Below are 115,343 nucleotides of genomic sequence, written 5' to 3' on the forward strand. Positions count from 1 at the left end.
CCAATCATCATAAATCTCATCGATGAATTATTAGGAAAATAAAGTTCTTTAAGATCATAGCTCGTCCTTTTGTAACTCAATATCTATTTCAATCAGCTTCTTCAGATCATCCACCGTTTTGATTTCGATGCGACCGTCCTGAAAGTCCTTCACCCACCGAGCGATTCCTGCCTTTACGATCTTACGGTACTGCTCTTTGGATTCCATGATACCTTCCATTACCGCGAGCTCATGTTGAAGCAAGATGTCTTTTTCATGTTTTGTTCCCATTGTGTTCCCCTCGGCTTTCCGTTATGATGGAATGCGAGATAGCGGATGTCTGCAAAATGCCGCGCGCGGCGGGCCGCTATCTCAGCCGGGGGATACCCTGGTCCAAGGGGAGGACGTTCGCGCGTCCTCCTTTTTCTATGCAACAGGATCAGTTCGGAGAACAAGCACAGGTTCAATTCCAGTGGCCTCGTGATACCTCCGCTTAATAACATCACAAAACTTGGGATCAAGTTCCATTGTCCGACAAACACGGCTCATCTGGTCACACGTCATCAGCGTGCTGCCGGATCCACCAAAGAGATCGACAACCAGGTTTCCCTTTTGGCTGCTGTTCCCGATCGGAATGGCCAGCAATTCTAATGGCTTCTGGGTAGGATGAACATACTTACCTACGTCACCTCGTGAGACTTCCCATACCGTCGATGGTTCTGGTTCGTCTGCAGGTAGCCCTGCACGCCAGACGGTCGACTGCCGACGATCGCCATACCAAGAAGGCGCCTTGCTGCGTTTGTGGGCATAAAAGACAGGCTCGTGCTGCCAGCGATACTGTGACCATCCAAACGAAGCCGCATTCTTCACCCAAATGCATTGACTGCGGACAACAATTCCGGCTGCATTCATTGCATCCTCGAACTCGCGCTGATATGAGGAGGGATGAAATACGTAGATTGCTGCAGACGGATCCATTATGCTGCCGTAGCTTTGAAATACAGAATACAAAAAGCCCGCGAATTCCTCTGCGGGCATATCATCGTTCAATATTGAGCCCCGGCCATCTGCAGCTAGGCACTCCGAATCACTCTCAACAGCGACGTTATAAGGTGGGTCCGTGACAATCAGTGCAGCCTGGGAGTTTTCCATCAACAGGGCAATGTCCTCCGGATCCGTTGCATCCCCACAAACTAACCGATGGAGACCAAGTTGCCAAACATCACCTCGCCTGGTCTCAGGCTCATTGATGTCAGCCAAAGCCTTCCCAACATCGAAGTCGTCCTCAACAACCGGCTCCTCTATATCCGGAACGTTCGGCAGCGAGTTGATAAGGTCCGTAATCTCATCATGTTCGAATCCAGACAAAACAATATCAGCACCCGCCTCCTGAAGCTCGTCGAGCAGCGTGGCCAACGCTTCCTCATCCCAGCGGCCCGAAACCTTATTAAGCGCCAGATTAAGCAGGCGTTCCTGCTGATCGTCCAGGTCGACGACGCTTACGGCCAGCTCCGTGCAGCCCTGCTCGTGAACCATGATCTTATACCGCTGATGCCCACCGACCATGTTGCCTGTACGTTCATTCCATACAATAGGCTCGACATATCCGAAGGATTCAATACTCCGCCGCAGTTTCTCATACTCTGGATCGCCAGGCTGAAGGTCGAAGCGTGGGTTATATGCAGCTGCATTAATCTGATCGATTGGTATGACTCTGATGTTCATAATTTCACCTTCCTATTTGAGTTGGTTGCCTATATAGGTGCAACAAAAAAAGCCGCCCTTTTGGACGACTTAATTATCATAATGTATTGCCGCTTTTCTTAGGTAGCGGCAACCTCTGCGATCCACTCTTTAACCGCTGCAGTCACAGTAGAAGGAAGATGCTTAAAAAAGCCAAATCAAAAGTGGTGTAATTTATAATACGCAATTATGATGTTTTCGACAGTGACGCTTTAATCATAGTTAATGGCATAATTTGAGTTGAGTTGGTTTCGTGTATACGTGCATGCAAAATAGAGTCGCACGGTTATTCAGCGGCCCTCTCCTGCCTGTTTCTTTCTATCCACCTGCATTCGGACGTTAAAAAGTAGGGTCGCTGAAACGGGATTCTATTGCGTCTTATGAGCAAAAGAAAAAGCACCCCCCAAGGTGCTCAGCTTTTTGTTCTTTGTTCACAGTAGCCTTTCATAAATTCTGCTGCTCTTTCAAGATCCGATGTTTTTGTTTCTATCCAGGGATAAGAGTCGGCGTTAGCACCAAGCGCAGGACACTTGGCCTTTCCAAAATAAAGGCCATCAGAACCTTTAGCTATCATAACTTCCCAATCCCGTCTAATAGACAATTCTGGGCTTTTTTCTTCGAATATTTGAAGTAAATAAGTTTTAACTTCATTCATACACGGTCACCTCCCTATCATCACATAATTCGACATCAGGAGAGGTTTCCCTGCTTCACACAACGACGCTTACTGCAGAACTGCTTCGTCCCTGTCCATTCTCCCCAAAAACACCCTTTGCATTTCTTCGGCTGCTTCGGTTCAGAAGGAAGGGCCGTCCGTTTATGTTTTCCTGCCATGTCTGCGTTCACCTCGATTTCTTGGTGGCGCCGATCGGCCTGATGTTATCCTGATTAGCCATTTAACGAACTTCTTCATAACAATCACGCTCCTGAGAAAAATAAAAGCCGCCCCAGTGAAGGAACGGCTGCTGCTGTCTTATGTATGATCGTGCGTTTATGGCGTCCGTAACGGCCGCTGCAAAAACGCTGCGCTCTTTGCTTTAAAAGCATCTGTACTTAGTAACTTGAGAGGAATGACAAGACCATTTTACTGATTGGTCAGAAAATGAGTCAAAGTCGTAAAACGTGATAATTGACGGTTTTAACGATCAATTCCACTACATTCACGGATTCTCTCTGTTTTTTTACTTGCCCCAAGCGTCACATCTTTCTTTGATGTTGATTAGCTATTTCGAACATTCTTTCCAATCCTTTTTCTGGATAGGCAACACCCACACCGTGAAGCCTCTTTTCTTCAGAAGGATCAAAATTCATAAAATCCTCGAAATTCTCGCATTCATAGATAGAACTATTTATAACAAATTCTATCATATCTCTATATGGTCTTCCTAATAATTTATAGGCGTCTATATGCCCTTTCTTATCTTTTGCATGAACATGCTGAAGAAAAACCAGTAAATATGAATCAGTAAAACGGTACTCCATTTTTATGTCCATATAAATTTCTCCCCTTTCTTATCTTTATACACATATTTACCATAAATCAGGGAGTATTTTATATCAAGTTAAAAAGGCGAGAAGAGTTACGCCCCGGTCATACGCCGCATTCATGCAGCCGTGCGTGTCATTCTCGCCTTTTTCTATGCTTCCATAATATCATGGGAAATCTGTCATGTGATGTTCAATTTAGAGGCATTTTATGGTCATTATTAAACTTAACTAGAACAATTCAGTTATTTTCCAAATGAAGGATCCATATGCTTACCTTCGGGATTAGTGGTACCATTGAGTGTTATTTTGTTATCAAATTTCATGTAGGTATACCTTATATTTGGCTCGTCATTATATATTACATCCACATAGTAACCTTTCCCTTTTAAGGAATAACCACTCGAAATATTTTTAAGTGTTGTATCCGGATATTTAGCTTGGACATATAAAACTACTTCTTTTTCTAAATCAGTACTCTTATTTTTATAATCAATAATAAAATATCCAATTACTGCAGCTAAGCATATTACAAACATAGAAATAACTAGCAGTTTCCTTTTCACTGCTCCCACCTCCTTCCTAAAAACCAATTATATATATAAATGCTAAAATAAATAAACCCTGCTTAAGCAGGGTTTATTTATCAAAAAAAACAAATTAATTTCCTGATACGTAATCGTTAGGATTTTCTATGTTAGCATGAGGTACTTCCAACAGTTCATCCTGACTAAAATCAGTTTCATCGACACTTAGTGCTTTCAAACTAAGATTGGACCAGCTACCATAAACGACAGCGATACCCAAACCATACTTCCGGTCTTGAGCAGCATTTATGTAAGCATATGGTGGGATAACTCCTATATCGGATGGCCATAGATTTCCGATATTTACACCATATGAATAAAAAGAGAGCCATGGGATTTTTGAACAATATACCTCGTTCAAATCTTTATATTGATTAACCAGTCCGTAAGTTGCATTGGGATGTTGAGCTACATAATCAGCAGCCCATTTGCCAGCCTTAGGGTTTACAGTACTATAATCGGATCCGATGTACCTAACTACTACTGTGTTAGGATTAGAATTGAACCATGTAGTAAGAGATTTTGTGGTTGGATGTTGGCCATAACCATCGATAGTTGAAACAGATAGATTTGAATTCACAATACCTGCATGCCCAGTTAAGCCACTCGAGCTTGTATTATTTGTTATAAGGATATCCCCAGGCGAAGCTACAATGCCCCCAGGTGGATAATAAGTTGCAGCAAAGCTACTTACTGGGAAAACAGTTAATAGTAATACCATCGATAAAATAATTGATCCTAACTTAAATGATTTTTTCATTATTTCAGTTCCCCTCTGAATAAAATTAGAATAGCATCTACCTTAATTCCCCACCTCCTCCTAATAGATGCATTATTCATATATATAAAACACCTAAAATATGAAAATATTTGAATTTTAGGAATTTTTTTATAATTAAGAGTCTAAGAAAGAAACTTCTTTTAAGTTTAGTATCTAGAAAGGACTAAAAAGCAAAAAAATGCGATGCCCTAAGACCATGCTTCAAGATCTTAGTTCATCGCTATTTTTCTAAATCCTAAAACTCAGTAGTATCCTCATCAAAAAAACCAATCAATTTTAGAGTATTGGCCATACTCTCAGTTCCATCATTGATCTTCCGGCGAATTGTACTATCACTCAGGCTGCGTCGGAAGAACAGCAGTGTTTCTTTATACGAGTATCCCTGAATGTATCTGTAATCAATCGCCCTCTTCTCATCGTCATCCTGGATGAGCGCCCAAGCTCGCTTCAATTGATGAGTATAAAACCGGTACTGTTGATACACCCAGCGTTGTTTCTCTATCAAGATTGTCGCATTGGCGGTTTTATCCGCATGCAGGTCCTCCTGATCAATTCGGCGAGCTGCTTCTCCATCGATTGCGACTTGCTTTAAATCAGCTTCAAACTTTTCAAAATCCTGCATTAAAGCAATCATCTTTGTATATTTACCGAGCAGGAATTTTGTCCGCTGGATCTCCGTTTCATTAGCTGTTGGAAAGAGCTCCCCTTGTCCCCATGCCATCGCCATTCCCCTCATTCCCCTTTGTATGTTAATATTGGGTTGAAGGAAATGTTTACCACACTAGGACCCCCGCAGCCGGCCAAGGTATTGGGGGTCTTTGCTGTGTTCTTACCATTCACCACCGCGGTGGCTGTAATGATTGCTGCCTTGTGTTTGCTGCGGCGCTGTAATGCTGGTTACCTTTTTAGATTTAGCTGGTACTTTATCGGCTCCGATTGCTTTACAATGAGCCTCGATCTGTTCTGGCGTCCAATACGTCGTTTTAAGCCCCTTGTCCATTTCTTTGATCCACTCCCCATACATCGCTGTGACAATCCTGACAAATGAAAATTCTTTTGCCGCTCTTCGTGTTACGCATCCAAATTTCGCCTGGGTTTTCCTCGCAAAGTTTGCACACACATTCTTGTTTGATCACCTGCAGCATACGGGGACCAGCACCTTTGGAAATAAACCCCTTTTTGACCAACTGTTCCATGATATTAAAAGCAGTCGAGGAAGATTGATATTTCATGTGATCGGCAAGCTCCAGGATGGTCGGGTGATTAAATTGTAAGTTGATAATATTAAGTAAGTAACTTATACTGAAAATGAAAATTTATTGCGAAAGGTGATATTCATACATGAGCAACGTGCAAGCAATCGTCAATGTAATTGCAGCGGAGGTGCAGGACCAACGCGTTTCCGATTATCCGGTAAGTCCTCTTTTCCTGAACCGCTGGTCTACCCGCGCTTTTTCGAATCGCGAGGTGAACGATCAGGATCTATATACCGTACTGGATGCCGCACACTGGGCACCATCTGCTTTTAATGATCAGCCTTGGCGCTTTTTTGTCGCTAAAACCGAAGAACAGCGCAGCGTATTTCATCAATTCATTAACGAATTCAATTTATCCTGGGCGTCCAGCGCCCCAGTGCTGATTCTTGTCGCTTCCGACAAGCTTAGAGCTAACGGCGACCCGAATGGAGCGCATGCTTTCGACGCGGGTGCAGTTTGGGCCTCGATGGCTATCCAAGCGACCATGCTCGGTCTGTTCACGCATGCCATGGGCGGTTTTGACCGCGACAAAGCCCGTCAATTGCTGAACATCCCAGAGCAGTTTGATCTTCATGCCGTAATTGCGCTCGGGTATCACGGAGATAAATCCGCATTGCCGGAAGCATTCCAGCAGCGCGAGGTCCCGAATAACCGCCGCCCGCTAAATGAACTTGTTTTTGAAGGGAAATTCGAAGAGTAATTCTTAAATTCAAAAGCTGGCCATTTGGCCAGCTTTTGTTTTTCTTATTTGTTATTCAATATGCCCAAATATTCCGTCCAAGGGCCAACGTCCGCCCGATATCTCTCAGCCATGACCCGCACGATTTGCCTCATGTGTGTTAAATCATGAACAACCCACGTAGATATCAACTCTCTTAACTTCACGACGCCGAAAGCCGGATGCGAACCCGTCAGTTCCAATTGCGATTCAGAATCCATGATCTCCTTAAGCTTGGATATATTCTGGGTTCTAATCGTTTTAAATTCAAACAGCTTTTGTTCAAATGGTCTTTCCGGCTTGTCTTGGAGATGAGCGTAACGATCAAACGAAGGAAAAGGTTTTCCTTCACCTTCCTGAAGAATAAATTCCAATCGTGGTATCCAGTTATTTTTCTCCCCTTCGATGAGGTGTTCAATCACATCCGTAACGTTCCAGGTGCCTTCTCCCTCATTGCATTGCAACCATCCATCAGAGATACCGGATAAAAAACATGCCAGTGTTTGCGGTGTGCGTTCCAGAATCTCAATCGCTTCGCCCATCTTAAAATTCATATCCTGGCTCCTTTCTGTGATCAATATCCAATGGTTTTCCGTCAATATGAAAATAATTATATCAGAGATGCCAGCTTATTTCGTGACGAAGGATTGCATAAAAAGGCACTGATGAATTCGCTTCACCAGTGCCTTCCTTATTTTTTTTTCGAGTAGACGATTTTCTTTATCGTTTCAACGGAGAGATAGTATTCCTGAGACAGCTCCTCTATGCTTCGATGATTCATAAAAGCCTGTCGAATCGCGGCATTGCGGCGATCAAGCCACCGTCTTCCGCCGCTAACGCTTCCCCATGATTTGTATGCCTTTTCCGGCTTGGGAATGTAAATCGTCTCGCCTTGAACGTACTTTTGGATCTCCATGATCAGCTTTTCGGGTAATACGTTTGTCGCATTCGTATATTTCACTGTCGCCCGCTCCTTAATTTGATAATTCAAATAAGGCGCAGAGCCAACATATGAGAAAAGCGAATTTAGCGTTATAAAGGATTTGGCCCCATGCAAAGTAACGCTATCCCAATAATTGGCTCTGCATGAGTCGAAGAAGCGACAGACAATCCGAACAGATTCTCCATCCTTTGACGCACCCCCTTTTACATTGAAAGTATAGCATATTTTTGAAGCTGATGTCGCAAGGCCATTATGAACGAATGAAACCATTTATTCCTTATGTAAACCCTGGCCGGGCTATCCCCCACGTACGACGCGGAACCCCTGATCGGGTCCGAATCCGTTTGGATCGAATTTGCCGCGAAAAGAGATCTCGTTGTTGCTGACGTCGCCGATCCAGCCGCCGCCCTTCACGACCCGAAACGTACCGCTTGTAAAATTCGAATCTTCGAACCAGTCCCAGCACCATTCCCGCACATTACCGGACATATCATAAATGCCCAACTCATTGGGCTTTCGCGTGCCGATGTGTTTGGTTTGATTATGATTGCTCTCAATGACAGGCCAATTCCAGTTGCCGTTTAAGTATTTGTCTCCAGCGTTTCTCCAATACCATGCGACCTCGTCGGCTTGATTGCTGCCGCTATAGGTGTAACCCTTGCTCACCTGGCCTCCGCTGGCGGCGTATTCCCATTCGGCTTCGGTAGGCAAACGGTACCCGTCTGCTCCCTCATGGATCGTTACGGTCCATTTGATCGGATCATTCCCGTTCTTATTATTCGAATCCTGCTGTTCCTTGTCTATATTGTAATAGGGCACGAAGCCCTCTTGCATGCTTCTTCGATTGCAATACTCCACCGCATCGTACCAGCTGACCATTTCAACGGGGTAATTTTCCCCAATGAATTCCGATGGATTGCTTCCCATGACTTTCACCCATTCCGCTTGGGTTACCTCATATTTACCAATATAAAAATTCGGCAGCTTTACGCTTTTTACATTGTCACTGGATTTATCGCTTGTAAAACTCCCGCCTTTCACGAAAACCAAATCATCATTCTTCTTATCCATCTTCGGATGCGAACAAGCACTGATGATCACTGTCATGGAGGCGATCATTAGAAACAGGCATAGCTTTCTCATCGATATTTCTCCTTTAAGCTGAATAGGAAAAATGATAGTTCTTATGGCCTCACGGCATGTCTCCGGCAAGCGCTGAAGGCCGATCGTCCCCAAGAAACGAAACGGCCTGCAACGCATGACGGATAGTTATGGATTCAGGGGAACAGTCCGTTGTATATCCGTTATTTCGTAGAGATGCGGGTTACCATACTGTAACGTTAGAGCTGCCGCTGCTTTGATATCCTTCCGTCGCTAACACCTGATAAGCCCAACTGCTGCCGAGATTCATTCCCTTGCTTGCCCATGCGTTCACATGGTTGCTGAATGTAATCGCGGAGTTAACCCCTGTTGCTCTTTTGGATTGGCGAACGCTCCAATACTGCGTAAAGGTTTGCGTGCCGTCAATGGAAGGGGCATTCACACGCTGTGATGTATAGATGTCGTACGTGCCTCCATCGCTGGTTACGGTTCCTTTGAAGGTTCCCGTAGGCCGGTACGTTCCCCAGTTATCCACGACGTAATATTCGATGAGCGAGTTTCTTGTCCACCCGTACAGAGTCAGATACCCGTTTCCAGACGGAGACCAGACACCGGCATTATAGTTAATGGTCCGATTCGGCGATCCTGTATTCCAGCCCTTGCCGACAACGAAATTTCCGCTATTTTGCCATGTCACGCTGTAATTGCCGCCGGAGCCGTTCACGGCATTGACCGTCCCGCCGCCATCGGTCCAGTTTTGCCAATAGTCTGTCGTCGCTGCATTGGAGGTGGATGCTAACAGCCCGAAGCTCATGGAAGCTGCAAAAACGAACGCCAACATTTTCTTGCTCATCTTAAACATAAATTACCTCCTACGATTTGTTATGGATTTGGAATTACACCTCTACTTATGAAATGATCCTCTTGGCTGTGTTTCAGTCATCCCTTGCTGTCTCGTGAATCCCTTGTCCTCCTCTCGGATAGATTATAATTTGGAAGCGATTACATTTCTTATGCCAAATTAAAGATGAAGTATTGATAATTTTACATATTACTGGAAAAACAATTTTATATTGACCGTTTACTGTTTACGACATATACTGTTTATAAAAATAACTGTTTATTCAGTAAACAGCAAGGAGATGTTTTCATGACAACCCTTAACCCTCAATCGGCCAAACGTGCAGGCCGCAAAGAATGGATTGCGCTAAGCATTTTATGTCTGCCGTTAATGTTCGCATCCATGGACGTCGCTGTCCTGTTTTTTGCCCTTGCTCGATATCCGTGCGCTGATGGAACGGCGAATCGGCGGTTCGATTCTCGTGAATTTCATCGCTACGTTCGCGCTTATGGCAAGCTCGCTGGTCAATACCCAGTTTCTTCAATCGGTGCTTGGATATTCACCGTTCGTTGCGTCCTTGTGGAGCGTCCTGCCTTCGGTCGCCGTAGGAGCTGCTGCGCCGATCGCGGCTAAACTTTCACAAACATACGGAAGACCGCGCGTCATGATAGCAGGCTTCGGGATCGCTGCCTTGGGATTCGCCGTACTGACCCAGATCCGTCTGGAGAGCTTCTCACCGCTAGTCATCGTGCTTGTCGGAGCCGGATTGATCGCGGCAGGCATCGTTTCCGTGATGACGCTCGTTACGGATTACGTGGTGGGGGTCGCTCCCGTGGACCGAGCCGGAGCTGTCGGAGGCTTGATCGAAACTTCCAGCGAACTCGGCGGCGCGTTCGGGATTGCCCTTCTGGGCTGCGTGCTGGCAGCGGTATACCGGAACTCGGTCTCCCCTCTTCTGCCCAAGGGACTGACGCCGGAAGCAGCGCATGCCGCCGAGCAGACGATTGCAGGTGCTTCAAGCGCCGCAAGCCAATTGCCTGCGGAAACGGCATCACATGTGATGGATGCATCCCGCGAGGCTTTTGTGACCTCCATGCATACCACCTGCCTTGTTGCCGGAGTGATCCTGGTTCTGGCCGCGATCATCACGGCGGTGCTTCTTCGCGATAAGAAGACGGACGTCAATACTGCCGCATCGTCCCGAGCATAACACGAAAAAGGCTACTTCCTGGCATTTGCCTGGAAGTAGCCTTTTTATATTACACGTCAGCTTTATTCATGATGATGTAAAGCATCAGAGGTCCTCTTCTGATTCAAAAATTGCTCGATCCCATCCAGAATGCGCTCCAAACCGAAGTTCATATCATCACCGACCGTGTTCTCGTCTTCGTTCTCGCCGATATATGCGCCGGACATTACGATCGGATATAAATGCGGAAATTGGTCCGGCTTGATGAGATGACGAAGCGCCGCCGAGTAATTGAGCCCGCCGAACTCTTGTTCACTGGAACCTGCCTGAACGGCGCGATCGATGTCCCGCTGCAGCATCCCGTATGTTCGGGCATAGCTGCTTAAGAGCAGTACGATGGACATTTTCTCAAAATCGTTCAGCGGCATGTCGCGCAGCGGCTGCAGCGCCCATTCCACGATCAGCAGATTGTTGGGTGTGATCGGAATGCCGAAAATCGGGATGTCTCCATACCACGGATGCTTGCGGAAAATATCAATCGTGCCCAGGACATAATCACGCATGCTTTCCCGCCATTCCTGCGGAGGCTTTTCCGCGGGCAACGAGATGTCGCATACCGCCTCCTGCATCAAGATCAGCAGATCATCCTTGCTGGGAATGTAACGGTAGAGCGACATGGCCGTAAATCCAAGCGCCGAAGCGATTCGGTTCATGGAGACGGCGGCCAAGCCGTCTTTATCCGCGATTTCCACCGCTTTGTTCACGATTTGGTCGATGCTCATTTCGCGCTTGGGACCGCGCTGCGGCGGTTTCGCCAATCCCCAAGCAAGCGAAGCGCCGGCAGGAAAAATGTTCGTGATTTCTTCCGCCGTTATATCGTCATGGCTCATTCGTATTCCCCCCAGTCATTCAAACGCAGCCTGCACGAATAAAGTGTTTATATTATAAACAGTATAGCATAATGCCAAATCCTTTGCTCTCTATTCATGCATAAAAAGCCGCGGCTTACTCGCTCACACGTGATGCTTGATCCCCATCTGCTTTTCCGTCCGCAAATAACAACTTCAGCATCAGCGGCGTAACGAGGGTAGTGATAATGACAACAATGACGACAGAGGTAAAATATTTCTGAAGGAGCAGGCCGGACTCCAGTCCCGTTGCGGCAATAATGAGCGCGACCTCCCCGCGGGAAATCATTCCTGATCCGATGGCCAGTGAAGAGCGGGTATTAAAGCCGGTCATTCTCGCGCCGAGTCCGCCGCCGAGAAGCTTGGTGAGAATTGCTACAATAGAAATCACAATCATGAACACCAATTGGGAAGTTACCCCCTCAAACGTGATGTTCAGTCCGATACTGACGAAAAACACGGGTACGAAGATCGAATAAGCAATGGGCTCCAGACGATCCTCCACATCATGCTTAAATGGCGTCTGCGAAACGGCAATGCCTGCCGCGAATGCGCCGATAATGGCGGCCACGCCCATCAGATCGGCAAAATAAGATAAGGCGAAACAGACGATCAGCGCTCCGCTGATTACCGATTCGGTAACCCGAAGGGGTGCGAAAAACTTCAAAAACCAAGGAACAGCCAACCAGCCGACCACGATGGCCACAATGAAAAACAGCACCTTCTTGCCGATGAGTAAGCCAAGGGAGATATCATGGCCTGTTCCGAGCAAGCTCATCATGACCGCCAGCATGACCACGACGATGACGTCGTCCACGACGGCTGCACCGAGAATCGTCGTGCCTTCCCGCGTATTCAGCCGGTTCATCTCTTTCAAGGTCTGCACGGAAATGCTGACAGAAGTGGCGCAAAGAAGCAATCCAAGGAAGAGCGACTGGTTGTTGCTAAGGCCAAAGAGCACAGCCGCTCCATAACCACCGACAAACGGAAGGATAATCCCCCCGACAGCTACCGCGAACGCTGACTTCCAATTTTTCCGCAGTTGATCCAGATCGGTTTCGAGACCCGCCATAAACATAAGCAGCAGAACGCCGATTTCAGAAAAAATGGATATAAATTCATTCGGATGAATCCATCCAAGTACGGCGGGGCCGATGAGAATGCCAGCCAGCAGCTTTCCCAGAACCGAAGGCTGACCAAGCCGGACGAATAAGTCGCCGAGCAGCTTGGTGGCAAGCAAAATGATAGCAAGATACAACATGATTGTAAGCATTTAAGCGCCTCCTTCTGGTTTTGAATACATAAATCTTTTGCTGGAAAACCTTATTTCATTCGCCAGCTCTGGAACATGAGACATTCATACCCGGAAAAAAACGCAAAAAGAGCCCGGTCAACGACAGGGCTCTCCTTAAAAAACGGCAGAGAGGAGCCTGTCGTGACAGGCTCCTCCGGTGTTCCGATGTATGAATTTCTTCTATTATACATTATTTTATGCATTTATTCAATATTAATTGCGGGGAAACCATCATATACCGGGATTAGTCTTTAGAATATAAGCCCGTTTTGTACTTGGCTTCATCCGTTCCCAGGGTATAGCTCATGAATTTTGGATACCAGGTCTTCCGCATTGTTGTGGAAAACTTGATTCGAGTCTGTCCAGGCTGATCTTAAGAAATACGAAGCATGGAACCGCCAACCCCGATGAATGGGATTGAAATTCATTTGGATTTCCCTTCCTGGCTTTCCTTGGTACACCCGTGAACCCGGCACGTGCCAGCTGCCAATTCGGGTAATCCCGTCTGGTCTTTGACCGGTAATATAGGTGAATTGATCATTGTATGGAATGTCCTTCAACCGGAATTTTGGGCTGCCTACAGCAAATACCTGAACCTGCTGAAAGCCGAACTTCTCCTCCAAATGAAGCCCTGCCCGATAAGCAATCACGCCGCCGGCGCTGTGCCCGATCAGAAGCAGGTGATCCGCGGATGCCCCGTGCTCACGGATCACTTGTGCCGCGTTCAAGACCCGTCTGGATCGTTCATGGTTTAAATCGTAGCCGACTTGAGCAAGCTGGCGGCCCAGCAGGCTGACAAACGATGAACCCGTTGTTCCATTGGCCGTCCCGTAAGGGAATAGGATAACGATTTTGGCTCCCGGATATTTCCGGGCAACCTCGCTTGCAGCTTCCTCGAAGTTGTTCCGATACGTCATCAGGCCGGCCAAAAAGACAACCACCGTGCGGCAGTCAAGTGTACATGTGCTATTGGAGGATACGAATGTCTCCGTCATTTTTACCCGTCGCTCCCTATTTGGCTTCATGTTCAAGACAGAATATATGCCATATCGAATAAATTATTAATGCTTCTTCCTGAATCGATAATCTTGATGATCTTCCATGATCTGTTCCATATCTTCGAAACATTAACCTGCCTTGCACGGATATAAACGTATATTTTGAATCATTTCCTCATCACTAACGTCAGCGGAGTGCTTCAGGTTAATTTATTCTGTTCTGCAACCCTTATTTGACGTAATACGTAAAAGAAGACTATCGGCGCATGACACCGACAGTCCTTCTTTTTCTGCAGTATGCTTCTCAATCTACTCGCTCTCGCTTGATAACTCTTTAAGCGATTTGATTTTACCATGGGGATGCTGTTCCTGCTTACGCGACTTCCAGGCAGCTTCCTTTCTTCTCTTCTGGTGAGCCATAACAGATCGTCCTCCTCGGAAAAAGAGATGTATACCACTTCCTTATGTTGTCAATTCATCGCTCGAATCATTCATGAATATGGAATGCTAATATACCTCGTAATTTTGTCCGGTTTGCGCGCCTTCAACGCTTTTGATGAACGCAAGAGCTGCGCGTGCGGCCGGTATGGCTTCGAATCCAGGGAAAAAAGAAGCATACTGGTCCCATGATTCCTGCAAGACGGAAGGACTAACGCTATTAATGCGAATCCCTCTTGGCATTTCGATGGCCGCGGATTTGACGAACGCTTTGACGCCTCCATTCGCCATGGCTGCAGAAGCCCCTTTGCGCAATCGGGTCATCCATTAAAATACCGGTTGTCAGCGTGAAGCTCCCTCCATCATTCACGTAATCCAGTCCGAGCAGAACCAGATTGATCTGGCCTTTCAATTTACTTTCGATGGCCAGCTCATTCAATTCCGGCGTCAGGTCTGTAATTTTTAATATCATATTTTGCTTTCATGAAGCACTATACGGTAATGCATAGTGAAAGGGTATCCGTTGCATCCTATAAGAAAAACGGTCATACCGAGGAGGAAACCAAGAGAAATGTATGAAGAAAAGAATTTTGCGGAACATGACAATAAACAGGATCAGACTGCAGTAACCAGCCATCCAACAGCATCAAAAGAAAAAGATACCGAATTCGGCGAAGAGCTAGGCAGCAGCGAAGAATTTCGGTCCGCATTCAAAAATCCAATTACCGGCGAGGAACGCCTGTATTAATCGAAAGGTCCAAGATGAACACATTGGATCTAAAAGAAATTAAGTATCCGGATATAGGTACCGACGGGAAAGCTACATCCAAAGCTCTGCATGAAGATCCTGGCCCAATGGAAAGTGTATGTTTCCATTGGGCGTTCCTAATGTATATTTATATACTTTTTGTTATGTACCAAGCCGTAAATTCCGCATCGGAATCCAGCCCATCTCCTCTTCCTCGTTTCGCCGGCACCATCCCCAATCATTAAGTTCCCTAAACAGTTCAACGATATCGCCTTCATTGACATGGAGCTCATTGGCACAATAATCTTCCGTAATGATACCTTCCGCACCATTTTTTTGAATGATTTGCTCTGGCACCCAGCCCTCCATCGTTCGGTCAATGGTCCAGCAATACCTCCAGTTTTTCCAGCCTTCCGGATCATCATCCATTCTCCCCAATAGTACGGTTTGACCTTGGGTGAGCTGAATCGGCTTGGGATAATTTGTACGGTGTGGAGCAATAACTTGATAGATTTGAGACATGCGGTACCTCCTGATCAGTTCATCTTTGACGATATATTTCTCTTTTCACACAGAGAACATATGTTTGTTGGTGCTTTAATTATTTCATAACATCTAACCATATTCAAGCATCCACTCGGCCGGTGCCAAGTCAGGAATCACCAGGATACCAAGCTTGAGGCTATGGAGGTAGATGACAAAAAAAACCGGATTCCATCTTTAGACGGAAATCCGGTTACCAGTAGAATGAAGCAAATATTATTCCTCGGCCGGACCTTTAATTCGCTTGAAGAACAAAGCGAGAATCAGAGCCGCAATCGAGAAGAAGAATCCAATCATAAACGCATTGTGGACGCCGGCCACCATGGCCTGAGCCATCTGCCCCGGCGAATTCGGATCTGAGGAAGCTTTCAGAAAGCTGCTTTGACCCGATGACATCACACTGATAAAGAAAGCTACGCCGATTGCTCCGGCCACTTGCTGGAGCGTATTCAATATGGCCGTTCCATGCGGATAGTAGCGTGCCGGCAGCTGATTCATTCCGTTTGTTTGAGCCGGCATCATGATCATCGAAATGGCAATCATCATGCAAATATGCAGGATCAACAGCTCAACCTTGGTTGTTTCGACGGTAATCCGTGTAAAGAACCACATAATGATCACCAGGAAAGCAGTTCCCGGAATAATCAAGGCCCGGGGTCCAAACTTATCGAACAGCTTCCCTGTGATCGGGGAAATCAGACCGTTCAGCACACTCCCCGGCAGCATGAGCAGACCCGATGCAAATACAGTCATTCCAAGTGCGCCCTGGAACAAGAACGGCAGCAGCGACATGGTGGAGAATAGCGTCATCATCATAATGATCAGCATGAAGGCTGTCAATGTAAACATCGAAAACTTAAACGATCTCAGGTCCATCAATGGATCACGAAGTCTAAGCTGCCGGATTGCAAACAACAATAGCGCCAACGCCCCGACAAGAATGGTGCCGTATACTTCCGGATGAGACCAGCTTCCTTCACCCGAGCTGCTAAAGCCGTATACGATACCGCCGAAGCCGATCGTGGACAGGATAATCGAGACGACATCCACTTTAGGTTTGGTCGGCTGCGAAACATTTTTCAAATAAATAGAAGCCACAACGATGGAAATAATCGCGAATGGCAGTACCAGATAGAACAGCCATCTCCATTCAAAAGAATCCAGAATCAATCCGGATAGAGTTGGCCCGATCGCCGGAGCAAACATGATGACAAGACCAATCGTTCCCATGGCCGCTCCCCGTTTTTCCGGTGGATAGAGCACAAGGATCGTATTCATCATGACCGGCAGCATCAGTCCGCTACCTGCTGCCTGCAGCAAACGACCGACCAGCAGGATGGAGAATTGGGGCGCGAATGCGCACACGATCGTTCCAAGCGTAAAGATGATCATGGCACCCAGGAACATTTGCCTCGTCGTAAACCATTGCACAAGCAGTGCCGATGCCGGGACCAGTACGCCCACGACGAGCATGTAGCCCGTTGCCAGCCACTGCAGCGTTGAAGCAGACACCTTCAATTCAACCATAAACTCCGGAAAAGCGATGTTCAGCAGCGTCTCGTTTAATATGGAGAAGAATGCCCCCAATATTAAGGAGATCAAGATGGGCAGCTTCTTCACATTACTGATGTCCACAGGTGTGGAAGCCGCTGCGGCACCCGAAGTATTCATATGTATTTCTCCCTCCTAATTCCGTTATTTCTATAATTTATTTGGATTCAGCTTGTTAATTTTACCATAAGACAAGCTTGTTGACCTCTTTTAAACGACTACAATTTAAATTAAAAAATTTGTTATTTCGCACTACTCCGATTCACCTGGGTAAGACAAGCTCTCGGGATAGGATATCCCAAGAGCTTAGTTGTCATTAACTTTGCTCGGGAGTACAGGTAAAGTGATGGACTCTGTAACCCGGCTTCTATATTGACAACGAACGAGTGACATGGAAATCGACACCACACTCATTTTCCGATAAAAATTTTCAAATATAGAAATTATGCATATAAAAAAACAGAACTTCGCCTGGCCTCTCACCACGAAGATCTGTTCCTTTTACAATCGGAAGCGATACCCGGCACCCCATAAAGTCTCGATGTACTGGGCCTTTGACGCATCGGTTTCTATTTTCTCCCTCAGTTTCCGGATATGGACCGTGACCGTTTGTGCGTCACCCATGGCATCCATTCCCCCATACCCTTTCGAATAACTGGTCCTTACTGAACACGCGGTTGGGGTTAAGCGCCAGGAACTACAGCAGATCGAACTCCTTCGCGGTCAGAATGACCTCTTGCTCATGCACGAAGACTCTTCGTGCTCCATAGTCGATCAACAGGCCATGAATGCGAATTTCTTCTTTATTTTTCCAGGTGCCGACCAGCCGGTCATATCTGGCTAAATGGGCTTTTACCCGCGCGACCAGCTCGCCCGGCTTAAATGGCTTGGTAATGTAATCGTCGGCGCCAAGCCCCAAGCCACGAATCACGTCGATATCTTCTTTTTTCGCGGTTACCATCAGGATGGGGTGTTATGTTCCTCGCGGATTTGCCTGCAGACATCAAACCCGTTCATGCCCGGAAGCATCAAATCCAAGATGATCAAATCATGCTCCCCGCGGATCGCGAGCCTCAAACCCGAATCGCCGTCCATGGCGAAATCCGCCTTGTAGCCATGAGCCTCCAAGTAATCCCTTTCCAGCTCAGCGATGACTTTTTCGTCTTCAATAATCAGTATCCGTTTCATTGCGCTTCACCAACTTTATCTTTTCTTCGCGGAAGTGTGATCGTGATGCTGGTCCCTTCGCCCAAGATGCTGTCCGCTCGAATCGTGCCTCCGTGGCCGTCCAGGATTTGCCTGGCAATCGCGAGCCCGAGACCGCTCCCGCCCGTACGGCTGTTCCGCGATAAGTCCGCGCGATAAAAACGTTCGAAGATATGCGGCAGCGCGCCGGCTTCGATCCCCCGTCCGGTATCCGAAATCTGAATCACCACGTCATGGTTCGTCATGAAGGCTCGCAGCTCCATTTTCTTCTCCGCTTTATCCATATACTTCAAGCCGTTATCGATAATGTTCGCGAATACCCGCTTCATCTTGTCTTGATCGATGAGCACATCGGTTTCCGGTTCTACGGCGATGCTCGATGCATACTGAACACCTTGTTTACCCAAGTCGAATTCAAGCTCCCCGGATAAATCCATGAGAAACGCATGCACATCAACGATTTCAAACTGAAAGGGCAGCCGGTTCAAATCCAGCTTGGAGTATAAGAACAGTTCATCGATCAAATGGTCCATCTCTTCCGCCTTGGAGGAAATGATATGGATGTACTTCTGCTGTTTCTCCGGCGTGTCCGCAATGCCGTCACCCAAACCGTCCACGTACCCCCGGATGGCCGTCAGCGGCGTGCGAAGATCGTGGGAGATATTCGAAATGAGCTCCTTGCGGTTTTCTTCGTATTGGATTTGGGTGCGGATCGAATGCTGGAGCTTATGCCGCATCTGTTCAAAGGCGATGCTAAGCTCCCCGATTTCGTCCTTGCTCGTCGGCTTCACCTGAAAATCCAGGTCGCCTGCTTCCATCCGGTTCATGGCTGCTTTGAGCTTCTGAAGGGGCTTGATAATGCTCCTGGACACAAAATACGTTAACAGCGTGTTCGTCAGGATCAGCACCAGCATGCCGATAAGAAACAGGATAGGAAAAAATTTCTGCGTGAAATTCACCAATGGATTCACAGTCGTAACCACGATGACGGTACCCGGCGTCTGGTCGGGAAAACGAAAGTCGAAATGCGCGAAAGTCACAAGCTGCTTACCGATCCGTTCCGGTGCATTTCGTTCCACTTGATGCAATCCTTCGAACGCCGGTAAATGCTTCAGGATGTCCGAGCTCCCCCAGGAAGGCGACGTATAGATTAAGCTTTGGCCTTTACGGACGATCAAACCGGATTTATTGGCGGACAGTTCTTCGTCTATACCCGATAAGTAATCCGGTTCGCTTAAAACGGCAGGATTGTTGTTGGCGCTGCGCTTCAACTCTTTTAAAAAACCTTCGATCGGTTGGTCTTCGAACATGCGATGGGCTCCAGCCCCGTATTGCTCGCGAATCGTCTGAAGATCGCCCCTAAACGCGACAACCAGGAGCACGGCAGTGAAACACATGATCACGAGCGGAATAATCAGCATAGCTGCGTAAGAAAGCAGCAATTTAATGCGAATCGACATTGGTAAATTCCCCGTTTATACTTCTTTTCGATCAAATATAAAATAACCCAGCGCAAAAAACAACACGCCGCTGGATAGCAGATAGAGCGACGTGGACCACAATTTGCCCGCCGCTACGGTCGGATGGATCCATAACATATGCCAATCGGTATAAGAAGCCGGCGAAAACGTCGACATGGCACCCAACAGAAAGGACGATATTTTTAGCGCCGCATATAGAACGATCGCAAAAACCATAAATCCTGTCGCGCTCTTGAACCATTGGGAGATAAATACGAATACGGCAGACAGTGCGACCATGGACACGAAAGCGGCCGCATAAGCTTTGAATACGCCCATTCCGGCCGCTAAGCTAAGCGCCGTGCCCGCGAAAACATTGCAAACGAGCGTAGCCGCTCCCAAGAGAACGAGCAATGCGCCAATGCCAGCAGCAAGGGCCGCTACCTTCGCGAAGAAAACTTTAAATCTGGTATTAGGCCGAAGAAAGGCCAGCTTTAAGGTGCGGGAAGCCGCTTCGTTCGGAAACAAATCGGCCGTCACGGTAAAGATGAAGAGCGGAATCCATGCCGACGTATAAATGCTTAACATTTGGATCGGAAAGGACTGACTGACGGCAACCAGCCCCAGGACCGGCTGCAGCGCATGCAGCGACACGGCGAGCAGCACCGGAAGCAGGAGCGAAAACGCAAAGAACGCGATGATTTTCTTGCGATGGACGAGCAGCGATAGCTCGTTGATCCATCCGGCTTTCCATCTAGACAACGGACTTCTCTCCTTTCCGGGATTCCAGTTCATGAATATAAAATTGTTCCAGCGACTGTCCGCCCGCAAGCAGATCCCTCACATCGCCTTCCCGTACCAATTGCCCTTCTACGATCACGCCTACCCGGTTGCACAGTTGCTCCAGCTCATGGATCATATGGCTGGAAATCAGGAACGTCGTTCCATGCTCTTCAGACAGCTGCTGAATGATCCGCCGAAACATGACCATGCCATCGATGTCGAGACCGTTCGTCGGTTCATCCAGAATGACAAGCTTCGGATTCGGCAAAATCGCCGCGGCAAGCGCCAGTTTCTGCTTCATGCCTGTCGAATAATGCTTGATTTTATCGTTGCGAACGGATATCAGGCCGACAGCCTCCAACACTTGCGTTATCCGATGCTCCGTCACGTCCGGATAGTAGCGTCTGACCATTTTCAGATATTGCCCGGCTGTAATAAAATCATGGAAATCCGCCGATTCGATCATGCAGCCGACATGCTGCATGCCTGCTTCGAAATGATCGATCAGATCCTGGCGAAATAGCGTGATTTTCCCTTCGTCCGGACGGATCAAACCGGTAACGAGCTTTAAAAAGGTCGTTTTACCCGCCCCGTTCGGTCCGAGCAGCCCATACACGTCACCGGCATTCAGCCGTAAGCTGATATTCCGGATTCCTCGTTGGTTACGGTAGGTTTTCGTAAGCTGAGACGTTTCCAGCATCGTATCCATCAGATGGTTTCCTCCTTCATCCATAGAGCAGCAGATAGGCGCTTCGGTTGCACGCTATCTGCTGCGGTAGATTTCCTGCGTTTATTTCACGGATTCCGTTTCACCATGCTTGCCGAACCGGTGATGCTCCAGCTGTTGAACCTTCTTCCCGGACAGATCGATCGTATCCGGCTTGGTCGTGTTGTAACCCGAAAGGTCGGCCTGCACGTGTACCACGATCTGGTGCGCAGCTCCGCTGGCATCTTTGCCGGAAATCGTAACGTCGGCTTCTTGATGCTGAATGTAGTTCGCTGCCGTTACGTCCGCTTGGAAGGAAACCTTCTCGATTTTGATATCCTGCGTCAACTTAGGGGCAGCTGCTTGAAGCGCATCCCGATTCAAAGGAAATTCATTCTTATCGCCGTCTTTCTGCTCCCCGTCGTGATCCTGGCTGGATACGTGCTTGATCACGATCGGTGCGATTGCGTTCACGACGGCAGGAATTTGAGTTTGATCGAGATTGGCCGAGATGGCCTTCGAGCCGTTCGATTTCGTATCCACCTCGACATAATCCTTCAGATTCCCAACCAGCGCATCGATCACCGTTTCGGCTTGCTGCGAAATTTGCGGATCGAATTTTTCTTTCTGATCCTTCTTGTTCTTGCCATGGCTGAGCTCCTGCTCAACATAATAAGTGTTGTCGTTACTGGATTTAAGAACGGCTTGATCCTTCAGCTTATAGAAGTCGACGGACTGCGCAGAGCCGTTCGTTTTCAGGTCTGCACTTCCGCTGGCGGTTTGCGTGTCAAGGCTGACCTTGAAGCTTCCTTCCGCACTTGCCAGCGTTTTGCCGTTGTCTTGTAAAGATGCCTGTGTCTGCACGGATACATTTTGCAGCGTTCCTGTGTTCTTCAAGGCGGATTTATAGGCGTCATATCCGGATGTGCTCGCAAATGCGCTGACTCCCGACGCAATCATCATGACGCTGCTGATTCCTACTGCGCCGCCTAGCATGGTCCATTTCTTCTTCATGTTCTACCTCCTGGTAACCTATGATTTTGGGGCTTGCAATAACTATGATAGGCGGCAGTGCTTATAACCTTGTGAAGCATTTATTAAATAATTATTAAATCAACGGCCATTCGCAAGGATTCGTCCATTAAAAAAGCAGCTGTCGCCGGACAGCTGCCCTTATCTCAGATTGGTTTCCACATGGATCTAAACGTTCGCCGTCCCCGCTCGCCTCATTCTTTCCGTGAACAGCAGAAGGACCATACCTTGGCCGTAAAGCGTCGGAAAGATGGGAACCTCATCGTATGCCTCGACGCTTTCAAGCACCGGCGTTCCGCCCGAGACGCCAAGAACAGCGCCGTCATCGCGGATGAGATCAAGCACGGCGGTCACGGTGCGATCCGCGCTTGAAGCTGCCGCCGATTCGTCCACCCATCCGGCTCGGGCTGCTTTATAGAGTCCGCAGGCGATGCCGGCAGAACCGGACGTCTCCTCGTAAAAACCGGGCCGATCGAGGACCGTCGGCCATAACCCGCTATCATTCTGGCAATGGATGAGCGCGTTGGCCAGGTGCGAGTAGCGGTCGCGCAGCTCATGGAGCAGCTCCGAATCGCTGCACAGCCCGCCGATTTCCTCGTAAATCATCGGAACGCCGAGAGCATTCCAGGCATTCGCGCGATTCCACCGGGCTGCCGACATCCAATCGCCGGAAATGCCGTTCCATCCATGAAAGAGCAGCCCCGTTTTCTCGTCCTGCAGTGCCCGAAAATGCAGCACCGCCTGGCGCATCGCGATCTCCGCGAGCTCCTCGTTTCCAGCCAACCGGGCTGTTCGAGCCAGAAAGAGGACCGCCATGAAGACCGTATCCGCCCATATCTGTCCGCTGAACGATGCGTCCTCCGTGACGGTATGCTCGAACACACCTTCATTCGTGCGGGTTGCTTGCGCGACGACCCATAACGCGATCTCCTCCGCCTTCTTCCTATAAAAATCCTTGCCCGTTGCGCGGTAGAGCTGCGGGAAGACTGCAAAGGGCGCGATTGAATTGACGACTTTCCGTTTCTCTGAATCACCAAGGTTGCGCTTCGTCCACATTTCAACGTCTAACATGACCTCCGGCGCTGATCCCGCTCCATATTCGGCCGCGGCAATCAGGCCGACGCCGGGATTCCAATCCCAGCGATCCCGGTTCATCGCCCAATCGGCCCAAGGATGGCTGCCCCAGCTCTCCGGGGCGCTATGCATCAAATAACGGTATACAAGCTCGGCTGCCGTTTCCAGTTCACTTAGCCTTAAACCAGTCATCATCCTGCTCCCTTATAAGTAATTATTGCGGTAATCGGTCGGTGTCAGTCCGAACTGTTTTTTGAACATTTCGCGAAAATGATCCTGATCCGAGTATCCGATCCGGTCGCAGATCTCGTAGATCCGGAAGGTCGGGTCTTTCAACAGCCGCTGTGCTTCCTCCATGCGCAGCTTCACGATCCAATGGCTGATCGTCAACCCGGTCACTTCTTTTACCAGCGCATTGACGTATTTCTCGCTCAAACCGACCTCTTGTGCCACGTCCGACAATGTCAATTCCTTGCTCACATAATTCGCACGAATGGCCTGGATGGCTTGCTCGACGAGCTTCTTCTTCTTAAGACTTCCCGACCACTCGACCGCGGGCAGCGTGTCTGCCAAATTCGGCATGTGATCCTTCAGCCGCTGTTCCAGAATTTCCCGACCGCGCCGTTCATCCCGTTCCTTGCTCAGCTCTGCAACGATCTTTACGAATACCCTCTCGATTTCCTCCGGATCAATGGGTTTCATAATGTATTCCAACACCTGCAGCTTAATGGCCTGCCGCGCAAATTCGAACTCGTTCAATCCCGATAAAATGATGCAGCGGATGTCCGGCTTGTGCGACCGAAACGCCTCGATCAGTTCGATTCCGTTCCCTTTCGGCATGCCGATATCGGTCAGGAGGAGATCCGGCGTCTCGCCGGACAACCATTCCAGCGCCTCCTCTCCGTTCTTCGCGAGCCCGACCAGCTCGATGCCGAGCCGTTTCCAATCGATAGAACGCGCCAGCGTCTCGCGGACGAGCTTGACATCTTCAGCGATCAACAATTTAAACATCGAGCGATTCCTCCTCAGGATCGATGGGGTATTGGAAACGAAGCGGGAGCACAGCTTCGACCTTAGTACCTTCGACAGCAGGCACATACCGCAGTCCAAAAGCCGTTCCGCAGTGCAATTGGATGCGCCGGTGAACGTTCAGCGTCCCGTAACCGCCCTCGGACGGAGAGTCCGCTGAGGAGGCCGCTGCCGCCTCTTCTTCCAGGGAATCCTTATCCCTAAGCGCCAAGTTGCGCTGCTCCGGATCGCACCCTTGGCCATTATCCTCGACTCGCAGAATCAGCTTATCCCCTTCTGCAAGAGCTGTGACTGTAATCCGGCAGTTGTCCGTACGTCCGGCGAAGCCATGGACGATCGCGTTTTCCGCAAGCGGTTGCAGAATGAAGTGCGGTATCACGGCGCGATATAATTCGGGCGGTATCCGATACTCCGCAGCAAGATCATCCTGCATCAGCTGCTGAATGTGAAGGTATGATTCGACCTGCTTGATCTCTCCTTCCAAAGAGATCCATGTCCGTCCCCGGTTCAGTCCGTATCGGAACACCTGCGCCAGCGAACGGACGATCGAGCTCGTTTCCCGGTCCCCGGCCAAGATGGCCCGGCAATTGATCAGGTCAAGCGTGTTGTATAGGAAATGCGGGTTGATCTGGGCATTCAGCAGCTCCAATTGCAGCTGGCGGCGTTCGATCTCCTCCGCAAAGCTTTTCTCGATCAGTCCGTGAAGTGTAACCAGCATGGACGCGAATTTTTCGTTCAGCGTTTCGACCTCGTGTATTCCTGACTTCAGCTTCGGCAGAGACTCGCGAAATGCCAGTACCTCAGGACGCTGCACGGCGTTGACGAGACGGGTGATCGGCACGGTCACCCTCACGACGATATGCCGCAGCCACAATCCAGCGATCAACACGGCCGCTGCCGCGGCCAAAGCCCCGATCACCGAGATGAGCAGCGTGTAACGACCGAAATGACTCTCTGGAACGGCGGTCAGAAGTCTCCAGCCGTTGTCCATCGTTTCGCATGTCACGCGATGCTTGGTACCGTCGATACGCGCTTCTGAGGAACTCCCGTTGCAAACGGCTTCCCGTACGTAAGGAAGGCCGCCGGCCGAATCCAAGAAAGCGTACTTTTCGCTGTAAATGACGCGCTCCTCTTCGTCCAGCAGCAGATGGAAGCCTGAAGTCAGGGCCGCGTTTGCGAACAGGCTGCGGATGCTTCCGGTATCCGCTCCAATCAAGACGGTACCGATCACGCGGCCGTCTTTGATGCTCTTTTTCTTCGTCGCGGAATAGATCATCGCTGCACCTGCGTGCCCGGTTCGCTGTCCCCACCAAACGTTGCGGCGCTCGCCTTCCAGCAATGCAAGGTACCAGGGCTCCTGCTGTAAATCCGTTGATTTGAAAATCCCCGTCACGGGATCGAAATGGTCGGTCGCGAGCGGATACAAACCGCTTTCCGGCTCCAGCGCGACCGCGACGACGTAGGTTTGCTGTACGAAGCTGCCGGAATCCGCATCGTTGAGCAGCGACAAGAGCGAAAGATTCTGCAAATTGGTCTGCAGCGTGAAGAAATCATCTATGGCTTCGTAGGGTTCTGCATGTTTCGTTTCGAGCAAATTTTCGATGGACTGATTCGACAGCAGGAATGCGGCCATATTGTTCATCGTGTCGAGTTGGTATTCCAGGTTGCGGTATACGAACTTCATCGACTGTTCCGCCATTTGACGGCTATGGTCGTTCTGCATGCGGATTACGATATAGCTTGCGGAAACCGCGAACAGAGCGATAACCGTAACGATCAACGCAAACACCGGCAAGCTGATCCGAGCCAGCAAACTGGAATGGCGTTCTTTATGCCGCATGACCTCCCCCTCCGTTCTACGGCTCTCGAATCGGAAATGCCCTTCCCGCCATGGATTGGAATTTCCGCGGCGCATAAGCGCAAATCTCGTACTTAGGTTTTTCCCCTTTCAGGCATGGATTTCCTGCACGAGAAATCGAGCTTAACTGCGGCCTAATAGATGGCGATCAGAACGGCAAAGGCAGCAGGTGGTTTCAAAAAACGTCCTGTCGATGGCCGAGGAACGGTTTCGAGGAACGAGAAAGCACCTTCCCGATCCCCGGACAACGTCCGGTGGCGCCGGGAAGGTCAGGCAGCTTCAAACGTTTTACTTGCCCGATTTTTTCTGGAATGAGGCTTCAAGCTCCGTCAGGATTTGATCGCCTCCCTGCGCCTTCCATTTCTCCGTGAATTCATCGAATTTCTTGATATCTCCGCCCATGATAATTTGCGTGAACACCGAATCGCGCATCGTGTTCAGCTCCGTCAGCTTGGCAAGCTTGGTCGGCGAATCCAGGTAATTGGAAGCATCCGTAATTTGGTGTTCGTTGTTGATGGCGACGCCAAGCGCTTCGGAGAAGCGCAGCGGCAGCGATTCGAGATAGCGCGGCCAGCCCTTCAAACCGGGTGCGAACAGGTAGCTTTGCGTGCCCCTGAAATTTCCGTTTGCATCCTGCTGGGTTTTCGGATCCACAAGTTCGGTGTTCGTTTTCAATTTGCCGTCCACAATATTGTAATCCTGGCCTTCGATACCCCAGACGGTCAGCATCTGGTTTTCTTCGGACAAGGAATCCTCGATGATGGACAGTACCCGCTTCGGATCTTTTGTTTTCGCGCTTATAGCGTTCATTTGTGAGAACGGAGCGCCCATCGGTGCGACTGCGCTTCCGTCCGTTCCAACCAACGATCCGGTCAAGGCCAAGTATTTGAACGGTTCTTCAGCTTGGTTCGGCAGGGAGCCATCCTTCGCCAGCTTGCCGCTCTTGATCAATTCGTTGGTCTCGATCTGCGTGTCGTAATCGCTGGCGGTCGACCACCAGCCCATCCAGGAGAAAACCTTGCCGCTGAATATTTTTGCGCGCAGCTGCTCTTCCTTAATCGTCGAAAATTCCTTGTCGATGAGACCTTCCCGGTACATGTTCTGCAGAAACAGCAGCGCGTCCCGCATCCGCGGATCGATATCGTAATTGCTGAATTTCCCATCTGTTTCCGTGAAAAATCCGGGTGTGACGCCAAAGGCTCCGAACACGTTGTCGAACGAATTGTTCGCGAACTTGACTTGGCCGATCTGGGACGTGTATCCGCCAAGCGGAATGACGTCCGGATGCTGCTCCTTCACTTTTTTCAGCACGGCATAATATTCATCCAGCGTCTTCGGTACGGAGGCGCCGGCCTGATCCAGATCATCCTTGCGCATGACCAGATCCCAGCGGTATCCGGCCCCCGGACCGCCTTGATACGGAATGCCATAGATCCGTCCATTGACCTTTGCCTGCTCGAATACCTCCTGGGGCACTTCCTTCCAAATGTTCGGCGTGTCTTTTTCGTTAATCATATCCGTTAAGTCGACGAAGGCTCCTTGCTGGGCGTACTTCTGGAAATCGTCGGCGAAATCGATTTTCGTCACATCCGGAATGTCACTGCTTGCCATTTTCAGATTCAGCTTCGTCTTATACTGTTGAACGTCCACCATCTCAGGAATGATCTTGATGTTCAACTTCGCCTCGATCGCCTGCTTGACTGCGTCCTTCGCCGGATCATACGGCAGCGAAATGTCTTGAGCCTTCAGCCACTTCAATTCATAAGCTGATGCCACGGTATCCGTTTCAGTTGCCTCCGTTGTTTTTCCGGAATCGGAAGTATTTTTGACCTCCTCAGTTTCTTTAGCGCTGCCGCAGCCCGCTAGCGTAAGCGTTCCCATTAAAAAGACCGCGAGTACGCCGTATCCCCAGGTTTTCAATGATTTTGACATCTTTCGTCTCCCCCTGAATCTATCATTTGTTTTCATTCTATCCTTTGACTGAGCCGATGAGCATCCCTTGTTCGAAATACTTCTGAACGAACGGATACAGGATCATCATCGGCAGCGCCACAATAACGATGGCCGCCATTTGTATGCCGATCGTCGGAGGCGGCGTCCTTCCCGCTGCTTCAAGCAGCTCCGGCGGCAGACTCGAACTGGCGATAATCGTCCGCAGTACGAGCTGCACCGGGGCTTTATGCCAATCCGTTACGTAGAGAAGCGCATTGAAGAAATCGTTCCAATACGTCACCAGATACATGAGACCGATCGAAGCGATGACGGGCATCGACATCGGAAGGACGACCGATCTTAGCGTCCGAAGCTCGGAGGCGCCATCGATGGCCGCGGATTCCTTCAGGCTGTCGGGAATGCCTTCAAAGAACGTTTTCATAATGATCATGTTGAACGCGCTGTAGGCCATGACCAGAATAAGAACATAATTGGTATTCAACAACCCTAGATTTTTGATCGTGATGTATGTCGGGATCAGACCTCCTTTGAACAGCATCGTGAACAGGAAGATCAGGACCAGGAATCGCCTGCCGGGGAGCTTCTTCTCCGCCAGCGCATAAGCCGCCGTGGCGGTGAGCAGCAGGGAGAGCAGTATTCCCGCCGCCGCGTTTCGAAGCGTCACACCGTACGCGTTATAAATGAGAGAGCCCTTCTTGAGCAAATAAGCGTAATAATCGAAGCTGATGGATGACGGAAACAGCACAAGACCGTTTTTCTCACTAAAAACCGAGTACGGGGTTACCGATACGCTGAGCACATACCAGAACGGAATGACGATAATAATGGTAATAAGCGACAACATGACGTAGTTGGCCCCGATGAATACGGATTCGCCTCGAGTGTGCTTCACGTTATTAATCTCCTTTGTCAGAAAATGCCGGAATCGTTGATGCGCTTCGCGATCTGATTGGCAATCAGGACCATGACGAAACCGATGATGCCCTTGATGACGTCGGCCGCAGCGGCAAGGCTGAGGCTGAACTGCTCGATTCCGACCCGGTAGATGTACGTATCAAGAATGTCGCCGACTTCGAATACCATCGGATTGTATAAGTTGAGCACTTGATCCAGACCTGCGCTCATCAAGTAGCCCACCCGCAAAATGAAGATGACGATGATCGTTCCGGAAATGCCAGGCAGCGTCACGTGCAATATGCGCCGAAATCGACTGGCTCCGTCCATGACCGCTGCCTCGTACACTTCGGGATTAAGACCCGCGATGGCAGCCAGGTAAATGATTGCAGCCCATCCCATCTCCTTCATGGCGTCGGTGAAGACGAGGATCGTCCGGAAATACGCGGGGTCGACGAGCAGGTAGACGGGCTTGCCTCCGAACCATTCCACGATCTTGTTGATCACCCCGGTTTCCGGAGACAGCAGCAGGGTGATGATGCCGCCATACACAACCCAGGATACGAATCGCGGCAAGTACACCGCGGTTTGCAGCGATTTTTTAAACCATTTGGTCTGAATTTCGTTGAGTGACAGGGCAAGCAGTATGGGGCAGACAAAGCCGCTGATCATCTTGTACAGGCTGATAATCAATGTATTGCGAAAAGCGTTTCGGAACATTTCCGAATCGAACAGCTCACGAAAATGCGTGAGGCCAACCCATTGGCTCGCCCCAAAACCTTGAATGACGTTGTAATCCATGAATGCGATGCTGATTCCGTACAGCGGCAGGTAATCGAACAAGATCACCCAAGCCAGCGCGGGCACCAGCAAGGCGTACAACCACTTGTATTTCCACATCCTCCTTAGCAGACGCGCTTGCGACCTCTTCACATCGGCGGTGATGGTTTCAGTAACGATTTCCATCCTTCCCTCCTCCCTCCTTTTCTTAATCACCAAAAACGGGGCAAGACCGTACCGGATTCGTAACCCTCGCAAAACCAATCGGAGGGATTATGGCTTGCAATCGTACGGTAGTTTGATCTGATAGATGAATCTTTTCTATTGACCTCGGCGTCTTTTTGAAAGTGCTTACATATGTAAGATTACTTAAAATCCTTCCCTCTGAAAACCGGGATGAAGGATGATATTCCCGGGTAAAAGTCCGATTTATTCCGCTAACCCAAACACGGTTTATCGCTAAGGGTGAAGGCAGGTATAGCCCATAAAAGGCTAAAAAGCCGTCAGTGATGCACCAACGGCTTGATTCGAACGAGAACTATGGCTGGAGAACGATCCAATCATGGGCGCCATCCAGGTTTATTTTCTGGCTTGGATTAACGTAAACCAATTCGTGTCTCCGTTAAAATTCCCGTAGATCCGATACACCGGCTGATAGAAGCCTTTGGTATCGTACATATGCGTCAGTTCGATCCGCGTGATATCGAGCCTGTCACCTTGACGGATGACCAGCTGATCGTGTGTAAGCCGCGCATTTCGTTTGATGAGGGGAAAATCCCCTTCCCGGATTCGTTCATAGGCTTCCGCAGGGGTCAGAATCGGCACGTCACGCACGTATTGATGTTTACGGAGCCCGTACGATAACGAACTCAAGCGCCCATCTTGCTTAAGGGTCAGCGAAATTTCTCCCGTCCAATAATCTTGGCTTATCCGATCCGTATCCGGCAAAGACCAGTGGAATTCTCCGCCCTCCCCCTTCTCCGCTTCGGCCTTCTGGGGTAGGAGCCCCAGCTTGGACATGATGGTTTGCGCCTGCTTCAGTGTCGGCTGCCTCCCATCCGTCCGGTTAAACGTAGGTTGGGGCTCAGGGTCGGCTCCCTTCTCGTACAGCGTCGCGTTCCCATCGAATGTAACATACAGGGAATACTGCGATCCGGCTTCGTCAGCCAAAAGGACCTCACGTTCGCCGTTTTCCTTTCGTTCGTCCTGCACGGTCAAACCCAATGTTTGCATCAGCTGGGGCTGGATCGCGTCCGTATGAATGATTCGTTTGTATACGGGCGCAACCGAAGGTGCGGCACCGGGCTGCAAGGCGGTCGTCACACGGACACCGGACATATTCCATTTCGCATACGCGTTGATGGCCAGATTACCGAACTCCTGGCGGGCATAAACGATGTTCGCTATGATCAGAATCATAACCACGAGAAAAGGTATGGCCAGGTTCGCGAATAAAATTCTCAAACGAATTCTTTTATCGCGAATGATGGAAGTTACAAGCCTGTTAAGCTGATATCCAATGATTCCGCCAAGGGTGTTGTTGATGATATCGTCCATCTCGAACAATCCCGACCCTGTCAGCGTTTGATAGGTCTCAATACTTAACGTCGCACCCGCAGCGACAAGAATCAGCCATTTGAAGGTTCGGAATTTCGGATGGATCCATGGCAATAAAACGCCCATGGGAACAAACATGAGGATGTTAAAAATGCCATTTTGAAGATCGCGCAAAGAGTGTTTATGCCAGGCTTCCATGTAACTGCTCAGAGGCCGAAGATCCATCTGCAGGTAATGCGATGTACCGCGGCCGAACATAGTCAGCTCCAGCACGAAAACGATGTATCCAATGAGAATCGCCCCAAGCACCAGCTGCTTTACCGGCGGTGGGGTCTTCCCTTTCGGCTTCGATTTTTGAATATAAAGCCAATAACATATCGCGATGCCAATGAATTCGATGCCGATGATCGCAATGACCGGTAGCAGTAAATAACGCAGATTCTGATAAATTTCCATGATCCCCAAATCCGAGATCCTCCTTATGCCTGGTTTCGAGCGTGACGCTGTGTACGAAATGGAGTATAATCTGAAAATCCTGCCGCATCCTATCGAATTTACTTACGTGAATCTTACAACGATGTAAGAGTCGGCAGAGCATTCTGAATGGCAAGCAAAAAAGGAGTTCATCGAAGAACTCCTTTTTGCGTCCATTCGTGCTTGGACCGGCACTACACTTGCTCGAAAGACACCGTGGATCTGATATGGGTCGTTACGGAAATACCTTGAAGTTATCGAAATGGGTATGCTTGTTAGCTGTTCGGACACCGGCCTTACCGTGCGTGAACGGGGTCAAGCTGGTATCCGTGTAATCGATTTTCGGTTGGTCCATATCCTCGACATAGACTTTGATATTGGTCCCCTTCGCTACGACTTTCATATGGTACCAGGTATCCGTCTTATACGTTTGAGTCGTGCTTGTGAGAAATGTCCAGCTATAGTTCATCTTGCCGAGGTTGACCCCGCTTGTCGTCAAATAAGCGTAATATCCCTGGAATGCATCATAGTTGTTCTGTCCCCGCTCCGTGCCATGGGAAGGATTGGATACTCTGACGAGCAGGCCGCCATCGCCTCCGGAATCGATCATTTTAACGTCGGCTTCAACCGTGTAATCTGCCCAATCGGCATCTCCGATCGTCGACTTGGCGGGGCCGGAACCTCCTGAGCTGTACTCACCGTTCTCTACGGCCCATGTGCCTTCAAAGCGGCTCCAGCCGTCGTCGTTGCCATCGTTGAAATCATCGCTGATGGATGCGACCTCCGCGCTCTTATGGAACGTCATCCGCGAGAAGTCGGCTTCGCCTTTGACGAACTCCACTTTAAGCTCGCGCTGTCCGGCGTTCAGATACACTCCTTTTTTCGTTACGGTTCGCCAGTTATCCCATCCCCCCGTACTCGGCACATCAATGATCCCGCTGACGTCCGCCGATCCGTCCCACAGCCGGATTTGCACGCCGCTCATCGTCGTGGCCATACGGAAGTCGATATCGTAATAACCGCTCGACTCCACATTCACTTTGTATTTGTACCATTCACCCGTTTGATTCCAGCCCAGGTTAAACAGCCCTTCACTATTGAGACGAATGTCTCCCGCATCCGTACGGTACGCGCCGCCAATATTGCTGGCGGTCGTGTCATGATAGGCGACTCCCTCGCCTCCTTTCATGTAGTGAACCGCTTCGATCGTGCCTGGGAGCGGTTTGTAAGCATCCCATGCGCTGCTTCCATTCACATCATTGCTGAAAGCGACAAAGCCGAAATCCGCATGCGTATCCTCCGTCTGAACGCCGATCTTGCCCCCGCCCAAGTTGGCGGAGCGTTTTCCTTTAAGCATGCCGTCCACATAATACTTAAACGTTGTTCCGGATTTCTCGATGCGGATGCTATGCCATTTTGAATAATCGAAGCCTGCCGGCAGGTCGAAGGTTTGCCACGCTTGATCGATCCCATTCACCCGAAAAGATGTCGCCAGACGGTTGTTTTTCGAGCTCAGCATGGCCACGCCGTAATTGTTCTCGTCGGTATACGAGAAGGTGGCGCCAAATCTCGGACTTACGGAAGCGCCACGCTTCATCTCCTTCATATTGAATTCGGCCGTGTAGTCAGATGCACTCGCTGCTGCCGAGAGTTGTTTATGCCAGGTCGTATCGCCGATCGCATCCTGCCACATCAGCTCTTGATTGTAAATGCCCCAATGTCCGCCGTTGACATTGCTCCATCCGCCGCCGATCGAAGCGCGGTCGAAATAATCATAAAATGTGGGCATGGCCGGATCAGGCTGCGGGGTGGTCGTTGGACCCTGAACAATCATTTTATCGTTGTTCCATACGATGCGGTCCATGTTCAGATGGCGCAGCGGACCGATGATGCCCGGTCCCTCCAGATTGTGGTACACGATGTAATGCGTGTCGAGGTTAGGCCCGATCACGACCGTGTTATGGCCAAGCCCGACGGTCGGCCCTTCGGTGCTGATCAACGCCGGGTTCAAGCTGTCGGCCGCGTATCCGGACCTAGGGCCCGTCGTGCTGACGGCATAATCGATCCGGTAGCCTTTGCTGAACACATGATTTCCGGTATAGGTCATGTAATATTTGCCGTCCCGTTTGAACACGGTTGCCCCTTCAGTCCAGCCTCCCATGCCGACCCCGGTCGACGAGCTCGTGCCAATCGATATCGGACTGCTCATCGGGGCGGCATCAATGCGCCCCTGTCCGGCATGGTAAAAGCTGAATGATCCGTCATCGTCGATAAACACATGGCCGTCGATCGTTTTGCCAAGATTGCCGGTAACGACGTTGAAGGGTCCGGTCGGGCTCGTGCTGCTGAGGATGTAATGTCCTTTGCCAGCCGGCGAAGTGTACATATAGAACATGCCGTTCCAATAGATAACCTCCGGCGCGTAGGCACCATGCGTAATCGGATCGGTTGCCGCCAAACCGCGGTACGACCAATTCACCATGTCGCGCGAACTCCACACCTTGACGCCGTCGTCGGTATCTCTCGTGCTGACGTAAAGATAGTAGTAACCGTTAAACTTCAGAACATAGGGATCACCTAGTCCGTATTGCTCCCATTCATCCGGAAGCGATCTGGGGTTTTGATAGGTGGAGGTTTCCGCCGGTAAGGAACTCATCAATGTAAATGTAACCGCTAACAGGAACAGCCATCGCATGGTTTTCATTTAGAAATTACCTCCCTGCACATTTTAAAAAGTTCTTATTCTGTGGCGGATTCATTTCGTGTCATTTCAGTTCTTTACGCCTTCTTTTAATTGATATTCGCTCGCTTATTAAGACTGGATCAAGGCTGGAGCGAGTCCGTGCCCTTCGACGGCAAGAGCCAAAAGACGGATGCTCTTTTGGCTCTTGGGAAATGGGGCGGCGTGTCATGCCATATTGATCTGTTTGATTTTTTCGGTCGGGAATTTCGGGGTACGGTCTTCATTCAAGAGTCCATTGATCTCCTGCTGAACATCGGTGAGCTGTGTGTAACAGTAGCCGACAATGGATTCGGCGTTCTTGATCGCTTTAGTCAATCCTTCGAACCGCTCCAGGTATTCCTCTTCGGTTGAGACTTGACGGCCGTAACCCCAGCCTTTGTCGGACTGGAAGGCAATGCCGCCGTACTCGCTGATGATGATTGGCTGCCCCCGGTACGCGTATCCTTCTGCAAAGGCATACTTCCATTGGTTGCAGGTCGTTTCGCCATTCAAGATGGCCTCAAGATTCGAATACCGTTTCATGAACCCCTCTCCGGTCTCGACGTAATCATGTATTGTCAAGATATCGGATACGGTATGTTCCCACCCATCGTTGGTGATCACCGGCCGATACGGGTCAATCGCTTTGGTCAAATGATAAATGCCTTCGGTGAATTTCTGCTGTCTCGCATCCCGCTGAATTGATGAAATACCCCAAGACTCATTGAAGGGAACCCATGTAATGATGCTGGGATGGTTGTACTGCTGCCCGACGATCTCCAGCCATTCTTTGGTGAAGGTCTCGACCGCCAGGTCATGAAACTCGAATGTCGCGGCCATTTCGGACCATACAAGCAGTCCTTTTACGTCGCACCAGTAGAGGAAGCGGGCGTCTTCAATCTTCATATGCTTCCGAACGCCGTTATAGCCCAGCTCCAGCATGTTGTCGATATCTTCAATCAGAGCTTCCTCGCTCTGCGGCGTCAAATGACTGTCCGTCCAATATCCCTGGTCCAGAATCAATCGCTGATAGATTGGCACATTGTTCAGAAGGACCTTGCCTTTTTCGATCGAAATCTTCCGCATCCCGAAATAGGAAAATACACGGTCGACCACCTGATCGCCTGAGGTGAGGACGAATTCGACGTCGTACAGGTTCGGATGCTGCGGAGACCAGAGGCATTTTTTCCATGGCCCGTTGGCTTCGTGAATGAGGTCGACTTCCACGGTCAGGCAGGGACGGTCGATCTTCAAGCCGACCTGCTTTACGGGCTTGCCTTTCAGCGTGACGATCGCTTCCAGCCTCAAGTCCCCTGACGATTCCACCCCGTTCACTTGGTAATCAAAACGGACGATGGAACGGTCGATATCCGGCGTGATTTTGACCGATTCCAACCGCTGCTCTTCCACATATTCGAGCCATACCGTCTGCCAAATCCCCGTCGATTGGACATAGAAGCACTCGAAATTGTCCTTCGTCCAGCGCTGTTTGCCCCGAGGCTGGGTACAGCTGCTGCTGTCCTCTGCCTTCACCGTTATGCGGTTGTCTTCGCCAAAGACCACGTACGGCGTGATATCGACGGAAAAAGCCGCATAGCCTCCCCGGTGCGTTCCGGCCATGGCGCCGTTCACCCACACTTTGGCCGCATGGTCCACCGCTTGAAAATGCAGAATCACCCGCTTGCCCGCAGACTCCGCCTTGATCGGAACCATCTTGTCGTACCATACATAAGGATGAAATTCTTCGACGCCGATTCCGCTCATCCGAGTCTCATACGTAAAGGGGACTTGGATCTGATGCGTTGCCGCAAAGGTCTCCGGCCACCCCTCTTCTTCGCCTTTGTTCATGTCGTCGAACCGGAAGTTCCATTCCCCGTTCAAGTTCGTCCATTCCTTGCGCACGAATTGCGGCCTTGGGTAATCCTTGGTGTAAGCTTTGGTCGTCATTTCGATCCTCCTGTAACCTTCGATGTCTTGATTTCAACGGCATAAACGGATGTTTTGCGCAGTGGATATCCACTCTCCCAATCCGCAGCCGGAACGGAACGGGTTGTACACCGGATGTGCTCCGGATCGAATACCGAATTGATGTCCTCAAAGGACGATCCCGTAATCTCATACAAGACCGTGTCCCCGGAAGACTCGAACGATTGCAGCGCAAGCTTGGCCGTTACGTCCTGCAGGCTCCGGTTCACAATCAGCAGCGTGACGATGCTTCCATCCTCGTTGACGCCGGCGGCCACGTCCAAATCCGGAACCGCATCGAGCCCGATGTGCGTCTGTTTCGGCGACTGCACGGCAAAGGTGCCGCACTCCGCATCGACCGGCAGCATCCGCCGGATATCCCGGTTGGCATACAGCTTTAACACTTCATAGGTCGGTGTTCCGTAGACGGTAAGCGGCTTGCCGCTCCATCCCGGCTTCTTGCCGCGAAACTGATCGGCATAATAATCGCCCACGCGGATGCACCCGCCAAGCCATCCGTTCACTAGGTCGGAGAAGCTGCCGATCTGCACCATATCGCTGCCGCGAAGCATTTCGTTCAGGTTGGCGGCGTTGGCCACGGCGGCCCCCAGCGTGTGCTCATCCGGGAGTCCCTTACGGACCGTGTTCGGAAAGTACATGGTGTTGTACTCGGTGACGGCGAGCTTCACATGGCTGTGCTTCGGATTTGCGTTGATCAGTTCCGCCGCCTGCCGGATATCTTCGCGAGTCCATTCCGGGAACGTCGCGATGGCCTTATACCGTTCCTCCGCCGGTGTATCGCGGTTCATCCCGAAACGTCCGAATCCATGATATAAGTGCATCGTCAAATAGTCGATCTGCTCGCCGGCGATCTCGAGCACCGGCTTGTTCCATGCCGGATCGGTATGCCCGCAGGCCAAGATGACGATGGAAGGGTCAATCGCCTTCATCGCAAGCGCGAACGTTTTGCAGCGCTCGGCGAAGCGGTCGGCGGAACAGGTTCCCACCTGCCAGTCGCCCCAAACCTCGTTGCCGATCTCCCAGTACCGTACGTTATGCGGCTCGGGATGACCGTTCGCTGCCCGTAAGGCTCCCATCGGCGTGTCGATGCTTCCGTTGCAGTATTCGACCCACCGCGCTGCTTCCGCGGCCATTCCGGAACCGTCGTTGACGCAGATGAGCGGCTCCACCTGCAGCTCTTGGCAAAACCGGATAAATTCGTCCGTGCCGAAGTATTTACTGGTCCAACCGCCCCACGCTTCGTTATACATGACGGGCCGCTCCAGGACGGGGCCGATGCCATGTTCCCAGTGGTACGCGCTGATGTAGTTCCCCGCCAGCCTCATCATCCCCGCATTCAGGGGACGGGTCATGTCGATGACCTCGCGTCTGACCATTCCGACACTGTCTTCGGGAAGCAGAGATACATGGTCCAGCCACAGCATGCCGGTGGATACATGATCCTTCCAGCGGGGATGCTCTTCCGGAACGACGATGCGAAGCTCCGCATCGGCACAGCTTCGCGAAACGGTCAGGCTTGCTTCGTACGTCCGCCAATCGTGGCTGTTCAAATCGATGCGTACACGGCCAAGAAGTTCACCGGTCCGGCGGTCTACGGCTTCGGCATCCACGTAGCGGAGCTCAATGGAAGCGCGGGCCACGATCCGGACCGTATAAACCATTGGCCCTTTCAAGGCCGTCGTCTGCGCAATACCGGCATACGCCTCATCATCGCTCATGATCCGGATGCGCTGGGCGCGGCCGGAGTGCCGAAGAGCTGGTGCCTCCAGCGCATACTGCGTGTTTCTGCCGTTCGTATGAGCGAACCAGCGTCCCGATACCGCGGTCTCACCGGATTTCTCGCTCTCGAAATCCATGTCCTGTAATGGAAACGCCAGCATGGCTTCCATATGGTCGCGGATGTCCTCCACGAAATGCCCGAACAGAAAAGGTTGAATTGTATGCTCGCTGGGACGGCTGCAGTCGACGGTGATCTTTGCATGCGTTGCATTCGTTGTATTCGTAGCGTTCGTTTGCACAATGTACCTCCATGAATAAGATCTTAAAAATCGTTGTCGAACCCGTTGTCTGACAGGATCTCTACCCCTTGATGGAGCCAATCATGACACCTTTTACGAAATGACGCTGCACAAACGGATACATGATCAAAATCGGCAAGCTGGAGATCATAATGACCGCGTACTTAATGCTTTCGGCGAGCAGCACCTTATTCTCCAGACCGACGTTAGCGTCGACGGCATCGCTCTGGCTGATCAGCAATATTTCTCTTAGCACCAGTTGAAGCGGATATTTTGCTTCATTACGGATGTAGATCAAGGAATTAAAATAAGAGTTCCAATGCCCGACGGCATAAAACAACACCATCACGGCCAGGATGGGCTTGGATAACGGTAAAATGATGTTCAGCAGCAACCGCCAGTTGGAACAGCCGTCGATATGGGCGGCTTCCTGCAGTTCCCATGGGATGCTGGTTTGAAAGTACGTCCGCATCACGATCAGATTATACGTCGCGATCGCCCCGGGAATGATCAAAGCCCACATCGTATCGAGCAGACCCAGATTTTTGACGAGCAGATACGAAGGAATAAGCCCGCCTCCGAAAAACATGGTAAGCGTTATGAGGACCATGAGCACTTTGCGACCTGGAAGATCCGGTCTTGATAACGGATACGCCGCTAACACGGTCATGACAATGTTGACGACTGTACCCACTACCGTATAAATGATCGTGTTGGTGTAGCCCGTCCAGATCTTCCCGTTATGCAGAATGTTCGTGTAAGCCTCGAAAGTTATGTTTTTAGGCAGCAGCCAGACCTCACCGCTCAATACTTTCGCCGGATCGCTGAATGAAGCGCTGACCACGAAAATGAGCGGATATAACACGATCACGATAATGAGTGTAGCAATGGTATAGATGACGGCGTCGAATATCTTTTCATCCGACGATCGGCTTATGGAAGCTTGTTTCGGCATGCTCATTTTCCTCCTTTACCATAAGCTGGTCTCCGATACTTTGCGCGCGAACCGGTTAACAAGCAGCAGCAATATTAGATTGATAACCGAATTAAACAATCCGATCGCCGCCGTATAACTGTACTCGCCTTTGAGAATACCGGTTGTATACACAAACGTGGATATCACGTCGCTTGATTCAATATTCAAATTATTTTGCATGAGCAGGATCTTCTCGAAACCGATGTCCATGAAATGGCCGATATCCAGGATGAGCATAATGACAATGACGGGCACGATGCCCGGCAAGGAAATATGCCACACGCGCCGCAGCCTGGAAGCTCCGTCCATCTTAGCCGCTTCATACAGCTGCGGATTTACTCCGCTGAGCGCCGCGATGTAGATGATCGATTGCCACCCCATGTTCTGCCATATGTTCGAACCGATGAAAATAGTCTTGAACCAACCGGCTTCCTCCAGAAAACGGATCGGCGAACCGCCTAGCGCTTCGATGAACGAATTGATCGGACCCGTGGTAGGCGAGAGGAAAACGTTCAGAATGCCGACGATAACAACGACGGAAATAAAATGCGGAATGAACGTTATGTTTTGCAGTACTTTGCTGAAGGTCTTACTACGAATCTCATTGACAATCAATGCTAGCAGAATTGAAATCGGGAATGCGATAAGCAGCGAGAACAGGTTAATCGATAACGTGTTCCAGAGCAGCCTCCAGAAATAAAACGATTCGAAAAATCGCACAAAGTGATCGAAACCGACCCAACTGCTGCCGATGATCCCCTTGGCCGGATTGAAGTTTTTAAAAGCAATTTGCAGTCCGTACATCGGACCGTAATGAAAAATCAAATACCAGGCGACGGGCAGCAGGAGCATAACATACAGGTCTAACCGTTTAGCCATCTGTTTCCATACGCGGCCCCGCCGCCCCGGGATATTCCGGGACGGCGCAGCATTTGCGCGGACTTGAGCGCTTTTCATAAGCATCTACTCCTAACGAATGCGGAAAATCGTATGATGTCCATTATTTTTTCATCTTGTCGTAGGCTTGCTGATACAGATCCTGCAGCTTGTCGATCTTCATCTTTTTAAGGGTCGATTGGAATTCGTCCCATTTATCGAAGCTGAGTGCTCCGGCGATGAACTTCGTGCTTTGTTCTTCGTAATATTTGTCGATATCATTTCTCAGGACGTTGACTTCCTGAGCGGTATTCTCATCGAACATCGGGGATGCGTAGCGAACCTTCGGCATGAACGGCGTCAGTTTGTCCTGCGCTTCCTGAACCTGCGGAGGATTGATGAAGGAGGCTACTTTATCGCTGATGAGATGAGGCGCTCCGCCGCCTGCGTACGGCGTGATTTTACCTTGGTCACCCGTTGCGAGGAAAGCTTCCGTGTAATACGGAATGCCGTCCTTCATTTCGCAGTTCTCACCTTCCCTGCCGAAACGCAGCATTGTAGATCCTTCATCGCTGTAGAAGTAATCGATCCAGCGCATCGTGAGTTCCGGATTCTTGTTCGCAGAGGTGATGGCAAAGGCTCCGAAATCCCTGGCGATTGGCGCGCCCTGACTCTGAATTTGGTCGCCATGCGGGCCTTTGAACGGTGCGATGCCCGTATATTGATCCTGGATCTTTATGAATACATTGTTCGTCTGGTCAAAGAAAAAGCCTGTATTGCCGGAAGACTGCTTCGCCAAGTAGTCCGCTTCCTTTTGCGAGAACATATCGGGATCGAGAAGCTTTTCCTTGTAGAGCTTGTTCAGAAACTGGAGCATCTCTTTGTTCCGATCGTTACCCATCCAGATTTCGACCTTGTCGTTTACGAGATTGATGTTGTAGCCCAGCTGCTGGTCGAGGCCGAACGAACCGCTCATCATGTTGACGATTGGCAATCCTTGACCCGGCACCGGCGGACGTGCCGTCATCGGGAGCTCGTCTTTTTTGCCGTTCCCGTTCGGGTCCTTGTCGCGGAAGGCGACCAGCACGTTGTACAGATCTTCTGTCGTCTCCGGTATTTCGAGATTCAGCTTCTTGAGCCACGCTTGGTTGATCCATTTTTTGTCCGTACGCGCGGCGTCCAGGGTGACAATGCCCGGAATGGCATAAATATGGCCCTCCGGCGTTGTGATGCCCGAGCGGATTTCCGGATATTTGTCCATCAGCCCCTTAAGGTTGGGAGCATATTTATCGATCAAACCTTCTAATGGAATCAATTGACCAGCCGCGCCATAGCGTGTTGCCTCCAGCTGCGAAATCCCTGACCGGTAAAAAGCGTCAGGCAGCTCGTTGGACGCAAACAGGAGATTTTTCTTTTCCTGAAAGCCGTCCGTCGGCGCCTCGGTGAATTCCACGTGGACGTTGCTCATTTTCTCGTAATCCTGGAAAACAGGCATGTCCTTGAACGCGCCATTGACAGGGGCAATCCGGGTGAACATCTTCAGCGTGACTGGATCTTTCGTCAGCGGAAACCCGGATGCGTTGACCGTTGTTTCCGGTGCTCCCTCCGTGTTCTTGGGTTCGGCTCCTTTTTCACTATTGGAACCACAGCCCGCGAGCAAAAATGCCGAGATGAGCGCCGTGCTTAGAGCAGATCTTCCCCAATGTTTGTAATTCATCTCATGACCTCCATGTGTATGTATTCGGGAACCGCTTGAAAGCGGTTTCCATTGGTTCATGTGAGTATTATAATGGACACGGCATGACGGCAAATTCTAATAATATGACTATATACTCCACATATTTTACGGTTTAGGATTTCCTTCCGAACGGAGGCTGTTCAAATACGCTTGCGGCGTCATGCCGGTGCGTTCCTTGAACACCTTGAAGAAATAGTTGTACGTTGAAAAGCCCACCTGGCTGCTGATCTGCTTGACCGAATATTGTCCGCTTTCCAACAGCTTGCAGCCCGCGTCGATGCGGACCTTGTTCACGTATTCCGAAAATGTGAACTCGGTCTCCTCCTTAAATAACCGGCTTAAATACGAGGGGTTCAGCCCGATGGCGCCAGCCGCCAGCTCCAGCGTGATGTATCCCTGGTACCGTTCCAAGATGAAATGAATCGCCTGCGATACATGACGGGAATAATTGCCTGTGACGCGCTGCTGTTTCAGCCAGCGAAGCATCTGACCAAAGTAGGCTTGCAGCCACTGCTCCAATTCATCGATGCTGCCGGTTCGGCCCAGCTCTCCGCGCGACGGGAGTTCCTTCATCGCGGCTTCCACCGAATGCTGCGGCATGGATTTTCTTAATGCTTTGTCGGCCGTATGCAGAAGCTCGCTTGCCGCCATCTGCACCGCAGGCGCATGATATGGCAGATGACGGAGCGATGCAAACACGGAGGCGATCAAACGGTGCATCCTTGTCTGGTCCAGGCTTTCGATCGATAGGATCAATTCCTTCTGATCCTCGATGCTCGGGGCCAGCCGCAGCTGCTGCGGACTTGTCTTCTCCCCGGCCGGCCGCTCTGCCGTTTCCTCTCCTGGGCCGGACAAAGCCTTCGGGTCCGAGGACGGTGATGCATCAAGCGCCTTCACCGCCGATGCATAACTGTCGCCGAGCTGCGCCAAACGGGCACATGGGTGACCGATCGCATACGTCGTTTTCAGGTTCAGCATCAGTTCAAGTGAATGCTGAACCCTGCACATCCAGCGCCGTGCTTCGACGGCTGCGGCATGCTCGCTGCGCTCCCTGAACGCGAACACGACGACCAGCCTTCCGTTCTCCACGTAGGCGGCTGTTCGTTCGTGAATGTCGCCCAGGCTTTGCTGCATCAAGTCTACCGCCTGCTGCGCCAGACGGTTTGTTTGCATGTCGCTGTAGGACTCGGTAATTAACAAAAAGGGGGAAATTTGAACAGCCGCCACTGCAAAGCTGGCCGCTTCAGAATACAATCCGCCCAATAGGCTTGAATCCGCCACCATGGATTTCCCATCGTCCCTCCCTTTCACGAGGCTGGCGATATGTTCCCGAATGAATACGGGCCTCAGCGTATCGGCCATTTTCTTGCTAGCCAGCTGACCTTCGTTCACCTGATGTTCCTGCTGCAAGTCCGTCACGGCCTTGTTCAATACGTTTAAAAGAAGCTTCTCGTCCAGGCGGTGTTTGAGCAAATAATCAATCGCCCCGCTCCGCATGCATTCGCGCACGTAATCGTAATCGTCGTAGCTGCTCAGCATGATCGTCTTAACGGACGGGTGCCGAGCCTTGATGATACCGTGAAGCTCGACGCCGTTCATTTCCGGCATATTGACGTCGATGATGGCGATATGAGGCAGCGAATCCTCCATTACTTTTAATGCCGTTTCTCCGCTGTAGGCTTCGCCGACGAACTCGAATCCATGTTTTTTCCAGTCGGATAACGTACGGATCACATTGCAAATCAGTGGTTCGTCGTCGATTAAGAGAACCTTGAACATGGTTAGATCACCTCTTGGGCGGATGACTCCGCATGCTGTATTTTTGGAAATCGGATTTCAACCTTCGTGTACAATCCCAGCTCGCTGTGCAGGCTTAAACCGTACGGTTCACCGAACATCCTGACGATCCGCTCATGCGCGTTGCGGATGCCCATGCTGCTGAAGCGCGAGGAGGCGTCATCCCGTTCCAAGCTGCCGAGCAGCTCGGCCACCTGCTCTTGCGCTATGCCTTTTCCGTTGTCGATGACTTCGATAAGCACGTCCTGATCCTCCGCATATACCCGTATCAACACTTGCCCCCCGTTTTCGGTGGGACCGATTCCGTGCATAATGGCATTTTCCACAAGAGGCTGCAGCATGAGCTTCAGTACCTTGCATTGGAGCAGCGATTCATCCTCGATCTGGGTAAGCACTTGAATCGGCTCCAAATATTTGTATTTCACGATGGACACATAACTGTTGACATAATCCAGCTCTTCCTGGAGCGTCAGGAATTCGTTGGAGTTGCCCAAGAGACCCCTCATCAGCTCGATGAGCGAGCCCGACACTTCCTCGATGTTCGGAACACCGTTCAGCTTGGCCAAATATTTGATCGTATTCAGCGAATTATACAGAAAATGCGGACGGACCTGAGCCTGCAGCGCAGTCAGCTCGGCCTCGCGCTTCTTCTTCTCGGTCATGCGAATTCCTTCCAGCAGAGATTTCAGCTCTTCCACCATGCCGATGAACACTTGGTACAGCTGACCGACTTCGTCTTTCGTTTTGATTTCTGTTTTGGGAAATGACAGATTCCCATCCTTCACCCGGGACATCATGGACTTTAGCCTGCGGATGTTCAAGGTCGTCCGGGATGAGATCTGATGCGATACGATCAGAATGACGATGAAAACGATGATGGATACCTCGGCCAACAGGTTGCGGATCCTTGTTGACTCGGTAAGCAGTGAATCCAGTGGAACCAAAGCAATTGTACTCCACCCTGTATACTCGAAATAACGACTGACGACGATATAGGATCTTCCATGGATCGTTTGTTCCACCGCATCATTGCGTCCTTTCATGCTCTGTTTGATTTGAACTACCATATTCAGCGGAAGCGCATCCGGGGATGCTTCGGACTCGGACTGGTAAACGTACCCGTCTTGTTCATCCAGGACATACAGCATGCTGTCCGTTGTCGGCTTGACGCCGTACGTTTTTTTGATAAATTCGTAATCCAGATCAACCATGACGACCCCGACGGACTCGCGGTTATAACGAATTTCCCGCCCGACGGTCAGCGTCTCCGACGAACCTTCCGCCTTAAAGTAAGCATGCCGGGATCCGTTGCGCAGCATATAATTGAGCACGGAAGTTCCAAGAACGGAACGGTCCAACCAGGGCCCGCCGGTAAAAAACACCTTGCCGTTCAGGCCGACGACGGCGATTCGCGAAATATAAGGTTTATAATTGGTCAGCGCCGATAGAAACTCGGTCATCCGTTTCTGCTCCTGAAACCACTCATAACTGGGTTCCTCGTTCGGGCTCATGATCGTATCGATCACCGTGTTCTTGTTCGTCACCACCACCGCATTCAACCGGTCGATTTCCTCCAGCATGATATTGAGGGATTCATCCGCTTGGCGGATGCTGTTTGACACCGAAGTAACGGCATTATGCTTGATCGTCTCGCGCATGTTCATGTACACGATGCCGGTTATGGAAGCAATCGACAGAAAAGTGACCAAGGCGAACGCGATGAATATTTTCCCCTGAATGCTCGTTTGGGGTGAGAACCACTGCCTCTGAAACATTTTTTTCATTCAAAGATCTCCTCGGCAAAAAGATTTGTGCGAAAATGCAAAAAATGCAAGCGCTTTCGAAAGTGGCAGCGATGAAACGTATGCACGGTTATTTTCTTATTTGTGTCGGATCTTCTAACCATGAATTCCCAACAAATGGGCAAGGTCTTCACTCGGTGAAGATCGAATCAGCGCAGAAAATGTAAACATATTATAAAGGCAGAAATTCAATGCTGTCGAGATCAACCTTACAAAATGCCAAATAGAGGACACCGATGGACAAGCGAGCACTCGATCCACCACCAATGCACAGTAAAGTCTGATGCCGTATTACGAAGCGGCCCTTTTTAAAATAAGGTTGAGACCTTGTCTTCACCCCTGCTATCATGGAGATATGGAATCATAAGGGGGCGAATATCATGCCGCAGCATCAGAACTGGGCAGGAAATTATACATACCAAGCATCGAAGCTATATATCCCTGATACGCTGGAACAGGTACAAGAAACGGTGGCAAGCAGCCCTCGCATCAAAGTGCTGGGAACGCGCCATTCCTTCAATGGAATCGCCGACAGCGTGGGAACCCATATTTCGCTCGAAAAATTGGACCGGGTGATTGAGCTGGACCGTGAGAATCGGACGGTGACGGTTGAAGGCGGCATTCGTTATGGAGATTTATGCCGTTATTTGGACCAGCAAGGCTATGCCCTTCATAATCTCGCTTCTCTGCCTCACATTACGGTTGCCGGCGCATGCGCATCTGCTACGCACGGCTCCGGCGTTAACAATGCCAATTTGGCGGCGGCTGTCCATTCGATGGAAATCGTCGTTGCGGACGGCAGCATCATGCGGTTCAACCGGGAAACAGAAGGAAGCGTGAACGCTGCGGCGGTCGGTATAGGCGCCTTGGGCATCGTCACGAAGATTACACTCGATGTGATTCCTGCCTTCGAGATGAGTCAAACCGTCTATGAAGATCTGCCTTTGGCACATGTAAAGGACGATTTCGACAACATTGCGTCTGCCGCCTACAGCGTCAGCCTGTTCACGGATTGGAAAGCTTCTACCTTCAACCAGGTCTGGCTGAAGCATCGTCTTTCGGACCGTACTGCGGACGGGTTAGGAAATGAATTTTACGGCTCGGTTCGCGCAGCATCGAAAGTGCATCCGGTGCCAGGGTATTCCGCAGACAACTGCAGCGAGCAAATGGACATTCCCGGACCATGGTTCGAGCGGCTTCCCCACTTCCGGATGGAATTTACGCCAAGTGCCGGAGAAGAACTGCACAGCGAGTATTTCGTGCCGCGTCATCATGCTTACGAAGCCTTGAGCGCCATCGACCAGCTGCGGGAGCATATTTCTCCGCTCCTCTATATTTCAGAAGTTCGCACGATCGCGAAGGATGAATTATGGATGAGTCCGTGCTACCGTCAGGATTCGGTCGCGATTCATTTTACCTGGAAGCCGGATTGGATTGCCGTTCAGAAGGTGCTGCCGATGATCGAAGAATGTCTTACCCCCTTTGAGGCACGCCCGCATTGGGCTAAGCTATTTACGATGCCGCCTAGCCGCGTCCGGTCGCTGTACGAGCGGCTGCCTGATTTCCGGGAGCTTGTGCGTCGCTGCGATCCGGAAGGTAAATTCAGCAACGTTTTTTTGAATAAGTACGTGACAACGAACTGATTCGTTTGGGGGGAAGGAAGATCAAAACAGGAGCTTCACGATGTCGTGAGCTCCTGTTTTTTTACATGATCGTTTTTTAAACCAGTCTATCCTGTATCGACTCTCGAACACCTTTCGGGAGTTTTTGAAGAATCAAATCGTACGAGTGGTCGATCATGTCATAAATGTCGGATACCGGCAGCGATCCGTCGATACGCACGGTATTCCAGTGTTCTTTGTTCATGTGATACCCTGGCCGAACAGCCTCATGCTGCTCTCTCAGGTTCGCTGCGATCAATGGGTCGCATTTCAGGTTCAAGTCAAGTCCGTCCCCTCTCCCCTCAAACAGCAGCGCGAACATTTTGCCTCCAAGCTTATACACCAAAGTGTCCGGCCCGAAGGGGTAAACCAGCGTCACGCCTTTTTTCTTCGAACAATATTTAATGATTTGATCCTTCACACCGGTTCCTCTCTTTCAGTTGACCATCGCTTAAAATGATACAGGACAGCCGCTGAATCGCGACTTTATGCCGTAAGCCGTTCCCCTTATTCCTGCATGTCTTTGGCGAGATCCGCGGGAGACACGTTCACTGCATGTTGCAGATCAGGCAGCGACATTTCCACCTGATAGCCCACTTTCCCGCCAGAAAAACATATCGTATCGAAGTTTTCTGCAGTCCGGTCAATGAATGTTTTGAACGGCTTCTTCATTCCGATCGGCGAGCAGCCGCCGTGGACATAGCCGGTAAGGGGAAGCAGTTCCTTTTGCGGAATCATTTCCAGCGACTTTTCCCCGGCGGCCTTTGCGGCTTTTTTCAAATCGAGTTCCTTCTCGCTCGGTACCATGAAGACATAATTTTCTCTGCTCCGGCTGACCGTCACCAGTGTCTTAAACAGCGATCCGGGGTTCTGACACAAGGTGCGGGCCACATCCGCGGCATTGCGCTTGGTATTGTCGTATGCATGGAACCGATAGGGAATTTTCTTTTGGTCAAGGATTCTCATGACGTTTGTTTTATCCATGTTTTTGCTCATTTATATCACCGAATTCATCATATCATTTTTCATCTGAGGACAAAACGTCGTCCATCATATTACCGATTGTCTGATTGTGTTTTCCCTTGACCTCCGCCGCTTCTTTATCGGTGAAATGATGTCAAAAAAAGAAAAAGCCGCCGTTGAGGCGACTTTGATGATGCTTAAGATTCGTAGTTGCTTACGACGCTTGTCTATTATGCCTTCACGGCAATGACTTCGATTTCGACGAGTCCGCCCTTCGGCAGCTTGGCTACTTGAACCGCGCTTCGTGCCGGAAATGGCTCGGCGAAAAACGCTGCATATACTTCGTTCACTTTTTGAAAATCATTCATATCCTGCAAAAATACCGTCGTTTTCACGACATGGTTCATGCTGAAGCCCGCGGACTCCAAAATGGCTTTGACGTTCAACAGCGAGCGCTGCGTTTGTTCCTCGACCGTATCCGGAAACTCTCCAGCCGGGTTCATACCCAGTTGTCCGGACGAAATCAGCATATTGCCGATCTGAACCGCCTGGGAATAAGGCCCAATGGCGCCGGGCGCTTCGTTTGTTGCGATGGTTCGTCTCTCTTGTGATGTCATTGTTGTTCTCTCCTTATTCACGCTTCTTGCAGCGCTTATATATATTGGAATTGCAAAAGCCGGAGCGCTTCGAGCCGCCGAAACATGTTTTTACACTAATTGCGGCAAGGATGCAGCTGCCGGTCTTTCACAAATACCTGCTGTACATATTCGTCGATGCTAGCTGGTTTGGACTGTTTTGGATGTTGCGGCCGTATTATGGGACAGCTCTTCTCCGTCCTGCCCTTCGTATTCCTTCAGCATTTCCTTCTGCTGCTCCGGGGAAAGCTTGGCGATACCGAAGCCGGTGAATCCCCAGATGGTAGCAAAAATAATGCCCGTCCAGCATAACATCGCCCACGGCAGATAAGCGAGTGTCGCTACCCCCAGCGTTCCTGCCATGTAGGCACCCGCTGCCGTCCAAGGCAGGATCGGCTCGGTGATCGCCGCGGAATCTTCCACCGTCCGCCCCAGGTTCTTCGGATGCAAACCGCGGCGGATGTATGCTTCGCGAAGCATTTCGCCCGGCATCAGGATCGAAACCTGACCGTTGCTCGTAACACCGATCATCGTCAAACCGGTTACAATCGTGGCTACGATCAAGGAACCCGTGGAATGCACATACTTGAGAATTTTGTTCACAATCAGCTCCAGGGATTTCGTGAGCGAAATCGTGCCGGCAAACGTGATGGCGCTGAAACAGATCAGGAGCGTCCCCATCATAGAGTTCATACCGCCTCGATTCAAGAGTCTCGGAACGTCCGGAATGACGGATGCCGGGTCGAAGCCTGCCACATGCACCATGGTAATGTCAAACCCGTTCAAAACGGAATTGACGACATCATGCAGTGAAAATCCTTGGAATATCAAGGCATTGGCCATGGCGAATGCCGAGGACAGCAGCATGACCGGAAGCGTCGGCTTTTTGCGGATGGAACCGTAGAGCACGATGAGAATCGGAATAATCAGCAGCCAGTTCCAATGATATATCGTGCTCAGGGTATCCATGATGTTCACGACTTTTTCCGGAACGCCTACCCCGGCTGCATGCGTGTTGAGCCCGGTAATGACATAGACAACCCCGGCTACGACAAACGATGGCAGCGTCGTATAAAGCAGGTGACCGATATGCTCATACAGGTTGACTCCCGTGGATAGCGCCGCAATGTTCGTTGTATCCGACAGCGGTGACAGCTTGTCGCCGAAATACGCCCCGGCGACGACCGCGCCCGCAACGGCCGCCAAATTTGCATCAAGTCCGGCGCCGACGCCCATGAACGCGACCCCGATTGTGCCGGCCGATCCCCAGGATGTACCCGTACATACGGATACGACCGAAGTTACCAGGAAGGCCGTAATAAGCAAAAACTGCGGGTTAATGATTTTCAGCCCGTAATAAATCATCATCGGGATCGTACCGCCCACCATCCAGGCTCCGATCATGAATCCGACCGTGATCAGGATCAGGATGGCGGGCATCGTCTTGGCAATCTTTTGGGCAATGGAATTCAGAATCGCGTCGTAACTGTGCCCAAGCTTGACGGCAATAATTCCGGCAACGACCGTCGAGGCAATGATCAGCGGTTCGGGCGGCAGCTCGAACATCACGTATCCAAGGCACAGCAGCACGACCATCGTGATAATCGGAAGTAAAGCCAAAAACAACGTCGGTTCCTTGATGCGTCTTTCTTTTTTTGGCTCAGCCATAGTTGTATTCCCCCTGGGATGTAATGAATGATGAACTATTTCTGTCGTCGCGGATAATGATCAGCCATCCGCTGCAGTGCTTCCTCCAGAAGAGGCTTCGGCGTGGCCACGTTCAGCCGGATATATCCTGCGCCATCAGTCCCGAAAGAGGTTCCATAGCTCACGCTTACCCTGCTTTGATGTTGAAGCCACTCCGTTAAATCGCTTTCATCGGTGCTTAAAGCTGAACAATCCACCCATAATAAGTAGGTCCCCTCCGGCTGAACGACTTGAAGTCCAGGCATATGCGCCGTGATGAAATCGATCGTGAACGCGATGTTGCCCGTCAGATAGGCTCGGAGCTCGTCCAGCCAATCGTCGCAAGCGGTGTAGGCTGTTTCCAGCGCGGGCACCGAGAAAAAGGTCGGATTATGAATCCCTGCCTGCTGCAATCCATCCTTGAAACGCTGCCGCAGCTGATGATTATCGTTTTGGACGGGGAAATCAAAAAACGAAACCGGAGCCATGATAGCGGCTCCGGTTTTCATATTTGTACCCGACGCCTCCATTAATCCTCTCTGTGGGATCTGGTGTGTCCGGAATAATGCTTTGGTTTATCGTTATGCGAAGTATACGTAACATGGGCTGTATGTCGCTGGCTGTTCGAAACCTGCGAATCTGTGGAATTCGAATCGGAAGATTGTGATTTCGTTGCCTGCGTACCCGTCGTTGTGGCATCTGACGATTTCGTATCCGACGGCTGCGATGCCGCCGGCGCTTGTCCATTATCCGGGATCACGCGCCGTGCGGAGACAAACGATTTATCCCAGGCACTTCCCGCAAAGTCGGATATGGTTACCCCGATGCCGACCCGATAGGTATGAAGCAGTTGTCCGTTCCCAATATATATACTGACATGATTGATGACACCATCATGGTTCGTATCAGAAAATACGAGATCTCCCGGCTGCAGCTGGTCTTTGGAGACAGGTGTGCCTACCTGGGATTGTTCTCGCGAAGATCTAGGTAGATCAATGCCATTTTGCTTAAAGACGTATTGCGTAAATGAAGAGCAATCGAACGCGTCCGTACGGCCGGAAGAAGCGCCAAACTGATAAGGAACGCCGAGAAATTGCTTGCCTGTGGCGATGACGCTGTCCGCAACACTGCTGCTGAATGCGGCAGCGGCATGTACCTGCGGAGATGGAAGCAATACGCTTCCCGAAAAAGCAATAGAGAGACACAGTCCTACTCCGGTTAAGGTTTTGACGACTCGACTTTTTTTGATGTAATTCATGCTGTTAATCATAGAAGTCCTCCCTATATGGTGTGTTTAGGATTCGAACGAAGCCCGAGTGAACCTGTGGAAACAATCGATGCCGCATTGACGTTTTCATGGTCTCGTCCGCCCTACACATTCAGTTATACACGATAAAGCTTAAAATTACATTAGAAATATTAAAAAAATGTAACCTGTTAATAATTAACAGATTACATGCGGATGATGTATACCATTTGGTCTAATGATTTCTTGCATCTCCATCCTTCGATTGGGATAACCTTTCTATAATGACCGAGATGGAGCTTTGGTGTCAGTGCTTTACCTTTATTCGGCCCCTACGACCCGGTGCGGCACATAGGGAGCTTCCAGGGACTTCACTTCTTCTGCCGTCAGCCGGATGGACAGTGCAGCAACCGCATCCTCCAGATGGGAAATCTTCGTCGCCCCGATGATCGGTGCCGTCACCGGTTCTTTTTGCAGCAGCCATGCGAGCGCAATCTGAACTCGCGGTACGCCTCGTTTTTCCGCAATTGCGGCAACCTCCTCCACAATCTGCCGGTCGGTATCCGCGGTTGAGTCATAATGGTTTTGCATGGAAACGAATCGGGTCCAGCCGTTATTCTCCGCGACATGCAGCGCTTTTAAAAACTGCCAGGCATACATGGCGGAAGCGCCTATGTATCTGGCTTTGCCAGCCTTCACCACGTCATGGAGGGCTTCCATCGTTTCCTCGATCGGCGTACGGTAATCCCAGCGGTGAATTTGGTACAAATCCACATAATCCGTTCCCAGTCGCTTTAAGCTTTTATCGATTTCGCTCATGATGGCTTTACGGGAAAGACCGGCTCCATTAGGCCCATCGTGCATCCGGAAATGAACCTTCGTCGCCAGAACGATTTCGTCCCGGTTCGCATAATCCTTTAGCGCTCTTCCAACAATCTCTTCACTGGTGCCATCTGAATACACATTGGCGGTATCAAAAAAATTGATGCCCAGCTCAAGCGCTTTTTTAATAATAGGGCGGCTGCTCTCCTCATTCTGCACCCACGGGTGAACCCAGCGTTCCGCGACGCCAAAACCCATGCATCCCAAGCAAAGTCGAGACACATCCAAACCGGTATTTCCAAGCTTTACGTATTCCATGCCTGCTTCCCCGCTTTCATCACATGTTTTAAATCAAATGAATTTTCGTGAATACGTGCGGTTCTATATTCTTGTATAAGTGCCTTGATTCCTGCCCTTTTTGCCGGAAATGATGATTTATTATTTTTGTAATGGATACAAAAATTCAATATAATATGGTTAGTGCACCTACGGGCGGGAGGACAGTCCATGAACAAAGAAAAGAAGATTCTCATGGGTTTCAGAGACGTGTATAACAAGATGGTTTGGCTTAATAAGGATAAGATGGAGGCAAGCCTGAAAGGTTACACGTCTTCCGAAGTCCATTGCGTCGAATATATCGGTAAAAATACGGATCCCAACGTGACCAAGCTTGCGGAGTTCTTTTATATGACCCGCGGGGCCATGAGCAAAATGACGAAGAAGCTCATTCAAAAAGGACTGATTGAAAGCTATCAAAAGTCGGATAACAAGAAAGAAATTTATTATCGGCTTACGGAGCTAGGGAAAACCATTTTTCAAATACATGAGGATCTGCACCAAGAATTTCGTGAGCGGGACAAAGCCGTTTTTGACCAGCTGACCGAGGAACAATTCGATAGCATGCTTCGCTTCGTGGAACAGTACAGCAGGCATTTGGATGCAGAAATAAAGAAGCTGGGTAAAGAAATGAAGTCGGAATAATGTTGATTTATGTAAAAAAACTACAGGCAGTCGGGCTCTATAATGAGCAGGCTGTTTTTTTATTTCCGCATTTTTGTTGACAAGGAAACAAACCTGATATACGCTGATTATGTTTCCAAGGAAATAAAAATGCATCATCCGAAGGGAGATTTTTCATGCTCAAATGGAGATCAAACCATGAACAGAACAACGACCAAACCATAGATAAACACGCATTAATATTCGGCCTTATCTCCGTGTTTCTTTGTGGAATAGGCTTCAGTATCATAGCACCTGTCGTTCCATTCCTGGTGAAGCCTTATATAAATCAACCGGGAGATCAAGCGGTCGTCGTGACGCTGCTGACTTCTGTGTATGCATTCTGCGTGTTTTTTGCAGCCCCCGTCCTTGGAGCTTTGAGCGACAAATATGGCCGTCGTCCCTTGCTCTTGATATGCCTGTTGGGTTCCGCAATCGGGTACTTTATCTTTGGTATTGGTGGAGCCCTATGGGTACTATTTGCCGGGCGCATTATTGAGGGGATTACCGGAGGAAGCATCGGAACGATCTTCGCTTATTTTGCAGACATCATCCCTCCGCAGCAAAGAACCAAATATTTTGGATGGGTGAGCGCAGTCGTGGGCGCAGGCACCGTCATTGGTCCGACTCTAGGAGGATTGCTTGCCAAGTTTGGCTATGCTGTCCCCATGTACTTTGGAGCCGTCATAACAGTATTGAATGTCATCTATGGATTCTTTTTTATGCCTGAGAGCCTTAAGAAGAACCATAGACTGAACGAGATTACCTGGGTAAGGCTGAATCCATTCACGCAGCTTGCAAACCTTCTTTCCATGAAAATCTTAAGAAGGCTGCTTGTCTCAGCGTTTCTACTTTGGATACCGAACGGATCTTTGCAAGCCGTTTTTTCACAATTTACGATGGATACCTTTCATTGGAAGCCTGCATTAATCGGACTTATGTTTTCAATTATGGGCATCCAGGACATCCTTTCACAAGGTTTCATCATGCCAAAGCTTTTGAAAAAACTGAAGGATAAGCAAATCGCACTGCTCGGAATGGTCTCGGAGATCATAGGCTACAGTTTTATAGCAGGATCGGCTCTGTTCTCCTTCTATCCCCTTCTCATCGCAGGCATGTTTGTGTTTGGTTTCGGGGATTCGATCTTCGGGCCTTCATTCAATGGGATGCTCTCCAATTCGGTTGATTCGAGTGAACAAGGAAGGGTTCAGGGCGGCAGCCAATCGATTCAGGCTTTAGCCAGAATGATTGGGCCGATCCTCGGAGGTCAAATTTATGTACTGCTTGGTCATGCCGCACCCGCATTCATGGGAATGATTCTTATCGCAGCGGCAATACTTATTTTATACAAAAGAACGCATGTAAGTATGTAACTCTGAAGCCCTATTCGTGTATTGTACATCTGAAGGGACGCCTAGCGGATTCTTATACAGGATCTGAGATATTCGGACAATTTATTCAATACCTTCTCCTGATTTATTTCTGTTCATTGCGGAATGATAATCCAGCTTCAGCTAAAGCAGCCCTCAGCTTCGGCATTGAAGCTGGTCCCATGCCGTGAAATTTCAAGATCTCCTTATCCGAATACTCGGAGAGCTCTTGAAGAGTGAGAATGCCATGGTTCTCCAGAGCTCTTCTTGCCGGTGCCGAAAGAGAAGATAAGAATCCATCCTGAGGTTTGCGTTCCTGCTCACATACCGGGCATGTAGGACAATCGCTGCTTTTATAAAAGTGGTGCCCTTTATAACATGTTCTTCGTTCTCTATTGGAATCTTCCACTCCTTAATGACACGCTCCCTATATCAAATGCGGTGAATGATAGGATCACCAAGTCACCATTCAATAAAATTATTCTCAATCAAGGACTCGAATGAAGCCGCTGTCAGCTTAATCTCCCCTGTTAAGTGATCGTACATGAATACCTGCCCCGCCTGGTCGATGAAAATAGGATCGCCGGAGCCATCCATCGAGATGACATAGCTTGTTTGCAGCGTCTCTGCAAAGTCGGATGATTGGAATTGCTCCCGAAATCTCAGCGTTAAATCGACGACCGACTCCTTTCCGAGACTTGAGCCATTGGAAAAGGCATATACCGCCAGACCTACATATGCTCCACCAAAGGTACGGATAAACTGCAGATAATCGTCATAAAAGTCTACATGCAGCCGCTGCTGAGCGTTAGATATTTCGTCCTCCGTCGCCGGACTGCCGAGTAGCGTAATATTGTCCTCCCGAAGTAGAAAAGCCTTTAATCTCTTCATCAATGCATCGTTCATAGAAACGTCGCCCTCCCTGCTCATGATTTGTAATCACTTGCCATAAAAGCATTGCCGTCGCATCCATACTTTTACCGTTTCGGGAATCTTCAGCCTGCGCGTCAGCGCGTTCGCATCATTTTTCAAAAAATTGCCGCGAAGAACTCGTCGGCTCCACTCTTACATTTTCTTACATAACGCGTAACAATACAAGTCCTGGACAACCAAACTCCGTCTATACGGGACATCACGTGATTAGATAGTGTGATCGATTTGACGGATAGGTTGACGACTGCCTTTAATTGCGGGTATTATAGATACATCGAATCTATGATTAAACAGCTTCTGGATGGGTATTCATCTCTATGGCTGTATTGGTGAAGCCTCTGAATACCTTGAATGCTCGAACTTGTTTGATCAAGCCGCCATGTTCTTTGCATGTTAGAGGGCATGGTCAAGCTCGAAATAATCATAGATATCGTAAGTCTGTAATATCTTCATATGATATATCCGGAGGGATGAAACATGATGAAATACGATTGTGCCATTGTCGGTGGAGGGCCGGCAGGATTGAATGCAGCGCTGGTGCTCGGGAGAGCCAGACGCTCTGTCGCGCTGTTTGACAGCAACCAGCCGAGAAATCGTGTGACCCACGCCTCACATGGCTTTATTACGCGTGACGGCGTAAAACCGGCAGAATTTCGGCGCATCGCATATGAGGAGTTACTCCGCTACCCGTCAGTCCAGCATCGGCAGTCTGAGGTGATCGAGATTCATTCAGCGGATCATTGCTTTGAACTTACAACCGCATCAGACGAACGTGTGCAGGCACGGAAATTGATCTTGTCTGCCGGGCTGAAAGAAATTTTCCCCGACATTGAAGGGATACATGACTTTTACGGAACAAGCCTGTTTAACTGCCCCTTCTGTGACGGTTGGGAGCTGAGGGATCAACCGCTCGCAGTGATCTCCGACCATCCGGCTGTTTTTCACAAGCTAAAGCTGCTGCTCAACTGGAGCCGGGATATTATCGCATGCACCAATGGCAACCAAAGTCTGTTAAACGATGCACAGCGTCACGAGCTTATATCGAGAGGAATACAGGTCGTGGATACGCCGATCGCAGCATTATCCGGAACGGATGGAATCTTGGAACGTGTACATTTCACGGATGGAACGGAGATCATGCGAAGCGGCGGATTCATTGATCCCGTGCAGCTGCCTTACGCAAGCTTCCAAGAAACATTAGGCTATGAGACTTCTGACAACGGAGGCATCGTTGCCGATGCGATGGGAAAAACCAGCGTCGCCGGATTATTCGCAGCCGGGGATATGGCGTATGTGATGCCTTCCCAATTGATATATGCCGCAGCCTCCGGCAGCAAAGCCGCGATGTCCGTGATGGCGGAACTGACCGAAGAAGATTGGCAGTCGATGTAAGATAGCGCAGATTCTCAAGGCGGAGAAAGCAATCTATAAGCCGGCTGTACGGTCACTCGTGATCTGATCTGCCCCATGTTGCGCGAATCCCCTCCGCCTCTAGAACCATTCGGCGGATCAGTTCGGCGACCGTAGGAATATCATGGATCATGCCGGTCACCTGACCCGCCCAGCCGAAGCCCTCTTCTTGTACACCTTCGTATATAAAGCGTTTATTGGCGGCACCGCTAATATAATTTCTGAGTGCCTCATCATCTGGCGCCGCGCGCTCAACGGCTAGAATGGTATCGGTATAAGCACTCCGCAAAACTCTGCCAGGCGTGCCAAGCGAGCGTTTGATCACCGACGTATCGGTTTCCGAGCTCTCGATCAGCGCCTGTTTATAGACGTCCGAAGCATGGACGCAGTCCTGAGTGGCGATAAAGCGAGTGCCCATTTCGATTCCTTCCGCTCCAAGCGCGTGTGCTGCCATCCAGCCGCGCCCATCCCCAATACCTCCTGAGGCTACGACCGGGATTTGCACCGCATCGACGACCTGGGGCACGAGCACCAGGGTTCCGACATCGTCACGGCCCAGGTGTCCGCCTCCCTCCTGCCCGACGACAATGACGGCAGATGCGCCGAGCTGCTCCGCCTTTTGCGCTTGTCTTCGTGATGAAACGAGCACGAGCGTTTTTGTATCCGTGGACTGCAGCTGTTCCAGAATCGGAGCGGGATTCCCGCCCGTTAAGGTCACAACGGGGATCTGCTCGTCGATAGCTACCTGCAACCGGTCGCGGAAGTCGACATGGTGCATTCCGAACGCAAAGTTAACTCCAAGAGGCTTATCCGTTAAGGTACGCGCTTGATGTATTTCTGCTCGCAGAGCGGCCGCGTTCGGAAGGCTCATGGCCGTAATTTGGCCCAGTCCACCGGCGTTCGATACGGCAGCAGCGAGATCGGCATAGGCGAGATAAGCCAAGCCTCCCTGTATGATTGGATACTTGATTTGCAGCAGATCCGTCAGGCGCGTGCTCCATTTCATTGGGATCCTCCCCCTGCCTCTTGTTCTTGATTCGCGGATGATTCAAAGTATATCGAATAATGAAGAGCGCATCTCTCGTTGAAGCTTGCCTGGCAATGAGGACAGTTTATTGTGTGCATATATTCTATGATGGTGAGCTCGTTGTGGCAGCTGCCGCACAGGATCGCCGAATGATCGAACTGCTCCCGCGGCCAGCGCTCGATGCTGTGATCCGCATGTTCCTCATGGCATTTGTAGCAAGGATAATACCGGCCGCAGCATTTGAACTTGATCGCGATAATATCCTTTTCGGTATGATAATGAACGCACCTTGTCGCGTTATCCACGACAGCTCCATATATGCGCATCTAAATCCCCTCCATTTTCAATAGCATCAGAATGATCGGAAACGCAGCGGCGGTTCCTATAACGGCAAAATCCATCGGTTTGAAACCTAGCCGTACATAAACGGTCCTTCCTTTTCCATCCCCAAAAGCGCGGGCATCAATAGCCAAGGTCAGCTGCTCAGCGCGCTGAATCGTCGTAAATAACAACGGAACGAGTATCGGAATATATGCAAAAATACGTTTGACCGGGTTGAAATTGGCGATATCATATCCTCTGGCTTTTTGGGCCAGGAGAATGCGGTCAAGCTCCTGCGTAATTGTTGGAACAAAACGAATGGCTATCACGATCATGAGGGCAAACTGCTCCACAGGCAAATTGAGCTTGGACAAAGGAGCCAGCAGCTTTTCCAGTCCATGGGCCAAAGACAAGGGTTTGGTCGTTAACGTTAACAAAGAGGCGAGCAGCACGAGCAGAATGATTCGTAAAACGTAACGTGTGCCATTCTGAAGTCCTTCTGCAGTCACTCTGAACATTTCCCAAGACCAAATGGCGGTACCTTGGGTGAGCATGGCATGATAAATAAAGGTAAACATCAAAATAAATAAAAGCGGCCGCAGTCCTCTTACAAATATACGAAGCGGGATCTTAGTCAAGAATATCAGCACCATGACAAGAATCGTTGCGGCGGCATAACTGATGAACGAATCCAGCAGCAGAAAGCTCGCCATGATCATGATCATGCTGAGCAGCTTCGTACGCGGATCGAGAAGGTGAAAGATAGAATTCGTCTCGGTATATTGTCCTAAGAGGATACTATTTGCCATGGGAGAATCCCCTTGATGGCCAGAGTGGCCGTATTTTTTCGAAAATGTCCTGCTCCCTGCAGCTTTCAACTTCGATGGCGTGACCGCATAAATCCTCTACCAGCTTCAAAAGCTGAACGGCTTCCGGAAGCGGCAACCCGGCTTCCTCAAGCAATGCATGCTCTTGAAGGAAAAGCGTATTGGCATCCCAATGCCCCAAGAGATGGCCTTCGTGGAAAACCATGACCTCATCCGAATATTCTGCGACGTCATCCATGTGATGTGACACGAAAAGTACGGTACGGTCGTCCTGCTGCTGCCATTCCTTTAAACGTCTCAGCAATATTGAGCGGCTTAAGGGGTCAAGACCTGCCGTGGGCTCATCTAAAATAAGCAGCTTCGGATTCATCATCAGCACCGAAGCGATCGCTATTCGGCGCTTTTGCCCGCCGCTCAATTGAAAAGGAGAGCTAGGCAGAATATCTTTTGACATTCCGATCTGCGGCAGAATGCGTTCAATTGCCTGCGTAATCTGCGCAGACGACTCCCCTCTCATCTTTAGAGCGAAAGCTAGCTCCTTCAATACGGTCGTTTCAAAGATTTGATGCTCCGGATATTGAAAAACAAAGCCGATATCCGGGTTGACCCTGATTCGGCCTTGGTTATCTTTCGGAACGGGTTGCCGGTTTACAAGGTAGTCACCCTGAAACTCGGGAATGAGTCCCTTCACTACTTTTACAAAGGTCGATTTACCCGCTCCCGTAGGACCGATGACGGAAATCCATTTCCCTTCCCCGATCGTGCAGCTGATATTATCCAAAATTGTCCTTCCATCATAAAGCACTTTCACTTGTTGCAATGCGTAACCCATTCGGAGCGAATCATCTCCTTCCAATCCGCCGTTAACGGTGTGTTTAATTGGAGCTTTTGGCGTACCCGCACGGCAAAGGGCTCCTGCAAATGATAGTCGGATGCGGGAACCGATTCGAAGAAGGTTAACGGATCGCCGTCATATTCAAGACTTCCATGATGTATAAGCATCACGCGATCGGCAGCAAGCACCTCATCCATGTGATGAGTGACATGTACAAGGGTCATGCCTTGGCGGTGCAGCTCATGCATGATGGCCAGCACCTGCTGTCTCCCTTGCGGATCAAGCATTGAGGTTGCTTCGTCGAATATCATAAGCTGTGGACGCATCGCCAGGATGGCCGCAATTGCGACCCGCTGTTTTTGCCCCCCTGAGAGCTGGTGGGGCATCGCATCTGCTTCACCCAGCATATGAACGGCTCGCAATGCATGCTCGGCGCGACTCTGCATGTCCTCCCGCGGCAAGCGAATATTTTCCAAACCGAACAATACTTCATCCATTACCGTCGTCGTGATGAATTGGTCTTCCGGATTCTGAAACACAACACCGATCTGCTCATGAATCCTGGCAAGCTCCTTAGGCTTTGAGGTATTCATATGATTAAACGTCACTTGACCTTCCTTCGGCAGCAGCAGTCCATCCATGAGCTTGGCAATCGTGGATTTCCCGCAGCCATTGGCTCCGACCATCGCGACGTACTCGCTCTCATGAATCGTAAAGCTCAGGTTGTCGATGATCGGACTCCCTTTTTGATAATAGTAATGTACATGCTCAAAGGTAAGCATCTATTTCCTTCCCTTCTGCTGCCTCCATGCCGTGAAGAAGCGATCTACCCCGTCTGCTGAAAAGACAGGCTCCGGTTTTTGCCATGTTGTCACCTTCGTTCCATTGATAGCGAAGATCTCGCCGGTAAGATCCTGATCGGGCTCTGTCAGCAGTCCTGCCACAAAGCGGGCAATATCATCGGGATGACCCACTTTCCAGAAATCCGGAAACGGCTCGTTGAGCCGGGCGTACTTTTCTGTCATATGCTCAATGACCGGTCTCGTCATATCCGTCAGGGCAGCAGGTGAAATGGCGTTGACCCAGATCCGATGGCACCGCAGTTCGGCAGCCAGCGTCCAAACGATGCCAAGGATTCCAGCTTTGGCCGCACTGTAATTCACCTGCCCGACCGAACCGGCCAAACCTGCAGTCGATGTCATTAGAAGGATGTCTCCGCCATGGGTTTGCATATGAGGAAGCACGCGTGAAATACAATAAAAGGCGCCATGTAAGTGCACGTCCAAAACCGATTGCCACGCATCATCCGTCATACGTTCGCATTTGTGATCTCGCAGATTGCCGGCGTTATGAATCAATACATCGATTTTGCCATATTGAGCTGCAGCCGCATCCACCATCGCCGTTACCGCTGACGAATCGGCAACATTTGCACCGTATCCGGTTGCCTCGCCGCCCGCCAGCCGGATTTCTCGTACCACTTCATCTATCAGAGCTTGCTTCGTGCCATTGACCAGAACCTGGTAACCGGATTGTCCCAGGTGAAGGGCAATGCTTCGACCAATTCCCCGAGTAGCGCCTGTAATTAAAGCTGTTTTGCTCATCAGAACTTCTCCTTCACCGAAAAAGCGCCTTGTGCGATCACCTCGCCAGGATCTGCTGTGACCGTTACGCGCACTTCTTCATCAGATACTTCAAAGTGAAAATCCACGTCCGTATCCACCAACAGCGGCTCAAGAAATTTCATATGATATGTTGTAATCCATTGCGATGGATGTTGGGTTAAATACAAGGCTTGCGCGAGCCCCATCATGTACATGCCATGCGCAATCGGCCTCTTGTATCCAGCCTGTGCTGCGGCTTCCTGTTCCAGATGAATGGGCGCTGTATCTTTAGAGACAGAAGCATAAGCTCTTACGGAGTCTGACGTGATTCGTTTCCTCATGATCTCTCACCTACCGATATGAGTACGGTTTCCGCCGTTACAATGGGTTCTCCCTCGCAAGTACAAACGAGGGTATGGGTGTATAAGGTTAATTCGCCTTGACGTCCCGTTTTTTTCTCCAGCTTCGTTAATGATAATTCGCATTCCAAGGTCATCCCGGCTGTGATTGGAGCCTCGTACGAGAACCGCTGCGTGCCGTGAATCAAGGGCCCGGTCAGGTTCAGCCAAGGAATGTCGAAGGCTTGCCAGAACAACACCGGCATCGTTGCGGGCGCAACGGGCACGCCGTTTACCATTTGCACGGGGGCTTCGATGCTTCGTGCATACTCCATGATCCATGTGTCGGTTATCTGCAATTGATGCCGGAGCTGCTTCATTCGATCGCCTCCACGAGCGCCGCAAGTCCGATGCCGCCTCCAATGCCAAGCGTGGCTAACCCCCGCTTGTATGGTTTATACTGCATTTCGGCGCATAAGCGGGTCATTAAAATGGCGCCGGACGCGCCGTATGGATGACCGATGGCCAGCGCGCCGCCGCCGAGATTTACCTTCTCCTCAGGTATTTGAAGCTCCTTCAGGGAAGCCAATACCTGCGAAGCGAAGGCTTCATTGAACTCTACGATATCCACATCGTCAATCGTCATATGCTGACGCTTTAGCAGCTTGTGTACGGCCGGAACCGGACCGATGCCTAATACATCCGGATTTACACCCACTGCTTGGGCATCGACGAATCGCAAATCCGGCTTTAACTTGAGCTCCCGGCTTTTTTCAAGGGACATCATAAGAACCAGAGCGGCTCCGTCATTTAGCGGACAAGCGTTGCCCGCGGTTACGGTTCCTTGCTCCATGAATACAGGCGACAATTTCTTCAGCTTCTCCAGACTCGTATCAGACCTTGGACATTCGTCAGTCGAAATCCACGTCCCCTGGACCTCCAGAGGCAGGATTTCCTGCAAAAACCGACCCGTTTGCTGAGCGTAAACCGCCTTTTGATGGCTTTTGAGGGAATAGAGATCCTGAGCTTCTCTGGAAATACCAAATTTCCGGGCAACATTCTCCGCCGCAACTCCCATATCCGGGTCTCCGTAGGAGCTGGGCGTGAAGTGAGCCCGCGTGTACAGCTTCGGCACCCCCGTGAACGTTTGCGGTTTGGCCATTTTCCATGGAGCGCGGCTCGTGCTTTCAACCCCGCCCGCCAGATATACTTCGCCTGCCCCGCTCTGAATGAGTCTTGCCGCCATATGTATAGCCTCCAGACCGGAACCGCATTGCCGATCCACCGTAACCCCCGGAACCGATACGGGAAGTCCCGCTTCCAAAGCAGCTACCCTGGCCGTATTGCCGCCAGGACCGACGACGTTGCCAATAATGACATCATCGATGATTTCGGGCGGTAAATCCGTTTCGGCAACCAAATGCCGAATAAGAGGAGCTAGCAACGACTCGGGTTCAAGCGTACTTAAACTGCCTCCCATTCTCCCGATCGGCGTCCGTTTTGCCATAATGATCACGGCTTCAGTCATATCATCACTCTTTTCACAGATTCTTTCATCGCATGGCGAGCTATTTTTCCGCTGCTCGTATAGATGAATTGATCTACGGTCATGAGCTGCTTCGGTGCTTTGTAGCTCGCCAGATCGTGGCGGCAGTGCTGTTTAATCTCTTCCGCCGATAAGCGCTTCTCTCCGTTCCATTGGACAAGCGCGGTCACCGCCTCACCCCAATAGTCATCCGGTACGCCGAACACCATCACTTCCTTGATTTCCGGCAGCCGCTGCAGCACTGACTCCACTTCTTCGGGAAAAACGTTCAGGCCGCCGGATATGATCATATTTTTAGCGCGACCGGCCAGCCGCAAATATCCATCCGCATCCATGGACGCATAATCTCCGAGTCTCAGCCATCCTTCCCGAAAGACAGAGGCCGTTTCATCCGGCAAATGATCATATCCTGAAAATATCATGCCGCTTCGAATGTAGAGCTGCCCGGTGGTTCCGGACGGGACCTCCTGAAAATGTTCATCGCGGATGGAAACCTCAACGCCGTTGAACGGCCTGCCTACCGAATCCGGCTTGTTGTCGGCATAAACATCCGTATAACTGATGTAGCTCGCTTCAGAGGAGCCGTAATATTCATACAGCTTGGCATCGCCAAATATTTCTTTGCATCTCATCATGGACGCTTGAGACCATTTCCCGCCGGAGCTGATCAGCGCCTGAATTCGCGTCTGCCCTGGAGACGCCTCCTGCATCATGGATTCGATCATCGTTGGAACGACAAACAAAATCAATTCCGGTACCTGCTTGCACAGCTCCAGCACCTTTCCGGCAGTGAAATGCCGAATGATATGGAAAGTCGCTCCGAAGTACAAGCTTTGCATTAAGGCAAACAACGACAGCGAGTGAACGAAGGGCCCCGGAGCCGAAAAATGCTTCATCGGGTTCAGCCGGAAGGCTTCACGCGTAGCCTCAAAGCTTTTGATCCAGGACAAGTGTGAGCGCAGGTATCCTTTGGGCATACCGGTTGTACCGGATGTAAAGCCGATAAATAATAATTCGTTGGTATCATCCATTTCGGCTTCCGGTTGAAGAGTTTCCAGCCACGGGTCATAGGAACCTTCTTCTTCATCAGAAAAGGTGAGCTGTCGGATTTCCCTAGCCTCCAGGCTCAGATTGTTAGCAAGCGCTTGGTCTGCGAAAATCATGGCGGGCTGACACTGTGCGATAACCGCATCCACTTCCGCTTTGCTCCATTTGGGATCCAAAGGGACCGGAATGCATCCGGCATAGACAGCCCCGAGCAACACTTCCACAAATTCAATGCGGTTCGCCGATAAAATAACGATCTTATCATGACCATGGACACGCTGCTCTTTTAGTCCTAAGGCGATTCTTTTGATCCTGTGAACCAGTACTGCATACGTCAGACTGCTCTTCTGATCCGTTAAAGCAATTCGCTTAGGATCATCCATCGCATGTTGAAGGATCGACGTTACCAGATTCATATCTCATCACACCTACCCTTTATTCCGCTGCTTATGCGTTTCTGATTTTGTCTTCGATCGGACTGATTGCTTTTAATTGAACGGCAATGACCGCGGCAATGATCGCTTTGATGCAGTCACCCGGCAAAAACGCGGAAGCGCCCGCAAGACCGGCCCACACGGAAGTATGCGTAATAAGCGCCATAACCGGCGCACCGATCAAACTGACAAGGAGCACTCCAAACACGATATTGATGATGAAGACCTTCCATGTTTTCATGGTTGGCCATACCTTTTCGGTTGCATATCCAATACAGAATGCAGCTACAGGCCAACTGAATATGTATCCGGCAGACGGGCCTACAAGGACGGAAAGCCCTCCGCGTCCTCCAGATAACAAAGGTAAACCTAATGCGACCAGAACGATGAATAATATCAAACTGATTCCTGCGGTTTTCTTGCCCAAAAAGCAACCTGCCAGCATAATCCCCAGCGTTTGCGCGGTAATGGGAACCGGGATAAACCCGAGGGGTATGGGTGGAATCATGCCTAACACGCCGATGAAGGCGGCGAATAATGCCGCGAATACCATTTCTTTTGTTCTCAAGTGTGCTACCTCCGTGCTTCGATCTTATTTTTACGATTAGAGTCGACACCTAATGTAGTTGCAATTATAGTCCGATGTTTCCATATTGTAAACCAATAATTTTCATTGTGGTTGACAATGTATGCAAAATTGAGCCTTTTTTGATCCTCCAGCTTATAAAGGACGCCGTGAAAATACAAAAAACCGGAAGAATCGGCATTCTTCCGGTTTGTGGTAAAGCTTATTCTCAGGCATATATTTCATAAATTGTGACATTATAACGCGTAATCGTCCATAAGGAGGGCAGCCCATGGATTTCACATGGATTTGGGATTCATTTATTTTGATTATTGCCGCAATGATCCTTCTGCGGATTGCCGGAAGGAAGTCGATTGCCCAAATGAGCGTCGTAACCACGGTGATTATCATATCGATCGGCACGACCATTGTGCAGCCCATCGCGAATCATAGCATCTATAAAGCTGTCGGATCTGCCGCTATTTTTATTGCGACTCTGCTTATTATTGAGTATTTGCAAGTCAAGTTTAACTGGTTTGAAAAGATCATGACAGGAACCTCAAAAATTGTCATAGAGAACGGGCATATTATACATGAAAATTTGCGATCTTTAAGAATGACGGTGGATCAATTGGAATTGAAGCTGCGTGAAAAAGGGATTTCCAATATCACCGACGTCAAAAACGCAACGATGGAAACCAATGGACAGCTGGGATACGAGCTCATGCATCACGCCAAGCCTGTCACCAATGGAGACTTGGAGAAATGGCTGGGACTGAAGCAAGGCGAAGATCCCAACATGCTGTTTCAGGAGGTCATTCAAAATCACAACACGGAGTCCGTTGATTCCAGATGGCAATGATTAACACGCTTTACGACCGAGTTAAAAAAACCTTCACTTATTCTCCTTCAGCGGAAGCCAGGCAAGCACGTCCTGAATTTTGGCATCCCAATAGCCCCATTCATGGCTTCCTGGCCCTTCCTCATACGTATAGTCGAGATTTGTTTGTTTACATGCATTTCTAAATTGCACATTGTCGTCATATAGAAAGTCCTCGGTTCCGCAGCACTGATACAGCATCGGCTTTGGCCCCTCCGTCTGGCCAATCTGCTCCAGCAGCCAGAATAGGTCGTCTTCCTTATTTTTCCTGGGATTATCTCCATAAATCAGCCTGTAATCCGGATGCCCGGCTGGATCCTCAAGAGGTTTCAAGCCATTCATGGCCCCCGATAAGGAAGCGGCAGCCGCGAAGCATTCCGGTTTGCGCAGTGCCAGCTTCATCGCCCCATAGCCTCCCATCGAGAGCCCGGCCACGAAATTATCCTCTCTGTCCGCCGACAGCGGAAAGAAAGACCTCGCGATGGCGGGCAGTTCTTCACTGATAAATGTCCAATACCGGTTTCCGTAAGCCATGTCGGTATAAAAGCTGCGATGCACTTGAGGCATGACGACAGCGAGTCCCGTGGCGGCTACATAACGTTCGATCGACGTTCTGCGAAGCCAGATCGAATCATCGTCCGACAAGCCATGCAGCAAATAGAGCGTCGGATGCTTACCTTCGAGCTTATTGTTCTGCATACCGATTTGATGCTGCGTTTGCTGTGGTAAAATGACGGTCATCGTCGTGCTGAGCTGAAGCACATCCGAAAAAAAGTGGCATTGAATGAGTGCCATGACGAACAATCACCTCTCCATGATTAGGATTGAAAGAACGTAAAAACAGTTTCAGAATTTCTGGAGATAGCAGGAATTCTATTCCATTCTATTCTACCTTTTCATCGATAAAAATTCATTATGCAGATCGGATTTAATTTAATGAACAACAGTAAAAAACCACCCAGCCCATTGGGAAAATCCCATGGAGTCTGGATGGTTTATCCGTTCAAATCTATTCCTCGTAAATTTTGGTCAGCATTTGACCCAGCTCCTGCAAAGCCTGCTGCTCCTGCTCGCCGTCCGTTTCAAGTCTAATTTCGTCACCGGCCGAAATACCCAGTGTCAACAGCCCAAGAGAGCTTTTTCCGTTAGCTTTTTTCTCGCCTTTGAACAAGGTGACTTTGCACGGAAACATGTTGGCTTTCTCCACGAAAAGCTTGGAGGGACGGGCGTGAAATCCTTGCGGATGAATAACTGTAAATGTTTGGTTTACCATGACTTATGCTTCACTCCTAAGTTGTTGATTTACAAAATCGAGGACCTCTTGCTGAGTGCTCATACCCAGCGCTTTCTCGGCCAGTACGGACCATTCCTGCTTCGACAATCGCGATACCAGTTCCCGAGCCGGAAGTATGGAGGATGCGCTCATGCTGAACTCATGCAGTCCAAGCCCGAGCAGCAGCGGAATGGCTGCCGAATCCCCGGCCATCTCGCCGCACATTCCTGCCCACTTCCCGTGACGTTCGGCTGCCTGAATGACAAGCTGCACCAGACGAAGAATCGAAGGATGATGCGGCTGGTACAAATAAGCGACGGATTCATTCATGCGGTCAGCCGCCATCGTGTATTGGATCAGATCGTTGGTGCCGATGCTGAAGAAATCCACTTCCTTGGCCAAAATATCGGCTGCAAGCGCCGCGGCTGGAATTTCGATCATGATGCCGACTTCAAGCTGATCCGATACGGCAATTCCCTCCTGATCCAGCCGCGTACGTTCTTCAGCCAAGATCCGCTTGGCTTCCTTAAGCTCGTTCAATACCGCGATCATCGGGAACATGATGGCCAGTTTGCCATGCACGCTTGCCCGGAGCAGCGCTCTCAGCTGGGTACGGAACAGGTCTTCGCGGTCGAGACACAGACGAATGGCCCGAAGGCCCAGGAACGGGTTCATTTCCTTCGGCAGCTGTAAATACGACAGCTCCTTGTCTCCGCCGATATCCAGCGTACGGATGACGACGCGTTTGCCGTTCATTTTTTCCAGTACATGCTTGTATACGGAGTACTGTTCTTCCTCCGAAGGAAAACTGGCGCGTCCCATGTACAAAAATTCCGTACGGAACAAGCCGATGGCGTCGGCTCCATTGGACAGCACCTTTTCCAGATCATCAATGCCCCCGATATTGCTTGCGAGCTCTACTGAAGCACCGTCGGCAGTAACGGATGGCTGATCGACGTAGCTGCGCATCAGGATTTTATAATCTTCATATGCCTGTTTGCGTGCCTTATATTCCTCAAGCTGTTCATTCGACGGATTCACGATGACTGTTCCCTCATTGGCATCGAGAATGACGATATCTCCGGTGCGAATGTCCGACGCTTCAGATCCCGTACCTACAACTGCAGCCAGCTCCAGTGAGCGGGCCATGATGGCGGAATGGGAGGTTCGGCTGCCGATTTCCGTGACGAAACCACGCACGAATTCCAGGTTTAATTGGGCCGTATCCGAAGGCGTCAGGTCTTTGGCGACCAAAATGGTTTCTTCGCTCAGCTCGGAGAGCGCGCTATGTTCCCGTCCTTCCAGCTTGCTGATCACCCGTCCGGTAATGTCCTTGACGTCCGCTGCACGCTCGCGCAGCAGCTCATTGTCCATGGAACGCAAAGCCTCCATGATACCGGAAGCCACTTCATGCAAAGCATATTCTGCGTTAACGCCCTCGCTGTCTATCTGCTCCATCGCCGCATCAATCAAGTCCGGGTCATCCAGAAGAAATAGATGGGCTTCGAAGATTTCCGCCTTTTGCGGTCCGATCCGCTCCAGCGTCTGCTGCCGGATCTGGTCGATATCGGTCTTCGCCGATTCGACGGCTTTCATGAAACGCTTTTTTTCGGCTGCGCTGTCTTCAACCGCTTTCCGCTCTGGTACGGATTCATCCGGCGCAAGCCGGAAAGCCTTGGCTATGGCAATGCCCGGAGAAGCAGGCACGCCTGTCAGCATATGGCTCATTCCAATACCTCCTTATTATTACGATTCATTCCGATTCGAATGATCTTTTGTATTCATGTGACCGTACCTCATTGCTCATAAGCAGCCATTACCTGCTGAGTCAGCACATGATCAGCATCCAGACCACTCACTTCGGCAAAAGCATCGCGAACACCTTTTTCCGCAATCATGCTCTGCAGCTTCACGGCTTCCGGATCCTCTGCATAATCGAAATGCAGGGCAAGCGCCATCACCTTGGTCAGGTGTTCTGCACTTCCCCCCTGCTCCAATACCCGAAGAGCTGGCCGGATGAGACGGTCGTCAGGCGAAAGCTTGCGAATCGGCGAGCGTCCAACCCGGACGACCTCATCGCTCAGATAAGGGTTGCGGAATCGGTCCATGATTTTATGAATATAGGCTTCATGCTCCGACGCATTGAACCCGTAAGCCCGTACCAGCATGCTCCCGGTTTCCTGCAAGGCTCCGTTCACCAGATGGACCACTTCCTCATCCTTCATCGCTTCCTGGATCGTTGCATATCCCTTATGATAGCCGGCATAGGCTGCGCTGCAATGACCTGTATTTACGGTGAAGAGCTTGCGCTCGATATAAGGAATCAAATCATCCACGTAATGAACTCCGCTGATTTCCTTCGAACCCGGGAACATTTGCGACCGGTTGATCACCCATTCGTAGAAACGTTCCACGGTAACGGCGAGCGGATCTTCATGATGCTGCAGTGGGACAATACGATCCACCGCGGAATCCGGAAAAGCAACGAGAGAAGCCGCCTTCTGCTGTTCCTCGGGTGACAGAAGAGCCAAAACATGCTCTTTTAACTGCGTACTTGCTCCAATCGCATTTTCACAGGCAATGATATGGAGCGCGGATCCTCCGCGTTCCATCCGCAGCTTGATGCCCTCTGCGATGCCTGCCGCAATATGCTTCAAGATTGGAACGCCGACCGCGGTCGTAACCAAGTCAGCCGATGCCACCTCTTCAGCAACCGCTGCGGCATTCCGGCCATCAATGGCGCGAACTCCATGCACCGCGATGCTTTCCCCGCTTTCATCCGCGATCGTAACTTCATAAGAACCGCGTTCTTGAAGCGCCTGGACCAGAGACTCGTTGACGTCGGAGAATACCACTTCGTATCCCGACTGTGACAGCAGCAGACCGATGAAACCTCTGCCGATATTCCCTGCGCCGAAATGAAGTGCCTTCATTCTTCCATCCCGCTTTCAAAGATATTCAGAATTTCTTCTGCCGATTTCGCGGTACGAATGCTCTCCATGCTGTCCTCATCCGAGCACACCATGGCGACGCTGGTCAGAATTTCCATATGCTCGCCATTCTGGGCTGCAATACCGACAACAAGCACTGCCGGCTCGTCTCCGCCAAAATCCACGCCACCCGGAATCTGCAGGACGGCAAGCCCTGTGGACTTGATCATCCCTTTGGCTTCATTAGTGCCGTGCGGAATGGCGAGTCCGGAGCCCATGTAGGTGGAAAGGGCATTCTCACGTTCAATCATTTTTTCGATGTAATCCTGATCCACATGCCCCGCGTCAACCAGCATTTGACCGGCCATGCGAATGGCTTCGAATTTGTCGTTTACTTTTACGTTCAACCGAATTTGATCTGCGGATAAAATGCTCATAGATGATCACTCTCTCTCCAGTTTGTTTTCTAAGTATGCGCGAAGATGTATCGACATCAGTTCCCTGATCCGCTGCTCCCTGCCCTCCGCGAGGGCTTCGATCATATCGCTGTCCAGCAGAGTCGCGCTGATTTCACTCAGCACTTCCAGGCTCTCCCGAGACAGCTGCCTCGGAGCAAGCATTAACAGAAAGCGCGATAAATTAATCGTTCCTGCATCGTCCATCTTCACTTTGTCATTTAACTCAAACAGCATTAAAACAGGTTTCTTCACGGCGCCGGTCCGGGTATGAAAAAGGGCCAGCTCCGTGCCGGGGATCAGCTGCGTCCCGTTCTGTTCGCGTTCCATGAGCAGCATCGCGACGGCATCCGGATCGGATATGACATGACTGAGCTGCGGATGAGTGCAAGCAGCCTGCAGCCAGCCTTCGAGGCCTGGCAATCCTTCAACCCGCAGCGGAAGCACCCGGAATGATTCCAGCAGTTCAATGCTCTGCTGTACGGCTCGGTTCAGGGAACGCAGGTCTTCCATATGGAGTATGCCGGCCGCTTCACTATGGCCGGCAGGCTCGCCTTCTGCTTTGGGGTTGAAATCGTCAAGTCCGGGCAGCTGTTTTTTTTTTGCTATGATCATGTCCGGTGTCTGCGAAAGATCGCGTTTGCGGATAAAATCGCGAAGCTGATCCGCTTCCACCGGGGTAAGCAATGGGCTTAATTTCAAATACAGTTCTTCAGGCAGCGGCAAATCCACGGTGCTGATGATCAGATCGTAATCGTGTCTCGGGATCCTGGTGACTTCATACCAAGAAGCCTGTGCCACGATCGTCAACTGAGGAAATTCCTTGCGCAGTCTTGCCGCAAGCATTTGGGATGAACCAATGCCGCTCGTGCACACCACCACAACCCGTAAATTCTCGTGAATTTGCCCGGTCCGTTCCCTTGAAGCTCCGAAATGCATGACCAGAAAAGCGATTTCCTCATCCGGGATGTCGATCGAAGGAAAAACCGCATCCGCCGCCTGGCGAACCAGGCCAAACAATTCGGCGTAATCTTTGCGGATCGTTTCCAGCAGCGGATTACGGATTCGCTGACCGGTAATGATTCGCTCCACGGCCGCTTTCAAATGGACAAACAATCCGTCCCGAAGGGAACGGTCTGACGTGTAGTCGGTAGCATCAAGCTCGCCCATTTTGCGAATGAGCGATCGCACGGTTCCCGCCAGTTCCAAATCGTCGGCAGGTATTGCTTCATTCGAATAAGCATAGGCTCTTTCCAGTAATTCCGCGGTATACTTCACTTCGGCCGTTGAGTAATTCAGATTCAGTGCATCGCTGAGCCGCTCGCAAAGGGCAGTTACCGATTCCTGTTTCACGTTTGATTCATGATCGCCGCCGGACCGATCGAATCGACGTAAATTGGCGAGCCGGTCAGACTCCGCTTCGCTGACTTCGGATCCTGAACGGATGCGGGCAGCCGCGATGGAAAGGCGGATCAGCAAATCGGTATAGGCTTCTTCACTGAACGAAACCTCCTGATGATGCTCCTCCCACTTCCACAGAATCTCCTCAATGACGGTGATGAAGTCGACTCCTGCCATGGCGGCGATACGGGCATCCACCGGATGGAGTGGCCTACGGTCTGCCCCGGCGATTAGAGACAAGTCATCCAGCCGAAAATGCACGAGATTGCGTATCGCCTCACGGGTCAGTGGCTCAGGTCCGGTAATATCCACTCCGTACCCCCGCCTCCGAATAAGCAGCAGTCCCTGCTTGCCGATCCAATCCGTCAAATCATCCAGATCTGCGCCAACCGTCGGTACGGTTACCTTCATTTCATGCGCCAAAGAAAATAACTTCACCGGTTCACGGGATGCCAGCAGCCTGCTAAGCAGATAAATCTGCCGTTCATCCGGCGAATACTCTACATCGGCCGGGATGAGAAGCTCTGTCCGGATCTTCTCGATCTCTTCAAGCTTGCCTTCTACACTCAGACCTGAACCGGCCTTCCGGTGTAAGGTAATCCCTTGCCGATGCAGGTAACTTTCTACCGCATCCAGTTCCCTGTGTACCGTCCGCGGGCTGACACGGATGCTGCGGGCGATTTCCGCAACCGTGGTTTCAAAGGGGCTGCGGAGAAGCAAAACCAGGATCTGTCTCATGCGGTGCGTCAATTCCATCGCTTCATGCCTCCAAAAACGGCCGCAAAAGGCGCTTGGATGCCAGCAATTCTGCCCGCATCCATTCGCCTAAAGCGTTTATAAGTTTATTTCAGCCGCTCGACAAGCGTGTCATATTCCGGACTCTTCAAGAAGTTGTCGATGGAAATATGTTCAGCTTGCGGCGCCACCCCACGGGCACGATCCGTCAGTGTTTTATGTGTTACCACAATATCTGCATCAGACGGAATGTCGCTGATCGCCGTGTTGGTGACTTCGATTGGCGAGCCTGCTGCTTTCATTTTCTTGCGCAAAATGGAAGCCCCCATTGCGCTCGAGCCCATGCCTGCATCACAGGCAAAGACAATTTTATGAACTTCATCCTTGCTTTTGTGCTCTGCGGCGGACACCGCTTCCGCGGATGCGGTTGCTTCCTTGGCACCTTCAGCCGCAGCGGCTGCTGCTGTCGAAGGAGTACCGGCGGCTTTCATGTCTTTCATCCGCTTCGTTGCTTCTTCCAGATCATCCTGATCCTCTTCCGACTTCTTGCTGGTTTTGAGCAGAAGAGCGGCAACCACAAAGGATACGATGGCTGCGGTGATGACTCCGCTCAGCACCGGCAGAATTTCACCACGCGGTGCCATCGCCAGATACGCGATGATGCTTCCTGGAGACGGAGGACCTACAAGACCTGCGTTGAACAGGGAGAACGTGAATGTTCCTGTCACGCCGCCTGCCATTGCCGCGAGGATAAGGCGCGGGTTCATCAGAATGTACGGGAAGTAAATTTCATGAATCCCGCCAAAGAAATGAATGATCGCAGCACCCGGAGCCGATTGACGGGCAGAACCGCGGCCCACGATCATGTAGGCGAGCAGAATGCCGAGTCCGGGTCCCGGATTCGATTCGAGCATGAACAGGATCGATTTGCCTGCTTGCTGCGCCTGTTCAATAGCGATCGGGCTCAGTACGCCATGGTTAATGGCGTTGTTCAGGAACAACACCTTCGCCGGTTCGATCAAAATATTGACCAGCGGAATCAGGTGATGATGAACGAGAAACTCAACGCCGGAAGAAAGAACGTTCGTGACGGCTTCAATAATGCGTCCCACGATCGAGTAAGCGATCATGACGAGCGCTCCACCGATGATTCCTAGCGAGAAGTTGTTGACAAGCATTTCAAAGCCGGATTTGATTTTGCCTTCAACAGATTTGTCAAACTGCTTGAGCACCCATGCTGCACCAGGTCCGACAGCCATGGCGCCGAGGAACATCGGAATGTCGGTTCCGATAATGACGCCCATCGTGACGAGCGCCCCAATAACGCCGCCGCGCTGCTTATGGACCATCGTGCCGCCGGTATAACCGATTAACAGCGGAAGCAGATACTTGATCATTGGGTCGACAAGCTTGGCGAAGTATTCGTTAGGATACCAGCCGGTCGGAATGAAGAGTGCGGTAATTAAGCCCCATGCGATGAACGCTCCGATATTCGGCATGACCATGCCGCTCAGGAAACGCCCGAATTTTTGAACTCCAACCCGTACGGAACCGGATGCAGAGGAAGAACTGGTTTGGGCCACGAGGATAACCTCCTTGTATTCTTGTGTCGAACGCAAAATTCAATATGCCGTTCGTCCTATAAATATCGTAGCGGACATCAACCGAACGCTCAACAAAATGAAAACGCTATATTGTCAGTAACCCTCCTGACAAGAGTTTATTAATCCCCGCCAAACACCTCTATTCCCAACCATTCTGTGCAAGCGCACAACTCGTGAGAATGATTGTGCAATTGTGAAATACCATTCGAAGGAATGTCATTTTATGTCGATTTCACTCGAACAACACGGGTTCACGCCGTCCAAATGACATGGTTTAGGGATAGCTTTTCCCATTGCACGTCCTTGATTCAATCGCATTGATAAAATCGGAAATGAACCTTTATCCTTGTCCGAATTTATGCCGACATAAAACATATTATGTTAACTGTCATTCCATAAAATAACATTTATCCAGCGTGCATCCACAAAGACCGACGGGATTCAATAGATGTTTTCTTGCGAAAAACATGGCCCTTTATTCGAATCTTGATAAATAAAAAAATCCGCGGTAACCGCGGATTTTTAACGTCATTCTCCCGTTTGGCAGGGACTATTTTTCATCCCAATGCTATTCGCAGATCATATGCTGTTATGTCCAGATCGAGTGGAATGTCGAGAGCCATCTTCGCCAACTGACTTCCAATAAAAGGGCCCATCGTCAATCCGGAAGCGCCCAGTCCATTTGCCGCTATAAGTCCTTCCCAGTCCGGAAATCTTCCCATCACCGGAAGAAACCCGGGAGTAAACGGACGAAAGCCTACCCGTACCTCCTCAAAAGTACTGTTTTCCAGACCCGGTGCTAATGATAACCCTTTATTCAGAATTTCCTGCATTCCGCCTGGGGTTATTCTCGTGTCGTAGTCCTTTAAATCGTTCTCATGCGTCGCTCCGATCACGATCTTCTGATGCTCAAAAGAAAGCAGATATTGGTCCGTAGGCGGAATGACAACCGGCCAGGTTCCGGAGTTTTGCCCATCTGCAATCCGCAAATGCATGATTTGCGCTTTTTGAAAATGAACCTTGAAATCGATTCCCAGCGGATGCAGCAGCTGATTTGCCCAAGCTCCCGCACACACAATGACTTCGTCTGATATGTAGGTGTGAGATTCGACTTCAACTCCGGTTACACGGTTGTTCTGAAATTGGAGCTCAGCATGGCCGTTAATCATCTTGGCACCGTTTCGTTGTGCGGACCGGATCAGTGCATCACGCAGCGCACGACCATCGATTCGCGCAGCTCCGCTAATATGAACAGACTGATACCCTTCTGCAAGCAAAGGAAAAAGCTCCCGGGTTTCGTGTTCATCAAGCCGGGTTATATCGCCGATTTCGGGTGCATCCGCTTTTCTAACTAGAGCCCGCTCCTCCATCTTTCTGACCTTTTCTGCATCCTCGTGGATGCTGAGAGCGCCTACCTGCGCATAACCTGTTTCGGTTTCACCTTCATTGATAAGCTCCTCAATCAAGCCCGGGTAAAAACGCGCACCGGCTTTTGCCAGCTGGTACCAAGCCTGATTCCGGCGCTGCGATAGCCATGGACAGATGATGCCCGCAGCGGCATCAGTGGCTTGACCATGATCCTTGCGGTCTATGATCAGGACGTCGGCGCCCTTTTTGGCTAATTGATACGCCGTTGATGCTCCTAGAATTCCAGCTCCGATGACAATAACCTTTTTCATGATGACATCCCTTCCTCCAAATCCCTCTATTCATTATAACGAATACGTAATGAAAGTATAATATGAACCCCTGAAACTACCTGCCCATATATGAACCAAGGAATGCGCATCTAGCAAACGCCTCCTCCGTCCCATGCTTGATTCAGAAAATGAAAAAGCCGCGTTTCCGCGGCTTTTAAATGGATATGTTAATGCAAAATCGACAGCCTTTTAAAATACCTTCGTCGTCCATGATTCGCAGTTCCAAACATCCGTTGCGATGTCGTTATAAAACTCCGGTTCGTGAGAAATCATCAGAATGCTGCCTTTGTATGCTTTTAACGCGCGCTTCAGTTCGTCTTTCGCGTCGACATCCAAGTGGTTCGTCGGTTCGTCAAGAACAAGCAGATTGGTTTCCCGGTTAATCAGCTTGCACAAACGCACTTTGGCTTTTTCTCCGCCGCTCAATACGGCAATTTTGCTCTCGATATGCTTGGTTGTGAGTCCGCATTTGGCCAACGCGGCGCGTACTTCAAACTGGGAATAGGAAGGGAAGGTTTCCCAGATTTCTTCAATACAGGTGTTGTAATTCCCCTCTTTCATTTCCTGCTCGAAATATCCGATTTCCAGGTTGTAGCCCAGTTCGACCGAACCGGACAGAGCGCGGATTTCGCCCAAAATGCTGCGCAGCAGCGTTGTTTTGCCGATGCCGTTCGCCCCGACGAGCGCCACCTTTTGTCCGCGTTCCATCTGCAGATCCAGCGGTCTGGAAAGCGGGCTGTCATAGCCGATGACGAGATCCTTGGTCTCAAAAATCATTTTGCCGGAAGCTTTGGCTTCCTTGAAGTTAAATTGCGGCTTCGGCTTTTCCTTCGCCAGTTCGATGACGTCCATTTTATCGAGCTTCTTCTGTCTGGACATCGCCATATTGCGTGTAGCCACGCTGGCTTTATTGCGCGCAACGAAATCCTTCAAATCGGCGATTTCTTGCTGCTGACGGTTATAAGCCGATTCCAGCTGCTGCTTTCTCATCTCATACACCTGCTGGAACTGATCATAATCGCCGACGTAGCGGGTCAGCTTTTGATTTTCCATATGATAGATCAGATTGATGACGCTGTTCAGGAAAGGAATGTCGTGCGAGATCAGGATAAACGCATTTTCATATTCCTGTAAATAACGCTTCAGCCACTCGATATGCTGTTCATCCAGATAGTTGGTGGGCTCATCCAGCAGCAAAATATCCGGTTTCTCCAGCAGCAGCTTGGCCAGCAAAATTTTCGTGCGTTGACCGCCGCTCAGGTCGTTCACGTCGCGGTCCAAACCAATGTCGGTAATTCCCAGACCGCGCGCCGTTTCCTGAATTTTGGCATCGATCATGTAAAAATCCTGGCTCGTCAGCGTGTCTTGAATGGTGCCGACTTCCTCCAGCAGCTTATCGAGCTCTTCCGGGGAAACCTCCCCCATTTTGTTGTACATGTCGTTCATTTCCTGCTCAAGATCGAACAAATATTGAAACGCGCTCCGCAGCACGTCTTGAATCGTCATGCCCTTCGTCAAAACCGCATGCTGGTCGAGGTAACCTACGCGTACCCGTTTCGACCATTCCACTTTTCCTTCATCGGGCTGCAGCTTGTTCGTAACGATGTTCATGAAAGTCGATTTGCCTTCGCCGTTGGCACCGATCAATCCGATATGTTCGCCTTTCAGAAGCCGGAAAGAAACATCTTTGAATATGGCGCGATCTCCAAAACCATGACTTAAACCTTCAACATTTAATATGCTCATCGATAGACACCTTTTTCTTATTTAATCGATCTATTATAAGCATGATAAAGTCATGATTTCAATACAAACCCTTCACCATTCAACAACATTTTCGTTTCATAGACCTGCTTGCTGCGAAAATCGAACCAAAGCCCTGTTGAAAACAGGACTCCATCAACCAACCGATCCCAAAAATTCTTCCTTCTTTTTACCGTGTTCAGCTTGCAGCGCTTGATTTCTACAAAAAAAGCGCTTGCCCGCAGACCTTTTGGCATGGGTCGATCGAATGTGGTTTATACAATTTCGATATGATACGATTTACATATATTGTATGGTTGCCATCCTATTTTATAGAACAGGAGTGAAGTTTATGCAAAAGGAAATCATCTCCTTAGCTGAAATCACCCGGTTTCGATCCGCTGCCGAGGAATTCAATCCCTTTGATTGGTACAAGCACAAATTAGAGCATGAACCGGTAAGTTACACCGAAGCCACAGATTCATGGAATGTTTTCCGTTACGAGGATGTCAAAAGAGTGCTAAGCGACTACGATAACTTTTCAAGCGTACGTCCTCGAACGACAATCAGCGTTGGTGCTGATAATGAGGAGGGGCATCATGCAGGACGGGTTAATTTGAGCTTGGATCCTCCCGAGCACCGCAAAAACCGCAGCCTGTTGTCAGCTGCTTTTACCCCCAGAAGCTTAAAGCTATGGGAGCCCCGCATTCATGAAGTCGTCCGTCAGTTGATTCAAGATATGGGCGATGAGCCTGTGATCGATATTGTCACCACCTTTTCCGGCGCGCTGCCTACCATCGTAATCGCAGAATTGCTGGGTGTCCCCCCTGAGGACCGGTTTTTGTTTAAAGAGTGGGTCGATCATCTATTCCTGCCGCTGCCCCAAGAGAACATGGAAGATGTTCAGGAGCTGAAACGGCACGCCGCCAAGGAGTATTACAACTACCTTTACCCTCATGTCGTTCACAAAAGAACGGCTCTAGCAGACGATATCATCTCTGACTTGATCCAGGCCGAAGTAGACGGGGAACGTTTAACCGATGACGACATCGTCCGGATGACCATGTTTATTCTGGGAGCCGGGATTGAAACGACAAGTCATCTCCTGGCCTGCACCTTTTATTCCTTCTTGTATGATAACGAGCAGATTTATCAAGAAGTGCGGTCCAACCGCGAACTGCTCCCCAATACCGTGGAGGAAATGCTCCGCTACCGCTTTCATATCGCCAAAATGGACCGGACGGTAAAACAGGATAACAACGTGCTTGGCGTGGAATTAAAAAAGGGCGACGTCGTCGTTGCCTGGATGAGTGCCGCCAATATGGATAAGGCCATCTTTGAAGATCCTTTTACCTTGAACATTCATCGTCCGAACAATAAAAAGCATCTGACCTTCGGCAACGGCCCGCATTTTTGCCTGGGAGCTCCGCTTGCTCGGCTGGAAGCCAACATCGGCCTCGGATTGTTCATGGATCATTTTGAGCGGATCGAGCCGGTTCCCGGCTTCAAGCTGGAAGACCATCTTACCCCATCCGCTGCAGGCCAGACGTTAACCTCCCTGCCGGTACGTGTTCATCGCCGCTAACTCGGGACGTGAATCGCAATCGAGCTGAATAGATGAACGAAAGCCTCTCCCCAATGGGAGAGGCTTGTATATCCTGAGGAACTTAATCGTTTAGACTCCGCTTGTATAACCATTTTGACGGGTGCTTTCCGCTTCTCCGGATTCCTCACTCACTGCATATCTTTGTTCCAGAGCGGCGTTTAGCTGATCTTATCCCGCCTATCTTTCATACCAGTACCCGGATGCGTATCCTCCGAGCCGCATAAGCGCTTCAAGGAAAAAATAATCCCCCCAAATGACGAAATCATCCGGTGCTATGCCTCCCCGGACAAAGTAAGAGCCATGTCGCAAAAAGCCTTCTTCTGATGGGTTTCCGGCAGTAAAATATGCATTGACCATGGAACTCATCGAACGTTCAGCAAACAAAAGGAAGATCTGTCGTGCGGGATCCGCTGCATCCAGATGCTCTATGAGTTCCAATATGCCGCAAGCGGCTATGGCTGACGCGGAGCTGTCCCGGGGCGTGTCTTCGGATTGTGGAACATCGAAATCCCAATAAGCTACCAGATCTTCCGGCAGATTCGAGATGAAATAATGAGCCATCCTTTTGGCCGTTTCCAAATAGGCTGGTTCACGGAAATAACGATATGCCAGGGCAAACCCATAAATCCCCCAAGCCTGGCCTCGGGTCCAGGTAGATCCATCCTGATATCCCTGATGTGTCCCGCCCCGGATGGATTCACCGGATTCGGAGCAGAAATAAAACGTATGGTAGGAGGAGTCGTCCCCTCGCACCAGGAAACGTCTGCTTTTGTCAGCATGCTTCCGGGCAATGGCGGCATATTGAGGATCTCCCGTCTGCTCTGACGCCCAGTAGAGCAGCGGCAAATTCATGAGGCAGTCAATGATGATGCGTCCGCCGTTTTCCACATCACCCTCGGATCCCCAAGCCTGAATTATTTGAGCGGATGGCCTCCAGCGCTTCAGCAGCAAATCGGCTGCCTGCAGCGCGGTTTGTCTTGCAGACTCTTCTCCATCGATGATCCATGCCGCCAAGGCGGACAGGGAATACAGAAAACCGATATCATGATGTTCCAGACAGCTTTCCAACCGCAGTCTTTCCGTGAACGATTGAATGTTTGAAACAGCGGCCCGGTGGATATCCGAATCCTTGCTGTATTCATAACTCAGCCACAGAATGCCAGACCAGAACCCTTCCGTCCAATCCGTATGGTTGACCAGCTGATACTTGCCGTCTCCATGGCTGACATGCGGATATTGATCCTTAAAACGGTTAATATTTGCCTTGGTCGTCCTCAGGGTTTGCTCAATAGCTTCATTCCAATTCATAAAGACCTCCCGATGGATAGGATGAAAGGATGCCTGTAAATGTTATTTAGGTTCTACCTCATTCAGTGTCATGCGATATTCCAAGTCCTTCATATACGTCCCGTCGCGATTCAAAAACACGATGCCGAAGCTAAAATCTCCGCCGTCAGGGTATACAACAGCGACCAAACGGTTTATTCCGCCCTTCAAGTTGAGATTATGCACCGGATCGCTAACGTGGCCGCCGTTCAAATAGATTTGATGCGATGCTGTCGTAAGAACGCGGAGGCGTCCCGGCCGCAGGCTGCCTTCTCGATCCGGTATATGGACAAAACATGTCAGAAACCACGGCTTCTCTCCGTTATTGGCAATATGCATCGTACCGTCGCTCGGATGGCGTTCTTTTTTCTGCATCCAGCCGTACAGCCCTTCACCCAGATTGTTTAGGGAATAAGCGGGATCGGTAAAATAGGCCTTCATGTCGGCGAAATCATGAGAAGCCGGACACGGTAGCGCCATCATCGCTTCCACAGCCCATTCAGCATCACTTTTCTCGCTGGATAGCAACCCGTCGCCAAGGACAGCCCCCAAATTGGCAAGCAAACGCGAGTACAAACGCAACGCTTTATCGCTTTCGGGGTCCGGCAACAGCTGCGAGCAGATTACGAATCCCTTCCCGGTGCTGCTTTCAACCATGAAGCAACCCGAAGGCACCGCCTTTTTACGGTTAAGCTCGACAAGCGCCAGGCGGCTGTATTCCGATGTATACCCATTCACAAAATAATCCTTCCACGCGGTACCTTCGATGCTGTGGCATAATTCCTCCGTATCCGGCGCCTCGATGGAATGGGTAGCCAGCAACCGGTTTACGACCTCACGCGGTGACAAAAACACCTTGTCGAAGCCGAACAGGTCGACGGGGCTAAAGCCCCGGACGGCGGCGCTGCCGTAGTTCGCCGCCAAATGATACGTCTCGTGCGGCGTTATCCGAACGGCACGTTCCAGCAGGCGTTCCAGTGCCGCCTGCTGCCGGCCTTCCGCCGGCAGGACGAGCACGCGTCCGCCGGCTTCGGCGTAGCGCCGGACGGCCTCGGCCGCCCCCGGCGCCTCAAGCATGCAGGCTTCGGCCACCATCAGGCCGAAGCCCTGCAGCGGCGGCGCGCTTGCTGCGCCCGCCGGCGCGGTGTACGGCGCGGCTTCGCCGAGCGCCGTGTAGTCCAGCCGCAGCTTGTCGAGGAAAGCTGCGGCCGCCCCGCCGGAGCGAACGAAGGCCGCCGTCCGGCAAAGGGACGCGGTGACGCCGTCATCGGCCCGCCCCGCGTAGACGAGCAGGTTCCGCAGCAGCAGGCAGGCCTGCGGAACCCGGGATATGTTCGCCATCAGGTCGAGCTGATTGGCGATGAACATCCCGCGGCCGCTCCGGTATTCGAGCAGCGGGGACCACAAATCACCGCCGTCGCCGAAATCGCCGTTGCTGCATTCCAGCAGCAAGCCGAAATCGCCGAGGATGGGTTTTTCGAAGGCGGCATGTATGATCGGCAGCGGCCCTTCTTCCCGAAGCTCTTCGTGCCAGAACATCAAATCCTTATCCCCGATACCTGCCAGGATCGGGTGTCCGTAATCCCCGGCATGGGCCCGAATGAATGGCTTCCGGGACAACGAGAGTTTGCCGATTGTCAGGTGACTTTGCTCCAGCAAAAGCAGCCGGCCTCCCCGGGATACATAATCTTTTAGCGCTGTTTCCATTCCTCCGTCCGCATCCTGAATCTGGCTGCCGATGATAAGCAAGCCTTCTTCACCCAAACCCGAAAAGCTATTCTTGTCTGCCCTGCTGCAAGCGGGAATAAGCCCCTTGATGATATCAAAATCCCTATCGGAGCCATAAAATACTACCGCCCGGTTAACCGTCACGGGTTCACTCAATAACCTGGCTGACAGAATTCTGTATTCGATAAGAAGCTCATCAACCGTCTTTCCGCCATGCTTGAGCTGAGCCGTAAATTCAGCTGTCTCTTCGTCATCCGTGCGCTCCGGTGCCCACTGCACCTGAATAACTTTTCGTTCCGCCGGATCTTGGACGAATTCAAAGGTTTCTGCATGCACGACTCGGCCTCCTTGGCGGATCAGGCACTCTACCCGTACCTCCTGCGCGGCAAGCGTGTCATTATAGACGTCAAAGCGGCGCTGGATAAGCTCATCATCATAAAAGCACCGATTGTATTCGGCTGCGATCAACGCAGCCGGTTTGAACGCACCGGCCATGATCGCAAAAGCCGGATTAGTCCTAAACGGCGGATATCCCTCCGGCAGCAGGCCGTTATTCAGCGTTAACGAATAGGCTGGGATTCTTTTATGCTTCACACCAGGAAAATTGTTATCACAAGGCGATAATATGACGTCTTCCTCTGGTATGGCCCGCATGAAATAATGAGCGAAATTGAATGTCGAGATGCCCGATACGTCTTGGCGCCGGGCATACTCTACGAAGAGCCTTTCTTTCCATGCGAATCCGGCGGTGCTCTCATCCGTGCCTCGATAAGCCGCCAGCCCGATATACATGCTGCTGTTCTGTGGGCATATATACCACCAGCCTCCGTGTTCCCCGAAGATCAGGGGAACCGATCGATCCCACTGTTCAATGGTGCCGTCGATGTTGTAATGGCGGCTCTCGACCTCTGTCGCAGCCTTCGTCAGTAGCCTGTTGTCTCCTTCGGCGAGAATCGGCCGGGTCGGATCAAGCTTGCGAATTTCAGCCATCAAACCGGGAACCTGCCCCTTGAAGCATTCCCGGCCGTCAACCCAGCGCATTTCGTTTTGCACGCTCCAGAGAATGACGGAGGGGTGGTTTTTGTCCCTTTTTACGAGCCGCCGAACATGTTTACGGCAATTCTCCAGGTAATCGGGATGATCTGCTTGCATCGATTTGCCAGATCCATAGATCGCCGTTTCGTCGACGATCAGCATGCCTTCCTCGTCAGCGATCCGAACGTAATCGGCTGGGTAAGGCTCGGCGTGCAGCCGGATGGCATTCACGCCTACGGATCGGCACATGCGATACCAGTTCCGAATATAGGCTTCCGTCTGCTGCACGCCGCCTTGAAAATGCCAGGAATCGCCGCGCAGGTTGATCGGAATCCCGTTCAGGACAAAACGAGGTCCTTCGCACCAAAATTCGCGGAAGCCGAACGTTTCGCTGCAGCGGTCAATGACTTGCCCGTCTTGCAGCAGTTCAATCTCTGACAGGTACAGAAAAGGAGCATCCGGGCTCCACAGGCTTGCATCCTTCCAATCCAAGGTGAAACTCGCCCGGTAAAATGCTCCTTCGCCACTATTTTCGCAAAGTCTGAAAAAGCCACCATCACTAGGGTCCACAGATTCAGCCTCTCTTTCTGCCAGAAGCACCAATGCAGATACAGGCTGGTTTCCCGTGATATTTTCTCCCAGCTCCTTGATGGAGAGCCGCATGCGAAGCATACCTGGTTCCCTTATCCAATCGCCCGGCGCAAAGCCGGCACTCGCTTCAACCTCGAGTTTCCCTTCCCTAACGGAAGTACGAATCGTCATGTCTTCAATAGATAAAGCCGGATAACTCTCCACATACGCGTCTTGCCAGATTCCGCGGCAGATGCTGCCAAACCATGAGCCCACGAGACCGGTTACTCTAAGAGCTCCCGAAGGCAGCCTCACTTGGTCGAAGCTTCCCACGATGATATGCAGATGATGATCGCGCCCTGGCTCTGCGAAGGGGGTAATATCCACTCTCAGCGGCAGATATCCGTCTTCCCAAATTGCGATTTCCCGATAATCCAAATAAATGGCTGCTTTTTGCATAACACCGTCCAGTCGCAGTACGATCCGCTGCCCGGCCAGTCTGTCCGGGAGTTGAAAGCTTCGATGCAGCACGCCGGCTTCCGCCTGGTCCCATTCCTTCGGGTAATCGTACAGATCCATCGGCGCATACGCATATTCGGGAATATCCCCGAATAATCTGCCCGACGCCTGCCTATAGGTTCGTCTCCAGCTGGAGGGCACTTGAACCTTTCGTTCTTCATAAACGAGATTCGATGGCAAACTGCAACTCCAGGGCTGGTCATACAAGGGCATGAAATCCCATTCCCCGTTCAGGCAGATCAGTTCACGCATGCGGGAACCCCCTTTCGGGAGCATATCCCCGAACCTCAAGTACAAGCTCCAGCTTTCGCCAAATATCCTGACCTTCGGGGACTCCCTTCCATTTAATAAAATGCGGTTCCATGATCTCTGCCCAGTGATCAGGCTTAAGCGACGTGTTCAGCTTTCCTTCATAAGGTGCAGGCTCAAGCGTCTCCGGCAGCTCCGAATAAAAAAAGAGCAGGTTTTCATGCAGGCCGATCATTCCGTACTTGTCGCCATCCCCCGGCTTCTCCTCCTGATATTGATAGTGGAAATAGACGTAGCTTGCGATCTGTTCCGGCTCGAGTCGCGCCACCCGTCCAAAAGGCCTGCGATCGGAATGCTTCCGCACCCATTGTTCGTTCGAAAGCGGATGCTGATAATGAAAAATATCCGTCATCGGTACCCACCAGCGCTCCTTCCCGGTTCCCGGCCACATCGCAAGCTTTCCGCCGGAATTCCCCAGCAATCGCTCCGGGCCTGCTTCCTCCTCCAGGCATTCATAGTAAAGAAACAACCGATTCTTATCCGCGAATAGACTTAAATTCACTACCTGCAAGCGCTCCATGACTTCCGTAAGTGCAGAACACACTGCGTCATCCTGAAAATATGTTTTAGGTTGTTCCCCTCCGCGCCATTCCGCTTGGTATAAACATCGTCTCATGCCTTTTCCTCCCCCCGTCTGCCCTTTTTATCGTAAAATAGCGCCCCCTCCGCAAGCAGAGGGAGCGCCGGCCATACCGAAAACAAATCGCATGATGGCACCGCCGAGAAGCGGGCTTTACTTCAATCCCTTATCCTTCAAGAATTGCTCAAACTGTTTTTTCACCTCTGCTACATACTTTTCTTCGCCTGCTTCCTTCAGCTTTCCGTATAGAGAAGGCCATGTTTCATCGAAGTCCAGCGTACCTGTCACCAGTCCGCGCTTGTATTCGCCCCAAACCGCGTTTAGATTGGCGATTTCCGTGCTGACCGGCTCGGAATTGAATTTGAAGGCGCCGACGGGATTAACTTCCGAATTGCTGTTAATCTTCTTCGTCTCTTCCCAGATGTTTTCCGGCTGGCCTTCCCGCAGGTAGGAATTGAACACGCTGCCGAATACCCAGTCCATGTTCGGCTGGTAGCGCGAATCCGGAAGCGCCTTGATGTACTCGCCAGTCAGCTTTTCGTAGTGCACGCCTTCCAGTCCGCTCGTAAGCAGGTTGTATAGTCGCTTGTCGGTGTTAACGAGATTCAGGAACATCATGGCCCGGTCTGGATTCGCGGACGTTCTGCTGATCGACTGGTTGGTCGTCGCCGAATAGCCGTTGGAGAACCAGTCGCTGAGCGGAATGGTGATCACGTCGTGGCCGCCGTTCTTCGCCTTGACTTCGGATTCGACTCCCGGCTTAAGCACGACGTTGAAATCAACCGCGACCTTGCCGTTGAAATCGCTCGCCTTCACGGTAGCTGCATCCTTGTAAATGTATCCTTCTTTGTACCATTTGCTAGCCAAACGGAAATTGTTCAGTTCCTCTTCGGGATAACGGTAGAGCGTATACGCCGGATCGTTGGTTTTAATGTAAAAGTGGTCATCCAGGCCGGGCACCACCCAATATTGGTCATCATGTGCCTGCGGGTTGACGAACGAGGTTCCGAACAGGCCAAACGGAATATAATCCGGCTCGTTACCCTTGACTTGCTTCAGGAACGGCTCGATGTCTTCGATCTTCTTTATGGAAGTCGGATCGAGTTTATATTTGTCCGCCAGATCCTTCAGCACGATGAACCCGTAACGTGAACCGTTGATTTGCTGGTTCGGTATCCCGTAAATCTTACCGTCAACGGATAGACCGTCCCACATCACTTGCGGTACGTCGGCTTTCAACTCGGGAGCGTATTGGTTCAGCAGTTCGTCAATCGGCTGGATCGCTCCCTTGCGCACCAGCTCCTCCGGTTTCAGCATGTATCCGGTCCAGAGAATGTCGAACTTCTCGCCGGCTGCCAGGACGGTATTCATTTTCTGAACATAATCGCCGATGGCGACCGGCATCAGCTTGACGGTGGCATTGATTTTTTCCTTCACGATTTTGTTGACCTCGTCCTGCACCTTTTGCTGATCCGGCTGCAGTTGGGATAACGGATAATACCAGGTCAGCTCGACCGGCTTGAGACCGCTTTCGTTTTTGGCATCCGACGAGCCGCTTTTCGCCCCTCCGTTATCCACGGTTGCATCGCCGGATTTGCCGCCGCATCCGGCAAGCACGGTCGCCGCAAGCAGGATGAATGCCAGAACGCCAAAGAGCTTGTTCTTCATGTGTGTGACCTCCTGAATTTTTATATGGTTGTTCTATGTTAACCCTTGAGGGAGCCAACCGTAAGCCCTTTCACGAAAAAACGCTGGAAGAACGGGAAGATCACCAGCATTGGCCCTCCGGCCAGCACCGCGATCGCCATTCGTGCCGAATTATTCGGGAAGCTCGCCAGATCAATGCTCAGCTGCTGAGTAAATTCCGAATTGGTCGTCAGGAATTCGATGCTATTCAGCGTCCGCACAAGCAGCAATTGAAGCGGGACTTTGCCCGGATCGTCGATATACAGCATGGCATTGAACCAGTCGTTCCAATACGAAAACGAGATGAGCAGTCCGAGCGTTGCAAGCGCCGGTGTCGATAAAGGCAGGATGATCCGGAAGAAAATACGAAACTCCCTAGCCCCGTCCATTTTGGCCGACTCCACGATCTCAAGCGGAATTTTCGCCATGAATCCTTTCATGACCATAATGTTAAACGGAGACAGCAGCAGCGGTAAAATCAATGCCAGCAAGCTATCCTTAAGGTGCAGGTACTGCGTGATCAGAATGTACGATGGCACCAATCCTCCGCTGAACAGCATCGTGAAAAAAACGTAAAACGTTGTCACCCGGTTATACCGGTAGTCCGGGCGGGAGATCACGTAGGCTGTCATCGCGGTCAACAGCAGCCCGACCAATGAACCTACAACCGTTATCAGGAGCGTTATCCCGTAAGCCTTGATGATCACATCCGGAGCGTCCAGCAGGTATCGGTATGCATCCAGACTGAAATGCTGCGGGATAAACCTGTAGCCGAACTCCGAAATGGATTTCTCGTCCGTCAGCGACACGGCAATGACGAGCAGGAACGGCAGGACAACAATGATCGACAGAATGGTGAACAGCAGATGGATCAGCAGTTTCGAAACTTCAAGCTTTCTACGCATCATTCCACCTTCCTTACCACAACGAATGGTCGGGATTGATTTTGCGTACGATGCCGTTTGCCACCAGCACCAGTACGAATCCCACCACCGATTGATAAAAGCCTGTAGCGGCCGACATGCTCACATTCCCGATTTCGCGCAGTGCGCGGTACACGTAGGTGTCGATAATATCTGTCGACCCGAAAAGAAAACCGGAATTGTTAGGGATGAAATAGTGCAGCCCGAAATCGCCGCGGAACATGTTGCCGATGGAAAGAATCAATAAAATAATCACCAGCGGCGACAGCAGCGGAATCGTTATCTTCGTCGCCATCTGCCATTTGGTTGCGCCGTCGATCTTGGCAGCCTCGTAATAATCGCCGTTGATTCCGAGAATTCCTGCAAAGTAGATCAGCGTATTGAATCCAACCGCTTTCCATAAATGAACGAGAATCAGGATCACCGGCCACGGCGCTGCATTTTGGTACCAACTGACGGTGTCCATGCCGAACGCCTGCAGGGTACGGTTGATCAATCCGTCCGAGTGGTTCAAAAAAGCGTACGCCACGTATCCGACCAGCACCCAGGACAAGAAGTGCGGAAGGAACAACGCGGTTTGGTAATACTTGCTCCACTTCTGCTTGATTTCGTTCATGAGGATGGCCAGCAGCAGTGCCGATACGGTGGTCACGACGATGTAGGCCGTATTATATAACACGGTATTTCGTGTAATGCGCCAGGCCGTATCCGTCGAGAACAAATAACGGAAGTTATCGAAGCCCACCCATTTGCTGCCGAAGATGCCGAGATCATAGCGGTAATTTTTAAAGGCAATGATGAGACCGACCATCGGGATATAAGCAAAAATCAATTTATACAGGATTCCCGGGAGCGATAATAAGAACAGCTCCCGGTTATTCCGGAAATGATGAAGCTCCCTCCCGATCGCCGACTTCTTCCTGCGTTTGGACGACTTCTGATTCGGACCTGGCGACGACTCCGTTGCTGCCGGAGCTGGCCTCGAATCCTGAGACACTGCCGCGGTCTCTGCCAGCGACACTTTATCCAACATATTGAAAGCCCCTTTCCTCCTTTGCCCAGTTTGTGTTCCAGGCTTTGCACGTTTAACGATAGCTCAGGCGGGCAATCGTGCGTACTGTACAATTGCAGGAAAGCTGTACTCCAGGGCTGTATAGATGCTTGATAGCTGTACTGGTGCCGTACGGCGCCAATTGCTTCCGGGTTGCGAACGGCAAAAACCCGCAAAAAAGGCATATCCTCTTTTGCGGGTTCGTACCTGCCAACTCTACCTGCTGCTCTGCTCAATGGCTGTTTTCAATCGGTATTCCTTCGGCGTTGTACCGTATCTCCGTTTGAACAAACGGTAAAAGTAGCTTTCGTTGCCGAAGCCGACCTTTTCCATAATTTCCTGCACCGTCCACTGATGATGCTCCAAATAGCTTCTGGCATGGGCAAGGCGGGTGGCATTGATCTGGTCGACTACACTGCCGCCCTCCTGGGCTTTAAAGACCTGCCCCAAGTACACCGGGCTCATTTTGAGCATGTCGGCAATACGCTGCACGTTCAAATCCGGATCGGAAAACTGCTTTTCTATAATTTCCTTGACGGTATCGGCCAGCAGACGATTCTTTTCCTCGCGTCCGGTCTGCCGCTGCTCGAAGACCTCGCGAACGACCTCCAGCAGCACGATCTCGATTTCATCCAGCGTTTCCTTCTCCAGGATGCGCCGGTTGATGGCTTGCACGTTCACGGTGACCGGATTCAAATTATGGTGGTTCATCTCGCCCAGTGTATTGCTGAGCGTTACAGCCAAGTGCAGCAGCGCGGAATACATGTTTTCGAAGCTGAAGCCGCAGATAAGTTCCTTCCAGCTGCGAATCGCCAGCTCGGTCTCCTCAAGATCCCCGGACTTGAGTCCTTCCGACAAACTGCGTTCCAGCTCCTGCGGAATCCGGAATGTTTCATTGTTTTCGTTGTGGATCAGAAGCTGCGGTTCGATGATAGCTCCCTTGCCGAATATCATCCGGTAGTTCGAATGCCGGGCGGTCAAATTGTACTGCCTTGTAATTTCCCGGTAATCCTCGAATATGTCGCTTAACGTGATGGTGAAGGTCATTCGATAATATTTCAAAATCGTTTGCTGAAGCTCTCTGAATCGGGACTCGAGCGACCCGAGGCGTCCGGCTTGCCCGCTGAGAATGAAGACCAGATGACCGCTCTTCATGTCCGCGGCTTCGCAGTTCGTCTCGCTGCCCAGCAGCTCCTGACCAATGTTGGCAATGGCAAAGTACAGCAGTGATTCCGCTTTGGTTCCAGGGACGGCGGACAAGCGGTCCAAGCCGTCGATCTCCACCAAGGCGAGCCGAAGAGGCGAGTCGGCATCAATGTCGATATCGTACTGCTCCCGGAGTTGGCGGAATTCATGCTCGCCCACGCCGTCGCTAAGACCGATCAGACTGCGCAAATGATACGTTTTTGCGATATTCCACTGTACAGCTTTTTCTTGTTCCAGCCCTTTCAGCTTTCCGATCATTTCAGATACGTTCGCCGCGATGAGCGACAATTCGTCCCTGCCCTGAGGACCTGCTTCCCGTTCGTTCGGCACAAGCGTCAGCAGTTGGCCGACCGGCTTGTAGAGACGCAAGGAGAAAAAGACCGAGAGCGTAACGGCCAATATCGCCACGGACAGCGTCACCGCCATATCCGTCCATTTCATTTGACGGACGCTGCCGAGCACATCGTTATAATCCTGCAGGCTGATAATTTGCCAATTGTTCAATGCTTTGTTCAAATACGTGACCTTGTATTTCGTTCCATGATTCTTATAAATGAATGAATCCAGCGCGCTGCTTGATGAGCCGATTTGCGGCAGCAAATCCCTGCTCACGTCGATTCCCTCCGGCAAAGCACGGTCACTGCTAATTAACACCTTACCTTCACTATCTGTGACGAAAAGTACGTCGTTTTCCCGCTGAGCCACCCGATTAAGCGCTTTCACATTATCGAGCATCCAGCCGGGCTTCACCGTCAGGACAAGAACGTTATCGTTGACGGAGCCGCGCGTCGGCCCGTCATATATAAAGAAAGCAAACATGTCGATCCCATTGCCCTGGCCGTTGAGATCGAGCGGCAGAAGCTCCAGCTTGGGCAGATCGGCATGCGTATCCATATACTTTTGAAGCTCGCCGTACAGAACCTTGCTTTCCATGTCGTGATTCAGCGACGAGTAAAAACGGTGCTGCCGGCCGTTGTAGAATACGGCAGCCTGCAAATAAGGGGAAGCAGCGACCGTACGGTTCAGCCTTTCAATTTTCAAAATGCTCTGCTTGTAATCCGATCCCGATTTCAGTGCGATCAGCTCTTCATCGTTATAGAGCGAAACCGCCAAGTCCTTCACAATGCCGTTCATGTTTTCGATATTGTAATTGATTTGGGTCAGCAGCTTGCGGTCGGCATCGTTCTGCAGGCTGAGCACCTTGTCGCGCGCGAAGGCATTCATGAAAAAAGAGGCAATCGCAAGTACAGCGACGACAAGCATAAAGCTGAGCAGTATTCGCTGCAAATATTTTCTGGACCGGAACGAATGCACCAAGTTCATAGGATATCTCCTCCCTCCTCTTTGACGTGGGGTACCCATCCCACCGGGATATTCATTCGAACGCCTTAGTGGCACCCCCTGCTAAAATCGTCTAGCCAATATCCGGCATATTGGCTAGGTCCAAGGACAATCCGAACAGCTTTTTCAAGATCGTTTGTGCTATGATCCGATGGCCCTCCCGGTTCGGATGAATACCGTCGCCGCTTGAATATACCCTGCCATGTGATCGTTTGCTCCGGATATGCTCAATGAGCGGAGAGCGAATATCGATGATGTCGTCGGCGGGACGCTCGGACAAGAGCCACTCCGAATACAGTTTTAACACGCCATCGTAGCCTTGATAGGGCTCCAAGTAGCTGAAATTGGGAGCGTCACCGGGCTGAAGCGTGGCGTTCATGGATTCGGGGTCGAAAGGCGGCGGCGTCATCAGGACCGAGATCGCGCCCTTATTACGAATTTCTGCGACGAGTCTCCTGATTCCTTCTTGATAAGCGTCAAACCGCTCTTCGGAAAACGGATGATAGATTCCGTCATTCATTCCGTAACAGGCGACGACCATCCAAGGGTCCGACGATTCCAGCACCTGATTCAGCCGATCATGAATGCAAGGCCGCGGAAATGGATGCGCCGCTTCGCTCAATCCGGACGCGGTCTCGCTTGGTACCCCCCTCCCGAGCAATTCCGCTCGAAGGGTCCCTCGCTGCCGCTGCAGGCAAGCCTCGATAAAACGTATATATTCACCGCTAGCGGTGATACTGTCCCCCAAAAAAACCAATGTCTTTGCTGTGGAATCCTGCTTTCTCATCGGATACAACCAGTCCGCGTTCATGTTTTCCCCTCCCGAGTGGCTTATGTATGTCATGCTTCTGCACTTTCGCCCGCAACCTAATGGTAGCGTCTACAGTCCTTTCTTCGCCTTGACGATCAAGGCAATGTTTAGCATAATATGGCCATGATTACGAAACTTTCCGCAACGAACGTCGGTCTGGAGCCCGGCTTTGCCTTCCGCATTCAGAAATGCCCGTTGAAGCAAAATTACGACGTCCATAGCCATGATTTCTCCGAGCTCGTCGTCATTTTATCCGGAGAAGCCGTACATATCATCGAAGGGAGGGAATATCCTGTTTCAGCCGGTCAGGTATTTCTGATCCACAGCGGCGTATCTCACGGCTATAAACATGTTGACAGCATTGAGTATGTAAACGTCATGTTTCAACCGGAGCAGCTGCTGCAGCTATCCGAGCTAAGGATGCTGCCCGGGTTTCAAGCGCTGTTTTACATCGAACCCTTTTACCGCAAGGAAATGTACTTTAAGGGCATGCTTACACTAAATGAGACGCAGCTTGGGGAAGCGACCCGGTTACTCGATTTGATTCTGGAAGAATATAATCGCCAGCCACAAGGTTACCGGATGATGATCCGAGCTTATTTTAGTGCCTTGGTCGGTTTGCTGTCACGTTATTATCAGGACGGCAATGAACAGGAAGACAATAAAGCGCTTCGGATTGGAGAAGCAGTCACCTATATTGAGGAGCATTTTTTGCAGCCGGTCACCTTGCAAACCTTGGCGGATAAAGCATTTTTGTCCGTCCGGCAGTTCCAGCGCGTGTTCTCCCGGAATTACCATACGACGCCAATGGATTACGTCATCCGCAAGCGGCTCAATCATTCCTGCATGCTCCTGCGCACTTCCGGCTATTCCATTTTACAGGTGGCACTTGAGAGCGGATTCCGAGACCAAAACTATTACACCCGCCAGTTCCGCAAAGTATTCGGTTGTACGCCGACCGTATACCGTAATCAAATCAGAGACTCGCAGAATATTTGACAACGCAAAAAGCCCGCGGCAGCTCGCGGGCTAGTTTTGTCTTCATCCACACCTGTTATTTTCTTTCCGACACCGCAAAATAATTGTCCTCGGAGTCCGCAAAGTTAAACACTCTGCCCGTAGGCAAATGAACGATCTCGCCTACCTTTACATTTTTATCGGTTAAGCTGCTGTACAGCTCGTCCAGATTTGCCGCATAAAACATCAAGGAGGGCGTGCCCAGATTCAGTTCGGGCGACATTTGGGCAATTAATTTTTTGTCATGCAACACGATACTGGTTTCTGCCCCTTCGCTTGGTGCAACCTCAATCCATCTCATTTGACCGTTATTTTCTTCGGAAACGATTTGAAATCCTAATTTCTCAGTCCAGAAAGTTACGGCTTCGTCTTGGTTGTTCACGTACAACATGACTTGGCCTATGTTATGGATCATGCTGTTCTCCCCCTTTCAAGTAGTTAAGATCTGATTCTATTCCTTTCCATTGTATGATTTTTTTACTCCCGGTACTAGCTAGTCTGTTCATGTATCTCATCGTTTCTGCTAAACTCTTAGTATATTACCAAGTACCCCCAAAGGAGAGCTTTTTAGATGTTATCGTACCCCGCAGCCACGACGAAAGAGCAAAAAATACATATGATTGATCAATTGAAAAATCGCCTCCTGCATCTCCATGGCGATGCGATTCTGGCCATAGGCATGTACGGCTCGATTGCACAGGGAATCGACGGACCGTATTCGGATATTGAACTTCGGGTCGTCACAAAGGACGGTGTATCCCTTCCCGGATATGAATTTATATATCTCCCTTTTAAAATCGAAATCAGTATGATCCAAAAGCAAGAAATGTACCGTTCCGCTTCAGCCGTGGACGATTCCTGGGCCATTAAAGCGGGAGCCTATGCTCATTTGGCTGCCATTTATGATCCTAATGGACTGCTGGAAGAAATCCGCACTTTACCGATGCAGGTCTCCGAAGAAGCAATCCGGGAAGTAATGAGAGAATTCATGATCTGGGAACCCTATGAAACGGTAGGTAAAATACGCAATAATAAGCTTGCCGGAAATTACAGCTACCTGCCGCTTGGAGCCAAGGACCTCGCATGGCAGACCGCCAAGCTGATCGGACTTGCGAATCGGACTTTCTTCAACACCAGGGCACGAACCTATGAGGAATCCCTTCAGATGCTTTCCAGGCCGTCCGGCTACGATGAATTGGTCGGATTAGTGACCCGAGGCCAGCTTCATGAGATGGAGATGGTTTATGAGCACTGCGAAAATCTGTGGACAGGACTGAATGAATGGTATGAGGAAATGGGAATCGATTACAGGTTGATGGAACTCCCATTTTAAACTGTGAATCGATGCGGTCAGGATCATCGGAATTCACACTTGAGGAAGCAAACGTCAAAAAGGAGCAGATCCATGATCTGCTCCTTTTTTCATTTAACATCCCAGAGGTTCATTGCCCGTTCACAGGATTGGGATGCGCGGAAATGTCGCGGACTTCCTCCGGCAGCTGATAGGATGTGCTCGGAACTTTTTTAGGCGCGTATTCAATCACGTCGGATGAATATATGGACACCGCCATGCTTCCTCCTCCCGCAAATGCCCGGATCAGCACAGGCTGGTTGTACGCATTATCAAAAACAAAGTCCGGTCCGCCCCAGCTCACAGTCGCATCTCTGCCCGGAGGCACGTAGGGAACATGGCGGCTGTGGGAATATCGCTTGACGATGCTTAGTCCTGCGCGATCGACCGCGTTGAATAACGTGGAGGACACCTGGCAGATGCCGCCGCCGACCCCCTCGGATAATTCACCGCGTACAATGACTGCTGCTTGCCGGTAGCCCTTTCCCATGGTTCGAATGCCGACCACTTGATTAAAGGAGAATGTTTCTCCGGGAAAAATAACGGTGCTGTCAATCGCTTTCGCTGCTAGAGCAATATTATGGGATCGATCCTTGTTATTGGCATTGTAATAGGTAACATAATAGCCGATTTGTTTCGCACGCAGCGATGCAAGGAGTTCCGTATCGACCTTCGGATATATCGGGTATAAAGGAGCATCCATGCGAGCAGGACCGCGGCCGTAAAAGTATGCATAATAACCTTTCAGAAGCTCCCTCCGGTTCAGCTTGTATCCATTCTCCCCGGGTACGATGCTTCCGCTGCCGTCAATGCGGGCGTTTCGTGCTTCTTGGTAGATTTTCCGGTCCAATTCGTTCACCCACCGGTTATATTGGTCCATATACAGCAGCGGAAACACATTTAGATTGTGCGGATACCGCTTCACGCTGGAAACGGCTTTTCCTTCATGGGTGATAATTAACATGTCTTGCCCCGGTTCAGGCTCGTGGTCCTGTACGAGAGCAAACAGAAGACATGCCATGGATATCCATTTCAAGCATCATCACTCGCTTTTTCTGAGGGTCTATTTGAGAACATCTTTTAGTTTCGTTGAAATATAACAGATCGGTCTTCCTGCTATTATGTTTCCACTGCTGGTTATTCATTCAAGTTCTGCCTTATTGTCATAACTTCATTGTTCGTAAGCATAATCAATACTGTATCAGCAAAAAAGAACCCAAGTTTAATGGAGGGGGAATTATGAACGATAAAGAACAAGCATCCACTTCATCTCTGCAATCTGCGGGCATGAATCCATCGGACGTCTCGGATCAGCACGCCAAAGCGGAAAGCTCGCCCAACAATCTTCGTGATTTACCGTGGGCAAATGATATGCCGGCAGAACTGCATTCGCAAACGGTGGGCGTTAGAGGCCCTGTGTTGGAACAGGATAATCTATTGCATGAAACACTGGAAACTTTTGTACATACGAAAATCATTGAAAGACCTGTGCACGTCAAAGGCTACGGAGCTTTCGGTTATTTTCAGACCGTTCATTCCATGGCGCCCTATACCAAGCTCTGCTTTTTGCAAAGTTCCGGTCAGCAGGTCCCTGTCACCGTAAGGTTTTCCCTCGCCGTAAGCACCAAAGGAACACCGGATACGTCCCGGAATGTGCGTGGTTTTTCCACTAAATTTTATACGGAGCAAGGCGTTTTTGATTTGCTCTGCAATCATATCCCTGTTTTTTCCGTACGGGACGCCATACGCTTTCCGGAATCCATCGAAGCCTTCCTGCCCTCGCCGGAAAACAATCTGATCGATCCCGAACGATTCTGGAGCTTCGTGGCGCGCGCACCGGAATCGACTCATTTTCTCGTATGGCTCTATTCCGACGTAGGCACGGTGAAGAACCTGCGCCGCATCAAGGGCCACAGTGTAAATACCTATGTATGGCGGAATGCACAAGACGAACGGCATTACGTGAAATACCATTGGATTCCCTTTGCAAACGAACAGTACATCGATCGCGAGGAAGCGGCGAGGTTGGCCGGTACGGATCCGGATATCGCCGGCAAAGATCTGTTTGATACGATAGCAGCAGGCAACATTGCGGATTACGGTCTGTATGTACAGCTGATGCATCCCGACGATGCGGCGAAGCTTCCTTATGATCCGCTGGATGACACCAAAATCTGGGATGAGAAAGAGTACCCGCTGCTTCCGGTAGGAAGATTAGTATTGAACCGTAACCCGGATAACTATATGGAGCAGGTGGAAAAACTCGCGTTCTCCCCATCCAATCTGCTCGATGGAGCAGAGTTGTCTGACGATAAAATGCTTCAGGGACGCGCCAACATCTACTGGGATTCACAGCGGCGGCGCATTGGCCCGGATTTTCGCAAGGTTCCTGTTAATCATCAAGAGAATTGGACTCCGGCCTCCCTGGTAACCAGCGGTGACGGTCGATTCGTGGAGGGACAGCTCGAGAGAACAGATCTTCCCAAACAGGATGATTTTACGCAAGCCGGACAGTACTACCGGGCTTTGTCATCAAAGCATCAGGATCATCTGGTGAATAACCTTGCTGCGGATCTCAAGGACATCTCCCCTGAGACGCAAAGCATTGTGATTGAATATCTGCATAAGGCCTCAGCAGACCTGGGAGACCGGGTTAAGCGGGAAATCCATGAACTGAAGAAGGAATCATGGGATTCAGAAAACAAGTGATGCAAATAGAATGAGCCTGCCGATGAAGAGCGGAAGCCGGGTAATCCTCCACTCTTCTTTTTTTGTTGCAGGAGACGTACTAAAAGCGGTGTCCCCCTCATTTCCTTCACTTCCCCATCATATAATCCCTAACAATGACGTACTTTGGAGGTACTTTACGAATGGGCAACGTGCTGAGATCGGTGCATGAAGAAATCGAACGCTTGTCGGCCTACCTGATTCAGCAGCAGCATCAGGACGGTTCCTGGCGTTTTTGTTTTGAGAACGGGATTGTGATTGATGCGTATGTAATCATTCTCTTCCGGGTATTGAACGTTGCTGATGAAGATCTGATCCGGCGCCTGCATGACCGTATACTTGACGAGCAGCGGCCGGATGGATTCTGGTCATTGTATCCCGATGAGAAGGAAGGGAACTTGTCCGCGACGGTTGAGGCCTATTATGCTCTCCTCTATTCCGGATACAGCAAGACAACGGACGAGCCGATACTGCGGGCCAAACGTTATATTCAAGCGCGCGGCGGTCTTGGAAAAATCAGCAGCATTTTGACCAAAGCGATTCTCGCGGCAACAGGGCAGCGCAAATGGCCCTTATCGATATCGTCTATCCCCCTTGAAGTATTGCTGTTTCCCAAGTATTTTCCGATTAACTATTTCGAGTTTTCAGGTTACTCTAGGGTTCATCTCACCCCGATGCTCGTCATGGCCGACCGGCGCTTTGCGGTCTCAACGGAGGATACCCCCGATCTGTCTGATCTCATGGATCCGCGCGTTGATGCCGAAGAACCGGTTTCAGGAGAATATCAGGCTATGCAGGATGACATACAGGCTGGTCTCGGCAGATTCCTCGGTACGCCCCGACACATACACGAGACCGCAACAAGCAGGGCGGAACAATTCATGCTCCAGCGAATCGAGTCCGACGGTACCCTCTACAGCTACGCCAGCAGCACGATTCTCATGGTTTTGGCCTTATTGGCTTTGGATTATGATCGGAAGCATCCGCTTATAGCAAAAGCTGTACAAGGACTCACGGCGATGCAGTGCAAGGTTGACGGGAGGACGACAATGCAGAATTCACCTTCCACCGTCTGGGATACGGCTCTAATCACTTACGTATTGCAAGAGGCCGGGACTGCCCAGGATCATATGGCTATTCAGCGCGCTTCAGACTATCTCGTGTGCATGCAGCAGGATACAAAGGCCAACTGGAGCATTCACAATCCGGATACAGAACCTGGCGGCTGGGGATTTTCCGAATCCAATACACGCAATCCGGACGTGGACGATACAACTGCGGCATTAAGAGCCATTCATACTCGATCGACTTCCAGCACGGCATACCGGGCTTCATGGAACCGGGGGCTGAATTGGGTTTTGTCCATGCAGAATCAAGATGGCGGCTGGCCGGCATTCGAAAAAAACACCAACAAGAAAATGCTTACCTGGCTCGCGATCGACGGTGCCAAATCGGCTGCCATCGATCCCTCCGAGGCGGATCTTACAGGACGCACATTGGAGTTCCTCGGAAACTTTGCCGGGCTGGATTCGAAGCATACCTTGATCCAAAGGGGAACGAAATGGCTGGTGGAACATCAGGAAAAGAACGGTTCGTGGTACGGAAGATGGGGTGTTTGTTATATCTATGGTACATGGGCTGCATTAACAGGCCTAAAGGCTGCCGGGTTGTCCTCTAGTCATGAAACGCTGAAAAAAGGAGCCGAATGGCTCCTCCGCATTCAGAACGCTGACAGCGGCTGGGGTGAATCCTGCCAAAGTGACCGCCTTCTGCGTTATGTTCCTCTCGGGGAGAGCACCCCCTCCCATACCGCTTGGGCACTTGACGCCCTTATCGCTTGCGAGCCGAAACCGACATCAGCCGTAGATCAAGGCATATTAAGACTCATCACATCCTTGCATGAGAACGATTGGAAGACCTTTTATCCGACAGGTGCAGGTCTTCCCGGCAATTTTTATTCCCACTATCACAGCTATCGTTATATTTGGCCGCTTCTTGCGCTGAGTCATTACAAGAGCTCCTATGGCGAGGGATAAAAGTGAATCTTGCGGAATCAGGATACCGGGGTAATCGTCGGAGTCTTCGGCCCGCCTCGTAAAGCGCGTGTCAGCTGCATCGTGGCCGCATAGGCGATTAAGGCAACCGTTAATGCCCCGGTGAGTGCAATCGCCTGCCCCAGGTCCATGCGCAGAAGAAAGCGGTGGGCAGCCAGGCTGCTGATTGTCATAAAAATGGCTCCAGCTCCGGCTTTAAGCACAATGCGGAAATCAAAATAAAACCCGATCGTTTTGGCGACGGAGAAAAAGTTCAGCACCGTCAGCAGCAGAATCCCCAATCCGTAACCCATGGCGACCCCTTCGATCCCGAGGTTGGAGCCAAGCACAAATATCATGCTCATCTCGAAAATATTCGTCATAATATGGTTCCACATCACGGTTGATGCTCTGCCTAATCCGAGCAGAATAGCCCTTAGCGGAGCCTCGAAATAATGAAGAAAAAACAGCGGTGCCAGCAGCTTAAGGAGAACTCCAGCTTCCGGCGCATGATAGATCACTGTCGTCAGCGGTTCAGCCCACAGGTAAAGCAAGATTGTGCAAGGCAGGCCGGCAATCAGCGCGGTACGCATGGCCATATCCATGCGGCTGTGCATCAGACGACTGTCGTTATCGACGCTGGCTTCGCTGATGGCCGGAATTAAGGCGGTGGATAACGATTGCGTAAAGAAGCTCGGGAGGAACAACAGCGGAATGGCATAACCGGCCAAGAGACCGAACTGCTTGGTCGCCATTTCGGTTCCTACGCCGAACAGCACCAGGCTCCTCGTAACCAGAAGCGGAAGAAACGCATGGTAAATGGAATGGATTAAGCCGCTGCCCGTCATCGGCAAGCCGATGCGAAGCAAATCCCGAAGCGTGCGATCCTTTGTTTTCGGTGAAACGCTGGGTACGGTCAATCGTTTTTCCTTCACGTTCTCCCGATGAGCCCATTTAAACACGGAAAACAAATACATCAGCCCGATGCCCTCTCCGACCACGGAAGCTGCCATCGCTCCGGCAGCCGCATAGGCGATTCCGTAGGGAAGCAGCACCTTGACGACTCCGATGATCACGATGATTTGCGCCAGGTTCTCGATGATATCAGACAAAGCGAGCGGATTCATGTTCTGCTTGCCGCGAAAATACCCCTTCAGCACCGCGGACATCGCGATAATCGGGATGATCGGCGTAATGGCAACCATCGCGTAATACGCACGCTGATCCGCCAGGATGAGCGAAGCAATCCATTTGGAGCCCAGGAGAGCCGCTAAGGTCAATATAACGCTCAATGTTCCGGTAATCGTTAGGGATACGGCCAGAATGCGTTTGATGCGTTTCTCATCCTGCCGCGCATCCGCTTCCGACACGAGCTTCGAAATCGCTACGGGCAGCCCCAATTCCGTCAGCGTAATAAACAAGGGAAGCAGCGGATGCGCGATCATCAGCAAGCCTACCCCTTCCGCTCCCAAAAACCGTGCAAGCAATATGCCGTTCACGAACCCGAGACCTCTTGTGAAAAATGACGACAAGGTCAAAATGAACGTTCCTCGTATAAAGCTTTGCTTTTTCATTCCCATTCGCTGCATCTCCACCCTACTGTCTTGTCCTGTTCTACTTTTTAAATCTATTCGAAGAACAGCCAATACATGCAGACAAGTATGGTGTTAAGGCTACTTTTCGTCTTGCCGCCAAACATCTTTATAGTCCTGATGTCGTTTGAATTGAGCCAAAGCAAAAGAGCAAGCGGGAACGATCTGTCTGCCGTCCGTGCGCGCTATATCCACAACAGCTTTGACAAGCTGATCGCCAAGCTTTTGTCCACGAAGCTCTTCCGAAACATAAGTGTGGTCAATCACCAGCGTGTGCTCATCCTGCATCTGAAACGTGATTTCCGCTATTTCTTGCCCATCCTCCACCATGACGAGCCTATGATTATCTTCACGTATTTCTCTCATCTAAATTCACCTTCCTACATTCGTTAATACTGCAGCCTCTATTATTCTTCCCCTGCGTATCCAGTTATGAAACCTCCCGCTTAACGATACGGCGGAGAGCAGAATCAGATCTGGCTTTAGCCAAGCTGCTAAAATTTACTCTGGTGCTTTACCAGAAGAAAGTGTATGATAGATACCTGTCCTATGTTTATGCATCACTCAAAATTAGATGATTGGCAAGAAAGGGTTACTGAACATCATGAATAAACATCAATTAGGTTTCTGGATCTTAACCGCCCTCGTGGTGGGCAATATGGTCGGTTCCGGCATTTTTATGCCCCCACGCTCATTGTCGGAAGCGGCAAGTCCAGCCGGAGTGATCCTCGCCTGGGCTGCAACGGGACTCGGCGTATTAATGCTCGCGCTTGTCTTCGGCAGTCTGGCTGTTCGCAAGCCTGAGCTAAGCGGCGGCCCGCAAATCTATGCAAAAGAGCTGTTTCGTGAAGGATCGAAAGGTTCTCTGCTAGCGGGTTTTATGTCCACATGGGGTTACTGGATCGGTAATATTGCCGGATTTGTAGCCGTCATTACGACATTTGCCAGCTATCTCACGACATTTTTTCCGGTGCTTACAAGCGATAAAATATGGTTTTCTTTCGGGAGTATGAGTATTAAGGCTGGCAATGCTTTAACGTTTCTCGTTTGTTCGGCACTGCTTTGGGGGACGCACGCCATCTGCCTCAACGGCATCAAAGGCGCGGGGAGATTAAATTTTATTGCCACGGCCACCAAGGTCATCGGCTTTGGGCTTTTTATCGTGATTGCCCTGCTGGCATTTCAACAGAGCAATATCGGGCCGTTCTTGGCACCGCGTTCCGACGCAAGCGGAAACTCGATGGGTCTGCTTTCGCAAATCAATGCCGCTGCCGTTGCAACGCTTTGGGCATTCATTGGCGTGGAATCCGCCATGGTATTCGCGGGGCGAGCCCGCCGCAAGCAAGACATCCGCAGTGCAACGATTGCCGGGCTTCTGATCTCGATCGTGCTGTATGTAGGCATCAGCATCCTCACCATGGGACTGCTTACGCAGGATCAATTGATCGCTTCCCTGAATCCGTTGGTGGATGGCATTTCGGCCGTGCTCGGCCCTCTCGGCGGCAAGCTGCTGGCAGGGATCGGTCTGATCAGTTTGCTCGGATCGACCATCGGCTGGGTCCTGCTCAGCAGCGAGGTGCCGTATCAAGCTTCCAAGCAGGGCGTGTTTCTATCGTCTTTTTCCAAAGAAAACAACAAGGGCATGCCGAAGAGCTCGCTTTGGATATCCAACGCTTTCGGCCAAGTGCTGCTGCTGTCAACGATATCAAGCTCCATATCGGCTGCGTTTGATTTTATTATCTATATCGCAACGCTCGCCTATCTTGTGCCTTATTTGATTGCATCGCTCTACCATCTCAAGCTGATCTGGACCGGCGAAACTTATTCACTGCAGAGGGAGCGAGTGACCGAGGGGATCATCGCAAGTTTAGCCGCCATCTATTCGTTATGGGTTATCGTGGCGGGAACAGCCAATCTGAAGACATTTCTGTTGGGCGTTGCCCTGATCGCAAGTGGAATTCTGCTGTACCCGCTACTGCTGAAGCACAAAAAAACCCATCTCTAATCGACAGGCAGACAGATGAAATGAATCACGCACTTCTGAATCCATTATCTACCTTGATATCTGCCTTGAACAACAGCCGGCGAAAGAAGCGCCGGCTGTTGTTTTTGTGATTCATTCATTTGAAGCAGCAACCTTTTTGGGTTAAGACGAAGGCAGGTTGTTGGTTTACATCATTTGCGATAGGTTTGCTTATAATGCTCCAGCATTTTCGTTACCGGGATACCGTCAATCATCATGCCTTCAAGGCGGCAGTGCTGCAGGTTTACTTGACGCAGATCACAGTTCTCGAACTTGGCCGTGCGAAGATCGCATGCCCGGAAAAGAACAGGCTCGACATTAACCCAGCCCTCCGTTCCCGGTTCCCCTTCCAGCTGGCTCTCGGTCGCATCAGGCCGCCGGATATGTTCGAATATCGTTCCACCCATCTGGATTTCATTGATATGCAGATTTGAAAAGTAAATATGCTCCCACGTTGCCCCAACAAAATTTACATGCCTAAGAACAGTGCTTCGCATATCGATGCCATGAAAGTCGGCATCCCTGAAGCTTGCCATTCGGATACGCTTCCCCCTTAAATCCTGAAGAACATGTCCGCCTTTCTCGTCCACGACAAATGCACCGGTAAGACGCTGTTCCATGGAGCGCTCGCGAATCGGGAAGTGCATTTCGAACACGGAGTTATCGTCATCCGTGCCAAGGTATCGCTCGTCATGTCGCTCAAATTCATAATCTTCAACGGCTTCAACCCCGGCTTGCTGCGGAAGCCAATAACCTCGGAAATAATCCCATACTTGACCCAGCCCGCTGGCTTTGCCGCGATACGTAATGACCAGATAGTCATTTTCAGGGATGATAACCTCCTGCATTCCTTCCGGAACAGCCGCTGCCGACTCCATCTCGACCTCCACTCCGGCCACATACTGATAATCCTGCTGCGAGCCAAAAGGAGGCTTATATTGGTATAGGCCAATGGTCGTAAAGGGTCGTCTCACATCATGGATATCGCTGATTCCCGGCATGGCGCTTTGCCAGAAATTTGGAATGGCGTGCTCTGGTTTGATTCGATTCGGATCCATATAGGTTTCCATTCCAATCATCCGCATTGCCTTCCCTTTGCGAACCTCCGTTTGAATGATGCCGGGATAGCGATCCGGAGCGACGAAGCTTGATTGATCCATGATTGGAGCATAAATATCATAATCGAAAGCATGAATCTCATCCGCAGGAATATCAAATGGATTCACTGATGCAGACGATTCACTTCAAATCCGTAGGAGCCTTCCTGCGTATCTCTCACAAACGGCCCTTGTTCAAACCAGCCAAATAAGTGGCTGTACGCCTCCTCCATATGTGCCCGGTCCCCTTGGACGGTAAGCTTGGCATAGCGACGGGCTGGCAGTTTAATCGTTTCCATTCCTGCCGGTAAACCTTCCGTATGATCCACAGGCATGCCTACCCATAGCGTCGTGACTTCGGTCGCCCACTGCCATTCGGGTATAAAGACGTAACCATGATCCCGGTCCGCTACCGCTTGATTATCTTGGAGCCATGATACGGCTTGGGCCCAAGACTCGCGCACCAATTGGCCATTTCTTGGAATCCGGATCACCGCTGCCGTGATTTCCGGTCTTTCAACGATCTCTACATTCATCAATTCACCCTTGAATGAACTTGGCATATGCCGCACAACCTCCTATTTCATGTACGCAATCAGGATTCGGTTGCCGTCCGGATCCAGCAGTGCAAATTCGCTCAAATCAGGAAAATCATTTACTTCCCCTGCCATTTCAAAACCGTGACTCCGTACATAGGCGATAGCAGCTTCAAAATCCCCGGTTTCGAAATAAAGCACCTCCTTGAACGTTTCCTGATTTAAGTAACGATTGCGATCAAGCAGCAGTGCCGCTCCGGATACCATCGGTACAGAATAAATGTCCTGCTCGGCCGCAGCATCATGCCATTGTGCGCCCAGTAATTCGCTATACCAAAGGGCAGACGAGTGCATATTTTTCACATCGACAAATACGCCTCCAATCTGCGGAAAGATTGGACTTTGAGATGCCCATTGTTGCCCTTCATCTGCTTCTGACGACCAGCACGCCATATGTACATTCCCTTCTGGATCGCGGAAGTTAAAATAAGCCATGGCTCCGTGCCGCTCGGGTTCAGAAAGGACATCCCCTTTCTCGCAGACATAACGGAACGCCTCATCGATGTCCGCAGCATTAAACATGATTCTCGGCATCATGCTCTCGTTCCATTCGGGGTTTTGACGGTTCACCGCATTGGAATCAAGAATCAAATGGGTTCCCTTAAAATCGAACCAATAGACGGGACCGCCGCTTAACCGATCCTCCATCAATGGAAGACCCAGCAAGCGGCTATACCATTCTGCCGATTTGCGCAAGTCCGTAACATGAATAAACACGCTTGCGATCCGATTTTCAAGTGGTTTGATACCGATTGAAGAGTTGCTTTCCGAATTAGCCAAGTTGAATCAGCTCCTTTTCTAAAATGAATGTTGTTAACATCATGGAGAAATGGGATCATTGTCGGTCATAAGGCTGCGGGCGAACGGAAGCGAATATGAATTAGGGAGGCCGATCGTCGGTGAGAGGTCATGCGGAGTAACCATAGAAAGATAAACGAAACTGCAAACAAACGTTCTTATATCATATTCTTGCATTCGTTTAAAATTCCTCCTTTTTCCTTAAGAAAAATGTTTGAGAGTTAGCATCTTTTTTTAAATATAGAAGCCGTAAAATCTAACGCATGTCTAGTTACATTCCACAAATATCAAAAAGGCTGTCTGCAGATCTTGGCAAAAAGATCCGGCAGACAGCCCTTTATGCATCGCAGTTTCATCCCAGCACTTCACTACATGCTAATTTTAAAATTGAAAGGATAACGTGGTTCCTGTACCATGCTCGATGGTATCGAATAGCACCCGAACATCGCGGCTGGCGCTTCCGCTGCCCAGCGCGATAAGCAGCGGCACGAAGTGCTCTGCCCGAGGTACGGCCATCGCTGCATGAGGCGCAAGAACGTCATAACGGCTTAAGGCCTCGATATCCCTGGCCGTGACCTTCTCACGGATCCAGTTCCTGAATTCCAGTGCCCACACGCGGGGTGTGGCATCTTTGTCCCGATCAAATTCACGAAGATTATGGCTTACAAAGCCACTCCCGATAACGAGTATGCCCTCTTCCTCCAAACCCTTCAGCGCTTCGCCGATAGCGATTTGCTGTCTCGCAGGCAAAAAAGGATTGACCGACACGGGAATGATGGGAATATCGGCTTCCGGATAAGCATGCATCATGATTGGAAACACGCCATGATCCAGCCCCCGATACTTCATCTGGACAGGGATATGATTCCGCTTCAGACGTTCTTCCACGATGGAAGCAACAACCTTAGATCCTTTTGCGGGATATTTCACCTGATAAAACGGCTCCGGAAAGCCGTAGTAATCGTACACCATCTCATGCACATCGTCGGTTGCGGCAATCGTCGTCGTCTCGCTTTCAAAATGTGCCGAAAAAATAACAATCGCTTTCGGGCGATTCTCTTGGCCGAAGCGTTTCAGAAACCGCGTAAATTCTGATTCCTCAAACAGGGTAAAGGGTGAACCATGAGCTAAAAATACCGGTGATAACATCGGCCTGACCTCCATATTTCAGTTTCATACAAGTGCGGGGTCCGTGAATAAATCAAAAGCGTCCAATCGCCACGAAAACAGCTAACACGAGCAGAACGATATTCATTCCGATACCCTGATATTCTCTTCGTTTGGCATGAAAAGCGGCGGCCAGAATCATGATGACTCCCAGCGCCAATGCGGCAACCGGAGTAAGAATAGGCCAAATTCCCGTGGCCTGAGGCAATACCAGGCCCAGACCTCCAAGCAGCTCCGATATCCCGATCACTGCGACATATCCCCTTGAATAATCCTTGACCCAAGGCAACGAAGCCTTCGCTTTTTCATACTGCAGCGCTTTAGTCGATCCGGCAAAAATAAACATCAAGGCGAGCAGCCCCTGTACAATCCATAATGCGATATTCATCGACTCCGTGTCCTCCCTTGTATGCTGCCTATGTATAGAGCTATAATAATACCAAGGGTGATCTGAAGTAAGTAGGCACTTAAAATAAACATAGTATACAAAATGAAACCATAGATGAATACTGCGAAATTCCTGGGAGGGATAAACATGTCAGACCGCTGCAGGGTCGAGACCGCGCTCGAAATTTTGGTCGGTAAATGGAAACCCGTCATTCTTTTTCAACTGTTCTCTCATGGAACGATGAGATTCAGCGAGCTTCAAAAAGCGATACCGGACATAACGAAAAAAATGCTTACCTCGCAATTACGGGAATTGGAATATCATGATATCGTGCATCGTGAAATTTATCAGCAAATCCCGCCGAAAGTGGAATACTCCATCACGGAATACGGGATGGGCATGACCCCCGTGCTGCAAGCGATGAACGATTGGGGAATGGCTCATGTGGAGCATTTGAACGAGTTATACGGGGAAGAACGCGAAGTAGAATCATTCGTGAGCAAGGCCGAAGAAGGGTAGAAAGAAGCGTATTTCGCAACCAGTGCATTCACCGTCATCCGGTAGAAGGTCTCTCTAACCGTACGGAAATCACCGGAAAGCCCTCTGCTCATTCCAAAATAAAAACGAGTCCTTATACAAGGACTCGTTTTTATGATCCAATCGATTTCAATACAAATAAGCTTAGTACAAGCTCTCTAATTCATCGATCAAGGATCCTACATAATCGGCTGCGCTGCGGATCGGATCCGGCTTCGACATATCCACGCCTGCAAGCTTCATCAATTCCAGCGGACTCAGCGACCCTCCAGCCTTCAATACGTCGAGCCAGCGGTCCACGGCAGGCTGCCCTTCCTCGCGGATCAGCTTGGCGACTGCTGTGGATGCGGTAAGGCCTGCGGCATACGTATACGGATACAAACTCATATAATAATGAGGCTGACGCATCCAGGTCAGCTTCGCATCCTCATCGATCACGACATCTTCTCCCCAGAACGAAGACAGGATATCCCCTTTCAGCTCGCCTAATTTCACGGCAGTGATCGGTTCGTTCTTCATGGCGAGATCATATACCCGCCGCTGAAGCTCGCCTTCGAGCAAATGAGTAACGTAATTATGGAAATAAGTTCCAAGCAATTGTGAAATGACCCAGCGTCTCATTCTCGGATCGCTCGATCGGGCAAGCAGATGGTCTGCCAGCAGGAGCTCGTTCATTGTTGAAGGTGCTTCAATGAAATACAGCGACGGTCTGTAGTTTGTGAGCCGCTGATATTTGCTCGCCAGCATGAGATGTCCGGCATGCCCTACTTCGTGGGCCAACGTAAAGGCGCCTCTCATGCTATCTGCCCAGCTGATCAGAATATAGGAGTGCACTCCCGGAATGGACATGCAAAACGCGCCCGTTCTTTTTCCTGCATTGTCCGCGTAATCCACCCATCGATTTGCAAAGGCATCCGATACGATATCCCCATATTCCGGTCCGAGGACCGAGAGGGCCTCCTTAATCAGATCCCCCGCTTCCTGAAAAGAAATGCCAGGGCTGAAATCAGGATCGAGCGGGGCTTTGAGATCCGCAAAGGTCATCTGGTCTAATCCAAGCACTCTTTTCTTCAGTGCGGCGTATTTGCGCATATGAGGCGCTAACTCTTCCTGCAAAATATCCAATACGTTATTGTACATATCCTTCGTAACCTGCTGCGGCGTTAACAGCATATCCGTCACGGTATCATACCCCCGCAGGCGGGATTCGATCACCTGACGCTTCACTTCCGTACCATAGGCTTCCGCAAACGTATTGCGGTATTTATGGAGCGTGCCGCTAAAAGCTTTAAAGGAATTACGGCGCAGCTCCGTATCCGGAGATTCGGCGTATTTATTCTCATACAGCGCAAAAGAAACCGGCACTTCTTCCCCATGGCCGTTGCGGGTAGACGGGAAGGTCATATCGGCGAGCTTACTGCGCTCGTATATGCGGTAAGGCGCCTCTAATACTTCACCGAGCGAGGCAAGTACCTTTTCCGTCTCCGCTGACAGCCTGTGTGGTTTGGACTGCTCAAGCAATCCGAGACTGCGTTCGAACACCTGAAGCTCAGGCTGTTCTTTTATGTAATTTTCAATCGTACCTTCGGGAAGTGCGATGATCTCGGATTTGACGAATGATAGCGCGGAACTGACCATTGAAGCTAGGTCACGCGCTCTCGCTGCGTTCATCTGATTTTCAGGGCTGATGCTGTCGCCGGATTGATGCAAATGCGCATAAGCCCCGACACGGTTCATTCTGGCTTGCAGCTCTTCCTGTGCAAGCAAACAGGCAAGCAGCGTATCCGCGCCATCGCCCAGCTTTCCTTCGTATTTCGCAACAGAGGAGATGTCTTGCTGAACAGCGGTTAATTCTGCGTCCCATGCTTCTTTCGTCTCAAAAATATCTTCCAAATTCCATGTGGTTTCCACGTTCACTTCTGCCCGGGTTAAAATTTTCGACATACGTTAAGCACCTCTCCCATGTTATTCATTGACCCTATATGTTGGCGCCAATAAATCCCATTGTATCATAGATTCAGCTGCTTTAACCTGCGAGCAAGTTCGATGGAACCATTCCTTGCCTCTAACGTAAAAGATAGAGTAAGCTCGGAATGCACCAAGAACCAATAAGTGACGGGCAAGCATCCGCTAACTGCCTGTACGCTCGATCAAGATTTTAGATTCACTTAAACATTCTTTAAGGTTCCCTTCAGATTGACGGGTTACAATACGGTTAGGCTGAAACTCTCACATCCACAAGTCATCGTATTCGATACACCCAAAACAGGAAAAGAGGTTTTTGACCATGAATATCAAAAGAATCATGATTGTCGGAAGTATCGTCGTCGTGATGTCCTTCGGAAGCTCCGCCCTAAGCAGCTCTACCACAAACGCCAGCCCGGCTGCCAAATGGGCCGCCACCGGCGTTGATGACAAAGATCCTCTGCTCGATGCCTTGAATCAAGCATCTGAAGATGAGCTATATGAATCCTTATACGAAGGGAAATCCCTGCAAGATATCGCCGCCGAGAAGGACGTGGATATTACAGGGATTATCGAGCTGCAAACCGCGCAGCTGACCAAGCAGCTGGATGTAAGGCTCCGAAGCGGCAGCATCACTGCTGAGCAGTACGCCGTATATAAAGGAGAAGTCCGGGATATCATCGAACAGAGCGTCATCACTTCCTTTGGTTGATCGAGAGTTACATAGTTCTCGTATTCACTCCATGACTTTGGACGCGCATACTTAATGGATTACGGAAAAGCCGGCGAATGATCGCCGGCTTTTGTCGTGTAGAGACCTCATAAAGTCACATGCCTGCAGTTCAGCAATTCACCAACCTTTTGAAATAACCTGGCGTTATGACCAGCAGACAAAGCACAGTGGTGTGTTGGAGCTTCGTTAAACCACGACTCCATGTAGGCGTCTGGATCAGAGCGGAATCGAACGGGTGTCTGTGTATTCCCAATACGCATGATCGGTCCTTTCGTCGACTCCCCTTCGCTTATGATCAGCTTCAGCCGCCCATCGCCAGTCTGGGTCACGTTCAATGTGGTCACAGGTCCGGAACGCACCTTGGCCTCCACGGATATTCCCGCCCCCTGCTTGCCGTGATACAGTCCCATTCCGCGAAGTATCGGCTTGTCGTCCGAAATTGCGGCATGAAACGGTCCGTCATGACCCAGCACAATTGTCTGGTCTTCATAGTCCACGACGACGATTTCGGAGAAGCTGCCTCCTTTGCCGAGAGTATCGCAAATTTTCATCGCTGCTGCGGTCTTCAGATCCCCTTCTCCGGCACATGGAACTCCGCGTGCGGTTAACAGGGAATGACCGAGAATAAATCCGCTCTGCAGCATTTCGTACTCCCCTCCCGGAGCTCCGTGATAGTAGTAGGCCAACGCATCGAGACGATATTCCCTGACAAGCTTTTCCTGTGCCGCGGCAACCTTGCATGACCAGTACAGCTGCTCTTCCGTCGGCATTTGGGCGATGGGATCGGAAGAAGCATCCCCGCCGATCGCAAACATGTTCTTAGTCTCCTTAAGCTTCTCCTCAATTTCCTGATTGGTGACTGTCCGCAGGAGGCGATCCAAATCACACATCTCCAAAATTTCGATATGGATCCCAAGCTGCGCCTGCAGCATCGTAAAGTCGCTGTACATGTCGAGCATCCCGCTGTACGTGTTTCCGAGAAACCCAAACCTTGATTGGCGCAGCGTACGAACAGCAGCTGCCGCTTCGATCCATTCTTCGATTTCCTTCCAGGCCCGGATTGCTTCTGCTCGTTCCGCGGTTTGTTCATTGGCTAAGGAAGCTGCCGGTGTTTCAGTCAGACCCAGCAGACCGTTTACAACCCTGAAGGGGATCCCCGCCCGGTTGAAAGCATTGGAAATCTCCGGCACCGGGCATGCACTGCAATGAGCAAGCCATTCTCCGGTCGTCGTCCGTTCATAATCGATCCGGGCTGCCGGCTGCAGATTCAGTACAATGACCGGCTTGGAGCAGATTTGATGAATCGGCAAAATGGCCGAACTCGTGCAGTAGGTCGCGGAATGGCAGAAGATCAGATCCACTTGGTGATGATTGAACCATTCCCCCGCTTCACGGCCTTTGGCTTCGTTATCAACAATACCGAAGTGATATACGTCGCAGTGCGCAGACATTCGGGATTCCAAAAACTTCCCATATCCGGCCAAGCGCTCCCTCAGATCCGGAAATTGGCTCCAATATGCCTCAAGGCCAATGGAGTACAGACCGATTCTCGCTTTAAGAGCGGATTTGATCGGCGGTTTATGCATAACAACTCACCATCCCTTTCTTTCGTTTCTATCGTTGTTCGGGAAATCAAATAGCAATAATAGAACATCCATGATTAGTGTATACGTTTACATTCCTTGCTGCATCGAATAATATTGTGATGATATAACACTATCTTGCGGTCATCGCACGGAGGCGAAAAGCACTTGAGAAAGTATCCGCTTCAGGTCGATTGGGATCTATCTTCAGAGTCTGAGAACATTGAGGTAACACCAAGCCTGCTGGCTCAATCGATGTTTTTTTATGTACAGGCAACCGGTAGATTTCAAGCCTACAGCCGCTATTTCACCAGAAGATCGCATTACCATTCCTATTTGTTTCTCTTGACCCGGCGCGGACGCGGGAAGCTGAAGTACAGACAGAAATCCTATGCCCTTCCGCCTGGAAGCGTTATGCTGCTCGACTGCAAAGAAGCGCATGAATATGGTACCGCGGGTGCGGACGGATGGGATATGGATTGGGTGCATTTTAACGGGGGCAGCAGTCAAAGCTACGTCGAGCTGATCGTCAACAACGCAGGGCCCGTTCTCTCTTTAACGGACAATTCAGTCATTCCTCGTTTGTTGGATGAGCTGCTTCTCGCCCATCGCAAGCGCCGGTTGGATACGGATATTCTAAGCTCCCAATGGATTGTCGAGATGCTGACTGAGCTGCTTCTTCAGAGCATTCATAAAAACTCAGATTCCGCTGAAGCAACCTATCCGGCTTATATACTCGAGATCATGAATGAAATGGAGCGAAACTGCAGTGCCAAAATTCCGCTCGACGAGCTTGCTGCGCAGCACAGCTTCAGCAAATATCATCTGGCACGCGAGTTTAAACGCTACACGGGCTACAGCCCGAATGAGTATTTGACTCATGTGCGGCTGTCCCTCGCCAAAGAAATGCTGAAGTTTTCGCGCATGACCATCACTCAGATTGCCGAGCATACCGGCTACAATCAACCCAGCTTTTTCATTAAAATGTTCAAGCAAAAAGAAGGCATCACGCCGCTGGAGTTCCGCAAGTTCTGGAGTGAGCGTCTGGATTAAACGCATACCCTTGCACAAAAAAAAGACTGCCGACAATGGCAGTCTTTGCTTATATTTGCCTACTGCTTGTTCAATTGCTGAATCTGATCTGTATCGAACGCTTCTAAAATGCCCAGTTGCCCCGGCGGAACACAGCTTCTCTCTGCCCATCCTCCGTGATTCCGTCGATGGATAGTTCAGCCGAACCGATCATAAAGTCAACATGAACCAGGCTCTGGTTCGCCCCATTTTGAGCCAGCTCCGCGGAGTCCATTTCCTTTCCGCCTTCCAGGTTTACCGGATAAGCTTGTCCGAGAGCGAGATGACAGGACGCGTTTTCATCAAACAACGTGTTATAAAAAATAACCTTTGAATTTGAAATCGGAGAGTCATGCGGTACCAGCGCAACCTCGCCTAAGGACCGCGCGCCTGGATCCGTATCCAAGAGCTTTTGCAGGGCTTCGGCGCCCTCTTCGGCCGTAAAATCAACAACTTTTCCATCCTTGAAAGTCAATGAGAAGCCATCGATAACCACACCATTGTAATTTAGAGGCAAGGTGCTGCGTACCGTTCCATTGACACCGTCCTTGCTTGGAAGCGTATATACTTCCTCCGTCGGGATGTTCGGATTGAACAAAACGCCGCTTGCATTGTATTTTGCGCCGCCAAGCCAGATATGACCCTTGGGTAAATCAATGGTAAGCGAAGTGCCTGGAGCTTCATAATGAAGCTGCTTGTAGCTCTTAGCATTCAGAAGCTTGACCATTTCGCTGAGCTTGGCATTATGTACTCCCCAAGCGGATACCGGATCCTCATGGTCTATGCGGGTTGCGTCGATAATACGCTCCCATAGCTTCTGCAGCGCAGCGCCCTCTGTTTCACCCGGAAATACCTTGGCTGCCCATTCAGGTGTGGCATAGGACATTAACGTCCAGGCGTTTTTGTGGGCCATCAGATAGCTGCGGTATTTGCTTAGAGCGGTAGCTGCTGCTTTGGCAGCTGTCGCTACCCGGGAAGGATCTACCTCATTCAATAAATCCGGATCAGGAGAGTAAATCTGGATAAAAGCCGCACCGTTTTCCGCATATTGCTCCATCGCCGCTGCACGCCACTGCGGATATTCCGAGAACGATTCTTCAGGGGCATTCAGGTATTTAATTTTGGTCAACTGTTCATCATTGTACTCCACATAAACATGA

The 115,343-nt window shown here is 50.4% G+C and carries 105 protein-coding genes and 2 pseudogenes (1 of these 107 running past the window's edge); 17 read left to right on the forward strand and 90 right to left on the reverse strand.

The genetic code is table 11. The features are described from left to right. Positions 1 to 54: 54 nt before the first annotated feature. The 9 genes from PCH05_RS17605 to PCH05_RS17640 all read right to left on the reverse strand — a co-directional run bounded on the left by PCH05_RS17605 (position 55) and on the right by PCH05_RS17640 (position 5,807). Entirely contained in the window at positions 55 to 270 is a 216-nt protein-coding gene (locus PCH05_RS17605) for a hypothetical protein (RefSeq protein WP_127604218.1), read from the reverse strand. Between the two features lie 135 nt (positions 271 to 405). After that, positions 406 to 1,704 (reverse strand): site-specific DNA-methyltransferase, encoded by a 1,299-nt coding sequence (locus PCH05_RS17610; RefSeq protein ID WP_127604220.1) that lies wholly within the window; start codon positions 1,702 to 1,704, stop codon positions 406 to 408. A 430-nt stretch (positions 1,705 to 2,134) separates the two neighbouring features. Beyond that, positions 2,135 to 2,377, reverse strand: a complete 243-nt coding sequence (locus PCH05_RS17615) for a hypothetical protein (RefSeq protein WP_127604223.1) — start codon at positions 2,375 to 2,377, stop codon at positions 2,135 to 2,137. Between the two features lie 542 nt (positions 2,378 to 2,919). Then, on the reverse strand, positions 2,920 to 3,216 hold the full coding sequence (locus tag PCH05_RS17620) for a hypothetical protein (RefSeq protein WP_127604225.1): 297 nt from the start codon (positions 3,214 to 3,216) through the stop codon (positions 2,920 to 2,922). A gap of 236 nt (positions 3,217 to 3,452) precedes the next feature. Beyond that, positions 3,453 to 3,773, reverse strand: a complete 321-nt coding sequence (locus PCH05_RS17625) for a DUF3139 domain-containing protein (RefSeq protein WP_127604227.1) — start codon at positions 3,771 to 3,773, stop codon at positions 3,453 to 3,455. A gap of 94 nt (positions 3,774 to 3,867) precedes the next feature. Continuing rightward, a complete protein-coding gene (locus tag PCH05_RS17630; RefSeq protein ID WP_127604229.1) occupies positions 3,868 to 4,554 on the reverse strand; it encodes a hypothetical protein in 687 nt (228 codons plus the stop codon). A gap of 256 nt (positions 4,555 to 4,810) precedes the next feature. Next, on the reverse strand, positions 4,811 to 5,302 hold the full coding sequence (locus PCH05_RS17635) for a hypothetical protein (RefSeq protein ID WP_127604231.1): 492 nt from the start codon (positions 5,300 to 5,302) through the stop codon (positions 4,811 to 4,813). A gap of 102 nt (positions 5,303 to 5,404) precedes the next feature. Further along, positions 5,405 to 5,575 (reverse strand): hypothetical protein, encoded by a 171-nt coding sequence (locus tag PCH05_RS27345; RefSeq protein WP_164766694.1) that lies wholly within the window; start codon positions 5,573 to 5,575, stop codon positions 5,405 to 5,407. Beyond that, complete coding sequence (locus tag PCH05_RS17640; protein WP_127604233.1) at positions 5,559 to 5,807, reverse strand: hypothetical protein; 249 nt, start codon at positions 5,805 to 5,807, stop codon at positions 5,559 to 5,561. Before PCH05_RS17640 ends, PCH05_RS27345 begins: the two co-directional genes overlap by 17 nt. A gap of 109 nt (positions 5,808 to 5,916) precedes the next feature. On the opposite strand from PCH05_RS17640, the gene PCH05_RS17645 reads away from it, so the two are divergent. Next, positions 5,917 to 6,531 (forward strand): nitroreductase family protein, encoded by a 615-nt coding sequence (locus PCH05_RS17645; RefSeq protein WP_127604235.1) that lies wholly within the window; start codon positions 5,917 to 5,919, stop codon positions 6,529 to 6,531. A 44-nt stretch (positions 6,532 to 6,575) separates the two neighbouring features. On the opposite strand, the gene PCH05_RS17650 is transcribed toward PCH05_RS17645, so the two are convergent. The 4 genes from PCH05_RS17650 to xynA all read right to left on the reverse strand — a co-directional run bounded on the left by PCH05_RS17650 (position 6,576) and on the right by xynA (position 9,455). Continuing rightward, positions 6,576 to 7,103: a DinB family protein gene (locus tag PCH05_RS17650; protein ID WP_127604237.1), complete on the reverse strand. Its 528-nt coding sequence runs from the start codon at positions 7,101 to 7,103 to the stop codon at positions 6,576 to 6,578. Between the two features lie 137 nt (positions 7,104 to 7,240). Then, positions 7,241 to 7,510, reverse strand: a complete 270-nt coding sequence (locus tag PCH05_RS17655; RefSeq protein WP_127604240.1) for a CD3324 family protein — start codon at positions 7,508 to 7,510, stop codon at positions 7,241 to 7,243. 279 nt (positions 7,511 to 7,789) lie between these two features. Further along, positions 7,790 to 8,635 carry a formylglycine-generating enzyme family protein gene (locus PCH05_RS17660; RefSeq protein WP_127604242.1) on the reverse strand — a complete coding sequence of 282 codons (846 nt, stop codon included), beginning with the start codon at positions 8,633 to 8,635 and terminating at the stop codon, positions 7,790 to 7,792. A gap of 181 nt (positions 8,636 to 8,816) precedes the next feature. After that, positions 8,817 to 9,455, reverse strand: a complete 639-nt coding sequence (gene xynA / locus PCH05_RS17665) for an endo-1,4-beta-xylanase XynA (RefSeq protein WP_127604244.1) — start codon at positions 9,453 to 9,455, stop codon at positions 8,817 to 8,819. A gap of 409 nt (positions 9,456 to 9,864) precedes the next feature. Between xynA and PCH05_RS17670 the strand changes: the two genes are divergently transcribed. Next, positions 9,865 to 10,644: an MFS transporter gene (locus PCH05_RS17670; protein WP_127604246.1), complete on the forward strand. Its 780-nt coding sequence runs from the start codon at positions 9,865 to 9,867 to the stop codon at positions 10,642 to 10,644. 62 nt (positions 10,645 to 10,706) lie between these two features. Here PCH05_RS17670 and PCH05_RS17675 read toward each other — a convergent pair whose 3' ends face one another. The 5 genes and pseudogenes from PCH05_RS17675 to PCH05_RS17690 all read right to left on the reverse strand — a co-directional run. After that, a complete protein-coding gene (locus tag PCH05_RS17675) occupies positions 10,707 to 11,513 on the reverse strand; it encodes a TetR/AcrR family transcriptional regulator (RefSeq protein ID WP_127604248.1) in 807 nt (268 codons plus the stop codon). Between the two features lie 115 nt (positions 11,514 to 11,628). Then, positions 11,629 to 12,804 carry a cation:proton antiporter gene (locus PCH05_RS17680; RefSeq protein WP_127604250.1) on the reverse strand — a complete coding sequence of 392 codons (1,176 nt, stop codon included), beginning with the start codon at positions 12,802 to 12,804 and terminating at the stop codon, positions 11,629 to 11,631. Between the two features lie 302 nt (positions 12,805 to 13,106). Continuing rightward, positions 13,107 to 13,820 carry an alpha/beta hydrolase family protein gene (locus PCH05_RS17685; RefSeq protein WP_127604252.1) on the reverse strand — a complete coding sequence of 238 codons (714 nt, stop codon included), beginning with the start codon at positions 13,818 to 13,820 and terminating at the stop codon, positions 13,107 to 13,109. Between the two features lie 312 nt (positions 13,821 to 14,132). Then, on the reverse strand, positions 14,133 to 14,243 hold the full coding sequence (locus PCH05_RS27735) for a DUF6254 family protein (protein ID WP_246049701.1): 111 nt from the start codon (positions 14,241 to 14,243) through the stop codon (positions 14,133 to 14,135). A gap of 87 nt (positions 14,244 to 14,330) precedes the next feature. Continuing rightward, positions 14,331 to 14,721: pseudogene (locus PCH05_RS17690) on the reverse strand (short chain dehydrogenase); the annotation flags it as partial. A 111-nt stretch (positions 14,722 to 14,832) separates the two neighbouring features. Between PCH05_RS17690 and PCH05_RS27350 the strand changes: the two are divergent. After that, on the forward strand, positions 14,833 to 15,009 hold the full coding sequence (locus PCH05_RS27350) for a hypothetical protein (protein WP_164766695.1): 177 nt from the start codon (positions 14,833 to 14,835) through the stop codon (positions 15,007 to 15,009). Positions 15,010 to 15,171: 162 nt separating this feature from the next. Here the strand turns inward: PCH05_RS27350 and PCH05_RS17695 are convergent, their stop codons facing one another. The 22 genes and pseudogenes from PCH05_RS17695 to PCH05_RS17800 form a co-directional block, all read right to left on the reverse strand. Further along, on the reverse strand, positions 15,172 to 15,531 hold the full coding sequence (locus PCH05_RS17695) for an SH3 domain-containing protein (RefSeq protein WP_127604254.1): 360 nt from the start codon (positions 15,529 to 15,531) through the stop codon (positions 15,172 to 15,174). A gap of 237 nt (positions 15,532 to 15,768) precedes the next feature. Beyond that, complete coding sequence (locus PCH05_RS17700) at positions 15,769 to 17,223, reverse strand: MDR family MFS transporter (protein WP_127604256.1); 1,455 nt, start codon at positions 17,221 to 17,223, stop codon at positions 15,769 to 15,771. A gap of 381 nt (positions 17,224 to 17,604) precedes the next feature. Then, positions 17,605 to 18,291 (reverse strand): annotated as a pseudogene (locus tag PCH05_RS17705) (response regulator transcription factor). Then, the gene (locus tag PCH05_RS17710) at positions 18,288 to 19,769 is read right to left on the reverse strand and encodes a sensor histidine kinase (RefSeq protein WP_127604258.1); all 1,482 of its coding nucleotides are present in this window, start codon (positions 19,767 to 19,769) and stop codon (positions 18,288 to 18,290) included. The pseudogene PCH05_RS17705 and the gene PCH05_RS17710 overlap by 4 nt, the downstream one beginning before the upstream one ends. A gap of 15 nt (positions 19,770 to 19,784) precedes the next feature. Further along, complete coding sequence (locus PCH05_RS17715) at positions 19,785 to 20,531, reverse strand: ABC transporter permease subunit (RefSeq protein ID WP_127604260.1); 747 nt, start codon at positions 20,529 to 20,531, stop codon at positions 19,785 to 19,787. Continuing rightward, positions 20,524 to 21,261, reverse strand: coding sequence for an ABC transporter ATP-binding protein (locus PCH05_RS17720; protein ID WP_127604262.1), 738 nt, complete (start codon positions 21,259 to 21,261; stop codon positions 20,524 to 20,526). Before PCH05_RS17720 ends, PCH05_RS17715 begins: the two co-directional genes overlap by 8 nt. 81 nt (positions 21,262 to 21,342) lie before the next feature. Beyond that, complete coding sequence (locus tag PCH05_RS17725; protein WP_127604264.1) at positions 21,343 to 22,272, reverse strand: hypothetical protein; 930 nt, start codon at positions 22,270 to 22,272, stop codon at positions 21,343 to 21,345. Between the two features lie 186 nt (positions 22,273 to 22,458). Then, a complete protein-coding gene (locus PCH05_RS17730; protein WP_164766696.1) occupies positions 22,459 to 23,556 on the reverse strand; it encodes a glycoside hydrolase family 88 protein in 1,098 nt (365 codons plus the stop codon). Between the two features lie 12 nt (positions 23,557 to 23,568). Next, positions 23,569 to 24,375 carry a response regulator transcription factor gene (locus PCH05_RS17735; protein ID WP_164766697.1) on the reverse strand — a complete coding sequence of 269 codons (807 nt, stop codon included), beginning with the start codon at positions 24,373 to 24,375 and terminating at the stop codon, positions 23,569 to 23,571. Beyond that, complete coding sequence (locus tag PCH05_RS17740; RefSeq protein WP_164766698.1) at positions 24,368 to 26,233, reverse strand: cache domain-containing sensor histidine kinase; 1,866 nt, start codon at positions 26,231 to 26,233, stop codon at positions 24,368 to 24,370. Before PCH05_RS17740 ends, PCH05_RS17735 begins: the two co-directional genes overlap by 8 nt. A 306-nt stretch (positions 26,234 to 26,539) precedes the next feature. Next, positions 26,540 to 28,183, reverse strand: coding sequence for an extracellular solute-binding protein (locus PCH05_RS17745; protein WP_164766699.1), 1,644 nt, complete (start codon positions 28,181 to 28,183; stop codon positions 26,540 to 26,542). 37 nt (positions 28,184 to 28,220) lie between these two features. Continuing rightward, a complete protein-coding gene (locus PCH05_RS17750) occupies positions 28,221 to 29,096 on the reverse strand; it encodes a carbohydrate ABC transporter permease (protein WP_127604274.1) in 876 nt (291 codons plus the stop codon). A gap of 17 nt (positions 29,097 to 29,113) precedes the next feature. Next, entirely contained in the window at positions 29,114 to 30,064 is a 951-nt protein-coding gene (locus PCH05_RS17755) for an ABC transporter permease (RefSeq protein ID WP_127604276.1), read from the reverse strand. A 393-nt stretch (positions 30,065 to 30,457) separates the two neighbouring features. Further along, on the reverse strand, positions 30,458 to 31,891 hold the full coding sequence (locus tag PCH05_RS17760) for a VanZ family protein (RefSeq protein ID WP_246049720.1): 1,434 nt from the start codon (positions 31,889 to 31,891) through the stop codon (positions 30,458 to 30,460). Positions 31,892 to 32,144: 253 nt separating this feature from the next. After that, entirely contained in the window at positions 32,145 to 34,613 is a 2,469-nt protein-coding gene (locus PCH05_RS17765; RefSeq protein WP_246049703.1) for a family 43 glycosylhydrolase, read from the reverse strand. A 204-nt stretch (positions 34,614 to 34,817) separates the two neighbouring features. After that, the gene (locus tag PCH05_RS17770) at positions 34,818 to 36,578 is read right to left on the reverse strand and encodes a glycoside hydrolase family 2 protein (RefSeq protein ID WP_127604281.1); all 1,761 of its coding nucleotides are present in this window, start codon (positions 36,576 to 36,578) and stop codon (positions 34,818 to 34,820) included. Next, positions 36,575 to 38,635: an alpha-L-arabinofuranosidase family protein gene (locus PCH05_RS17775; protein WP_127604283.1), complete on the reverse strand. Its 2,061-nt coding sequence runs from the start codon at positions 38,633 to 38,635 to the stop codon at positions 36,575 to 36,577. Before PCH05_RS17775 ends, PCH05_RS17770 begins: the two co-directional genes overlap by 4 nt. Positions 38,636 to 38,696: 61 nt before the next feature. Continuing rightward, a complete protein-coding gene (locus PCH05_RS17780; protein ID WP_127604285.1) occupies positions 38,697 to 39,590 on the reverse strand; it encodes a carbohydrate ABC transporter permease in 894 nt (297 codons plus the stop codon). Between the two features lie 15 nt (positions 39,591 to 39,605). After that, positions 39,606 to 40,568, reverse strand: a complete 963-nt coding sequence (locus PCH05_RS17785) for an ABC transporter permease (RefSeq protein ID WP_127604287.1) — start codon at positions 40,566 to 40,568, stop codon at positions 39,606 to 39,608. Between the two features lie 43 nt (positions 40,569 to 40,611). Then, positions 40,612 to 42,204, reverse strand: coding sequence for an extracellular solute-binding protein (locus PCH05_RS17790; protein ID WP_127604290.1), 1,593 nt, complete (start codon positions 42,202 to 42,204; stop codon positions 40,612 to 40,614). Between the two features lie 126 nt (positions 42,205 to 42,330). Further along, entirely contained in the window at positions 42,331 to 44,004 is a 1,674-nt protein-coding gene (locus PCH05_RS17795; RefSeq protein WP_127604292.1) for a response regulator, read from the reverse strand. 2 nt (positions 44,005 to 44,006) lie between these two features. Then, on the reverse strand, positions 44,007 to 45,806 hold the full coding sequence (locus PCH05_RS17800; protein WP_127604294.1) for a cache domain-containing sensor histidine kinase: 1,800 nt from the start codon (positions 45,804 to 45,806) through the stop codon (positions 44,007 to 44,009). A gap of 398 nt (positions 45,807 to 46,204) precedes the next feature. Between PCH05_RS17800 and PCH05_RS17805 the strand changes: the two genes are divergently transcribed. Next, positions 46,205 to 47,467 (forward strand): FAD-binding protein, encoded by a 1,263-nt coding sequence (locus PCH05_RS17805; protein WP_127604296.1) that lies wholly within the window; start codon positions 46,205 to 46,207, stop codon positions 47,465 to 47,467. Positions 47,468 to 47,543: 76 nt separating this feature from the next. Here the strand turns inward: PCH05_RS17805 and PCH05_RS17810 are convergent, their stop codons facing one another. The 7 genes from PCH05_RS17810 to PCH05_RS17840 form a co-directional block, all read right to left on the reverse strand. Beyond that, the gene (locus PCH05_RS17810; protein WP_127604299.1) at positions 47,544 to 47,906 is read right to left on the reverse strand and encodes an MmcQ/YjbR family DNA-binding protein; all 363 of its coding nucleotides are present in this window, start codon (positions 47,904 to 47,906) and stop codon (positions 47,544 to 47,546) included. An 86-nt stretch (positions 47,907 to 47,992) separates the two neighbouring features. Next, complete coding sequence (gene ybaK / locus PCH05_RS17815; RefSeq protein WP_246049705.1) at positions 47,993 to 48,469, reverse strand: Cys-tRNA(Pro) deacylase; 477 nt, start codon at positions 48,467 to 48,469, stop codon at positions 47,993 to 47,995. A 209-nt stretch (positions 48,470 to 48,678) separates the two neighbouring features. Next, complete coding sequence (locus PCH05_RS17820; protein ID WP_127604303.1) at positions 48,679 to 49,065, reverse strand: RidA family protein; 387 nt, start codon at positions 49,063 to 49,065, stop codon at positions 48,679 to 48,681. A gap of 159 nt (positions 49,066 to 49,224) precedes the next feature. Then, on the reverse strand, positions 49,225 to 50,751 hold the full coding sequence (gene nhaC / locus PCH05_RS17825) for a Na+/H+ antiporter NhaC (protein ID WP_127604305.1): 1,527 nt from the start codon (positions 50,749 to 50,751) through the stop codon (positions 49,225 to 49,227). Between the two features lie 35 nt (positions 50,752 to 50,786). Continuing rightward, positions 50,787 to 51,278, reverse strand: a complete 492-nt coding sequence (locus tag PCH05_RS17830) for an aminotransferase class I/II-fold pyridoxal phosphate-dependent enzyme (protein ID WP_246049707.1) — start codon at positions 51,276 to 51,278, stop codon at positions 50,787 to 50,789. Positions 51,279 to 51,298: 20 nt separating this feature from the next. Further along, a complete protein-coding gene (locus PCH05_RS17835) occupies positions 51,299 to 52,039 on the reverse strand; it encodes a C40 family peptidase (RefSeq protein WP_307719550.1) in 741 nt (246 codons plus the stop codon). 297 nt (positions 52,040 to 52,336) lie between these two features. Further along, entirely contained in the window at positions 52,337 to 53,155 is an 819-nt protein-coding gene (locus tag PCH05_RS17840) for an aldo/keto reductase (protein WP_127604309.1), read from the reverse strand. A 189-nt stretch (positions 53,156 to 53,344) separates the two neighbouring features. Between PCH05_RS17840 and PCH05_RS17845 the strand changes: the two genes are divergently transcribed. Both PCH05_RS17845 and PCH05_RS17850 read left to right on the forward strand, forming a co-directional pair. After that, the gene (locus PCH05_RS17845; RefSeq protein WP_127604311.1) at positions 53,345 to 53,818 is read left to right on the forward strand and encodes a MarR family transcriptional regulator; all 474 of its coding nucleotides are present in this window, start codon (positions 53,345 to 53,347) and stop codon (positions 53,816 to 53,818) included. 155 nt (positions 53,819 to 53,973) lie between these two features. Then, the gene (locus PCH05_RS17850; RefSeq protein ID WP_127604313.1) at positions 53,974 to 55,209 is read left to right on the forward strand and encodes an MFS transporter; all 1,236 of its coding nucleotides are present in this window, start codon (positions 53,974 to 53,976) and stop codon (positions 55,207 to 55,209) included. A gap of 103 nt (positions 55,210 to 55,312) precedes the next feature. On the opposite strand, the gene PCH05_RS17855 is transcribed toward PCH05_RS17850, so the two are convergent. Continuing rightward, positions 55,313 to 55,615 carry an RNA polymerase alpha subunit C-terminal domain-containing protein gene (locus PCH05_RS17855; RefSeq protein ID WP_127604315.1) on the reverse strand — a complete coding sequence of 101 codons (303 nt, stop codon included), beginning with the start codon at positions 55,613 to 55,615 and terminating at the stop codon, positions 55,313 to 55,315. A 53-nt stretch (positions 55,616 to 55,668) separates the two neighbouring features. Next, positions 55,669 to 56,112: an SMI1/KNR4 family protein gene (locus tag PCH05_RS17860; protein ID WP_127604317.1), complete on the reverse strand. Its 444-nt coding sequence runs from the start codon at positions 56,110 to 56,112 to the stop codon at positions 55,669 to 55,671. Between the two features lie 507 nt (positions 56,113 to 56,619). On the opposite strand from PCH05_RS17860, the gene PCH05_RS17865 reads away from it, so the two are divergent. Next, positions 56,620 to 57,531 carry an NAD(P)/FAD-dependent oxidoreductase gene (locus PCH05_RS17865; protein ID WP_127604465.1) on the forward strand — a complete coding sequence of 304 codons (912 nt, stop codon included), beginning with the start codon at positions 56,620 to 56,622 and terminating at the stop codon, positions 57,529 to 57,531. A 52-nt stretch (positions 57,532 to 57,583) separates the two neighbouring features. Here PCH05_RS17865 and PCH05_RS17870 read toward each other — a convergent pair whose 3' ends face one another. The 11 genes from PCH05_RS17870 to PCH05_RS17920 are packed head-to-tail and all read right to left on the reverse strand — an operon-like array spanning position 57,584 to position 66,096. Next, on the reverse strand, positions 57,584 to 58,555 hold the full coding sequence (locus PCH05_RS17870; protein ID WP_127604319.1) for an NAD(P)H-dependent flavin oxidoreductase: 972 nt from the start codon (positions 58,553 to 58,555) through the stop codon (positions 57,584 to 57,586). After that, positions 58,552 to 58,902 (reverse strand): CHY zinc finger protein, encoded by a 351-nt coding sequence (locus tag PCH05_RS17875; protein WP_127604321.1) that lies wholly within the window; start codon positions 58,900 to 58,902, stop codon positions 58,552 to 58,554. The genes PCH05_RS17870 and PCH05_RS17875 overlap by 4 nt, the downstream gene beginning before the upstream one ends. Further along, entirely contained in the window at positions 58,903 to 59,706 is an 804-nt protein-coding gene (locus PCH05_RS17880; RefSeq protein ID WP_127604323.1) for an energy-coupling factor transporter transmembrane component T family protein, read from the reverse strand. After that, positions 59,696 to 60,505 carry an ATP-binding cassette domain-containing protein gene (locus PCH05_RS17885; RefSeq protein ID WP_246049710.1) on the reverse strand — a complete coding sequence of 270 codons (810 nt, stop codon included), beginning with the start codon at positions 60,503 to 60,505 and terminating at the stop codon, positions 59,696 to 59,698. Before PCH05_RS17885 ends, PCH05_RS17880 begins: the two co-directional genes overlap by 11 nt. Positions 60,506 to 60,531: 26 nt before the next feature. After that, positions 60,532 to 61,341: an ATP-binding cassette domain-containing protein gene (locus PCH05_RS17890; RefSeq protein ID WP_127604327.1), complete on the reverse strand. Its 810-nt coding sequence runs from the start codon at positions 61,339 to 61,341 to the stop codon at positions 60,532 to 60,534. Continuing rightward, the gene (locus PCH05_RS17895) at positions 61,342 to 62,163 is read right to left on the reverse strand and encodes an SDR family NAD(P)-dependent oxidoreductase (RefSeq protein ID WP_127604329.1); all 822 of its coding nucleotides are present in this window, start codon (positions 62,161 to 62,163) and stop codon (positions 61,342 to 61,344) included. Next, positions 62,163 to 62,504: a MaoC family dehydratase gene (locus PCH05_RS17900; RefSeq protein WP_127604332.1), complete on the reverse strand. Its 342-nt coding sequence runs from the start codon at positions 62,502 to 62,504 to the stop codon at positions 62,163 to 62,165. The genes PCH05_RS17895 and PCH05_RS17900 overlap by 1 nt, the downstream gene beginning before the upstream one ends. Beyond that, positions 62,501 to 62,881, reverse strand: a complete 381-nt coding sequence (locus tag PCH05_RS17905; protein ID WP_127604334.1) for an FAS1-like dehydratase domain-containing protein — start codon at positions 62,879 to 62,881, stop codon at positions 62,501 to 62,503. Before PCH05_RS17905 ends, PCH05_RS17900 begins: the two co-directional genes overlap by 4 nt. Continuing rightward, complete coding sequence (locus tag PCH05_RS17910; protein ID WP_127604336.1) at positions 62,878 to 64,029, reverse strand: thiolase family protein; 1,152 nt, start codon at positions 64,027 to 64,029, stop codon at positions 62,878 to 62,880. Before PCH05_RS17910 ends, PCH05_RS17905 begins: the two co-directional genes overlap by 4 nt. After that, complete coding sequence (locus PCH05_RS17915; protein WP_127604338.1) at positions 64,026 to 65,510, reverse strand: AMP-binding protein; 1,485 nt, start codon at positions 65,508 to 65,510, stop codon at positions 64,026 to 64,028. The genes PCH05_RS17910 and PCH05_RS17915 overlap by 4 nt, the downstream gene beginning before the upstream one ends. Before the next feature lie 31 nt (positions 65,511 to 65,541). Next, the gene (locus PCH05_RS17920; RefSeq protein WP_127604340.1) at positions 65,542 to 66,096 is read right to left on the reverse strand and encodes a biotin transporter BioY; all 555 of its coding nucleotides are present in this window, start codon (positions 66,094 to 66,096) and stop codon (positions 65,542 to 65,544) included. Positions 66,097 to 66,385: 289 nt separating this feature from the next. Here PCH05_RS17920 and PCH05_RS17925 point away from each other — a divergent pair, with 289 nt between their 5' ends. After that, entirely contained in the window at positions 66,386 to 66,955 is a 570-nt protein-coding gene (locus tag PCH05_RS17925; RefSeq protein ID WP_127604342.1) for a DUF421 domain-containing protein, read from the forward strand. A gap of 33 nt (positions 66,956 to 66,988) precedes the next feature. On the opposite strand, the gene PCH05_RS17930 is transcribed toward PCH05_RS17925, so the two are convergent. The 10 genes from PCH05_RS17930 to PCH05_RS17975 all read right to left on the reverse strand — a co-directional run bounded on the left by PCH05_RS17930 (position 66,989) and on the right by PCH05_RS17975 (position 79,071). Then, the gene (locus tag PCH05_RS17930) at positions 66,989 to 67,768 is read right to left on the reverse strand and encodes an alpha/beta hydrolase (protein WP_127604344.1); all 780 of its coding nucleotides are present in this window, start codon (positions 67,766 to 67,768) and stop codon (positions 66,989 to 66,991) included. 214 nt (positions 67,769 to 67,982) lie between these two features. After that, on the reverse strand, positions 67,983 to 68,246 hold the full coding sequence (locus PCH05_RS17935; protein ID WP_127604346.1) for an HPr family phosphocarrier protein: 264 nt from the start codon (positions 68,244 to 68,246) through the stop codon (positions 67,983 to 67,985). Between the two features lie 3 nt (positions 68,247 to 68,249). Further along, a complete protein-coding gene (ptsP, locus tag PCH05_RS17940) occupies positions 68,250 to 69,974 on the reverse strand; it encodes a phosphoenolpyruvate--protein phosphotransferase (RefSeq protein ID WP_127604348.1) in 1,725 nt (574 codons plus the stop codon). A gap of 68 nt (positions 69,975 to 70,042) precedes the next feature. After that, positions 70,043 to 71,179 (reverse strand): mannitol-1-phosphate 5-dehydrogenase, encoded by a 1,137-nt coding sequence (locus PCH05_RS17945; RefSeq protein WP_127604350.1) that lies wholly within the window; start codon positions 71,177 to 71,179, stop codon positions 70,043 to 70,045. After that, entirely contained in the window at positions 71,176 to 71,613 is a 438-nt protein-coding gene (locus tag PCH05_RS17950; protein ID WP_127604352.1) for a PTS mannitol transporter subunit IIA, read from the reverse strand. Before PCH05_RS17950 ends, PCH05_RS17945 begins: the two co-directional genes overlap by 4 nt. A 6-nt stretch (positions 71,614 to 71,619) precedes the next feature. Next, positions 71,620 to 73,788 carry a BglG family transcription antiterminator gene (locus PCH05_RS17955; RefSeq protein ID WP_127604354.1) on the reverse strand — a complete coding sequence of 723 codons (2,169 nt, stop codon included), beginning with the start codon at positions 73,786 to 73,788 and terminating at the stop codon, positions 71,620 to 71,622. An 86-nt stretch (positions 73,789 to 73,874) separates the two neighbouring features. After that, positions 73,875 to 75,356, reverse strand: coding sequence for a PTS mannitol transporter subunit IIBC (locus PCH05_RS17960; protein ID WP_164766707.1), 1,482 nt, complete (start codon positions 75,354 to 75,356; stop codon positions 73,875 to 73,877). Positions 75,357 to 75,928: 572 nt separating this feature from the next. Continuing rightward, entirely contained in the window at positions 75,929 to 77,050 is a 1,122-nt protein-coding gene (locus tag PCH05_RS17965; protein ID WP_127604358.1) for an NAD(P)/FAD-dependent oxidoreductase, read from the reverse strand. Between the two features lie 210 nt (positions 77,051 to 77,260). Beyond that, positions 77,261 to 78,817, reverse strand: a complete 1,557-nt coding sequence (locus PCH05_RS17970; RefSeq protein ID WP_127604360.1) for an ABC-F family ATP-binding cassette domain-containing protein — start codon at positions 78,815 to 78,817, stop codon at positions 77,261 to 77,263. 50 nt (positions 78,818 to 78,867) lie between these two features. Further along, entirely contained in the window at positions 78,868 to 79,071 is a 204-nt protein-coding gene (locus tag PCH05_RS17975) for a hypothetical protein (RefSeq protein WP_127604362.1), read from the reverse strand. A gap of 95 nt (positions 79,072 to 79,166) precedes the next feature. On the opposite strand from PCH05_RS17975, the gene PCH05_RS17980 reads away from it, so the two are divergent. Next, positions 79,167 to 80,399, forward strand: a complete 1,233-nt coding sequence (locus PCH05_RS17980; protein ID WP_127604364.1) for a cytochrome P450 — start codon at positions 79,167 to 79,169, stop codon at positions 80,397 to 80,399. 198 nt (positions 80,400 to 80,597) lie between these two features. Here PCH05_RS17980 and PCH05_RS17985 read toward each other — a convergent pair whose 3' ends face one another. The 8 genes from PCH05_RS17985 to PCH05_RS18020 form a co-directional block, all read right to left on the reverse strand. Further along, entirely contained in the window at positions 80,598 to 81,728 is a 1,131-nt protein-coding gene (locus PCH05_RS17985; RefSeq protein ID WP_127604366.1) for a glycoside hydrolase family 88 protein, read from the reverse strand. A gap of 42 nt (positions 81,729 to 81,770) precedes the next feature. Then, positions 81,771 to 85,850 (reverse strand): glycoside hydrolase family 2 protein, encoded by a 4,080-nt coding sequence (locus PCH05_RS17990; RefSeq protein WP_127604368.1) that lies wholly within the window; start codon positions 85,848 to 85,850, stop codon positions 81,771 to 81,773. Continuing rightward, positions 85,843 to 86,523: a hypothetical protein gene (locus PCH05_RS17995; protein WP_127604370.1), complete on the reverse strand. Its 681-nt coding sequence runs from the start codon at positions 86,521 to 86,523 to the stop codon at positions 85,843 to 85,845. The genes PCH05_RS17990 and PCH05_RS17995 overlap by 8 nt, the downstream gene beginning before the upstream one ends. A 117-nt stretch (positions 86,524 to 86,640) precedes the next feature. Beyond that, a complete protein-coding gene (locus PCH05_RS18000; protein ID WP_127604372.1) occupies positions 86,641 to 88,155 on the reverse strand; it encodes an ABC transporter substrate-binding protein in 1,515 nt (504 codons plus the stop codon). A 38-nt stretch (positions 88,156 to 88,193) separates the two neighbouring features. Then, a complete protein-coding gene (locus PCH05_RS18005) occupies positions 88,194 to 89,078 on the reverse strand; it encodes a carbohydrate ABC transporter permease (RefSeq protein WP_127604374.1) in 885 nt (294 codons plus the stop codon). A gap of 13 nt (positions 89,079 to 89,091) precedes the next feature. Continuing rightward, positions 89,092 to 90,129: an ABC transporter permease gene (locus PCH05_RS18010; protein ID WP_127604376.1), complete on the reverse strand. Its 1,038-nt coding sequence runs from the start codon at positions 90,127 to 90,129 to the stop codon at positions 89,092 to 89,094. Positions 90,130 to 90,363: 234 nt separating this feature from the next. Beyond that, the gene (locus tag PCH05_RS18015) at positions 90,364 to 92,676 is read right to left on the reverse strand and encodes a response regulator transcription factor (RefSeq protein ID WP_127604378.1); all 2,313 of its coding nucleotides are present in this window, start codon (positions 92,674 to 92,676) and stop codon (positions 90,364 to 90,366) included. A 91-nt stretch (positions 92,677 to 92,767) separates the two neighbouring features. Next, positions 92,768 to 93,505 (reverse strand): SGNH/GDSL hydrolase family protein, encoded by a 738-nt coding sequence (locus PCH05_RS18020; protein WP_164766700.1) that lies wholly within the window; start codon positions 93,503 to 93,505, stop codon positions 92,768 to 92,770. 123 nt (positions 93,506 to 93,628) lie between these two features. Here PCH05_RS18020 and PCH05_RS18025 point away from each other — a divergent pair, with 123 nt between their 5' ends. Further along, positions 93,629 to 94,504 (forward strand): helix-turn-helix domain-containing protein, encoded by an 876-nt coding sequence (locus PCH05_RS18025; protein ID WP_164766701.1) that lies wholly within the window; start codon positions 93,629 to 93,631, stop codon positions 94,502 to 94,504. A gap of 55 nt (positions 94,505 to 94,559) precedes the next feature. Here the strand turns inward: PCH05_RS18025 and PCH05_RS18030 are convergent, their stop codons facing one another. Continuing rightward, positions 94,560 to 94,937, reverse strand: coding sequence for a VOC family protein (locus PCH05_RS18030; protein WP_127604384.1), 378 nt, complete (start codon positions 94,935 to 94,937; stop codon positions 94,560 to 94,562). A gap of 156 nt (positions 94,938 to 95,093) precedes the next feature. On the opposite strand from PCH05_RS18030, the gene PCH05_RS18035 reads away from it, so the two are divergent. Then, positions 95,094 to 95,855 (forward strand): kanamycin nucleotidyltransferase C-terminal domain-containing protein, encoded by a 762-nt coding sequence (locus PCH05_RS18035; RefSeq protein ID WP_127604386.1) that lies wholly within the window; start codon positions 95,094 to 95,096, stop codon positions 95,853 to 95,855. A gap of 109 nt (positions 95,856 to 95,964) precedes the next feature. Here PCH05_RS18035 and PCH05_RS18040 read toward each other — a convergent pair whose 3' ends face one another. Next, positions 95,965 to 96,894: a VanW family protein gene (locus tag PCH05_RS18040; RefSeq protein WP_164766702.1), complete on the reverse strand. Its 930-nt coding sequence runs from the start codon at positions 96,892 to 96,894 to the stop codon at positions 95,965 to 95,967. 350 nt (positions 96,895 to 97,244) lie between these two features. Between PCH05_RS18040 and PCH05_RS18045 the strand changes: the two genes are divergently transcribed. Further along, complete coding sequence (locus PCH05_RS18045; RefSeq protein WP_246049724.1) at positions 97,245 to 98,582, forward strand: catalase; 1,338 nt, start codon at positions 97,245 to 97,247, stop codon at positions 98,580 to 98,582. A gap of 161 nt (positions 98,583 to 98,743) precedes the next feature. Then, positions 98,744 to 100,636, forward strand: coding sequence for a squalene--hopene cyclase (gene shc, locus PCH05_RS18050; RefSeq protein ID WP_127604390.1), 1,893 nt, complete (start codon positions 98,744 to 98,746; stop codon positions 100,634 to 100,636). A gap of 17 nt (positions 100,637 to 100,653) precedes the next feature. Here the strand turns inward: shc and spoVB are convergent, their stop codons facing one another. Continuing rightward, complete coding sequence (spoVB, locus tag PCH05_RS18055; RefSeq protein WP_127604392.1) at positions 100,654 to 102,213, reverse strand: stage V sporulation protein B; 1,560 nt, start codon at positions 102,211 to 102,213, stop codon at positions 100,654 to 100,656. A 93-nt stretch (positions 102,214 to 102,306) separates the two neighbouring features. Continuing rightward, complete coding sequence (locus PCH05_RS18060) at positions 102,307 to 102,591, reverse strand: GNAT family N-acetyltransferase (protein ID WP_127604394.1); 285 nt, start codon at positions 102,589 to 102,591, stop codon at positions 102,307 to 102,309. Between the two features lie 238 nt (positions 102,592 to 102,829). Between PCH05_RS18060 and PCH05_RS18065 the strand changes: the two genes are divergently transcribed. Beyond that, positions 102,830 to 104,230 (forward strand): amino acid permease, encoded by a 1,401-nt coding sequence (locus PCH05_RS18065; protein ID WP_127604396.1) that lies wholly within the window; start codon positions 102,830 to 102,832, stop codon positions 104,228 to 104,230. 170 nt (positions 104,231 to 104,400) lie between these two features. On the opposite strand, the gene PCH05_RS18070 is transcribed toward PCH05_RS18065, so the two are convergent. From PCH05_RS18070 to PCH05_RS18090, 5 genes are all read right to left on the reverse strand, one after another. Next, positions 104,401 to 105,474 carry a GyrI-like domain-containing protein gene (locus PCH05_RS18070; RefSeq protein WP_127604398.1) on the reverse strand — a complete coding sequence of 358 codons (1,074 nt, stop codon included), beginning with the start codon at positions 105,472 to 105,474 and terminating at the stop codon, positions 104,401 to 104,403. After that, positions 105,471 to 105,908, reverse strand: coding sequence for a GyrI-like domain-containing protein (locus tag PCH05_RS18075; protein WP_127604400.1), 438 nt, complete (start codon positions 105,906 to 105,908; stop codon positions 105,471 to 105,473). Before PCH05_RS18075 ends, PCH05_RS18070 begins: the two co-directional genes overlap by 4 nt. 15 nt (positions 105,909 to 105,923) lie before the next feature. Beyond that, a complete protein-coding gene (locus tag PCH05_RS18080) occupies positions 105,924 to 106,721 on the reverse strand; it encodes a VOC family protein (RefSeq protein WP_127604402.1) in 798 nt (265 codons plus the stop codon). 399 nt (positions 106,722 to 107,120) lie between these two features. Then, on the reverse strand, positions 107,121 to 107,888 hold the full coding sequence (locus PCH05_RS18085; protein WP_127604404.1) for a DODA-type extradiol aromatic ring-opening family dioxygenase: 768 nt from the start codon (positions 107,886 to 107,888) through the stop codon (positions 107,121 to 107,123). A gap of 52 nt (positions 107,889 to 107,940) precedes the next feature. Beyond that, a complete protein-coding gene (locus PCH05_RS18090) occupies positions 107,941 to 108,294 on the reverse strand; it encodes a DoxX family protein (RefSeq protein WP_127604406.1) in 354 nt (117 codons plus the stop codon). Between the two features lie 147 nt (positions 108,295 to 108,441). On the opposite strand from PCH05_RS18090, the gene PCH05_RS18095 reads away from it, so the two are divergent. Then, complete coding sequence (locus PCH05_RS18095; RefSeq protein WP_127604408.1) at positions 108,442 to 108,813, forward strand: winged helix-turn-helix transcriptional regulator; 372 nt, start codon at positions 108,442 to 108,444, stop codon at positions 108,811 to 108,813. 162 nt (positions 108,814 to 108,975) lie between these two features. On the opposite strand, the gene pepF is transcribed toward PCH05_RS18095, so the two are convergent. After that, the gene (gene pepF / locus PCH05_RS18100; RefSeq protein ID WP_127604410.1) at positions 108,976 to 110,775 is read right to left on the reverse strand and encodes an oligoendopeptidase F; all 1,800 of its coding nucleotides are present in this window, start codon (positions 110,773 to 110,775) and stop codon (positions 108,976 to 108,978) included. A gap of 343 nt (positions 110,776 to 111,118) precedes the next feature. Here pepF and PCH05_RS18105 point away from each other — a divergent pair, with 343 nt between their 5' ends. Beyond that, positions 111,119 to 111,508: a hypothetical protein gene (locus tag PCH05_RS18105; RefSeq protein ID WP_127604412.1), complete on the forward strand. Its 390-nt coding sequence runs from the start codon at positions 111,119 to 111,121 to the stop codon at positions 111,506 to 111,508. A gap of 107 nt (positions 111,509 to 111,615) precedes the next feature. Here the strand turns inward: PCH05_RS18105 and PCH05_RS18110 are convergent, their stop codons facing one another. Continuing rightward, on the reverse strand, positions 111,616 to 113,115 hold the full coding sequence (locus tag PCH05_RS18110) for an L-arabinose isomerase family protein (protein ID WP_127604414.1): 1,500 nt from the start codon (positions 113,113 to 113,115) through the stop codon (positions 111,616 to 111,618). A 165-nt stretch (positions 113,116 to 113,280) separates the two neighbouring features. On the opposite strand from PCH05_RS18110, the gene PCH05_RS18115 reads away from it, so the two are divergent. Beyond that, on the forward strand, positions 113,281 to 114,165 hold the full coding sequence (locus PCH05_RS18115; protein ID WP_127604416.1) for an AraC family transcriptional regulator: 885 nt from the start codon (positions 113,281 to 113,283) through the stop codon (positions 114,163 to 114,165). A 103-nt stretch (positions 114,166 to 114,268) separates the two neighbouring features. Here PCH05_RS18115 and PCH05_RS18120 read toward each other — a convergent pair whose 3' ends face one another. Then, positions 114,269 to 115,343: the 3' portion of an aminopeptidase gene (locus tag PCH05_RS18120; protein ID WP_127604418.1), read on the reverse strand. Its footprint extends 158 nt past the window's final position; 1,075 of the gene's 1,233 nt are visible here — the last part of the coding sequence; the start codon falls outside the window, past its right edge; it ends in the stop codon at positions 114,269 to 114,271.

It is taken from the genome of Paenibacillus chibensis (assembly GCF_004001045.1).
Classification (GTDB): domain Bacteria; phylum Bacillota; class Bacilli; order Paenibacillales; family Paenibacillaceae; genus Paenibacillus_AQ; species Paenibacillus_AQ chibensis.

Excerpts from the sequence above, each read along its gene's own strand:
- PCH05_RS17905 (WP_127604334.1), bottom strand. The coding sequence starts at position 62,881 with ATGAAGCAGCTCCGGCATCAATTGCAGATAACCGACACATGGATCATG.
- PCH05_RS17730 (WP_164766696.1), bottom strand. The coding sequence starts at position 23,556 with ATGACTGGTTTAAGGCTAAGTGAACTGGAAACGGCAGCCGAGCTTGTA.
- PCH05_RS17930 (WP_127604344.1), bottom strand. The coding sequence starts at position 67,768 with ATGGCACTCATTCAATGCCACTTTTTTTCGGATGTGCTTCAGCTCAGC.
- nhaC (WP_127604305.1), bottom strand. The coding sequence starts at position 50,751 with ATGGCTGAGCCAAAAAAAGAAAGACGCATCAAGGAACCGACGTTGTTT.
- PCH05_RS18095 (WP_127604408.1), top strand. The coding sequence starts at position 108,442 with ATGTCAGACCGCTGCAGGGTCGAGACCGCGCTCGAAATTTTGGTCGGT.
- PCH05_RS17925 (WP_127604342.1), top strand. The coding sequence starts at position 66,386 with ATGGATTTCACATGGATTTGGGATTCATTTATTTTGATTATTGCCGCA.
- PCH05_RS17875 (WP_127604321.1), bottom strand. The coding sequence starts at position 58,902 with ATGCGCATATATGGAGCTGTCGTGGATAACGCGACAAGGTGCGTTCAT.
- PCH05_RS17805 (WP_127604296.1), top strand. The coding sequence starts at position 46,205 with ATGCCGCAGCATCAGAACTGGGCAGGAAATTATACATACCAAGCATCG.
- PCH05_RS18000 (WP_127604372.1), bottom strand. The coding sequence starts at position 88,155 with ATGAAGAACAAGCTCTTTGGCGTTCTGGCATTCATCCTGCTTGCGGCG.
- PCH05_RS27735 (WP_246049701.1), bottom strand. The coding sequence starts at position 14,243 with ATGGCTCACCAGAAGAGAAGAAAGGAAGCTGCCTGGAAGTCGCGTAAG.
- PCH05_RS17660 (WP_127604242.1), bottom strand. The coding sequence starts at position 8,635 with ATGAGAAAGCTATGCCTGTTTCTAATGATCGCCTCCATGACAGTGATC.
- PCH05_RS27345 (WP_164766694.1), bottom strand. The coding sequence starts at position 5,575 with ATGGACAAGGGGCTTAAAACGACGTATTGGACGCCAGAACAGATCGAG.
- PCH05_RS17790 (WP_127604290.1), bottom strand. The coding sequence starts at position 42,204 with ATGAATTACAAACATTGGGGAAGATCTGCTCTAAGCACGGCGCTCATC.
- PCH05_RS17710 (WP_127604258.1), bottom strand. The coding sequence starts at position 19,769 with ATGTCGATTCGCATTAAATTGCTGCTTTCTTACGCAGCTATGCTGATT.
- PCH05_RS18075 (WP_127604400.1), bottom strand. The coding sequence starts at position 105,908 with ATGCCAAGTTCATTCAAGGGTGAATTGATGAATGTAGAGATCGTTGAA.
- PCH05_RS18110 (WP_127604414.1), bottom strand. The coding sequence starts at position 113,115 with ATGCATAAACCGCCGATCAAATCCGCTCTTAAAGCGAGAATCGGTCTG.
- PCH05_RS17830 (WP_246049707.1), bottom strand. The coding sequence starts at position 51,278 with ATGAAAACCGGAGCCGCTATCATGGCTCCGGTTTCGTTTTTTGATTTC.
- PCH05_RS17755 (WP_127604276.1), bottom strand. The coding sequence starts at position 30,064 with ATGGAAATCGTTACTGAAACCATCACCGCCGATGTGAAGAGGTCGCAA.
- PCH05_RS18105 (WP_127604412.1), top strand. The coding sequence starts at position 111,119 with ATGAATATCAAAAGAATCATGATTGTCGGAAGTATCGTCGTCGTGATG.
- PCH05_RS17610 (WP_127604220.1), bottom strand. The coding sequence starts at position 1,704 with ATGAACATCAGAGTCATACCAATCGATCAGATTAATGCAGCTGCATAT.
- PCH05_RS18025 (WP_164766701.1), top strand. The coding sequence starts at position 93,629 with ATGATTACGAAACTTTCCGCAACGAACGTCGGTCTGGAGCCCGGCTTT.
- PCH05_RS17945 (WP_127604350.1), bottom strand. The coding sequence starts at position 71,179 with ATGAAGGCACTTCATTTCGGCGCAGGGAATATCGGCAGAGGTTTCATC.
- PCH05_RS17645 (WP_127604235.1), top strand. The coding sequence starts at position 5,917 with ATGAGCAACGTGCAAGCAATCGTCAATGTAATTGCAGCGGAGGTGCAG.
- PCH05_RS17760 (WP_246049720.1), bottom strand. The coding sequence starts at position 31,891 with ATGGAAATTTATCAGAATCTGCGTTATTTACTGCTACCGGTCATTGCG.
- ybaK (WP_246049705.1), bottom strand. The coding sequence starts at position 48,469 with ATGGATAAAACAAACGTCATGAGAATCCTTGACCAAAAGAAAATTCCC.
- PCH05_RS17900 (WP_127604332.1), bottom strand. The coding sequence starts at position 62,504 with ATGAGGAAACGAATCACGTCAGACTCCGTAAGAGCTTATGCTTCTGTC.
- PCH05_RS17785 (WP_127604287.1), bottom strand. The coding sequence starts at position 40,568 with ATGAAAAGCGCTCAAGTCCGCGCAAATGCTGCGCCGTCCCGGAATATC.
- PCH05_RS17635 (WP_127604231.1), bottom strand. The coding sequence starts at position 5,302 with ATGGCGATGGCATGGGGACAAGGGGAGCTCTTTCCAACAGCTAATGAA.
- PCH05_RS27350 (WP_164766695.1), top strand. The coding sequence starts at position 14,833 with ATGTATGAAGAAAAGAATTTTGCGGAACATGACAATAAACAGGATCAG.
- PCH05_RS17770 (WP_127604281.1), bottom strand. The coding sequence starts at position 36,578 with ATGACGACCAAAGCTTACACCAAGGATTACCCAAGGCCGCAATTCGTG.
- PCH05_RS18030 (WP_127604384.1), bottom strand. The coding sequence starts at position 94,937 with ATGATCCATAACATAGGCCAAGTCATGTTGTACGTGAACAACCAAGAC.
- PCH05_RS17860 (WP_127604317.1), bottom strand. The coding sequence starts at position 56,112 with ATGAACGATGCATTGATGAAGAGATTAAAGGCTTTTCTACTTCGGGAG.
- PCH05_RS17745 (WP_164766699.1), bottom strand. The coding sequence starts at position 28,183 with ATGTCAAAATCATTGAAAACCTGGGGATACGGCGTACTCGCGGTCTTT.
- PCH05_RS17765 (WP_246049703.1), bottom strand. The coding sequence starts at position 34,613 with ATGAAAACCATGCGATGGCTGTTCCTGTTAGCGGTTACATTTACATTG.
- PCH05_RS17740 (WP_164766698.1), bottom strand. The coding sequence starts at position 26,233 with ATGCGGCATAAAGAACGCCATTCCAGTTTGCTGGCTCGGATCAGCTTG.
- PCH05_RS17640 (WP_127604233.1), bottom strand. The coding sequence starts at position 5,807 with ATGAAATATCAATCTTCCTCGACTGCTTTTAATATCATGGAACAGTTG.
- PCH05_RS17970 (WP_127604360.1), bottom strand. The coding sequence starts at position 78,817 with ATGAGCATATTAAATGTTGAAGGTTTAAGTCATGGTTTTGGAGATCGC.
- PCH05_RS17720 (WP_127604262.1), bottom strand. The coding sequence starts at position 21,261 with ATGGATACGATGCTGGAAACGTCTCAGCTTACGAAAACCTACCGTAAC.
- PCH05_RS17915 (WP_127604338.1), bottom strand. The coding sequence starts at position 65,510 with ATGAATCTGGTAACGTCGATCCTTCAACATGCGATGGATGATCCTAAG.
- ptsP (WP_127604348.1), bottom strand. The coding sequence starts at position 69,974 with ATGAGCCATATGCTGACAGGCGTGCCTGCTTCTCCGGGCATTGCCATA.
- PCH05_RS17985 (WP_127604366.1), bottom strand. The coding sequence starts at position 81,728 with ATGAATTGGAATGAAGCTATTGAGCAAACCCTGAGGACGACCAAGGCA.
- PCH05_RS17870 (WP_127604319.1), bottom strand. The coding sequence starts at position 58,555 with ATGAAATGGAGCACGCGCCTGACGGATCTGCTGCAAATCAAGTATCCA.
- PCH05_RS17735 (WP_164766697.1), bottom strand. The coding sequence starts at position 24,375 with ATGTTTAAATTGTTGATCGCTGAAGATGTCAAGCTCGTCCGCGAGACG.
- PCH05_RS18085 (WP_127604404.1), bottom strand. The coding sequence starts at position 107,888 with ATGTTATCACCGGTATTTTTAGCTCATGGTTCACCCTTTACCCTGTTT.
- PCH05_RS18045 (WP_246049724.1), top strand. The coding sequence starts at position 97,245 with ATGCCGGCAGAACTGCATTCGCAAACGGTGGGCGTTAGAGGCCCTGTG.
- PCH05_RS17865 (WP_127604465.1), top strand. The coding sequence starts at position 56,620 with ATGAAATACGATTGTGCCATTGTCGGTGGAGGGCCGGCAGGATTGAAT.
- PCH05_RS17695 (WP_127604254.1), bottom strand. The coding sequence starts at position 15,531 with ATGTCTCAAATCTATCAAGTTATTGCTCCACACCGTACAAATTATCCC.
- PCH05_RS17965 (WP_127604358.1), bottom strand. The coding sequence starts at position 77,050 with ATGAAAAAGGTTATTGTCATCGGAGCTGGAATTCTAGGAGCATCAACG.
- PCH05_RS17795 (WP_127604292.1), bottom strand. The coding sequence starts at position 44,004 with ATGTTCAAGGTTCTCTTAATCGACGACGAACCACTGATTTGCAATGTG.
- PCH05_RS17835 (WP_307719550.1), bottom strand. The coding sequence starts at position 52,039 with ATGATTAACAGCATGAATTACATCAAAAAAAGTCGAGTCGTCAAAACC.
- shc (WP_127604390.1), top strand. The coding sequence starts at position 98,744 with ATGGGCAACGTGCTGAGATCGGTGCATGAAGAAATCGAACGCTTGTCG.
- PCH05_RS17700 (WP_127604256.1), bottom strand. The coding sequence starts at position 17,223 with ATGAATACTTCGGGTGCCGCAGCGGCTTCCACACCTGTGGACATCAGT.
- PCH05_RS17680 (WP_127604250.1), bottom strand. The coding sequence starts at position 12,804 with ATGCTTACAATCATGTTGTATCTTGCTATCATTTTGCTTGCCACCAAG.
- PCH05_RS17935 (WP_127604346.1), bottom strand. The coding sequence starts at position 68,246 with ATGGTAAACCAAACATTTACAGTTATTCATCCGCAAGGATTTCACGCC.
- PCH05_RS17845 (WP_127604311.1), top strand. The coding sequence starts at position 53,345 with ATGAACAAAGAAAAGAAGATTCTCATGGGTTTCAGAGACGTGTATAAC.
- PCH05_RS18005 (WP_127604374.1), bottom strand. The coding sequence starts at position 89,078 with ATGCGTAGAAAGCTTGAAGTTTCGAAACTGCTGATCCATCTGCTGTTC.
- PCH05_RS17650 (WP_127604237.1), bottom strand. The coding sequence starts at position 7,103 with ATGAATTTTAAGATGGGCGAAGCGATTGAGATTCTGGAACGCACACCG.
- PCH05_RS18090 (WP_127604406.1), bottom strand. The coding sequence starts at position 108,294 with ATGAATATCGCATTATGGATTGTACAGGGGCTGCTCGCCTTGATGTTT.
- pepF (WP_127604410.1), bottom strand. The coding sequence starts at position 110,775 with ATGTCGAAAATTTTAACCCGGGCAGAAGTGAACGTGGAAACCACATGG.
- PCH05_RS17630 (WP_127604229.1), bottom strand. The coding sequence starts at position 4,554 with ATGAAAAAATCATTTAAGTTAGGATCAATTATTTTATCGATGGTATTA.
- PCH05_RS17975 (WP_127604362.1), bottom strand. The coding sequence starts at position 79,071 with ATGCCAAAAGGTCTGCGGGCAAGCGCTTTTTTTGTAGAAATCAAGCGC.
- PCH05_RS18060 (WP_127604394.1), bottom strand. The coding sequence starts at position 102,591 with ATGAGAGAAATACGTGAAGATAATCATAGGCTCGTCATGGTGGAGGAT.
- PCH05_RS17990 (WP_127604368.1), bottom strand. The coding sequence starts at position 85,850 with ATGCGTGAACTGATCTGCCTGAACGGGGAATGGGATTTCATGCCCTTG.
- PCH05_RS18015 (WP_127604378.1), bottom strand. The coding sequence starts at position 92,676 with ATGAACTTGGTGCATTCGTTCCGGTCCAGAAAATATTTGCAGCGAATA.
- PCH05_RS17910 (WP_127604336.1), bottom strand. The coding sequence starts at position 64,029 with ATGACTGAAGCCGTGATCATTATGGCAAAACGGACGCCGATCGGGAGA.
- PCH05_RS17820 (WP_127604303.1), bottom strand. The coding sequence starts at position 49,065 with ATGACATCACAAGAGAGACGAACCATCGCAACAAACGAAGCGCCCGGC.
- PCH05_RS17890 (WP_127604327.1), bottom strand. The coding sequence starts at position 61,341 with ATGCTTACCTTTGAGCATGTACATTACTATTATCAAAAAGGGAGTCCG.
- PCH05_RS17880 (WP_127604323.1), bottom strand. The coding sequence starts at position 59,706 with ATGGCAAATAGTATCCTCTTAGGACAATATACCGAGACGAATTCTATC.
- PCH05_RS17980 (WP_127604364.1), top strand. The coding sequence starts at position 79,167 with ATGCAAAAGGAAATCATCTCCTTAGCTGAAATCACCCGGTTTCGATCC.
- PCH05_RS17955 (WP_127604354.1), bottom strand. The coding sequence starts at position 73,788 with ATGGAATTGACGCACCGCATGAGACAGATCCTGGTTTTGCTTCTCCGC.
- PCH05_RS17800 (WP_127604294.1), bottom strand. The coding sequence starts at position 45,806 with ATGAAAAAAATGTTTCAGAGGCAGTGGTTCTCACCCCAAACGAGCATT.
- PCH05_RS17620 (WP_127604225.1), bottom strand. The coding sequence starts at position 3,216 with ATGGACATAAAAATGGAGTACCGTTTTACTGATTCATATTTACTGGTT.
- PCH05_RS17780 (WP_127604285.1), bottom strand. The coding sequence starts at position 39,590 with ATGCCGAAACAAGCTTCCATAAGCCGATCGTCGGATGAAAAGATATTC.
- PCH05_RS17725 (WP_127604264.1), bottom strand. The coding sequence starts at position 22,272 with ATGAAGAAGAAATGGACCATGCTAGGCGGCGCAGTAGGAATCAGCAGC.
- PCH05_RS18020 (WP_164766700.1), bottom strand. The coding sequence starts at position 93,505 with ATGAACGCGGACTGGTTGTATCCGATGAGAAAGCAGGATTCCACAGCA.
- PCH05_RS17950 (WP_127604352.1), bottom strand. The coding sequence starts at position 71,613 with ATGAGCATTTTATCCGCAGATCAAATTCGGTTGAACGTAAAAGTAAAC.
- PCH05_RS18065 (WP_127604396.1), top strand. The coding sequence starts at position 102,830 with ATGAATAAACATCAATTAGGTTTCTGGATCTTAACCGCCCTCGTGGTG.
- PCH05_RS17685 (WP_127604252.1), bottom strand. The coding sequence starts at position 13,820 with ATGACGGAGACATTCGTATCCTCCAATAGCACATGTACACTTGACTGC.
- PCH05_RS17605 (WP_127604218.1), bottom strand. The coding sequence starts at position 270 with ATGGGAACAAAACATGAAAAAGACATCTTGCTTCAACATGAGCTCGCG.
- PCH05_RS18040 (WP_164766702.1), bottom strand. The coding sequence starts at position 96,894 with ATGGCATGTCTTCTGTTTGCTCTCGTACAGGACCACGAGCCTGAACCG.
- PCH05_RS17615 (WP_127604223.1), bottom strand. The coding sequence starts at position 2,377 with ATGAATGAAGTTAAAACTTATTTACTTCAAATATTCGAAGAAAAAAGC.
- PCH05_RS17675 (WP_127604248.1), bottom strand. The coding sequence starts at position 11,513 with ATGAGCCATGACGATATAACGGCGGAAGAAATCACGAACATTTTTCCT.
- PCH05_RS17850 (WP_127604313.1), top strand. The coding sequence starts at position 53,974 with ATGCTCAAATGGAGATCAAACCATGAACAGAACAACGACCAAACCATA.
- PCH05_RS17840 (WP_127604309.1), bottom strand. The coding sequence starts at position 53,155 with ATGGAATACGTAAAGCTTGGAAATACCGGTTTGGATGTGTCTCGACTT.
- spoVB (WP_127604392.1), bottom strand. The coding sequence starts at position 102,213 with ATGGGAATGAAAAAGCAAAGCTTTATACGAGGAACGTTCATTTTGACC.
- PCH05_RS18010 (WP_127604376.1), bottom strand. The coding sequence starts at position 90,129 with ATGTTGGATAAAGTGTCGCTGGCAGAGACCGCGGCAGTGTCTCAGGAT.
- PCH05_RS18035 (WP_127604386.1), top strand. The coding sequence starts at position 95,094 with ATGTTATCGTACCCCGCAGCCACGACGAAAGAGCAAAAAATACATATG.
- PCH05_RS17995 (WP_127604370.1), bottom strand. The coding sequence starts at position 86,523 with ATGAGACGATGTTTATACCAAGCGGAATGGCGCGGAGGGGAACAACCT.
- PCH05_RS17895 (WP_127604329.1), bottom strand. The coding sequence starts at position 62,163 with ATGAGCAAAACAGCTTTAATTACAGGCGCTACTCGGGGAATTGGTCGA.
- xynA (WP_127604244.1), bottom strand. The coding sequence starts at position 9,455 with ATGTTTAAGATGAGCAAGAAAATGTTGGCGTTCGTTTTTGCAGCTTCC.